This window comes from Pseudomonas sp. NFPP28 (genome assembly GCF_900115535.1).
Lineage (GTDB): Bacteria > Pseudomonadota > Gammaproteobacteria > Pseudomonadales > Pseudomonadaceae > Aquipseudomonas > Aquipseudomonas extremorientalis.
In genome coordinates, this window is the sequence record NZ_FOWT01000003.1 from 114,478 (window position 1) to 229,820 (window position 115,343).

The window sequence follows — 115,343 nt, forward strand, 5'->3', positions numbered from 1 at the left end:
AGGTACTGGCCAACCCCAATACCGCGCCTTGGCGTCGCAAGCTGGCGACCGGCGTGGCCGGGTTCATGGAAGGTTTCATGCACTAAGTCGTTTCATCAATACGGGAAAGCCCATGAGCATCACTCAATTCAAAGACACGCTGAACGCCTCCCTGCCGGACTCGTCGCCCGTCGCCGTGCCCTTGGGCGAACCCATCGCCGTTGCGTCGACACTGAGCGTGGAGCGCGACGACGGCGTCGAGACCGGCATCTGGGAGTGCACCCCCGGGCGCTGGCGTCGACAGATCACATCCCAGGAGTTCTGCCACTTTGTCCAGGGCCGCTGCACCTTCACCCCGGACAACGGTGAAGTCGTTCATATACAAGCCGGTGATGCACTGATGTTGCCGGCCAACAGCACCGGTATCTGGGATATCCAGGAGACCGTGCGCAAGACCTATGTATTGATCCTGTAACGCTTTGATCCTTGATCGCCTGCCATAAAAACAGCCCTAAAACCGCCAGGAAATCGAACCATGAAAGCCATTGCCCTGTTGCCCTTGATGTTGGTGGCCTCTATCAGCCAGGCCGCCGAGACGGTGAAAATCTACAACTGGTCGGACTACATTGCGCCGGACACCACCAAGAACTTCCAGAAAGAAACCGGTATCGGTTTCACCTATGACGTGTACGACAGCAATGAAACCCTCGACGGCAAGTTGATGACCGGTAAATCCGGCTACGACGTGGTGTTCCCGTCCAACCATTTCATGGCCCGGCAGATCCAGGGCGGGGCGCTGAAAAAGCTCGACAAGAGCCAGTTGCCCAACTGGAAAAACCTCAACCCGGTGCTGCTCAAGGCCCTGGAAAACAACGACCCGGGCAATGCCCATGGTTTCCCGTACCTGTGGGGCAGCACCGGCATCGGCTACAACATCGACAAGGTCAAGGCGGTACTGGGCGACAATGCGCCGGTGGATTCCTGGGATTTGATCTTCAAGCCGGAAAACATGGCCAAGCTGCAGAAGTGCGGGGTGGCGATCCTCGACAACGGCCCGGAACTGCTACCGGCTGCGCTGAACTACCTGGGCTTGCCGCACCACAGCAAGAAACCTGAGGACTACAAAAAAGCCGAAGATCTGTTGATGAAAGTGCGACCGTATGTGGCGTACTTCCATTCCTCGAAATACACCGCCGACCTGGCCAATGGCGATATCTGCGTGGCCGTCGGCTTCTCCGGCGACATCCTGCAAGCCGAAAGCCGCGCCAAAGAGGCCAAGAACGGCGTGAACATCGGCTACAACATCCCCAAGGAAGGCGCCGCCATCTGGTTCGACATGGTCGCGATGCCCGCCGACGCGCCGGATGAAAAAGCTGGTTATGCGTTCATGAACTACCTGCTGCGCCCGGAAGTAATGGCCGGCATCACCAACTACGTGCATTACGCCAATGGCAACCAGGCCGCCGACAGCCTGGTGGACCCGGCGATCAAGGCGGATACCAAGGTGTACCCGAGCCCGGCAATGATGGGCAAGTTGTTCGCGCTGGAAGCGATGCCGCTGAATATCGACCGGGTGCGTACACGGGTGTGGAACACCATTCGCACGGGTCGCTGAAGGGCGGGGCGGTGAGCGGCCCACGCACAGCTCAGGGATTTTCCAGATCATGCCCCAACGACTGGATAAACAACGAAAACAGCTCCGGTTGTGACGAGATATCCAGCTTGGCGTACAAATGCCGACGGTGCACCTTCACCGTGTCCGGCGAGATGTTCAGGCGCTCGGCCATGGCCTTGGACGAGAACCCGCGCAGCACCAGGCGGGCGATTTCCAGTTCGCGGTCCGAGAGCACCCCGCAGCCGAACTGACTCAGCGCATCCCGGATCTGGCTGTCCATCGCCGGGGCGCGCTGGGTGCTTTGCTGCCAATGCTGTTGCATCAGCGGCAACACCCAGGCCGCTACGGTGGTCATCAACCCGGTCTCCTCAAAGCTGAAGCGCCGCTGCATGCCCAACGACAGCGATAACGTCCCGGCGCCCGGCAGTTGCAGGATGAACTGCACCTCGTCTTCCAGCACGTTGTCGTGGAAGTAATTGAGGAAGTACTCACTCTGGCGAAAATGATCCGGCGCCACTTCCTCCAGGCGGTACACCCCGCTGGCATACCCCTCGCGACAGGCCTGGAAGAACGGGTCGAGCAAATACAAGCCATTGAGGTACGCCAACATCGACGCCGGCTTGCTGCTGGGCTGGGCGTCGTATTCTTCCAGGGCCAGTGGCGGGCCCTCCAAGGGGTAGAAGATCGCCAGGGCGTTATCGAAGGGCAGGCATTGGTGCAGCAACAGCACCAACTGCTTCCAGAAACGCTCGGTGCCGATGTGCGCAACGGTGCGGCCCAGGCCGGCGTGCATCCCCACCTCGCGAAACAGGCTCATGTGACAGGCTCCCGCCGGCAAAAAGATCGGCCAAGGGTTCGGCTTTTGCCGGGTGGCGTCAAGGGGAGTACGCCAATAGGGGAATTGGCCGACATGCCCTCACGTATTAACGTCCGCATCATTCAGCGGGAAACATATCCCGTGACTTATCAGATTTTTCGTTTCTGCCTCATACCAAGAACAACGACAGAGGATAACGATATGAGCACTTCCCCCACGCCTGAAGGCGTGCTGAAACCCACCTTGAGCGTGTTCGATGTGGTCGCCATTACCGTATCGGCGGTGACGCCGGCCAGTTCCGTGTTTGTGATCGCACCGTTTGCCATCCAGCAGGCCGGCAGCGGGGTGTTCCTGGCGTTTGTGATGGCCGGTCTGCTCGCGCTGATGTTTGCCTTTTGCTACGCCGAACTGGGCCGTGCCCACAACAGCGCCGGTGGCGAGTATGTGTACGCCAAGCGTGTGTTCGGCGGCATGGCGGGTTATGCGACGTTCCTGACCGTGCTGGTGATGTTGCTGTTTATTCCACCGGTACTGGCTACGGGCGCGGCAACTTACCTGAATAACGCCCTGGGCACGAAGTTTGATTCGCAGACTGTGGCCCTGGCGATCGTGGTGTGCAGCTACGCCCTGGGCATCCTCAATATCAAGCTCAATGCCTGGATCACTGGCACCTGCCTGTTGCTGGAAGTCGCAGCGCTGCTGGTGATCGTGGTGATCGGCTTTGGCAACCCGGTACAACCGGCCAGCGTGCTGTTCCAGCCGCAGATCGTCGAAAACGGCGTGTTGCACCTGGCGCCCTGGGCCCTGGTGATCGGCGCGGTGGGTATCGGCCTGTTTTCCTACAACGGCTACGGCCCGGCGGTGTTGCTCGCCGAAGACATGAAATGCGGCGGCAAAGGCGTGCACAAGGCGGTGCTGTGGTCCCTTGGCCTGGTGGTGGTCATCGAACTGGTGCCAATCACCGCCCTATTGATCGGCGCGCCGTCCCTCAGCGCGATGATCAGCAGCCCTGACCCCATCGGCTACCTGCTGACCAGCCACGGCAATGCAACACTGTCACGCCTGGTCAGTGCCGGGATCTTCCTGTCGGTGTTCAATGCGATCGTCGCCATCGTGATCCAGATCGGCCGCGTGGTGTTCAGCAGCGGGCGCGATGCGCTGTGGACGCCAGGCATCAACAAACTGTTCACACGCATTCACCCGCGCTGGGATTCGCCGTGGTTGGCGACGCTGTTCCTGGCGATTCCTTCGGCGCTTCTGAGTTTCAGCTCCAACCTGGCCGACCTGACCTCGTTCAGCGTATTGCTGATCATGCTGGTGTACCTGGTGGTGGCGTTGAGCGCGTTGATGAGCCGCGTGCTGCTGCGTGACCGCGAGCATCCCTACCGCATGCCGTTGTGGCCGCTGCCGGCGTTGGTGGCGGTGCTGGGCGCGGGCTATCTGTTAATGACCTTGATCGTGGCGGCCTCGGTCCGCGACATCATGATCATCCTCGGCCTGCTGGCCCTGTCGGTGATCCTGTATTGCATCAGTGGCCGGTTGAGTCCGGTCTTCCAGAAATTGTAAGGAGTGGTTATGCGCGCACGTCAATTGGGCATCACGTTAGGGCTGGGCACGCCCGGTGAGTGGAACGCCATCACCGACGTGCCGGGGGTGAGGGTCGGGCACAGTACGCTCAAGACTCGCATCGATGGCAAGCAGGTGCGCACCGGCGTCAGTGTGATCCAGCCGCGCGCGGGAGAAGCACGCCTGCAACCGTGCTTTGCCGGGTACCACGTGCTCAATGGCAATGGTGACGCCACCGGCCTCGAGTGGGTCAGCGAAGCGGGGCTGTTGACCACGCCGCTGGCGATCACCAACACCCACAGCATCGGCATCGTGCGCGACAGCCTGATTGCCCTGGAGCGCGAGCGCCTGGCCGATCCGGCAGTGTATTGGTGCATGCCGGTGGTGATGGAAACCTATGACGGCCTGCTCAACGACATCTGGGGCCAGCACGTGGGGCCCGAGCATGTGCGTGAAGCGGTGGACAATGCCGAAACCGGCCCGGTACAGGAGGGCGCGGTCGGCGGAGGCACCGGGATGATCTGCCACGAGTTCAAGGGCGGCATCGGCACATCCTCGCGGTGCCTGCCGGCGGAGCAGGGCGGCTGGACCGTCGGCGTGCTGGTGCAGGCCAACCATGGCAAGCGCCAGGAACTGCGGGTGGATGGCTACCCGGTGGGGCGCAGCCTGATGGACATTGCGTCGCCGTTCGCCGAGCAAGGCACGCCGGGCATGGGTTCGATTGTGGTGATCATCGCCACAGACGCGCCGTTGCTGCCGCACCAATGCCAGCGCCTGGCACAACGTGCATCCATCGGCATCGCCCGCACCGGCGGCGGCACCGAGGACTCCAGCGGCGATCTGTTCCTGGCGTTTGCCACGGGTAACCAGGACTTGCCGCCGGCCGATTACGGGCGCAAGGGCCTGCCGTTCAGCAGTGCATTGCAGATGGTCAACAATGACCATATTTCGCCGCTGTTCAGCGCGGCGGCGGAGGCTGTGGAGGAGGCAATCATCAATGCGATGCTGGCCGGGGAGGACATGCTCACCGATCAAGGCGTGCGCGTGCCGGGCCTGGACGCCGACACGCTGTTGGCGGCATTGCACCACACCGGCTGGAGTGTGTCCCGGAAATAGGGGGCACACTTAATGGTTACTGTAAGTAGTGGCTGTTTAATGTTGCCAATGGCACCGTGGCAATATATTGGATCCATTAATAGCGAATGCCGCTTAACTTGAGCGGCATTAGTGCTATTTAATATTTAAATACCGGCGCGGTGTTTTTTGTCGGACAACATCGGTACTGCCCAATAAACATGGAGCGGAACTTATCCGGGGTGTTTGCCTGCCGATTTTTAGTGCAGGAAAAGATGTAGACGAAGGATTTGAAGTTGTGTCAGTTTTCTTACGCCTTCAAAAGAGGCGAGTGATAGGACGATCTCGCCCGCGGGGTTCCTATCGATCAAAGACTGATGCACTTGCAAACAAGGAAGTACGTTTATGTCAAAAGTAAAAGACAAGGCTATCGTGTCGGCGGCGCAAGCCAGCACCGCTTACTCGCAAATCGATAGCTTCAGCCATTTGTACGACCGTGGCGGCAACCTCACGATCAATGGCAAACCCTCCTATTCCGTTGACCAGGCGGCCACCCAGCTGCTGCGCGACGGCGCCGCGTACCGGGACTTTGACGGCAACGGCAAGATCGACCTGACCTACACCTTCCTGACCTCGGCCTCCTCGAGCACCATGAACAAACATGGCATCGCGGGCTTCAGCCAGTTCAATGCCCAGCAGAAAGCACAGGCCGTACTGGCCATGCAATCCTGGGCGGACGTGGCCAACGTCACCTTCACCGAGAAAGCCACCGGCGGTGACGGCCACATGACCTTCGGCAACTACAGCAGCGGCCAGGACGGCGCGGCAGCCTTCGCCTACCTGCCCGGCACCGGCGCAGGCTACGACGGCACCTCGTGGTACCTGACCAACAACAGCTACACCCCGAACAAGACCCCGGACCTGAACAACTACGGCCGGCAGACCCTCACTCACGAAATCGGCCATACCCTGGGCCTGGCCCACCCTGGCGACTACAACGCCGGGAACGGCAACCCGACCTACAACGACGCGACCTATGGACAGGACACGCGCGGCTACAGCCTGATGAGCTACTGGAGCGAGAGCAACACCAACCAGAACTTCAGCAAGGGTGGGGTCGAGGCTTACGCGTCCGCTCCGCTGATCGACGACATCGCGGCGATCCAGAAGCTCTACGGCGCCAACTACAACACCCGTGCCGGCGACACCACGTACGGCTTCAACTCCAACACCGGGCGTGACTTCTACAGCGCCACCTCCAATGCCGACAAGCTGGTGTTCTCGGTGTGGGATGGCGGTGGCAACGACACCCTGGACTTCTCCGGCTTCACCCAGAACCAGAAGATCAACCTCAATGAAGCGTCGTTCTCCGACGTGGGCGGCCTGGTGGGCAACGTGTCCATCGCCAAGGGCGTGACCGTCGAGAATGCTTTCGGCGGTGCCGGCAACGATTTGATCATCGGCAATAACGCGGCCAACGTGATCAAGGGCGGTGCCGGCAACGACCTCATCTACGGTGGCGGCGGGGCGGACCAATTGTGGGGCGGTGCGGGCAACGACACCTTTGTGTTCGGTGCCAGCTCCGATTCCAGGCCGGGCGCGGCGGACAAGATCTTTGACTTTACCTCCGGTTCCGACAAGATCGACCTGTCCGGCATCACCAAGGGCGCAGGCCTGACCTTCGTCAATGCCTTTACCGGGCATGCCGGCGATGCAGTCCTCACCTACGCCGCAGGTACCAACCTGGGCACCCTGGCTGTGGACTTCTCCGGGCACGGCGTGGCGGACTTCCTCGTCACCACCGTCGGCCAGGCTGCGGTCAGCGACATCGTAGCGTGATGCACGGGCGCGGCGCTTCGGCGCCGCGCCTTACGGATGGAGCATGAAGATGCGGCGTATGTTTAATGTGATCGCCTGCGTGTTGCAGGTGATGTTCGTGTCGGCAGGAGCCCACGCAATGGCGAGCAGTCTCGTATTACCTATCTCCGCCCAGTTGGCCGGGCATTGGCAGTTGCACCAGCAGGACCAGGTCTGCGCGCTGGACCTGCTGGAACAGGCCAATGCCTTGGGCGGCGATGTGGCGTGTGTCGCAAACTGGTTGGGCGACAAGCCCCTGACCTGGACGCCAACACCCGACGGTATCTGGCTGATGAACGCCGAAGGCAGTGGTATTACTCACCTCAACCGACAGAAGGAAGGTGAATATAAAGGCCGCACGCCGACGGGCCTTGAAGTTGTACTGCAACGCGCACCTTAGTTGCCGTTATAAGTAAATAACTTGATTTCATTAGTTGACCGCTTCGTTCGCCGGGGCTGGGGCAACTATTGCGCGTAATTTGGTTCAAGGAAGATCAGACACCATGGCAAAGTCCCATGCCGCCGCGCCGTTGTTCAAGGCGCTGGGTGAGTACAAGAGTATTTTGATCAGCATTGGCTGTTTCACGGCGTTGATCAACCTGCTGATGCTGGTGCCGTCGATTTATATGCTGCAAGTGTATGACCGCGTGCTGTCCTCCCAGAATGAAACCACCCTGGTGATGCTGACGCTGATGGTCGTGGGCTTCTTTGCGTTTATTGGCCTGCTGGAGGTGATCCGCAGTTTTATCGTGATCCGCATCGGCAGCCAACTGGAGCGGCGTTTCAACTTGCGCGTGTACAAGGCTGCATTCGAACGCAACCTGCAACGCGGCCAGGGGCATGCCGGGCAGTCCCTGGGGGATTTGACCCATATTCGCCAATTTATCACCGGGCCGGCGCTGTTCGCGTTTTTTGATGCGCCGTGGTTTCCCATCTACCTGTTTGTGATTTTCCTGTTCAGCGTGTGGCTTGGCGTGTTGGCCACGGCCGGCGCCGTGCTGCTGATCGGCCTGGCGTGCCTGAATGAATACCTGACCAAAAAGCCCTTGGGCGAAGCCAGTGGTTACTCCCAGCAATCCACGCAACTGGCCACCAGCCACCTGCACAATGCCGAGACCATCCAGGCCATGGGCATGCTCGGCGCACTGCGCAGCCGTTGGTTCGCGTTGCATTCGCAGTTTCTTGGCTTGCAGAACAAGGCCAGTGATACCGGCTCGGTGATCACCTCCCTGAGCAAATCCCTGCGCCTGTGCCTGCAATCGCTGGTGCTCGGCCTGGGGGCATTGCTGGTCATCAAGGGCGATATGACCGCCGGGATGATGATCGCCGGCTCCATCCTGATGGGCCGGGTGCTCAGCCCCATCGACCAGTTGATCGCGGTATGGAAGCAATGGAGTTCGGCCAAGCTGGCCTATCAGCGCCTGGATGACTTGCTGCGCGAGTTCCCCCCGGAGGTCGAGCAGATGAAGCTGCCGGCGCCCAAGGGCCAGGTCAGCTTCGAACAGGTCAGCGCCGGCCCGCCCGGGCGGCGTCTGGCGACCTTGCACCAGGTCAGCTTCAATCTGGGCGCTGGCGAAGTGCTCGGTGTGCTCGGGGCGTCGGGCTCCGGCAAATCCACCCTGGCCCGTGTGCTGGTGGGTGTATGGCCGACACTGGCTGGCACCGTGCGCCTGGATGGCGCCGACATCCATCGCTGGGACCGCGACGACCTGGGCCCGCACATCGGCTACCTGCCCCAGGACATCGAGTTGTTCAGCGGCAGCATCGCCGACAACATCGCACGCTTTCGCGAGGCCGACCCCGAGCAGGTGGTGCGGGCCGCACAGCAGGCCGGTGTACATGAACTGATCCTGCGTTTGCCCCAGGGCTACGACACCGTGCTGGGCGACAACGGCGGCGGCCTGTCCGGCGGCCAGAAGCAACGGGTGGCCCTGGCCCGCGCCCTGTACGGCGGGCCGCGCCTGATCGTGCTGGATGAGCCCAACTCCAACCTCGACACCGTGGGCGAAGCCGCCCTGGCCAGCGCCATCGTGCAGATGAAAGCCCAGGGCAGCAGCGTGGTGCTGGTGACCCATCGTTCGTCGGCGCTGGCCCAGGCCGACAAGTTGCTAGTGCTCAGCGACGGTCATTTGCAAGCGTTCGGGCCGAGCCAGGAGGTGTTGCGCGCATTGTCCGGCCAGCAGGAAACGCCCAAGGAGAAACCGGGCGTGAGTTTCAGTCGTCAGTACCAGGCCGCAAGGAATCCAGGCGCATGAGCAGCATCACAGTTGAACCACGCTTCAAAGAGCACGACGCCAGGTTTTTCACGCGCATGGGATGGTTGCTGACCGTGGTCGGCGCCGGCGGGTTTTTCCTGTGGGCCAGCCTGGCACCACTGGACCAGGGCATCCCGGTACAGGGCACGGTGGTGGTGTCGGGCAAGCGCAAGGCCGTGCAAACCCTCAGCCCGGGCGTCGTCAGCCGGATCCTGGTGAAGGAGGGCGAGCTTGTAAAACAAGGCCAGCCGCTGTTCCGCCTTGACCAGACCCAGCATCAGGCCGATGTGCAATCCCTGCAAGCCCAGTACCGCATGGCCTGGGCCAGCGTGGCGCGCTGGCAGAGCGAGCGCGACAACCTCGCCGGCATCCGCTTTCCCGTCGAACTCAGTGCCGATCCCGACCCCGCCCTGGCGTTGGTGCTGGAAGGCCAGCGCCAGTTGTTCAGCAGTCGCCGCGAAGCTTTCGCCCGCGAGCAGGCCGGCATCCGCGCCAATATCGAGGGCGCCACCGCACAGCTGGGCGGTATGCGCCGTGCGCGCACTGACCTGACCGCCCAGGCCCAGTCCCTGCGCGATCAACTGAGCAACCTGCAACCCCTGGCCGACAACGGCTACATCCCGCGCAACCGCTTGATGGAGTACCAGCGGCAGTTGTCCCAGGTGCAACAGGACCTGGCGCAAAACACCGGCGAAAGTGGCCGTGTGGAGCAGGGCATTCTCGAGTCGCGCCTCAAGCTGCAACAACACAGTGAGGAATATCAAAAAGAGGTACGCAGCCAGTTGGCCGATGCGCAATTGCGCAGCCTGACCCTGGAGCAGCAACTCACCTCGGCCGGGTTCGACCTGCAGCACAGCGAAATCAACGCCCCGGCGGATGGCATTGCGGTCAATCTCAGCGTGCACACCGAGGGCGCCGTGGTCCGCGCCGGCGAAACCCTGCTGGAAATCGTGCCCCAGGGTACGCGCCTGGAAGTGGAAGGGCATCTGCCGGTGCACCTGGTGGACAAGGTTGGCACGCACCTGCCGGTGGACATCCTCTTCACCGCCTTCAACCAGAGCCGCACGCCCCGGGTGCCGGGGGAGGTCAGCCTGATTTCCGCGGACCAGATGCTCGATGAAAAGACCGGTGCGCCTTACTACGTGCTGCGCACCACGGTCAGCGAAGCGGCCTTGGAAAAACTCCATGGGCTGGTGATCAAGCCGGGCATGCCCGCCGAGATGTTCGTGCGCACCGGCGAGCGCTCGTTGCTCAATTACCTGTTCAAGCCGCTGCTCGACCGTGCCGGCTCGGCGCTGACCGAGGAATGAACATGAAACCGGTGTTTATTGCCTTGCTGTTGACCTGCGCCAGTGCCCAGGCGGCCATGGGACCGTTCGATGTGTACGAGCAGGCCCTGCGTAACGATCCGGTGTTTCTCGGCGCGATCAAGGAGCGCGACGCCGGCCTGGAAAACCGCACCATCGGCCGCGCCGGGCTACTGCCCAGGCTGTCGTACAACTACAACAAGGGCCGTAACAACTCCCAGGCCACCTTGCCGGACGGGCGCGGTGGCAATTATCACGACGACCGTAACTACAACAGCTACGGCTCCACCTTCAGCCTGCAACAGCCGCTGTTCGACTACGAGGCCTACGCCAACTACCGCAAGGGCGTGGCCCAGGCGCTGTTTGCCGATGAAAGCTTTCGTGACAAGAGCCAGGCGTTGCTGGTGCGGGTGCTGACCTACTACACCCAGGCCTTGTTCGCCCAGGACCAGATCGACATCGCTCGCGCCAAGAAGAAGGCCTTCGAGCAACAGTTCCAGCAGAACCGGCACTTGTTCCAACAGGGCGAGGGCACTCGCACGGACATTCTGGAAGCCGAATCGCGCTACGAGCTGGCCACCGCCGAAGAGATCCAGGCGCTGGATGAACAGGACGCATCCTTGCGCGAGCTGGGCGCCTTGATCGGTGTACAGAGCGTCGACATCCACGACCTGGCGCCACTGAACCAGGGTTTTGCCGCGTTCACCCTGACCCCGGCCAACTACGACACCTGGCATGAGCTGGCTCTCAGCAACAACCCCACGCTGGCCTCCCAGCGCCAGGCCCTGGAAGTGGCGCGTTATGAAGTGGAGCGCAACCGTGCCGGGCATCTGCCCAAGGTCACGGCGTATGCCAGTTCGCGCCAGCAGGAATCCGACAGCGGTAACACTTACAACCAGCGCTACGACACCAACACCATTGGCGTCGAGGTCAGCCTGCCGCTGTATGCCGGTGGCGGCATCTCGGCCTCCACCCGCCAGGCCAGCCGCGCCATGGAGCAGGCCGAGTACGAGCTTGAGGGCAAGACCCGGGAAACCCTGATCGAACTGCGCCGGCAGTTCAGCGCCTGCCTGTCGGGGGTGAGCAAATTGCGCGCGTATCAGAAAGCCCTGGCGTCGGCCGAAGCACTGGTGGTGTCGACCAGGCAAAGCATCCTCGGCGGCGAGCGGGTCAACCTCGACGCTTTGAATGCCGAACAGCAGCTCTACAGCACCCGGCGCGATCTGGCCCAGGCGCGGTATGACTACCTGATGGCCTGGACCAAGTTGCACTACTACGCGGGCAACCTGCGCGATACCGATCTGGCCAAAGTGGATGAAGCGTTCGGCCCGATGAAATAAGCCGTCATAACAACAATAAGGAGGGTTTCAATGCTCTGCGACTCACGCCGTTTCAAACCGCTTGCCGCCGGTTCCTTGCTGCTGGTGTCCGTTGTGGCGCAGGCGGCCTATACCGAGGCCGGTCAACCGGGGAACGCCGCCAGTTGGCGCTCCGCCGAATTCCAGAGCGACTGGGGGCTGGGCCGCATGAAGGCGGATGAAGCTTACGCCGCTGGTATCACGGGTAACGGGGTGAAGATTGGTGCGCTGGACTCAGGTTTCGATCCCGACCACCCGGAAGCCGCCAAGGATCGCTATCACGCCGTCACCGCCAATGGCAGTTACGTCGATGGCAGCCCCTTCGGCACCAGCGGCGCGCTCAACCCCAACAATGACTCCCACGGCACCCATGTCACCGGCACCATGGGCGCGGCCCGTGATGGCGTCGGCATGCACGGCGTGGCCTATAACGCGCATATCTTCGTGGGCAACACCAACGCCAACGACAGCTTTCTGTTTGGTCCGACCCCGGACCCCAAGTACTTCAAGGCGGTGTACAGCGCCCTGGTGGATTCCGGCGTGCGCGCCATCAACAACAGTTGGGGCAGCCAACCCAAGGATGTCAGCTACCAGACCCTGGGTGATCTGCACGCCGCCTACGCCCAGCATTACAACCAGGGCACCTGGCTGGATGCGGCGGCGGATGTGGCCAAGGCCGGTGTCATCAACGTGTTCAGTGCCGGCAACAGTGGTTACGCGAATGCCAGCGTGCGCTCGGCGTTGCCGTATTTCCAGCCGGAACTGGAGGGGCACTGGCTGGCGGTATCGGGGCTGGATAAAGCCAATAGCCAGAAATACAACAAATGCGGCATAGCCCAGTACTGGTGCATTTCTACGCCTGGCGCGCTGATCAACAGTACCGTTCCCGGCGGTGGCTACGGCGTGAAGTCCGGCACCTCGATGTCGGCACCGCATGCCACGGGTGCGTTGGCATTGGTGATGGAACGTTATCCCTACATGACCAACGAACAGGCGTTGCAGGTGCTGCTGACCACCGCCACGCAGCTCGATGGTTCGATTACCCAGGCGCCCAACACCACGGTGGGTTGGGGCGTACCGGACCTGGGACGGGCGATACACGGTCCGGGGCAGTTACTCGGGCCGATGAACGTCAGCCTGGCGGCCGGGCAGAGCGATGTCTGGAGCAATGGCATTTCCGACCAGGCCCTGCTCCAGCGCCAGGCGCAAGACGCCGCCGAGCACAGCGCCTGGCAGCAGACCCTGATCGACAAGGGCTGGCAAAACGGTGTGGGCGCCGCTGCCAGCCAGCAGGACCAGACCGATTACGCGGTCGGCACAGCACGCGACCAGGCGGCCGCGACACGGATTTATGCAGGCAGCCTGATCAAGTCCGGCGCAGGCACGCTGGTACTCGACGGCGACAGCACCTATCGCGGTGCGACCACCGTCAACGGCGGGCTGCTGGCGGTCAACGGTTCACTGACGTCTGCGGTGACCGTCAATGACCGCGGTACATTGGGCGGTTCCGGACGGATCGGCGCGCTGTCGGTCAACACGGGTGGACGAGTGGCGCCGGGCAATTCGGTGGGCACCTTGCAGGTGGCGGGTGACGTGAACCTGGGCGTGGGTTCCACCTATGCGGTGGAGCTCACGCCCACCAGTAGCGACCGTATCGTCGCCGGGGGCAAGGCGATCCTGGGCGGCGGCAACGTCAGCCTGGCGTTGGAAAACAGCCCGACCCTGCTCAGCGGCGCACAGGCGCAAAGCCTGATCGGCCGCCAGTACAGCATCCTGCAGGCGGCGGGTGGCATCCAGGGCCGATTTGGCCAGGTGTTGCCCGGCTATCTGTTCCTCGGTGGCACCCTGGGTTACGCCGCCAATGGCGTGCAATTGGACGTGGTCCGCAGCGCCGCCACGTTTGCCAGCGTCGCGGCGACCCGCAACCAACGCAATGTGGCGATCGCCGCCGAGCAACTGGGCGCGGGCAACCCGGTGTATGAAAGCATTCTGCAGTCCGATTCCGTCGAGGTGGCGCAACAAGGCTTGCAGCAACTGTCCGGTGAAATCTACCCGGCCATCGGCGCCATGCTGATCAACGACAGCCTGCAAGTGCGCGACGCCGTGGGCGAGCGCTTGCGCCACGTGCCGGTCACTGCTGAAAGCAACCTGTGGCTCAAGGCACTCGGTGCCTGGGGCAAGCGCGACAGCCGCAGCGAAACGGCGGGTTCCACCACGTCCCTCGGTGGCCTGCTGGGCGGGGTCGATGGTGCGCTGGACGAGCAGACGCGCGTGGGCCTGGTCGCCGGTTACAGCGACAGCTCCTTGATTATGGGCAGCGGCACGCATGCCTCGGCGTCCATCGACAGCTATCACCTCGGCGCGTATGTCGGGCGCGAGCTGGGTGATTGGCGCATCAGTGCCGGTGGCGCCTACAGCTGGCATCGCGGTGACGTGAAGCGCGACCTGCACTACGGCGCCGTCAGCGGCAAGCAGAAAACCAAACTGGAGGCGCGCACGGCGCAACTGTTCTCCGAAGCCGCCTACCGGATCAACCTGCAACCCTTGGCGCTGGAGCCGTTCGCCAACCTGGCCTATGTGCACCTGGACAGTGACCGCTTCCACGAAAAAGGCGACGCCGCCGCGCTTGAGCGTGGCAGTGATCGCCGGGACGCCGTGCTCGGCACCCTTGGCGTGCGTGCGTTGAAAACCATTGCCCTGAACGATCACCAGCCACTGCAGCTTTCCGCTTCGCTGGGCTGGCAACACAGCCTCACCGCCGTCGAATCCGCAGAGCACCTGGCGTTTGTCGCCGGTGGACCGTCATTTGCCGTGGGCAGTTCGCCGTTGCTGCGGGACGCCGCGCTGGTCGGCGTGCAGGCCAGCCTGGCGTTGAGCCCGGCCATGCGGGTCAACCTTGATTACAACGGCCAATTGGGTGGACGGGAGAAAACCCAGGGGGTGGGGCTGAGCCTCAACTGGCAGTTCTGAAGCGACTTACACACGTTCAATAAGAAAACTAAGGAAGGTCAGCGTGAACAAAAGCAAGTCAGGGTTAACAACCGCCATCCACACCGCCTTGGGCTACCCGCTCAACGCGACCCGCAGCGCGCCATACGGTGCCTTGCTGTGCTGCCTGGCAAGCCTGGGAACCGCCCAGGCCGCACCCTATGTGGAAACCGGCAAGCTGGGTGACGCCGCCAGCTGGCGCAGCACTGAATTCAAGGCCGACTGGGGCCTGGGCGCCGTGCATGCCGACGCCGCGTATGCCGCGGGCTATACCGGCAAGGGGGTCAAGCTGGGGATCTTCGACCAGCCGGTGTACGCCCAGCATCCGGAGTTCGCCAGCCCCGGCAAAGTCGTGACGATTGTCACTGAGGGCATCCGCCAGTACACCGACCCGTATATCCCGGTGAAGGCCGGCGATGCGTTTCGTTATGACGGCACGCCGTCGCTGGGCTCCAACGGTAAGCTGGGCAACCACGGCACCCATGTCGGCGGTATCGCTGCGGGCAATCGCGATGGCGGGCCGATGCATGGCGTGGCCTTCGATGCGCAAATCATCAGCGCCGAGAACGGCGACCCAGGCCCGGAAGACGGCATCATCCTTGGCAACGATGGCGCGGTGTACAAGGCCGGCTGGGACGCATTGGTCGCCAGTGGCGCACGGATCATCAACAACAGTTGGGGCATCGGCATCGGCGACCAATACGCCCAGGGCGGACGCGACCCGGCGTTCCCGAATTTCACGGTCAATGAAGCGCAGGCGCAGTTCAATAACATCCGGCCGATCCTCGGTACGATCGCCGGGGGCGCCTACCAGGGCGCCATCGACGCGGCCCGCAGCGGCGTACTGACGATCTTCGCCGCCGGCAACGACTACAACCGCAACAACCCGGATGCGATTTCCGGGCTGGCGTACTTTGTGCCCGAGATCGCGCCCAACTGGTTGTCCGTCGCGGCCTTGCAGCAGAACCCGGACACGGCGAGCGCCGACCCATATGTGATCAGTACGTTCTCCTCGCGTTGCGGCTACGCGGCGAGCTTCTGCGTGTCGGCCCCCGGTACCAGGATCTACAGTTCCGTCATCAATGGCACCAATCTGGACAACCTCACCACCGACTATGCCAACTTCAACGGCACCTCCATGGCCGCGCCTCACGTGGCCGGCAGCGCGGCCGTGCTGATGCAGCGTTTTGCGTACATGAGCGGCGACCAGATCTCGACGCTGCTCAAGACCACCGCCACCGACCTCGGCGCACCGGGCATCGACTCGCTGTATGGCTGGGGTATGATCAATCTGGGCAAGGCGATCAATGGCCCAGGCATGTTTGTCACGGCCGAGGACATCCCCGCCGAGTTCCGCATCGACGGCGCCTATGGCAGCGGTCAGTTTGTCGCGGATCTGCCGGGCGTGGGCGCGGTGGTCGATGCCGGCAAACCGACACAGCGGCTGTGCAACGATGTGCATTGCGGGCTGGACGTGTGGAGCAATGACATCGCCGGACACGGCGGCTTGACCAAACAAGGTATCGGCACCTTGGTGCTCACCGGCTCCAGCACCTACAGCGGCCCGACGCTGGTCAACCAGGGCCTGCTGGCCATCAACGGCTCAGTCATTTCGAACGTCACCGTCAGCCAGAGTGGGGTGGTTGGGGGGAGCGGGCGCATCGGTTCGCTGTTGGCGAAAAACGGCGGAACCGTAGCGCCGGGCAATTCCATCGGCACGCTGAACGTGGCCGGGGACGTCACCTTTGAGCCCGGGTCGACCTATGCCGTGGAGCTGTCGCCCACCAACAGCGATCGCATTGTGGCGGGAGGCACTGCCACCTTGAACGGCGGCACGGTGACCCTCGCGCTGGAAAACAGCCCGACACTGCTCAGCGGTGCCCAGGCGCAAAGCCTGATCGGGCGCCAGTACAACATCCTGCAAGCCGCCGGCGGCATTACCGGCAGCTTTGGCGCGGTGCTGCCCAACTACCTGTTCCTTGGCGGCAACCTGAATTACGCGGCCAACGGCGTGCAACTGGACGTGGCGCGTAACGCCAACAGTTTTGCCAGCGTGGGCGCCACGGACAACCAGCGCGCCGTGGCCAGCGCCGCTGAGCAACTGGGCGCGGGCAACGCCGTGTATGAAAGCCTGCTGTCGGCGCCGAACGCGGCATCGGCGCAAGGGGCTTTCCAGCAGCTGTCTGGGGAAATCTACCCGGCATTGGAAACGGCCTTGGTCAACGACAGCCGCTACGTGCGTGAAGCCGTGGGCGAGCGCCTGCGCAATGGCGAGATGGGCGCACCCAGCGAGACGCTCGACAGCCGTGGCAACGTGTGGGTGAAGGCCCTGGGCGCCTGGGGCAAGACCGACAGTCGCAGCGATACGGCCGGCTACACCACGTCCGTCGGCGGCATGCTCGCGGGGGTGGACGGTGCGCTCGACGAGGCCACGCGCATCGGTCTGGTCGCCGGTTACAGCGACACGTCACTCAACATGGGCAGCGGTACCCATTCCCGTGCTTCGGTCGACAGCTATCACTTCGGTGCGTACGCCGGGCATGAGATCGGCGCCTGGCGCCTGAGCGGCGGCGCCACCTACAGCTGGCACCGCGCAGACGTGAAACGTGACCTGCAATACGGCGATGTTTCAGGCAAACAGAAAGCCAAGGTTGATGCACGCAGCACCCAGGTGTTCACCGAAGCGGCCTACCGGGTCAATCTGCAACCGCTGGCCCTGGAACCGTTCGCCAACCTGGCCTACGTGCACCTGGACAGCGATGGCGTGACCGAAAAAGGCGACGCTGCTGCACTCAAAAGTCGCGACGACAGCCGCGACCTGGTGCTGAGCACCCTGGGTATGCGTGCCTTGAAAACCTTCACCGTGAATGACCACCAGCAACTGGAGGTGTCCGGCACCCTGGGCTGGCAGCACAACCTCAGCAGCAATGACTCTGAACAGCACCTGGCGTTTGCCTCGGGCGGCCCGTCGTTTGCGGTGGAAAGTGCGCCGATGGTGCGTGATGCGGCGCTGGTCGGGGCGCGGGTGAGCCTGGCGTTAAACAAGCAGGCGCGAGTGAACTTTGACTACAACGGCCTGCTGGCCAGCAAGGAAAAAGTCCATGGCGTGGGCTTGAGCCTGGACTGGGCGTTCTGAGGGTTGCGGGTGCCGGCACACCGGCACCCGCAGGTTTGGCTTTCTCGACAACTCCAACAAAAGAGAGGCACACCCCATGGGGATCTTTGACTATAAAAACCTCGGTGCCGAGGGTTCCAAGGCGTTGTTCGCCGATGCAATGGCGATCACGTTGTACACCTATCACAACCTGGATAACGGCTTTGCCGTGGGGTACCAGCACAATGGCCTGGGGCTTGGCCTGCCCGCCACGCTGGTCGGCGCATTGCTCGGCAGCACCGATTCCCAGGGCGTGATCCCCGGCATCCCGTGGAACCCGGATTCGGAAAAAGCCGCCCTGGACGCGGTGCACAAGGCCGGATGGACGCCGATCAGCGCCAGTGCCTTGGGCTACGGCGGCAAGGTCGATGCGCGAGGTACATTCTTCGGCGAGAAGGCCGGCTACACCACGGCCCAGGTCGAGGTGCTGGGCAAGTACGATGATGCCGGCAAGCTGCTGGAAATCGGCATTGGCTTTCGCGGCACCTCCGGACCACGGGAAACCCTGGTCAGCGATTCTATCGGCGATCTGGTCAGCGACTTGCTCGCGGCCCTGGGGCCCAAGGACTACGCGAAGAACTACGCCGGCGAAGCCTTTGGCGGTTTGCTCAAAAATGTCGCCGACTACGCCAGCGCCCATGGCCTGAGCGGCAAGGACGTGGTGGTCAGTGGGCATAGCCTGGGTGGGTTGGCGGTCAACAGCATGGCAGACCTGAGCAACAGCAAATGGTCCGGCTTCTACAAGGACGCCAACTACGTGGCCTATGCCTCGCCGACCCAGAGTGCCGGCGACAAGGTGCTCAATATCGGCTACGAAAACGACCCGGTGTTCCGGGCCCTGGATGGTTCGTCCTTCAACCTGTCGTCCCTGGGCGTGCACGACACCCCCCATGCGTCGACTACCGACAACATCGTCAGCTTCAACGACCACTATGCGTCGACGCTGTGGAATGTGATGCCGTTTTCCATCGTCAACCTGCCGACCTGGATCTCGCACCTGCCCACCGGCTATGGCGATGGCATGACGCGCATCCTGGATTCGGGCTTCTACGAGCAGATGACCCGCGATTCCACGGTGATCGTGGCCAACCTGTCCGACCCGGCACGGGCTAACACCTGGGTGCAGGACCTCAACCGCAATGCCGAGCCGCACAAAGGCGATACCTTCATCATCGGCAGCGACGGCAATGACCTGATCCAGGGCGGCAAGGGTGCGGACTTTATCGAGGGGGGCAAGGGTAATGACACCATTCGCGACAACAGTGGGCACAACACCTTCCTGTTCAGCGGCCACTTCGGTAACGATCGGGTGATCGGCTATCAACCCACGGACAAGTTGGTGTTCAAGGATGTGGAAGGCAGCCCCGACTTGCGTGACCATGCAAAAGTGGTCGGCGCGGATACGGTGCTCACCTTTGGCGCCGACTCAGTGACCTTGGTCGGCATCGGGCAAGGCGGCCTCTGGGCGGACGGTGTGAGTATCGGTTGAATAAGGCTAAACGCAGCGGCGTGGAAATCCTTCGGTAAATAAATATCTACCTGGTTGTCGCGACGGATCGCTCGGTGTGCCTGCGTTTAACGATCAAGCGAGCCGTTTCGCGTGATGACGTGGGAGGAACCGAGCATGTCCCGATTGCGATTGTTGCTGTGCGCCCTGGTACTGCTGGGGTTGGCTGGGTGTGCGGTGTACCCGGCGTATCCTGGCCCGTGCTGCTATCACCCGTACTACCACTCGTACTATTACCATCCCTACTATCACCCGTACTACCACCCGTATTACCGCTATTAACCGAGCGATAATGCAAAAAAAGCCCCGCACTGCGGGGCTTTTCATTGTTATTTTTCTTTGATAACCGTCGCGACATCGGCGGCTTTGACTCGGATGCGCTTGCCGGCGATATCGGTAAATTCGTAGAAACCGTCCGCGGTCTTTGCGTTGGGGGTGTCCTTGGTCAAATACTGCGTGCCATTTTGCAGCGTCACTACGGTTTGCGTTGCGCAACCGGCCAGTACCAGAAAAGTGAGTGCAACCAGCGGCAGCCCCAGATTCTTCATGTTCATAACCCTTACCTTGACCTTGAAAAGTCCCGCGCCAGAGGCGGCGGGCGACAAATGTTACGCCATCGATTCTCCCATCTGATCACTTTTATAAGAAAAGTTGCAGGTGCCATTTATCTATTACCGATTGCAACAGGGCATTTGGGACGGCACTCTGTATGCATAACCAGTATTCGATCAGCGCGTGAAATGGCCAACCCCCTCGACGATCCCCTGTATTACCTGCATAACTTCCGCCGAGTGCTGCTCTGGCTGGCACAGCGCTATGCCGATTTGCTGGACCCGGACGAACAGCTTTTTATTCAGCAATTTGACAGGTTGCCGCAGGCGTCCCAGGCGCTTTTGGTGCGTATGGTGATGCGCAAGGGCGTGCATTTTCGGGCCCGCAAGCTCAATTACCTGGAGATTGGTTGCCCCCATGCGGCTGCCGGGCCGCTGATGGAACTGGGTTGGGTGGACGATCAGTACCTACTGGCCTTTGAAGAGCTGTTCGCCGTGCTGCAAAAAGCTGAAATCCTGGCCGCGTTCAAGCCGTGGATAGACCAGCCCAAAGGCAAGAAAACCGATTGGCTGGAAGGGCTGTCGGCGCAATTCATGGACAGCCGCAGCTTTGCCACCTGGTGCCCCGAGCTGGCCGACAGGTTGTTCAGCCTCACGGTGATGGAGCTGTGCGACCGTCTGCGCCTGATGTTCTTCGGCAACCTGCATCAGGACTGGTCCGAGTTTGTATTGGCTGACCTGGGCATCTACACCTATGAAAAGGTCGAGTTCTGCGCCGAATCCCGTGGTTTGCGCCATCGTGACGATGTGCAGGGGTATCTGTTCCTGCACCACTGCCAGCAGGCCTTCGAGGCCGGTGAGCCGCTGGAAGATGTACTGGCCGGGATCGCCACGCTGGACACCGATAACCCCTGGCTGGAAAAACGCCGCGCCAAGCTGTTGTTCCAGATTGGTCAATATTGCGAACGCACTGCCGAGCTGGCCGTGGCGGAGCGGATTTACCGGAGCTGCACCTACCCCGGTGCCCGCTCACGGTTGATCCGCGTGCTGGAGCGCCAGGAGGACTACGCCCAGGCCATGGCCCTGGCGAACACGGCCCAACAGGCCCCGGAAAGCGCCGCCGAACAGCAGCACTTGCTGCGTGTCATCCCACGCCTGCGCCGCAAACTGGGCGAGCCGGCGTTGCCCAAGGTCAAGCCACGGCCGGTCACGCGCCTGGACCTGGCCCTCACTCCGCCGGAATCCTTGATGTCGGTGGAGTACTGCGTGCAGGCGCACCTCAGCGAGCCGGATGGGCCGGTACATTATGTGGAAAACGGCCTGATCAATTCGTTGTTCGGCCTGCTGTGCTGGGACGTGATTTTTGCGCCGTTGCCGGGTTCGTTTTTCCACCCGTTCCAGCGCGGCCCCGCCGACCTGCACAGCGCGGATTTTCACCAGCGCCGTGCGCCGCTGTTCGCCGCGTGTTTCGAGCAACTGCAGGACGAGCGCTACAAAACCACTATCCGCCAACGCTACCGCGACAAATGGGGCATCCAGTCGCCCTTCGTGTTCTGGAACCTGCTCAGCGAAGAGCTGCTGGAGCAGGCCCTGGCCTGTTTGCCCGCCGAGCACCTGCGCTACTGGTTCGAGCGGCTGCTGCTGGACATCCGCGCCAATCGCGCCGGCATGCCCGACCTGATCCAGTTCTGGCCCGCGCAAAAGACCTACCGCATGATCGAGGTGAAAGGCCCCGGCGATCGCCTGCAAGACAACCAGCTGCGCTGGCTGGAGTTCTGCGGCGAGTACCAGATGCCGGTGACGGTCTGCTATGTGCGCTGGGCACAATCCGCTTGAGCTACACCGTCGCGGTGCGGGCGCTGTGCGAGTTCACGGCCAAGGTCGGTGACCTCGACCTGCGCTTCACGCCGTCGCCGAGCGCCCAGGAAGGCATCGCCGGCCACCGTACCGTAGCGTCGCGGCGCAGCCAGCACTACCAGAATGAAGTGGCGCTGGAGGGGCAATACCAGCAACTCACGGTGCGGGGCAGGGCGGACGGCTATGACCCGGATGCCAACCGCCTTGAAGAAGTGAAGACCTATCGCGGTGACCTCGATGCCCAGCCCGCCAACCACCGGCAATTGCACTGGGCCCAGGTCAAGGTGTATGGCTGGTTGATGTGCCGCAAACTCGGGCTCGCGCAAATCGACCTGGCGCTGGTGTACTTCGATATCGTCGGTGAGGGCGAGACCTTGCTCAACCAGCGCTTTCAAGCCAGTGAACTGGAGCCGTTCTTCAACCAGCAATGCGCGCTGTTCCTCGGCTGGGCCGAGCAGGAAATGCAACACCGCGCAGCGCGCAACGGCGCCGCGCAGACCCTGGCGTTCCCCCATGCGGATTTTCGCCCTGGCCAGCGCTCACTGGCCGAGTCGGTGTACAAGGCAGTCAGCACCGGCCGCTGCCTGATGGCCCAGGCACCGACCGGCATCGGCAAGACCATCGGCACGATTTTCCCGTTGCTCAAGGCCCTGGCGCCCCAGCAATTGGACACGTTGTTCTTCCTCACCGCCAAGACTCCCGGCCGCAAACTCGCCCTGGACGCCGCCCAAGTGCTGTATGCCAGCAGCCCCGGCTTGCCGTTGCGTGTGCTGGAACTGGTGGCGCGGGACAAAGCCTGCGAGCACCTGGACAAAGCCTGTCATGGCGACTCCTGCCCATTGGCCAAGGGCTTCTACGACCGCTTGCCCGCCGCGCGCATCGCCGCGTCCAAGGTGCGCCTGCTCGACCAGCGCAACCTGCGTGACGTGGCCCTGGCGCATCAGGTCTGCCCGTATTACCTGAGCCAGGAAATGGCGCGCTGGGCTGACCTGGTGGTCGCTGACTACAACTACTACTTCGACTTTGGCGCCATGCTGTTCGGCCTGGCCCAGCTCAACCAATGGCGTGTAGCGGTGCTGGTGGACGAGGCTCACAACCTGGTCGAACGGGCGCGTTCGATGTACAGCGCCAGCCTCGACCAGTACCACCTCAAGACCCTGCGCGACAGCGCCCCGGAACCGTTGAAGAAACCCTTGCAGCGCCTCAACCGTGAGTGGAACGCGCTGCACAAGGACCAGCTTGCGCCGTACCAGGCCTACGCCGCCCGCCCGGACAAACTGTTGCAGGCCCTGAGCCTGTGCGCCAGCGCCATGGGCGAATACTTCAACGAGCACCCCGAGTCCCTCAGCGGCGACCTGCAAGCCTTCTATTTCGATGTGCTGCAATTTGCCAAGGTGGCGGAGCTGTTCAACGAGCACTTCATTTTCGACATCAGCAAGCGCCAGCTCAGCGGCAAACGCAGCAGTTCCACCCTGTGCCTGCGTAATGTGGTGCCCGCCGAATTCATCCGCCCGCGATTGACGGCTGCCCGCAGCAGCGTGCTGTTTTCCGCGACCCTGAGCCCCCGACATTACTACGCCGACTTGCTGGGTTTGCCGGCGGATACGGCGTGGGTCGATGTGGAGTCACCGTTCAAGGCCGAGCAGTTGCAGGTGCGCATCGTCGCTGAAATCTCCACGCGCTTTGTGCACCGCCAGGCCTCGCTGGAGCCAATCGTCGAGCTGATTGCCCGCCAGTACACGCAACAACCTGGCAACTACCTGGCGTTTTTCTCAAGCTTTGATTACCTGCAACAGGTTGCGCAGTTGCTCGCCGAGCGACATCCGCAGATCGTGCTATGGCAGCAGTCACGCGGCATGGCCGAGGCCGAGCGCCAGGCGTTCCTCGACCAGTTAACCGAACACAGCCAGGGCATCGGCTTTGCCGTGCTGGGCGGCGCATTTGGCGAGGGCATCGACTTGCCGGGGGCACGCTTGATCGGTGCGTTCATTGCCACCCTCGGGTTGCCGCAACTGAACCCGGTCAATGAACAGATGAAACTGCGCATGGGCGCGATCTTCGGCGCTGGCTACGACTACACCTACCTGTATCCCGGCCTGCAGAAAGTGGTGCAGGCGGCGGGGCGGGTGATCCGTAGCCAGCAGGACCGTGGCGTGGTGATGCTGATCGATGACCGTTTCGGCGAAGGCCAGGTACGCCAGTTGTTGCCGCGCTGGTGGGCGCTGGCTTGAGTTTTTCCTGCCATCAATGAGGCTGGTGCCGGGGCCGGTCATCGCGCTGATGCTCGGGTTTCCAGGGAAAACGTAAAGGTTGCGCCTCGGCCAGGGCGGTCCACCAGGCTGATGCTGCGCCCGTGCAGTTGCAGGATGCGGTGCACGATTCGCAGGCCCAACCCCCCGTCGCGCCGGGCGCCGCCAATGGTGAATGCGCGCAGGAACAGGCCTTCGCGTAATTCGGCGTCGATGCCCGGGCCGCTGTCGCTGACGGTGACGGCTACCGCATGGGTTTGAGGCGTCAGGATGACCTCGATTTCGCCGTTCACCGGGGTATGCCGCAGGGCATTGTCCAGCAGGTTGGTCAGCACCCGTTCGATCAACCCCAGGTCTGCCTGCACCGTCGGCACCTGCGGCGGCAGGCTGGCCGTCAGCGTGATGCCGCGTGCCTCGGCAGTCAGTTCGAATTTCTGGAAGATGTCCTGCACCAGGTCCGGCAATGAAAAACTTTCGATCACCGGCTGCACAAAGCCATGCTCCAGGCGCACCAGTTCCAGCAGCGATTGGGCCAGGCCGCCGACTTTGCGGCTCTGGTCTAAAGCAATCCCGAGGTAGCGGCGGCGCTCTTCAGGGCTGAGGCTGGCATCCTTGAGCGACAGGGTTTCCAGGTAACCGTGCAACGAGGCCAGCGGTGTGCGCAGGTCATGGGAGATATTCGCGACCATTTCCCGGCGTTCCTGATCCTGGTGGGTGATGGCGCGCCACTGTTCGCCCAGGCGGTTCTCCATTTGCGCGAAGGCGTGATCCAGCACGGCGATTTCATCGCCGCTGGTGAGTGGCACTGCAACGGATTCTGCCGGTTTGGGCGCGCCATTGATGTCGAACTGGCCAACCTTGTCAGTGAGTTGACGCAGCGGTCGGGTGATCCAGGCAAACGCGATCAGGCCGGCCGTCAGGCAGAGCAGGGCAACCAGGCCGATGGACCACAGGGCGATCTTCAAGGCCATGCCGGTGGCGTCCTTGGCGTCGTACGCATCGTGGGCTTCACCGAGCAGGACCACATACAGGAACCCGATCTGCTGCCCGCCGGCGGTGAGTGGCGCGGCGCTGAATACCTTGCGCCCATCGACACTGCGCGGGTCGTCCCCGAGGATCGGCAGCATGAAGCCCGCGAGGAAGCGCCGGATGGGCGCCAGGTCGACCTTGTCGCGCAACAGGTGGCCGCTGGGTGCGGCGTTGCCGACCACGCGGCCGTCGATGTCGAGCAGGTACACCTCGACGCTGGGGTTGACCAGCATCAACTGGCTGAACAGGTTGCGCACGGCGTCGGGCTTGAGGCCGTCGGCGTCCATCAATTGGGTGTCGCGGGCGATGTGCGCCGCGAGATCGCGGGACAGGCCTTGCACCACCTCCAGCTCGTGCATGTGGTTGGAACGCACCTGCAGCCACGCCGAGGTGCCGCTGCAGATCAACAGCAGTACCGCGAACACCAGCGACAGGCGCTGGGTGAGGGTGAGCTTCATGGCGGGCTCTCGGCAAACTTGTAGCCACGGCCCCACACCGTGAGGATGCGCGCCGGGTTGGCCGGGTCGGCTTCGACCTTGGCCCGCAGGCGGTTGATGTGGGTGTTGACCGTGTGTTCATAGCCTTCGTGGCTGTAGCCCCACACCGCGTTGAGCAAGTCCATGCGCGAGAACACTTTGCCCGGTTGGCGCGCGAAGAAGTACAGCAGGTCGAATTCCCGTGGGGTCAGGTCCAGGCGCTGGCCTTGCAGGGTGGCGTCACGGGTCAGCGGGTTGATGAACAACTGGCCGAGGTCGAGGCTGCCGGCGTCCATCTTCAGGTTGCGCGCCATGGCGTCGACCCGGCGCAGCAACGCTTTCACCCGGGCCACCAGTTCCGGCATGGAAAACGGCTTGGCCAGGTAATCATCCGCGCCCAGCTCCAGGCCGAGGATGCGGTGCAGTTCGCTGGAGCGTGCACTGGTGATGATGATCGGGGTGTAGCGCGTCATGGCACGGGCGCGCCGGCAGATCTCCAGGCCATCCACGCCAGGCAGCATCAGGTCGAGGATCAGCGCATCCCAGCCGCCTTGCTCCAGCAGGCGCAGGCCTTCATTGCCATCGGCGCTGTGCACCACGTCGAACTGTTCATCACGCAGGTGCAGGCAGATCAGGTCGGCGATATGGGCATCGTCCTCGACCACCAGGACACGTTTGGGCTGATCCATGTAAGAGAAACCTTCGCTTGTAGTTCGCGCATTGTGTGGCTTTTGCAACAGTGTAGTTATCACGAATTGTTTAACTCTGCGTGAGGATTCCGCGACGGTAAACAGCCCAACATTCCCGTTACTTCAAAGAGGGAAAACACCATGTACTCACGCCGACAAATACTCCTGGCCAGTGGCGACCTGGATGTCGCCATGACGTTCGCGACGGCGTAAGCCAATGTCTTTTTCTTATAAGGGTCCATCCCATGTGGCTTCTGGTTCTCGCGTACCTGGGCGGCGTGCTGACAATCGTCAGTCCGTGCATCCTGCCTGTTCTGCCTTTTGTCTTCGCTCGCACCGGGCAGCCGTTTTTGCGCAGTGGCTTGCCGCTGTTAGCGGGGATGGCGGTGACATTCGCCCTGGTGGCCTCGCTGGCGGCGGTGGGCGGCGGTTGGGTGGTGCAGGTCAATCAATTCGGGCGCTGGCTCGCGTTGCTGTGCGTTGCCCTGTTCGGACTCACGTTGTTGTTGCCGCAACTGTCGGACCGCCTGACGCGCCCGCTGGTGGCCGCCGGCAGTCGTTTGTCGCAAGCCGCCGGGGCCGATGCCCGGCCGCGGCCGGGCGCGTCGTTCCTGATCGGCGTGGCCACCGGGCTGCTCTGGGCACCGTGCGCCGGGCCGATCCTGGGGCTGGTGCTCACCGGCGCGGCGCTGCAGGGCGCCAGCATCGGTACTACCTTGCTCTTGCTGGCTTACGCCGCCGGTGCTGCCACCTCCCTCGCGCTGGCGTTGCTGGTCGGCGGTAAGGTGTTTGGTTTCATGAAGAAGTCCCTCGGTGCCGGCGAATGGCTGCGCCGGGGCCTGGGTGGGTTGATGCTGGCCGGTGTGGCCGCGATTGCGCTGGGCCTCGACACGGGCGTGCTGTCGCGGCTGTCGACCGCGTCCACCGGTGGCCTGGAACAAAGCCTGGTGGATCGCCTGAACGCCAAGCCGGTGCAGCCGGGCGGGGCGATGATGATGGCCGCCAATCACAGCGACACCTTGCCGATCGAAGGCGCGCTGCCGCCCCTCGACGGTGCCGTGCAGTGGCTCAACAGCCCGCCACTGACCACCGAAGCACTCAAGGGCAAGGTGGTGTTGGTGGACTTCTGGACCTACTCCTGCATCAACTGCCTGCGCACCTTGCCGTATGTAAAGGCCTGGGCCGAGAAATACCGCGACCAGGGCCTGGTGGTGATCGGCGTGCATGCGCCGGAGTTCGCCTTTGAGCGCGACGTGAACAACGTCACCCAGGCCATGAAGGACCTGGGCATCACTTACCCTGTGGCCATCGACAACAACTACAAGATCTGGCGCGCGTTCAACAACCAGTATTGGCCGGCCCATTATTTCGCCGATGCCAAGGGTCAGATTCGCTACCACCACTTCGGTGAAGGCGACGACGCCGAGTCGGAGCGGGTGATCCAGCAGTTGTTGCGTGAAGCCGGCGCGAAGAACGTCGCGGGCGGCTTGATCGAAGCCGATGCCAAGGGCGTGCAACAAGCGCCGGACATGAACGAGGTGCAGTCGCCGGAAACCTACCTGGGTTCGCAGCGCGCCGAAAACTTCGTCAAGTCCGGCACCCTGGCACTCAACCAGTGGACCCTGCAAGGCCAATGGAACGTCGGCGGCCAGCAAGCCACTCTCGACCAGGCCGGTGGGCGCATCGTCTACCGCTTCCACGCCCGCGACCTGCACCTGGTGCTCGGCCCGGGCGCCGACGGCAAGCCGGTGCGTTTCAAGGTCACGATCGACGGCCAGGCCCCGGGCGGTGCCCATGGCACCGACGTCGCACCGGATGGCAGCGGCACCGTCACCGAACAGCGTTTGTACCAGCTGGTGCGTCAGCCGGGCGCCGTGCAGGACCGCACCTTCACCATTGAATTCCTTGACCGCAACGTGTCGGCGTATGCCTTCACCTTTGGTTAACCCGGAGTGCCTGCCATGAATGTATTCAAATACCTGCCAGTCCTGGCCTTCGCAGCGTTCGTCGGTCAAAGCCCGGCCTTTTCCTTTGGCGCTGCCGCCGACGACGCCGTGGTGATCGCGCCACCCGCCCTGGACCTGCCCGCCGAAGCTGGCAACCTGCAAACCGCTGTGTTCGCCGGCGGCTGTTTCTGGGGCGTTCAAGGGGTGTTCCAGCATGTGCAAGGCGTGAAGAACGCCGTGTCCGGCTACGATGGCGGCGCTGCAAGCACGGCGCAATATGAGTCCGTCAGCGACGGCAACACCGGCCACGCCGAAGCGGTTTCCGTCACCTACGAGCCGAGCAAAATCAGCTTCGGCAAACTGCTGCAGATCTACTTCTCGGTGGCCCACAACCCCACCGAACTCAACCGCCAGGGCCCCGACACCGGCACCCAGTACCGTTCGGCGATCTTTGCGCAGAACGCCGAACAGCAAAACGTCGCCCAGGCCTACATCGCCCAGTTGGACGCCGCCAAGTCTTTCGACAAACCCATCGTCACTAAAATCGAGATGGGCAAGGTGTTCTACCCGGCGGAGTCCTATCATCAGGACTTCCTCACCGAGAACCCGTCCTACCCCTACATCGTGATCAATGATCTTCCGAAGGTGGCGCAGCTCAAGAAACTCTTTCCCGACCAATACCGCGCCGAGCCGGTGCTGGTAAAACACCAGTAACCCCGGTTGTGGATTACACAACCTCCAGGTACGAGCTGTGAATTGCTCGCGCCAACTCGCGCACGGTGTCGATAAACTCGGTGAGACGGCTGTGCAAGCCGTCTTCAAGGATTTCATCAATCCCCGTATACCGCAGCCGCGCCTCGAACTCCGCCGCCAGGCGCTGCGCCGTGCGCCCATAACTACCAGGCAGGTCCGCCAGGATATGGCTCAACTCCTCGATGCACGCATGCAACGAGCGCGGCACATCGCTGCGCAACAGCAGTAATTCGGACACGGAACGGGCGTTCAACGCGTTCGGGTACAGCTGCGTATACGCCTCGAAGGACGACAACGCGCGGAGCAGGGCGCTCCACTGGTAATAACCGCGTGCCGACAAGTCACTGACTTCTTCCGATTCTTCGCCGAACATCTCGTAGCGCGCATCCAGCAAACGCAGGGTGTTGTCGGCACGCTCGACAAAGGTGCCGAGGCGAATGAACCGATAGGCGTCATTGCGCATGATCGTCCCCGAGGTTGCCCCACGAAACAGGTGCGAGCGCTGCTTGACCCAATCACAGAAGTGGCTGATGCCGTGTCGCGCCAGGCCGCCGGCGGCGATGCTGCGCATTTCCAGCCAGGTGGCGTTGAGGTTTTCCCACATGTCGGCGGTGATGCGCCCGCGTACGGCGTGGGCATTGCCACGGGCGGCGCGCAGGCAGTTGTAGATGCTGGCGGGGTTTTCTTCGTCGAGGGCGAAGAAGTGCAGCATGCGCTCGGCATCCAGCTGTCTATGGCGTTCAAGGTAGCTGTCCAGGGTGCCGCTGCTGAGCAACGACATGGCCAGTTCGTCCAGACCGTCGCTGCGCCCGGCTTGTGGCATCAACGACAGCGAGTAACTGACTTCGAGCATGCGCGCCAGGTTTTCGGCACGCTCCAGGTAACGGGACATCCAGTACAGATCTGCGGCGGTTCTACTCAACATACTCAGCCCTCCACCACCCAGGTGTCCTTGGTTCCGCCGCCTTGCGACGAGTTGACGATCAACGAGCCTTCCTTCAATGCCACGCGGGTAAGCCCACCGGGCACCAGGCGGGTTTCCTTGCCCGACAGCACAAAGGGCCGCAGGTCGATATGCCGTGGGGCGATGCCGTTTTCAACGAAGGTGGGGCAGGTGGACAGGCTCAACGTCGGTTGGGCGATGTAGGCGTGGGGACGCGCCTTGATGCGCTGGCGGAAGTCCTCGATCTCGGCGGCGCTGGAAGCCGGCCCGACCAGCATGCCGTAGCCACCGGAACCCTGGGTTTCCTTGACCACCAGTTCCGGCAGGTGAGCCAGTACGTGGGACAGTTCATCGGGCTTGCGGCACTGGAAGGTCGGTACGTTTTGTAGCACCGGTTCTTCGTCCAGGTAGAAACGGATCATTTCCGGCACATAGGGGTAGATCGACTTGTCGTCCGCCACGCCGGTGCCGATGGCATTGGCCAGCACTACGTTGCCGGCGCAATAGGCCGCGACCAGGCCGGGGACGCCGAGCATCGACTCGGGGTTGAAGGCCTTGGGGTCGAGGAAGGCGTCATCGATGCGCCGGTAAATCACGTCGACCGGCTTGGGGCCGTCGGTGGTGCGCATGAACACCTTGAGGTCGTGCACGAACAGGTCGGCGCCTTCCACCAGTTCCACACCCATTTCCCGGGCCAGGAACGCATGTTCGAAGAACGCGCTGTTGAAGCGGCCCGGGGTCAGTACCACCACGTTGGGGTTGTCCAGGCGGCTGGAGCTCTTCAACGTCTTGAGCAGCAGGTTGGGGTAGTGGTCCACCGGCGCGATGCGTTGCTTGGCGAATACTTCGGGAAACAGGCGCATCATCATCTTGCGGTCTTCGAGCATGTAGCTCACGCCGCTGGGGGTGCGCAGGTTGTCCTCGAGCACGTAATAGGTGCCGTCAGCGTCACGCACCAGGTCGACACCCGAGATATGCGAGTAGATGTCGCGGTGCAGGTCCAGGCCGACCATGGCCTTCTGATAGCCCTCGTTGCCCAGCACCTGGTCCGCCGGAATGATCCCGGCCTTGATGATGCGCTGGTCATGGTAGATGTCGGCGAGGAACATGTTCAGCGCATTGACGCGCTGGATACAGCCGCGTTCGATAACGCTCCATTCACTGGCAGGGATGCTGCGCGGGATGATGTCGAAGGGGATCAGGCGCTCGGTGTCTTGTTCGTCGCCGTAGAGGGTGAAGGTGATCCCGGCGCGGTGAAACAGCAAATCGGCTTCGCGGCGACGCTGGGCCAGCAGTTCCGGCGGCGTATTCGCCAGCCAGCGGGAGAAGTCCTGATAGTGCGCACGGCAGGCGCCGTTTGCGTCATTCATTTCATCGAAGAAAGATCGAGCCATTCCAGTACCTTGTCAGTGCCGAGGGACGCTTGGGTGGCACTGCCGTTTCAAAAAACGCATTTTTATGAGCCCGTGGCTAAGGGTGCCACTGGGCCTGGTCCTTACTTTCTTGTGGGGGCGGCTCTGGGTCGGGGGGTAACGAATGCTCCTGTATCCGGGCAGATGAATGGATAAAGCAATGCCTGTGCCGAAACCCTGAATTGCTTGTAGTGAGGGGCGTGTCGTGGCGAGCAAGCCCGCTCACAACAACATGCCCGCTCACCAGAAGGGGGCAGTGCCTGGCAGGCGCCCCGACTTGGTGCATGAACAAACTTGAACTTCACTCGCCGCTGATTCTTCTAACAGGACTTGAACCAGCAGGGAGCACCGTCATGCCCAGAATCATCTCTCCCCATACACCGGAAGCGGCCCTGACCGACCACAGCGAACACAACGCCAAGATCTTCGGTTCGCCCAAGGACCGTCTGGACTTCTACCGGCGCGAGATCCAGTACGAAACCACCATCCTGGCCAACCGCACCGACGCTTATCTCACGGCGCAATCGTTCCTGGTGATCGCCTTTGTTTCCGGCATGGGCAACCTCAACCCGGAGTGGGGCAAGCTGTTTACCCTCGTGGTGCCGGTGTTCCTGGTCTCGCTGGGCATTCTCAGCTCCCTGAATGCCTGGCCAGGCATTCGGGCGGCGTACGAAATCATCGATCACTGGCACTACAAGCAGAGCGAACTGCTGCGCAGCGAGCCGGTGATGGGCATGGCCTATGATGAGTCGCCGCTATTTTCCGAAATGGAGTCGTCCCACAAGGGCTATCGCAAGTCACTGCTGTTCTCCATGCGTGCGCCCTGGCTGTTCATGGTGTTCTGGCTGGTGCTGGGGATATACGCGTTCTATATTCAGGTCGACAACCCGATCCGCTGAGCAATCGGACGGAACTTCGCCGGGTGGCGCAGCGCCTTACCTGTAGGCCCTGCTGATTTCCCTGCGGCCTGTAACGAGGTGACCCATGAGCACAAGCAAAGACCCGCAACTCGATAACCGCAACGACCCGGCCATCGACGGCGGCGAACCGGCTCCCGGTACCGCTGCCGACGCACCGAAAGACCCGGTCCCGGCCAAAGACCCCAAAGCCAGGGAAAACGACTACAGTCCAGACTTCAAGCCCGAGCGCGAGCCCAAGCCTGAAACCGATGCCGATATCGATACCCAGGGCGGTTAGAGGAGACGGTCATGTCCAAAGAACTCGACGACGAACTCAACGACCCGGGCAATGAAGACCCCGGTTCCTTGATGGATGATGCAGAAGTGCCGCTCAACGACCTGGATGACGCGGCAGACGTAGGCAATACAGAGCGTCAGGACTGAGCGTCCGCCTTGGCTCGTCGTTCATACCACACCAGCATCGGCTGGGTACTCAGGCCATGAACGACGATGCTCAAGGCAATGACTGACAAGGTCAGGTTTACCGCCACCGCGCTGCTGGTGCCAATCAAGCCGTGGTTGAGCGCGTAGAACAGGTAGTAAATACTGCCGATCCCGCGAATACCAAACCACCCCATCAGCCCGCGCTGGCGCAGATCAATCAAGCGGCCCCAAGGCATTGCCAGGACGCCCAGCGGGCGGATCACGCAGAACAGCAGTGCCGCCACCGCCAGTGCGCGCCAATCCCAGTGGCTGACCAGCACGATGCCCAGCACCGTTACCAGGAACACCTCCATCGAACGCTCCACCAGGCTGCCGAACGAGAGCATGTCGCCCATCATCACGCCGGCGGCGATCTGGGTGTCTTTCAGTTCGCTGACATCACCTTGCAATGCGTGTTCTGGCTCTACTTCCAGGTGACCCACCACCGGCAGCGCCAAATGCTCCGACGGGGTCTGCGAGTTCCCGGTCGAGCGGAACTCCGCCTGGCGCAAGCCAAGCCCCGCCGCGAACACTGACAGGAAGCCATAGCCGCCCACCGCCTCGGCGACCACATAGGCCAGTGCGATCAGTGCGAGCGTCAGGTAGTCATTGGGCGAGAGCGTGCTGTCACTGTTGCTGATGCGCAACCATAGGGTCACGCGGCCTATGCCACGGCCCATCCAGTAGCCGATCAACAACCCGGCCGGCACCGCCCAGAGCAGATTCTTCAGCACCCAACCGCCCAGCCAGTCACCGTCGAACCCGCCGTGCTGCATGAACAGCAGGGCGAAAATCACAAACGGGAAGGCCGTGCCGTCGTTCAGGCCCGCTTCGCCGGACAGCCCGAAGCGCAGCGCGTCATAGTCCTGGGCATTATTGACCTGCACCAGGCCTGCCAGCACCGGGTCAGTCGGGGCCAGAATCGCCCCGACCAGCAGTGACACACCCCACGACAATGCAAACAGGTAATGCAGCGCCAGGCAGATGCCGAGGATGGTCAACAGCATCACCGGCCCGGCCATGCCGAACGCGATGCGCCAGGTTCGGTGCTTGAGTGGCAGACGCAGCTTCAAGCCGCTGACGAACAGCGAAAACAGCACCGCGACTTCAGTGAGGTGCTCCATCCAGCGCGCAGAGTTTTTGATGTCCAGGTGCAACAGGTCGACGCCCAGCGGGCCGATGCCTACCCCCAGCAACAGGCACACCGCCGAGGTGGTGACCGGCATCCAGCGCAGGTAGGAGGAGGTGAGGGCAAGGGTGAGCAAGACAGTGCCCAGTACGGCCATCCATAGAATAAAAGTCATCGAGCGTGCACCGAGGCCGTGGTCTGTTCAGGTTGGAGGACCGCGGCCGGTGACGGGTTCAATGTGATTGGATCAACTGCGAGCCAATGGTTTTCACGCGGATCATGTCCATCAGCTGGCGCAATCCCGGCTGCGGCTGGCGCCGGCTGGGGTAATACATGCACAACGGCTCGCCCATGCAGGCCCAGTCGGGCATGACCTCCACCAGGCGACCGTCCTTGAGCTCCTGCTGCACGCGGTTGGACAGGCAGTAGGCGATGCCCACCCCTTGCAGCGCCGCATTGACGATGGTCTCGGTGTCGGCCGCGCTGAAGTGGCCGGGCACGTCGATGCGTTGCTGGCGACTGCCGTTGCCCAGTTCCCACTTATAGGTAGTGTTGTCGCCCAGGTACATGCGGATGCAGGCGTGTTGCAGCAGGTCTTTGGGCTCCTGCGGCGTGCCCCGGCGGGCCAGGTAGGCGGGCGACGCGACCACGATCCAGCGCAACTCACCGGTCAAGGGCACGGCGACCATGTCCTGGGGCACGGTGGCACCGTAGCGGATACCGGCGTCGTAGCCCTCGGCGATGATGTCGATCATCTGGTCCTGCACGATCAGGTCCACGCGCAGTTGCGGGTAGGTGGCGCAGAAGTCCCCGAGGATCGGCGCCAGCAGCAATACCGCCGCATCCCGCGGCACGTTCAAGCGCAGCCGGCCAATCGGTGCTTCGCGGTACAACTCCAGGGTGTCGAGGCCGTCCTTGATGGTGGCGAAGCCCTGGTTGAGTTTTTCTGCCAGCAGCGAGCCGGCATCGGTGGGTTCGACGGCACGGCTGGTGCGGTACAGCAGTTTGACCCCCAGTCGGGTTTCCAGGTTGCGCATGGTGTGGCTCAGGGCCGAGGTGGTCACACCCAATTCGTGGGCAGCATGGCGAAAGCTGCGACGGCGGATGATCGCCATGAACACGTTGAGATCGGCCAGTTCGGAACGGTTGAAAGCAGCCATTTTCAAGTCTCTTATGCAGGAGTTCGGCTGGGTGCGGCGTTGAGCCCGATTCAACCGTGGATGACTTAGGGTAATTGTTTTTCCAGGCATTATTGCAAGCCACTGGATTTTTTCATGCGCGTCGAGACCATCCGAATTAGCCTCGCGCCTCCTGCGGAATCGCCATAGCGACCTCTTTGGACGATAAACGACACCGGGTCAGACATGCCCATTGAACGAGTGTTCAGCTTGAACTATGTTGACCGCATCCGCCCGTTTGCAACAGAACGGGTTAGCGCTGTTTCTTCTTGAACGAGAGGCTCTGGCATGCGGTTTTCCCCCTTCGTCGAACGAATTGCAGGGCAGGGCGTAGCCGCCTGGGACATCCACCACGCGGCGTTTCACGCCGCCAGCCAGGGCGAAGACATCATCATTCTCAGCGTCGGTGACCCGGATTTCGCCACGCCGTCCTTTATTACCGATGCTGCCGTCAGCGCCTTGCGCGAAGGCGACACCCACTACACCGAAATCCCTGGCCGCCCGGCACTGCGCGAAGCGATTGCAGCACGCTACAGCCAGACGCTGGCACGCCCGCTGGACGGCGCAAATGTGATCACGGTGGCCGGCGCGCAGAACGCCTTGTTCGTCACGTCGCTGTGCCTGTTGCAGGCCGGTGACGAGGTGCTGGTGCTCGACCCGATGTACGTCACCTACGAAGCCACGCTCAAGGCCAGCGGCGCCACACTGGTACGCGTGCCGTGTTCCCCTGAGTCGGGCTTTCGCGTCGATCCGGCGCTGCTCGCCGCCGCGATCACCCCGCGGACACGGGCGATTTTCTTCTCCAACCCGAACAACCCCACCGGCGTGGTCCTTGACGCACAGGAGTTGCAGGCCATCGCTGAACTGGCCATCGCCCATGACCTGTGGGTCGTGGTGGATGAGGTCTACGAAAGCCTGGTGTTCGACGGCGAGTACCACAGCCTCGCCGCGCTGCCGGGCATGGCCGAGCGCTGCGTGGTGATTGGCAGCCTGTCCAAGTCCCACGCGATGACCGGTTGGCGCATCGGCTGGCTCATCGCCACGCCCGAACTGATCGCCCATGCCGAAACCCTGGTGCTCAGCATGCTGTACGGCTTGCCCGGCTTTGTGATGGAGGCCGCCACCGCCGCCGTGCTGGCCCATGATGAAGTGACCCGGGGCATGCGCGAGATCTACCGGCGCCGCCGCGACCTGGTAGTGGCCGGGCTGAGTGCCTGCCCCGGAATCCAGGTACAGGTGCCGCAAGCGGGGATGTTCGTGCTGGTGGACGTGCGCGGCACCGGCTTGGGCTCCCTGGATTTTGCCTGGCGTCTATTTCGCGAAGCCGGGGTATCGGTGCTGGACGCGGCGGCCTTCGGCGAGCCCGCGCAGGGTTTTGTGCGGTTGTCGTTCACCCTCAGTGAAGAGCGCCTGGCACAGGCCTGCCAACGTATCGCGCAGTTTGTCGCCAAGCTGGCCGGTGAGCCACGTATCGCCGCCACGTCCAGGGTTGAAGTGGCGCAACCCGTCGCAGCCAAGAAGATGATCGAGGTCATCGACCTGCACAAGCGCTTCGGCAATATCGAAGTGCTCAAGGGCATTTCCCTCACGGCCCACGAAGGCGAGGTGATCTCGCTGATCGGCGCCAGCGGCTCGGGCAAAAGCACCTTGCTGCGCTGTATCAACATGCTCGAAGTGCCGGACCAGGGCAGCATTCATGTGGACGGCGAGAGCATCAAGCTCAACTACGGCCGCCCCGGCGCGCCCCTGGTCGCGGATGCCAGGCAGTTGGTACGGATTCGCTCGACCCTGGGCATGGTGTTCCAGAACTTCAACCTGTGGCCCCATCGCACGGTGCTCGAAAACCTCATCGAAGCCCCCACCCAGGTGTTGCGCGAAAGCCGCGCCGAGGCCATCGAACGCGCAGAAAGCCTGCTCGACCGCGTCGGCCTGGCCGCCAAGCGCAACGAATACCCGGCCTTCCTTTCCGGTGGCCAGCAACAGCGCGTAGCGATTGCCCGGGCGCTGGCCATGCGGCCCAAAGTCATGCTGTTCGACGAACCCACTTCGGCCCTCGACCCGGAGTTGGTGGGCGAAGTGCTGCGGGTGATCCGTTCCCTGGCTGAAGAGGGGCGCACCATGATCCTGGTCACCCATGAAATGGCATTCGCTCGGGATGTGTCGTCGAAAGTGGCGTTCCTGCACCAAGGCATGATCGAAGAAACCGGCTCGCCGGACGCGGTGTTTATCGACCCACGCAGTGAACGTTGCCGACAGTTCGTCAACGCGCATCAAACTCGCTAACTCCAGAAAAAGACGGGGAAAAATCATGAAATCCAAGCATATGGCAACGTGGTTGGGCAGTGCAGTGCTGATGCTGGCCGCAGGTTTCTCCTGGGCGGCCGACAAACCCATCGTGTTTGCGGTGGCGGCCGAACCCTACCCGCCGTTTACCGTGAAGGGCGGTAACGGCCAGTGGTCCGGGTTCGAGGTGGACCTGATCCACAAGCTCTGTGAAGGCATGAAAGCCGAATGCCAGATCAAGGAAGTGGCGTGGGACGGCATTATTCCCTCGCTGCTGGCGAAGAAGATCGACGTGATTTTCTCGTCGATGTCGGTGACCGACGAGCGCGAAAAACAGATCGCGTTCAGCCGCGCCTACTACGATTCCCTGCTGGGCGTTGCGGGGCCGAAAGGCAGCGAAGTCGAGATCTCCCCGGCGGGCCTCAAGGGCAAGTTGATCGGCGTGCAGATCTCCACGGTCAGCGCCAATTACCTGAAGAAGTATTACGAAAACATCGCCGACCTCAAGTACTACGACACCCAGGAATCGGCCAACGCCGACCTGATTGCCGGGCGTATAGACTACATGATGGCCGACGACACCGCCATCGCCATGATGGTCAAGACCCCGGAAGCCAGCGGCCTGGCGCACATCGCCAGCGTGCCCTACGACCCGATCATCGGCCGTGGCGTCGGCGCTGGCCTGCGCAAGGAAGACACCGCGCTAAAGGCCCGGCTGGACAAGGCTATTGGCGAATTGTTGGTGAGCAAGGACTACGACGACCTGTCGCAGCACTATTTCGGCCTGTCGGTCAGCCCGTGCAAGCGCACCGATACCCCGGCGTTCGTGAGCAAGACCTGTGACAGCCCGTACCCGCAAATCGCCCAGAAGACCGAATAACCATGTTCGATCTTCTCTGCTTCGGCGAACAAGGGTGGGGCCATGCGTTGCTCAAGGGGTTATGGATGACCCTGCAGATCTCCGCCGGGTCGTTTGCGGTGGGCTTGCTGATCGGCCTGGTGGTGGCCTGCGCCAAGCTCAGCGCGCCGCGCCCGATCGCGCTGCTGATGCGCGGCTACACCACGGTGTTCCGCGCGGTGCCGGAACTGCTGCTGATTCTGCTGCTGTATTACGCCGGCTCCATGGGCCTCAACGCGCTGATGCTGTGGCTGGGCTTCGCCCAAGTGAATATCAGCGGCCCGCTGGTGGCGATCCTGGTGCTGGGCCTGGTGCAGGGCGCCTACGCCTCGGAGATTTTTCGCGCGGCGATTTTGGCGATCCCTCACGGGCAGATCGAAGCGGCGCGGGCTTTTGGCCTGAGCGGGCTGGGGCTGTTCCGGCGGGTGACGCTGCCGATCATGGCACCGTTCGCCCTGGCCGGCATGTCCAACCTGTGGATCAACCTGATCAAGGACAGCGCCTTGATCAGCGTGGTTGGCACCAACGAGCTGCTGTACACCGCCAAGCAGGCGGCGGGGTCGACCCGCCAATACCTGCTGTTCTACCTCACGGCCGCCGCCTTGTATTACCTGGTGACGCTGGCTTCCAACTATCTGTCCGGGCGCCTGGAGCGCCGTATCCGTCGCTGGATGCCGGTTGTCGAGTGAGGCACACATGCCTGAGTGGATAAGCTACTACGCCGCGCTCATCGCCAAGGGATTGCAGACCACCTTGTCGCTGCTGGTGATTTCGGCGGTACTCGGTTTTGCCCTGGCGGTCCTGGTGGCGCTGGCACGGTTGTCGCGGCGCAAGTGGCTGGCGCGCAGTGCACTGGCCTACACCAGCGTGCTGCGCGGTACGCCGCTGCTGATCCAGATCTACATTTTCTACTATGGCCTGGGCAGCCTGTTCGCCCAGTTCCCGATGATCCGTGGCAGCTTACTCTGGCCGTATCTGCGCGATGGCTACTGGTACATCGTGTTCGCCCTGGTGTTGTCGGTCGGCGCCTATGTCGGCGAGGTGATTCGCGGTGGCCTGCTGGCGGTGCCCAAAGGCGAGATGGAAGCGGCCTCGGCATTCGGCATGACACCGCGTCAGGCCTTGCTGCGCGTGCGCTTGCCACGGGCGATGCGCCTGTTGCTGCCGACCCTGGCCGGGGAGACGGTGATGCTGCTCAAATCCACCGCGCTGGCGTCGACCATTGCCGTGGTCGACCTGCTCGGCGCCGCCAACGTGGTGCGCGCGCAGACCTTGCAGATCTACCAGCCGCTGCTGCTGGTGGCGGGCGTCTACCTGTGCCTGACCTTCCTCATCGAAGGCGTCTACGCCATCGCCGAACGGCGCGGTACGCCGCTGCGCAGGTCGGCCGGATAAACCGTTGTCACAGGCTGTGGTCGGCGCCGAATGCGCCCTGACGCAAGCCTTGTACCCAGCAGCGGCAGATATGCAGCCCGTTGGCGGGGCTGAAGGTGCCGGGGTTGAGGCAGCCCTCGAGCCAGAGTCCGTCGAGCATCGCCGACAGGCCGATGGCGGCCAGGTGGCTATCGTGGATCAGCAGGTTTTCGCTGCGGGCCAGGTCGTCCAGCAGGCGTCGGATCAACCCCAGGTAGGTGTGGTAACTGTTTTCGTGGGACTGGTTAACGTGGGGTGAGTGGCGGATCAGGCTCCAGAACACCACCCACACGCCGAGCAGGTCGGGGTCCATGACCCGTGGCGAGAACGAGGCGCTGAGAAACGCGTCCAGCCGTGCGGCGGCGCCGTCAGCCAACTCGACCTGTTCCCACAGCGCAGTGGTCAGTTCGTCGGCGAGCTTGTGGTAGGTCTCGGCGATCAACGCGTCGATGCTGCCAAAATGGTGGTTGAGCAAGCCCACCGATACACCGGCTTCGGAGGCGATACGGCGCACGGAAATCCCCGCGTGCCCGTCGCGGGCCAGGCAGGTGAGGGCGGCGGCGATCAGCAGGTCGCGGCGCTCGTCGGGGTCGGCACGGCGCAGTTTGGGAGGGTCGACGGTCATGGGCAGGCCTTTGATGGAAACACCACAGCGCTCAGGTTAGTTGAACGTCTGTTCACTCTCTAGCGATTAATTGATGAGAAGAGGGCAAGGCATGGCAAACGACCTTTCGTGGCAGGTCACCGGCGACGCCGGCAACCCGCTGCACATCGGCGCCTGGCGCTTCGAAGGCGACGGCAGCGGGCCAAGGGTGCACCTGCAGGCGGGGGTGCACGCGGATGAAATCGCCGGCATGCTGGTACTGCATCAGCTGTTGCCGCGCTTACAGGCGTGTCAGGACCAAGGCCGCCTCAAGGGCTGCGTCACCGTGGTGCCCCAGGCCAACCCGTTCGGCATCGGCCAGTTCCGCCAGGGGCGTTTGCTGGGGCGCTTTCATGAAGCGACCGGGCAGAACTTCAACCGTGCCTTCGATCATTCCCTGGCCATGGCGCGCCCGGCGAGTAACCTGGCGCAGTGGCAAAAGCGCCTGGTGCAACTGGCCGCCGAGGCCGACCTGGTGCTGGACTTGCACACCGATGACGAGGCGCTGCCGTACCTCTACATCCACCGCGGCTTCTGGCCCGGCCAGGGCCTGGCGTTGGCGGCGGCCTTGCGCGTGGACCTGGTGATCGTCTGGGATGAGGGCGGTGATGGCTCCTTTGAAGAGACCATCATCAACCATGCATCGCCGCAACTGGCCGCGACCGTTGAGCTGCGCGGGCAGGCGGACGTCAGCGATGCGCTGGCGCAACAGGATGCCGACGGCCTGTGGGCGTGGTTGTGCATCAATGGCGTGGTCGACGAAGTAGCCGCCATTACCGAGTGGCCGGGCGACGTGGTCGACATGGGCTGCATGGAAACCATCCTGGCACCTTGCGCCGGCGTGCTGGTGTTCGAGAAAGCCCTGGGGGATTACGTGGAGGAAGGCCAGCGTTTTGCACGCATCATCGGCCGCCCCGGTGACCCGTCTTCCGAAGTGATCCTGCACGCCGCCCAGGCCGGCCGCATGGTCACCGGCCACCGCGAACGCCTGGTGGCACAGGGGGCGGTAGTCGCCAAGTTCACCGGGACGCGTCTATCCGCCAGCTACAGCGGCGGCGTGCTGGACCCGTAGCGGCGTCTGTGTGGGAGGGGGCTTGCCCCCGATTGCGGTGGATCAGCTGTAGATGTGTTGACTGGCCTGGTGCTATCGGGGGCAAGCCCCCTCCCACATTTTTAGCGCAGTGTGTCATTGCTCGCAGTGTGATCCCAACCGCTTCAACCGCCACATCGCACTGTCCAGGTGCGGGCTGGCACAGATATGCATCACCTACCGGGGCTTGATCGAGTGCCTGCGTGAGGAAATCTCACGGACTCTCTAAGCGCTCCAGCAACAGCCGCTCCAGGGTCTCCACCGGCAGCGGCCGGCTGAACAGATAACCCTGGATCTGATCACAGCCGGCCTCCTTCAAGAACGCCAGTTGCGCCTGGGTTTCCACGCCTTCGGCTACTACCCGCAGGCTGAGGCTGTGGGCCAGTTCGATGATGGTACGGGTGATCGCCGCGTCCTGCGGGTTGCTGGTTACCTCGCGGATGAACGCGATGTCGATCTTCAGCGTGTCGATGGGAAACCGCCGCAGGTACGCCAGGCTCGAATAGCCGGTGCCGAAGTCGTCGATGGAAATCTTCACTCCCATGGCGTGCAGCCGCTGCAGGCTGGCGATGGTGTGCTGGGTGTTTTCCATCAACGAACCTTCGGTCAGTTCCACTTCCAGCCAATGGGGTTCGACTCCGGTGCGGGCCAGGGTGCGTGCGATATCGGCGATCAGGTCGCCTTCGATCAATTGATGGCCGGAGACGTTCACCGACACCTCCACCGGGCCAATCGCGCCGCGTTGCCACTTTGCGATCTGCTGGCAGACCTGCTCGATCACCCAGCGCCCCACGGGGACGATCAAGCCCAGGCTTTCCAGGATCGGTATAAATACCGCTGGCGACACCGCGCCGTATTCCGGCCTTTCCCAACGCAGCAGCGCTTCGAGGGCGCAGATGCGACCGCTCGGCACCTCGACCTTGGGTTGGTAATGCACCGTGAAGTCATTACGCGCTACCGCTTGGCGCAAGTCGTTTTCCAGGGACTGGTGCGCCAGGTCATGCACGCTCATGCCGATCTGGCGTTGCGTCAGCTCACGGGAGTGGCTGGCCAGGTCGCCGCGTTCCTTGAGCCGCAGCAGGTTGCGCACCCGCAACCATAGCTCGACACGTTCCACCGGCTTGCTGATGAATTCCTCGGCGCCGGTTTCAAGCCCGCTGACACGGGCGCTCGGTTCACTGAGGGCCGACAGCATGATGATCGGAATACCCGCCGTGGTTTCATCGCCCTTCAATTGGCTGGCGACTTCATAGCCGTCCATGCCCGGCATCATGATGTCCAGCAGGATCAGGTCCGGCGGCTGCCGGGCCACCAACTGCAAGGCTTCTTCGCCGCTGCTCGCGCTCAGGGTCTGGTAGCCCTCATGTTGCAGCAGGGTTTCCAGGAGTTTGCGCACCTGGGGTTCATCATCAACGATCAACAACGTTGCGGGTTGGCTGGCCATGGAGAGGACTCATGTGAGAGGGCGGATGTGCTGTTGCAGCAAGGTGTCGATCACCTGGTACAGCTCTTTGTAACGCAGCGGCTTGATGATGTAGGCATCGCACCCCGCGAGTCGGGTCTTTTCGCGGTCTTCTTTCATCGCCATTGCCGTCAGGGCGATCACCGGGATGTGAGCGGTGAGCGGGTCGCGCTTGAGCAGGGCGGTGGCGGCCAGCCCGTCCATGCCGGGCAACTGGATGTCCATCAGGATCAGCGCCGGTTGCTGTTCGCGGGCCAGGGTCAGGCCGGTTTCGGCATCCGCGGCCCACAGCACCGTGTGACCGGCATTGACGAGTAACAGGCGCGCCAGGCGCATGTTGGCTTCGTTGTCTTCAACGATCAGGATGTGGGGCATGCAGCCTCCGGGGCGCGGTGCAGCGGCAGCCAGGCGACGAACCGCGCCCCGCAGCCTTCACGGCTGGCCACGGCGACACTGCCGCCATGCAGGTCGGTCAACCGCTTGACCATCGCCAGCCCCAGGCCAGTGCCTTCGAATTTGCGTGCCAGGCTGCTGTCGATCTGGCTGAACGCCTTGAACAACTTGTCCATGTCCGCCTCGGCGATCCCGATGCCAGTGTCGCTGACGCTGAGTTCGAGGAACGGCTGATGAGCGCCGTCGGGCAAGGCAAAGCGGTACACCGGCCAGTCGCCGGGAATGTGCCCGACCTGTGCGCGGGGCACCTGGCGCACTGTCAAGGTCACTGAGCTGCCGTGTGCGCTGAACTTTACGGCGTTGGCCAGCAGGTTGTAGACGATCTGTTTGGTCTTGCGCAGGTCCAGCTGCAAAAGGCCAAGGTCTTCGGGACACTCCAGCTTCAATTGGATGCGTTGCAGCGCCGCCTTTTCCCGCACGATGAGCAGGCTGTTGGCCAACAGCCCCGCCAGTTCTGCGTTTTCCAGTTCCAGCTCCATCATCCCGGCCTCGACCTTGGACAGGTCGAGAATGTCGTTGATCAACGACAACAAGTGCTGGCCGCTGGTGAAAATGTCGCCGATGTATTCGCGCTGGGTCTCGCTCATGTCGCCGACCAGGCCATCCTTGAGCGCCTCGGAAAAGCCGATGACCGCGTTCAGTGGCGTGCGCAGTTCATGGGACATGGTGGCGAGGAATTCGGACTTCATGTGACTGGCGTGTTCCAGCTCCAGGTTCTTTTCTTCCAGCGCCCGCTCGAAGCCTTTGCGCTCGGCTTCTTCCTGCTTGCGCGCGGTGTTGTCGGTGCCGATCAGCAAGTAGCCGATGATGGTGTCATGTCGGTTGCGCAGGGCGGTGACCGAGACCATGGCCGACAGACGACTGCCGTCCTTGCGGATGTAGGTCAGCTCGTAGATGTCTTCGATACCCCGCGAGGCCTTGAATACCAGCGCTTCGAAGCCCGGCGTGATCGGCGTATCCAGTTCCAGGCTGAGGGCGGCGGCGCGGGTGATCAGCTCGATCGGGTCGGAAATATCGGCCGGCGTGATGCGGTTGACCACATCGGCGGCGGCATAACCGAGCATGCGTTCGGCGCCGACGTTGAAGATCTGGATCACGCCTTTCTCGTCGGTGGCGATGCTGGAAAAGTACGCGCTGTTGAAGATTGCGTCTTGCAGGGCGCCGGTCTTGAGCAGGGTTTTCTGCCGCTTGAACTCGACGATCTTTTCAGCCCGCGATTGCGGTTGTTCGGGTAACGGTGTGTCCATCGCTTTGGCGTTCCGTGACGTTCAGGCCCGCCATCGTCAAGCGGCGATGGCGCAGAGCATGCTCACAGAAGATCGCTGGGGGGCGACGAGGAGGAGATGAGGTCCTTGGACAATAGCAGAGATTATGGCGTTTTGATGGCGGGCTACGGGCTATCTCGCTTCAAATGGATACCCTCGGGTGAAATTGGGTACTTTTCGGATTAATGGCTGATGAAACGTTTCATCTGTCGATAAATGATCGACGCAAGCGCTTGCGTAAGGAAATGTTTCTACATTAGAGTCGGCCCACTGACGACAAAAATAATAAAACCAGGAGCTCATCCATGAGCCTTGAACCCTTGCTCGAGATGCAGGGCATCAGCAAAACCTTCAACGGTTTGCGCGTGCTCAAGAATGTCGGCCTGAAGGTCTACCCCGGCGAAATCCACGCCTTGATGGGGGAGAACGGCGCCGGCAAATCGACGCTGATGAAGATCCTTTCCGGCGCCTACCAAGCCGACCCCGGCGGTGAAATCCGCATCGCCGGCCAGCCCATCCCCACGTTCGACCCCGCCACCGCCAAAGCCCTCGGCATCGCCGTGATCTACCAGGAACTGAGCCTTTGCCCCAACCTGAGCGTGGCCGAGAACATCTACCTGGGCCGTGAACTGCGACGCGGCTGGACCATCGACCGCAAAGGCATGCAGGCCGGTTGCATCGAAGTGCTGCAACGTCTGGGCGCGGAGTTCACTCCAGCCACGCAGGTCAGCAGCCTGTCGATTGCCGAGCGCCAATTGGTGGAAATCGCCCGCGCCTTGCACGCCCACGCCAAGATCCTGGTGATGGACGAACCGACTACGCCGCTGTCATCCCGGGAGACCGACCGCCTGTTCGCGCTGATCAAACAGCTGCGCAACCAGGGCCTGGCGATCATCTATATCAGCCACCGCATGGCGGAGATCTACGAGCTGTCGGACCGCGTCTCGGTGCTGCGCGACGGCCAGTACATCGGCGAACTGACCCGCGAGGCGCTGTCGGCCGAAGTGCTGGTGAAGATGATGGTGGGTCGCGACTTGTCAGGGTTCTACAAGAAGGAGCACGCCGCCTATAACCCCGGCAACGTGGTGATGCGCGTGCGCGACATGGCCGATGGCAAGCGCGTGCGTCAGTGCAGTTTCGACCTGCACGCCGGTGAAGTGCTGGGCATCGCCGGGCTGGTCGGGGCAGGGCGCACCGAACTGGCGCGCCTGATCTTCGGCGCCGACCCACGCACCTCGGGCACCCTGGAAGTGGTCGGCAAGACCGTCACCCAGTTGCGCACCCCGGCGGATGCGATCCGTGCCGGTGTCGTCTACCTCACCGAAGACCGCAAGGCCCAGGGCCTGTTCCTGGACATGAGCGTGGCGGACAACATCAATGTCTGCGCCTGCGTGCCGGATGCCCATGCCGGCGGGGTGCTCGATCGCGCCCATGCCGCGCAGCGCGCCACCGAGGCAATCAAGTCGCTGTCGATTCGCGTGGCGTCGGGCAAGGTCAATGTCGGTGCGTTGTCCGGTGGCAACCAACAGAAGGTGCTGCTGGCGCGGCTGCTGGAGGTCAAGCCGCACGTGCTGATCCTCGATGAGCCCACCCGTGGCGTCGACATCGGCTCCAAGTCCGAGATCTACCGCATCATCAACCAATTGGCCCAGGCCGGCGTCGGCATCGTGGTGATCTCCAGCGAGCTGCCGGAAATCATCGGCACCTGCGACCGCGTGCTGATCATGCGCGAAGGCCGGTTGGTCGCAGAAGTCGGCGGCGCCTCCGGCGACGCTATTTCCCAGGAACGTATTATTGACCTCGCCACCGGTGGCGATCAGGTGGTGGCCCATGGCTGAATTGAATATTGCAACAACCGGCAAGGCAGAGCGCGCCCGCGAGCTGATGCGCAGGGTCGGCATGTTGCCGGTACTGATCCTGCTGCTGGTGGGCTTTGCCCTGGCCAGCGAGAACTTCCTGACGGTACAGAACCTGTCGATCATCACCCAGCAGGCGTCGGTGAACGTGGTGCTGGCGGCGGGCATGACCTTTGTGATCCTCACGGCGGGCATCGACCTGTCGGTGGGCGCGATCCTCGCCGCATCGGCGGTGGTGGCGTTGCAGGCGTCGATGTCGCCGCAATTCGGCATGTTCGGGATTGCCGCCGGTATCGGCTTCGGGTTGTTGCTGGGCCTGGTCAATGGCGGCTTGATCGCCTTTATGCGCCTGCCGCCGTTTATCGTCACCCTCGGTGCGCTCACGGCCATGCGCGGCCTGGCCCGGCTATTGGCGGACGACAAGACCGTGTTCAACCCGGACCTGCCGTTTGCCTTTATCGGCAACGACTCGATCCTCGGGGTGCCGTGGCTGGTGGTAATCGCCGTGGCAGTGGTGACGTTGTCGTGGTTCATCCTGCGCCGCACCGTGATGGGCGTGCAGATCTACTCGGTGGGCGGCAACCCGGAAGCGGCGCGGCTGTCGGGGATCAAGGTGTGGAAGGTGCTGCTGTTCGTCTACGCCATGTCCGGCGCGTTGGCCGGGCTGGGCGCGGTGATGAGCGCGTCGCGCCTGTTCGCTGCCAATGGCCTGCAACTGGGGCAATCCTACGAGCTGGATGCGATTGCCGCGGTGATCCTCGGCGGCACCAGCTTTACCGGCGGTGTCGGCACCATCGGCGGCACGCTGATCGGCGCGCTGATCATCGCGGTACTCACCAACGGCCTGGTGCTGCTGGGCGTCTCGGACATCTGGCAGTACATCATCAAAGGCATCGTGATCATCGGCGCGGTGGCGCTGGATCGTTATCGCCAGTCCGGCGCACGGACCTGAACTCACTCCAACAACAATCACAAGAGAGACCCCTATGAACCTCAAACGTATCTTTCCGGTCATTGCCTTGGCTGCCCTGATGTCCCAGGCCGTCGAAGCCCGTGAGTTGAAGGCCCTCGGCATCAGCATGGGCTCGCTGGGCAACCCGTATTTCGTGACCCTGGCCGATGGCGCAACCGCCCGGGCCAAGGAGCTGAACCCCAACGTCAAGGTCACCTCGGTGTCGGCCGACTATGACCTGAGCAAGCAGTTCTCGCAGATCGACAACTTCATCTCGTCCAAGGTCGATCTGATCCTGATCAACGCCGTCGACCCGTCCGCCATGGCCTCGGCGATCAAGAAAGCCCGCGATGCCGGCATCGTTGTGGTGGCCGTGGATGTGGACGCGAAAGGGGTGAACGCCACGGTGCAGACCGACAACGTCGAAGCCGGCAAGCTGGCCTGCCAGTACCTGGTGGACAAGCTCTCCGGCAAGGGCAATGTGATCATCCAGAACGGTCCGCAGGTCACCGCCGTGACCGATCGCGTCAAGGGTTGCAAGGCCGCACTGGCCGCCGCGCCGCAGATCAAGGTGCTGTCCGATGACCAGGACGGCAAAGGCTCCCGCGAAGGCGGCCTGAACGTGATGCAGGGTTATCTCACGCGCTTCCCGAAAATCGACGGTCTGTTCGCGATCAACGACCCGCAAGCCATCGGCAGCGACCTGGCGGCCAAACAGCTCAAGCGCAGCGGCATCATTATTACCTCGGTGGACGGTGCGCCGGATATCGAGAACGCGCTGAAAACCGACACACAGATTCAGGCGTCGGCCAGCCAGGACCCTTGGGCCATGGCGCAGACCGCCGTCAACGTGGGCAACGATATTCTCAATGACAAAGCCCCGGCCGAAGCGGTTACCCTGCTCACGCCAAAACTGATCACCCGCGACAACGTCGCTACGTACAGCGGTTGGTCGAGCAAACATTGATCCCTTGAGAGGAACAGCGTCGTGGTCACCATGGATGACGTGGCAAGCAGGGCGGGGGTGTCGACGTCGACGGTGTCCCATGTGTTGAACGGTACCCGCAAGGTCAGTCCGGCAACGGTGCACGCGGTACAGCAAGCGATCCAGGCGCTGGGTTACATCCCCAACACCCTGGCGCGTTCGCTGGCACGGTCGAGCACCAGCACGATTGGCGTGGCGATCTCTGCGCTGTCCAACCATTATTTCAGCGAAACCGTGCACGCGATTGAAACCGAGTGCGCCAGGCACGGCTACATGATGCTGTTTGTCGATACCCACGACGACCCGGAACACGAGCTGCGGGTCGTCACGGCATTGCACCATCGGCGGGTGGACGGCATTGTGCTGGCGCCCTCGAACGGCTCCAAGGCCCTGGAGTATCTGCGGGCCAACGAAATCCCGGCGGTATTGGTGGACCGCATGATGAGCGAACAATTCGACCAGGTCGGGGTGGAGAACACGCAGTCCACCCAGGCCTTGGTTACCCACTTGATCAAACACGGGCACCGGCGCATCGGCTTTATCGCCGGGCGTGAGGGGTTCAGCACCACCGATGAGCGGGTTGCCGGGTACCGCGCGGCACTGCAAGGCGCGGGGCTGGCGTTCGATCCGCACTTGTTGGTCAATGGCGGCTCCAACACCGAGCCAGCGCGTCAGGCGACGGTGCAGTTGCTGGGCCTGGCGCAGCCACCCACGGCGATCATGGCCGGCAACAACCTGATGACCCTTGGCGCCATGCAGGCCCTGCGTGATGCGCAGATCGACGTACCGGCGCAGATGGCCCTGGTGGGTTTTGATGATTTCGATTGGGCGGATTTCTTCGTGCCGCGCCTGACCCTGATCGCGCAGCCGGTCCAGGCACTGGGCACGCAGGCAGTGAACCTGTTGTTGCAGCGCATGGCGTCGCCCGACGCCCCCACTCACAGCGTGCGCCTGGCGCCGACCCTGCAACGGCGTAATTCATGTGGCTGTAATGGATTGGAATGACCCCCTTATGAGCAGTCCCGTTTCCCTCGGCATCGACCTCGGCACCTCGGAACTCAAGGCCATCCTCATGGACCTCGACGGTACGGTGCTGGCCCATGCTGGCGTGCGCTTGAGTGTGTCGCGGCGCCATAGCGGCTGGTCCGAGCAGGCGCCGGAAGATTGGTGGCAGGCGTGTTTGCAGGCGCTTGCCGAATTGCGCGAGCATCCCGGATTTGCCCGCGTGGCCTGTATCGGCCTATCCGGGCAGATGCATGGCGCGGTGCTGCTGGGCACGGACAACCGTGTGTTGTACCCGGCGATCCTGTGGGACGACTCCCGTGCCGTCGCCGAGGCCGATGAGTTGGGCCCGGTGTTTGCCGACATCACCGGCAGCCTGCCCATGGCCGGGCTGACGGCGCCGAAACTGCTGTGGCTGCAACGCCATGAGCCCGAGGTGTTCAAGGCCATTGATTGTGTGCTGTCGCCCAAGGATTACCTGCGCTTGCGTCTGAGTGGCGAGCGCATCAGCGAGATGTCCGATGCAGCGGGGACGTTGTGGCTGGATGTGGCGCGGCGTGAGTGGTTCGCGCCGATGCTGCGGGCGACGGGCCTGTCGCCGGAGCAGATGCCAAGACTGGTCGAGGGCGGTGCCGCAAGTGCTGTGTTGACGGCGCAGGAGCTGGGCTTGTCTTCCTCAGTGGTGATTGCCGGCGGAGGTGGTGACAACCCGGTAGCGGCCGTGGGGATCGGGGCGATCAGTGCCGGTGATGGCTTCATCACCCTCGGCACCAGCGCTGCCATTGTCGCGATTACCGATCACGCAGCCGGTAATCCCGCGAGTGCCGTGCACAGCTTCTGCCATGCGCTGCCTGATCGCTGGTACACCATGGGCGCCATGCTGGCCGGCGCCAGTTGCCTGCGTTGGGTCACGCGTCTCACGGGAACCGCGGATGAGCAAACCTTGCTGGACCAGGTGCAGGCGCAACTGCCGATCGAACAGGCAGTACCGCTCGGTACGCCGTTGTTCCTGCCGTACCTGGCCGGTGAACGCACCCCGCATAACGACCCGCTGCTGCGCGGTGGCTTCATGGGCCTGGGCCATGACTGCACGCCGGCGATGCTCGGTTATGCGGTGATGGAAGGCGTGGGGTTCGGGCTGCTGGATGCGTTGCGCGCGGTGCAATCAGCGGGGGCTGACGTGGGCGCCTGCGCGTTGGTGGGTGGTGGTGCGCGCAGTGAGTACTGGGCGCAGTTGCTGGCCAACATCCTGCAACGGGACATCTTCACCCTGCACGGCAGCGAATTGAGCGCGTGTATCGGTGCGGCGAAGCTGGGGTTTGTGGCGATAGGGCAAGGCGCGCAATTGCTCGCGGCGGGGATGCGGGTCAAGGCCCGGTACAGGCCAGACCTTACGCCGCAGCCCGTATTGGAGGCGCGATATCGCAAGTTTCAAGGTTTGCTGAGCGCGGCCAAGGCCCTTCACGAGTAGCCTTCTGTAGTGAGCTGGCTTATCTGGGTGGCCTGTTTTGGTGAACGGCCTGTTGTGGCGAGCGGGCCTGCCCCGCGTTGGGCTGCGAAGCAGCCCCAAACCCAGGCGCCATGGTTTTCCTGTAGAAACGCGGTGATGCTAAAAGGGGCCGCTTCGCGTCCCAACGCGGGGCAAGCCCGCTCGCCACAACAAGCCCGCTCGCCACATCAGGACCCACAACAAGCTACTGCCGCTAGTCGCCCAAGGGCGGCAGACGCCGTTTCACCGGGGTTTTCTTGACAATGGCCGTGTTGGTTTCAGCGTAGGCGTTGAGCCGGTCAAGCAGGCTATCCAGGTGATCCATGGTGCGCACATGCAGGCGTGCGATGAAGCAATCCTCCCCAGTCACCTTGTCACACTCGGTAAACTCGGGGATCGCCTGGATCTGTCGCTCCACCTCATGCAATTTGCCGGGCAAGGGGCGGATGCGCACGATGGCCTGCAGCAGGTAGCCGAAGTGCCTGGGGTCGATGTCGACGGTGTAGTGGGTCAGCACGCCGCGCTCTTCGAGACGCCGCAGGCGTTCGCCGACGCTCGGCGAAGACAGCCCGGTAATCCCGGCCAGGGCCTTGAGGGACAGACGCGAGTCGTCCATCAAAGCGGCGATCAGTTGCTGGTCGATGGTGTCAATCATGGTGTCCACCTAATAAGTAAAGGCAACTCAAGGCTTTTGCCTTTTTTAGTCGCTGGAGCCGGTCTCGATCAGATTGCCATAATTGGGCCTCACTTGAGGAGCTTCAATCATGGATACATCCATCCGTCGCGGGTCGTGGGAAATGGTTGCCGCCATGCTGATCTCGGGCACCATTGGCTGGTTTGTCCTGGTCTCCGGCGTATCGGTGATCGAAGTGGTGTTCTGGCGCTGTGTGATCGGCGGGCTGACGTTGTTGTTGGTGTGTGCACTGCTGGGGTATTTGCGCCTGGACCTGCTCAGTTGGACCAGGCTCGGCCTGGCGATGCTCAGTGGCGTGGCAATTGTCGGCAACTGGTTACTGCTGTTCGAATCCTATTCCCGCGCGTCGATTGCCATCAGCACGGCGGTGTATAACGTGCAGCCGTTCATGCTGGTGATGCTGGCTGCCGTGTTTCTAGGTGAAAAGATCACCGTGCAGAAACTCGCCTGGCTGAGCGTGGCGTTCCTGGGCATGTTGGCGATTGTCACTGCCCATGGCGATCAACCGACCGGCGACGATTACCTGGCCGGCATCGTCTTGGCACTGGGCGCGGCGTTGCTGTACGCGATTGCCGCGCTGATCATCAAACGTCTGAAGGCAGTGCCGCCACATTTGATGGCGTTGATCCAGGTAACCACCGGCGCGTTGTTACTGGCGCCGCTGGTGCCATGGAATAGCTTGCCGGCCACAACCAGCGCGTGGGGCGCACTGGTGACACTCGGCGTGGTGCACACCGGCGTGATGTATGTGTTGTTGTATGGCGCGATCCAGAAACTGCCGACAGCCCTGACCGGTGCGCTGTCGTTTATCTACCCGATTGCGGCGATCTTCGTCGATTGGTTCGCCTTCGGGCATCGTCTGGGCTGGCTGCAATGGTTCGGGGTGGCGGCAATTCTACTGGCGGCTGCCGGGTTGCAGCGGGGCTGGTGGTGGCCCCGCGTGCAAAGGGTCAGTGCGTGCCCTGGAAAATAATGTTTTCCGGGTTGAAGTGCTCTACCGCGCTGCCCGGTTGTGGCAAGCCCAGGATATGCCCCTTGATCTTGCCCACCACGTGCATCTCGCAGGGTTTGCAGTCGAACTTCAGGGTCAGCACTTCATCGCCATGGATCAATTGCATCGGCGCTACCTTGGTCTTCACGCCCGTGACCCCCTTGGCCTGTTTAGGGCACAGGTTGAACGAGAAACGCAGGCAGTGCTTGGTGATCATCACAGGTACTTCGCCGGTTTCTTCGTGCGCTTCGAAGGCGGCGTCGATCAGCTTCACCCCGTGGCGGTGGTAGAAGTCGCGGGCTTTCTGGTTGTAGACGTTGGCGAGGAACGACAGGTGCGCGTCCGGGTACACCGGCGGTGGTGTTGTTTCCGCCTTGCGGCCACCCCGTGGGTGCGCAGCCACGCGGGCGGCGGTCAGCGCCTCGATCACTTCACGGCGCAGGGCCTTGAGCTGTGAGTTGGGGATGAAGAACGCCTGCGGCGCATCCAGTTGGATGTCGGTCGCGTGGTATTCGGTGGTGCCCAGTTGGCCCAGCAGGTCGCGCAGGGTGTCCAGCGCCTGTTCCGGCTTGTTGGCCACGCCGAACGGGCCGGGCAGGGTGACGCTGGCGCTGATGCCTTCTTCGCTGGTGGCGGTGACTTCCAGCTGCGCTTCGCGCAAGCGAACGGCCCAGGTCAGGCCTATACGACGCTCGGATGAGGTCTTGAGCAGCGCCTGTTGCCAGTTGTGGTCCAGGTTGCGGTTCAGCGGGTGGTTCGGGCGCAATTGATGCAGGCCTGCCGGCATCTCGTTCGGCTCCACGCGGTAGCGGTAGCGCTTCTCGCCGTCTTCCTCGAACTCGCCTTTAGGCTCGGCGATGTTGGCACGGAAACCCACCACTTCGCGCTTGATCAGCACGTTCAGGCCATCGCCATTCGACAATGGCTCGTGGGTGACCACTTGCAGGTCGCGCTTACCGGCTTTTTCCACCACACCCACCGGCAGGCCGGTGAACGTCGGCGTGTCGAAGGCGCCGATATCGACCTTGCGGTCATTGACGAAATAGTCGGTGCTGCCCCGGTGGAAGGTCTTTTCCGGGTCAGGCAGGAAGAAGTGCGCGGTACGGCCGCTGGAGGCGCGGGCCAGGTCCGGGCGGTCTTCAAGCACGTCATCCAGGCGCTGGCGGTAATAGGCGGTGATGTTCTTCACATAGCCCATGTCCTTGTAGCGGCCTTCGATCTTGAACGAACGCACGCCGGCTTCGACCAGCGCACGGATGTTGGCGCTCTGGTTGTTGTCTTTCATCGACAGCAGGTGTTTTTCAAAGGCCACGACGCGGCCTTGATCGTCCTTCAGGGTATACGGCAGGCGGCAAGCCTGGGAGCAATCGCCACGGTTGGCGCTGCGGCCGTTCTGCGCGTGGGAGATGTTGCACTGCCCGGAGAACGCCACGCACAGCGCGCCGTGGATAAAGAACTCGATGGCGGCATCGGTTTCGTCGGCAATGGCGCGGATCTCTTGCAGGTTCAGCTCACGGGCCAATACCAACTGCGAAAAACCGGCCTGGTCGAGGAACTTGGCGCGGCCCAGGGTACGGATATCGGTCTGGGTGCTGGCGTGCAGCTCGATGGGCGGAATATCCAGCTCCATCACGCCCAGGTCTTGCACGATCAACGCATCGACGCCGGCATCGTAGAGCTGATGGATCAGCTTGCGTGCGGGTTCCAGTTCGTTGTCGTGCAGGATGGTGTTGATCGTGGTGAACACGCGGGCATGGTAACGGCGGGCGAATTCCACCAGCTGCGCGATGTCGCTCACGTCGTTACAGGCATTATGGCGCGCGCCGAAGCTCGGGCCGCCGATGTACACGGCGTCGGCGCCATGCAGGATGGCCTCGCGCGCGATGGCGACATCGCGGGCAGGGCTGAGCAATTCCAGGTGATGCTTGGGCAAGGACATAGTTTTTTTAGTCAGGCTTGTCACGGTTGAGGCGCGCATTGTAGCTGTGAAATGCCTGACCGGCACGCACTCAGGCTTGAGCGGCCATCGCCGTGACTTCCACGCGCATGCCGTCTACCGCCAGCGCGGCCACGCCAACCGCTGCGCGCACGGGCCAGGGCTTGGCGAAGAAGCGTTTGTAGACTTCGTTGAAGGCGGCGCGATCGGCCATGTCTGTCAGATAAATGGTCAGGTGCATCACCCGGTCCATGGAGCTGCCGGCCTTTTCCAGGGCGACTTTCAGGGCTTGCAGGGTGCATTCGCTTTGCAGGGTGATGTCGCCCAGTTCCAGGCTGCCATCGGCACGGGTCGGGATCTGGGTGGACACCAGGATGCCGTTGAAGCCGATCACGTCGGAGGAAATCGAATCGGCATCGGGGTCCGGGGTGTAGTGCAGGTCGTGGTTGGCCATGGGCGCCTCTCGTTGGCAGGTTCAGAAAGGCGCCATGGTCCCCGAAAATGACGGCAGGGGCAAACTACGCCCAGCGGCGGAACAGCACGCTGGCATTCACGCCGCCAAACCCGAAGCCATTGGACAGTGCATAGTCAATCGGCATCGGCCGGGCAGCACCGCGCAACAGGTCGAGGCCCTCGGCAAGGGCGTCGGGGTGTTGCAGGTTGAGGGTGACCGGGGCGATCTGGTCGCGCAGGGCAAGCACGGTGAAGATGGCCTCGATACCGCCCGCAGCCCCCAGCAGATGGCCGGTGGCGGATTTGGTCGAGCTGATCGCAGGGCTGCCGTTCGCACCGAATACCGTCCTGATCGCGGCCAATTCGCCTTTGTCACCCACCGGCGTCGAGGTGGCGTGGGCATTCAAGTACTGCACCTGGTCCGCGTCGATCCCGGCCTGGCGCAGGGCTTGCAGCATCGCCCGGCGTGCACCGTCGCCGTCTTCCGGGCCGGCGGTCATGTGATAGGCATCGGCACTGGTGCCGTAGCCGACCAATTCGGCAATCGGCTGCGCACCTCGGGCCAGGGCGTGCTCCAGTTCCTCGATGACCAGGATGCCGGCGCCTTCGCCCATGACAAAACCGTCCCGCGCCTGGTCGAAAGGCCGCGAAGCCTGCTCCGGGCTGTCATTGAAGTCACTGGACAGCGCCCGCGCCGCCGCGAACCCGGCAAGGCTGACCCGATGGATCGCCGCTTCGGCACCGCCGCATACCGCCACATCCACTTCACCAGCGCGAATCATGCGCGCCGCATCGCCGATGGCCTGTACACCCGCTGCACAGGCCGTCACCGGCGCACCCAGCGGGCCTTTCAAGCCGTAGTTGATCGACACGTGTCCGGCGGCCATGTTGCTCAGGAACGACGGGATGGTGAACGGCGACAACCGCCGTGGGCCTTTGCTGTCGGTGGTGCGTACCGCGTCGGCAATCGCCGGGAAGCCGCCGACACCTGAGGCGATGATGGTCGCGGTGCGCTCCTGCGCTTCAGGCGTGTTCGGCGCCCAGCCGGCCTGCTTCAAGGCTTCGTCCGCCGCCGCCAGGGCGAGCAGGATGAAGCGGTCCATCTTGCGCTGTTCCTTGGCTGCCAGCAGGCGGTCGGGATCAAATCCGGCTTCAGGGTCCTCGAGTACGGTCTGCACCTGGCCACCGATGCTGACGGCCAAATCACCGATCAACGTTTGCGGCAGGCGACGAATACCCGATTGCCCGGCCAACAGGCGTCGCCAGGTAGATTCCACGTCAGCGCCCAACGGCGTCAGTGCGCCCATACCTGTTACAACGATGCGTTTACTCATGATCAATCGACTCCAGTTGCGGTGAAGGAACAGACCTTATGGACGTCACTATCATCATGAAAGTAACATGGCATCACGCACATTGGCACTGACCCACAGGAATCCCCATGCAACGCAAGTCCCTCATCAGCGACGAATGCCCCATCGCCCGCAGCCTTGAGCGGGTAGGGGAGTGGTGGAGCATTTTGATCATGCGCGATGCGTTGCACGGCCTGCGCCGCTTCGATGAGTTCTCGCGCAGCCTGGGCATTGCGCCGAATATGCTCACGCGCCGCCTGAACGCGCTGGTGGAGGCGGGCATGCTGGAGCGCCGTGCCTACAGCGAACGACCGCCGCGCCATGAATATGTGCCGACGGCCAAGGGTGAGGATTTCGGCATGGTGCTGATATCACTGGTTGCCTGGGGCAACCGGCATTACGCCGAGGAGGGCGCCAGTGTCGAGTTGGTGGAGCGTAAAACAGGCAGGCCGGTGCAGCCGACGCTCGCCCGCGCGGATGGGCAGTTGGTGGCGTTTGACCAGTGCGTGTTGCAAGCCGGTCCGGCGGCCAGTGCCGGCATGCGCGAGCGCCTCGCTTTGCTAGGCGCAAAACCCTGATTGCGCAAGTATTTGACGCCAGAAAATAATCCACGCAAGGCCGGTAAAGTCGCGTATTCCACAGCCGATAGCCCTATCAAGACACGGGTTTTTTCGCACGGCTGAGGGTACGTCATGTTCAACACAACACTCAAAACAGAACTGGCGGCCAGGACGGCCGAGGCCACCGAGTACAAAGGACTGATCAGCGCACTGGAACGCTCCATGGCCGTGGTCGAATTCGACCTCAACGGCAACGTGTTGCGGGCCAACGACAACTTCCTCAAGGCCCTGGGCTACAGCGCCAATCAACTGGCCGGCAAGTCCCATCGCGATTTTTGCCTGCCGGCGCTGACCAGCAGCCCGGCCTACAGCCAGTTCTGGAGTGATTTGAAAGCCGGCAAATTTGTCTCCGGTACGTTCAAGCGCGTGGATGCCAACGGCCGGACCATCTGGCTGGAAGCCAGCTACAACCCGGTGCTGGATGAGCGTGGCCAGGTGTTGAAGGTGGTCAAGTACGCACTGGACGTCACTGCCCAAGTGGAGCAGGACGCGGCCACCCGCAGCAAATTGACGGCCGTGGACCGTGCGATGGCCGTTATCGAGTTCGATTTGAGTGGCCAGGTGCTGGACGCCAACGCGAATTTCCTCAATGTCATGGGCTACTCCCTGGCGGAAATCAAAGGCAAGCACCACCGGTTGTTTTGCGAGCCCGCGCTGGTTACCAGCCATGAGTACACCGATTTCTGGCGCCGCTTGAATAACGGTGAGTTCTTTACCGGGCAATTCAAGCGTCTTGGCAAGCATGGGCGTGTGGTGTGGCTGGAGGCCAGCTACAACCCGGTGTACGACGGCGACGGCAAACTGATCAAGATCGCCAAGTTTGCCAGCGACATCACCGAGCGCGTAGAGAAGTTCGAGGAAGACTCCCGTGGCGCCTCGCGGGCCTACCATATTTCCTCCGAGACCGAGCGTTTTGCCGAGCACGGCACCCAGGTGATCCAGGAGACCGCCACGGAAATGCGCCGTATCGCCGAGAATATCGGCGCGTCTGCGCGGCTGGTGGGGCAACTGGGCGACCGTTCCGAACAGATCACCGCCATCGTCAACACCATTCGCGGTATCGCCGACCAGACCAACCTGTTGGCGCTCAACGCAGCCATCGAGGCGGCGCGCGCCGGGGACCAGGGGCGTGGCTTTGCGGTGGTGGCCGATGAGGTCCGGCAACTGGCCGGACGCACCAGCCGCTCCACGGCGGAAATCGCCGAGATGATCGGCATGATCCTCTCGGAAACCCGCGACGCAGTCACCAGCATGAACGCGACCCAGGAAGGCGCACAGCGCGGCGTCAACCTGGCCGACCAGGCGGGGTCGGTGATCCTGCAGATTCGCACCAGCACCAGCGATGCGGTGCAGGCGGTGAGCATGTTTGCGTCGAAACTGGATGAGTCGGAAGTCATTCCCAAGACTGCGGTCGGCTGGGTGGGCTAACGCTTTCCAGCTCGCTCCTCCAGGGGCATGTTTAGAGCAGGGTAAACGGATAGTCGACGATCAGCCGCAGCTCGTTCAGGTCTCCATCGCGCTGGTCGGCATTCGACGCCACGATCGCATCACGCACGCGCAACGACAGATTCTTCGCCGGACCGCTCTGGATCACGTACTTGGCTTCCAGATCGGTCTCGTGATGCGCGCCATCTGCACCGTAGTCGCCGACATAAGCGCTATGGGCCGGTGTGTGGGTGCCATCGATATCCGAGCCGTTGATGTAGCGGCCCATGAAACTCAATCCCGGCACGCCATAACTGGCCATGTTCAGGTCATAGCGGATCCCCCAGGACTGCTCGCCCGGGCCGTTGAAGTCGTTCCATTGCACCGAGTTCGCCAGGTACACCGAATCGCCGACTTCGCCTGCGCCGTTGTTGCCGGTGCCGATGTAGTCGAACGGCGTGTCACCATGCACCTTCTGGTACGACAGCGTGAGGGTGTGCGCTTGCAGGAACGAATACGCCGCCGCCACCGAGTAGGTGGTGTTGTTGATCGCCCCCGCCTTGGCACTGCCGGTGTCGAGGGTGCGGTACAGGTTGCCGTCCAGCGCCAGGGACTGGTCATGCGCCAACGGGATCACGTAATTGAGATTGGTGTAGTACTGGCGCCAGATATCTTCCAGCTCGCCGGCATACAGCGTCGCGCTCAGGGACGGGCTGAAGGTGTATTTGCCGCCGACGAAGCTGGCGCTGTTGGCGGCGATGTTGGCGTAGGTGGCGTAGATATCGTGGTCATGGTTGCTGGTCATGCCACTGTTGGTGCTGGTGAAATGCCCGGCCTCCAGGTCCAGGCCGGCGATTTCGCTGCTGGTCAGGTCAAACCCGGTGGCGGTCTGGGGCAACAGGCGCGTGCCACCGGTGGCGAAGACCGGGGCGGTGGGTTGCATGTCACCATATTTGAGTTGGGTCTTGGAGACTTTGATCTTTACCGCCGCACCGACTGAGCCGTAGGCGTCTTCGGGATCGCCATGGCGGTCGGTGGGCAGGTTGCCGGTGCCGGCGTCCGCGTGGGTGGCGTCGAGTTTCAGCCCGCCGTAGGCATAGGCGTCGACGCCGAAACCGAGGGTGCCCTGGGTAAAACCCGAGGCGTAGTTGAGCATCGCGCCCTGGGTCCAGTCGATATTATCGGCCCGGCCGCCTTCACGGTTGCGGTTCATGTAGTAGTTGCGCAACAGGCCGGTGACGCTGCTGCCCTCGACAAATCCCTTGGCATCCGCCTGGTCGGTGACCGACTCGGCAAAGGCCATCTGGCTGATACCGGCACACACCGCCAGTGCCAACAGGCTCGACTGTTTAATCATGTTGTGACTTCCCCGGAATAATGAACGCGCGCGCAGAAACACCGCACTGACTGGATGGCGCATAACGTTGTTTGGGCAGAGGTTTCTAGGTGAGCTGTTACGGTTTTTTATTGTGTCCGGCGTGGTTGCCGAGGTTGATTCTAAGCACAGTCGGCACGGCCTGCAGCGGGCGGGCGGATGAAACTCGATTAATTAAACTTCACGCTGTTTAACCACGTGCGGGTGTACGTTGAACCTGTCTTAGCCGCTCTGCTTCGACAACATCCTTTGGTTGCCGCCGCAGACTCTGCGGCGGATTTTTTCACAACATTTCACAAGCCCGGTTTGGTCCCTTCGGCACGGGTACCTCAGTGATCGGCAAGGCATGCAACACCGGCCCGGTGAGTCAGCCTGTCATCTTTCAGTAACCCTCAAGGTCTTTGCTCTCCTGACTGGCCCGACATGATCGCCCTTGACGATCGTGCCTCGGCCTCCCGTCCTCAAGGAGCACACGCATGTCAGCACCGGTCAGTAAGGCCCCCACGATCAGGAGCGTCACGGGCAAAGACACCAGCGCCGAATGGGGCAACGCGGTTGATCGGGCCAAGGCCAGGGATGCCGGCATCGAGTGGCAGCGGCCCAAGGATGACTCTCGCTCGGCCCAGGACATCATCGATGGCAGCCCACTGCTGAAAAACCTTGGCAACCAGAGCGGGGTGAAGGACAAGTTGCGCGAACGGGTCGGCGATTTCGAGCACGATGCGGACGCGGCCTACCGCGCCAATCAGGTGCTGGAGCATGTCGAGCGCTTCGACGAAAACGGCTCACGCCTGGCCGGCAATGCCATCGACAACGGCCGCGTCGATGGTTTCACCAAAGGCGGTGACGCCAGGCACGGCACCGAGGCCGGACGCCTGCAAGACTTCGGCAAATATGGTTGGGAGAACCTCAAGGGTGAACGGCAACAGGTGGACGCTGTGGGCCAGGACGGCCAGCGCCGTGAGGCCGCAGAAAAGGTCGGCATCGTCTGGGAACTGCCCGAGGGTGACACGCGCTCGGCCCAGGACATCATCAATGACAACCCATTGCTGAAAAACCTTGGCAACCTGAGTGGGGTGAAAGATGCATTGAAGGAGCAGGTCGGCGATTTCGACAAGGACCCGAACGCGGCCTTCCGTGCCAGCCAGGTGCTCGACCGGGTGGTGGGTTTTGACGAGAAAGGTAACGCGCTGACGGGCAAGGACGTGGCCAATGGCAGTATCGACGGCTTTACCAAGAGCGGCGAAGCGCGCCATGGCACCGAAGCGGGGCGCCTGCAGGACTTCGGCAAGTACGGTTTCGAGGGATTGGCCAAGCCCTCGGCCAATGACCAGATCGGTAGCTATAAGGATTTTCTCGACACCCATCCGGATGCCGACGCGGGCTCCAGGCAGATCGCTCAATACGGCGCAATCCTGGATGCCAAGTACGATTCGATCCGTGGCAAGACCGGCGGCGAGAGTGCCGTCACCGAACAGAACATCCAGGACTACCTCAAGCAAAATCCGCAGTTGAGCAAGGAAGAGAAAGAGGCCCTCAACTTCTTTGCCCGGCCCGGCGCCTTCCGCAAGCTCGATACGGCCGGCAACAGTATCGGCGACAAGCCCGACGGCAAGGTCAGCCGCAGCGACGTGCAAGCCTGGCTGAAGACCGCCGCCCCCACCGATGCCCAGAGCCTGGCCAGCCTGATCACCGACGTGGCCACCGGCACTGTCACGGGCCAGGTCGACACCCGCAAGCTCGACAAGGACATCTTCGAACATCCGGAAAACTACACGGCCGAACAAAAGGCTGCGGTGCTGCTGGAACTGCAGGAAGCGCAGAAACTGGTGGTCGACGGCGCCAACGCCGGGGTCTGGAACAGCGATTATGGCAAGGTCTCCATCGCCAACCGCTCCGGCGCGATCTGGGAGCCGCAAAAGCTGCTGCAGGACATCAACGACCACATGGCCATCTTGCAGGGCGACAAACCCACCGCCGAGTACATCAGGAACGCAGGCGACCAGGCGGTAAAGACGTTGTTTGAAGACAATCCCGGCCTGAAGGATGCGGTCACCAAGACCTACGAGGATCAGGTGAAGTCGGGCAAGGCACTGGACGCCGCGTGGGACGCCAACACCAAGGACGGCAAGACCGACCAGCACACAGCGCTGGCCGGTTTCTACGCCACCGCCACCAGCCTGCAGTCGATGCTTGGCATTGACGATGCCAAGGCGATCCAGGGCGCGGTCGCCAAATCCTCGCATAACGAAGCATTCAAGACCTTCTACAAGGACCAGTTGGCCAGTGGCGACCGCCTGCGCGAGTTGCTCAAGGACAACACGCCGGAGCAGGCCGCTTCGGAGTTCAGCCTGGAGGTGGCGCTCTATAACGCCGCGCTTGATCCGGCCTTCACGGCCCAGTATGACCAACAGCTCAATGACAATTTCTCCAGCATCGCCCAGCAGAACCTGTTCAAGGGGGCTGGCTTCGACGACATCAAGGCCGCATTCGGCAAGGACGGCGGCGCGGAGCTGGACGAAGACAAGGTCCGCAAGCTGGTCGACCAGATGCGCCAGGAAAGCCCCGAACTGCTGCTGAACCAGGACGGGACCGTGGCCACCACCGACCAGGTCCTGGCGGGCTTTCGTGGTAACTGGGACATGCTCCGCCAGGGCACCAAGGCCCTGGACAAAATGGGCAAGCTGTCGGACTTCGATCCCAACGGCGGCGCCAAGGGCGCCTACGGCAGCGGTGTGCTGCACGGGGTGAGCGGGCTGTTCCTGGCGGGTGTGACCATTGCGCGCGGGGCGCAGAGCGGTGGAAAGTTGACCACGCGCAACATCGTCGACATCACCACCGGTTCCGTGCAGACCACCACCGTGCTGATCGAGGGCGGCACCAAGGGCTACCAGGAACACCTCGCCAAGTCGATCAAGAACGGTGAGCAGACCCTCAAGGATATGAAGGACGGCAAGGTCATGCTCGACCTGCTCGATGAGGTCAAGGACAACGTCAAGGACGGCAAGCACGCCAAAGTCGTGGCGAAGAACTTTGAGGAAGCCGCCAAAGGTATCGGCGGCCTGGCCGGTATCGTCGCCGGGGCTTATGGCATTTTTGATGGCGTCAACGCGCTGCGTCGTGGTGACAAGCTGAGCGGTGGCTTCGGTATTACCGCAGGCTCGCTGGGTGTACTGGCCGGCAGCGCCTCGGCCGCGGAGGGCGGCCTTGGCTTGCTCGGGGCGAACCTGCCGCGCTTTCTCCCGGGCCTGGCGGCCACGGCGGGCGTGCTGGGCTTCCTGGCGGCTGGCGTGGCGGTACTGGCGGCCATCGTGCCCGGGCTGGTCAAGGAAGGACAGGCACAGGCCAAGTCGGACAAGTTCGGCGAGATATTGGGGGATTCAATCGAGCGTTATGGCATCGATGGGGTCAAGGACGGGACCATTGCGGATATTCCCACCAAGGATTGGCCAGGCGGGGAGCAGTGGACATCGTGAGAACGGGAGGAGGGGGGAGACCCCCTCGCTCCGAGGTTGTCTTTACTCTTTGACGTCCATGAACTCTTCCGCCCAGGCCACGTAGCTTTCCGGCAACGTGTAGGTATGCGTCAGCTCGGTGGCACTGAGGTTATCGGTGCTGTGGGTCAACTGGCGCTGGGCACGCAGGCTGTCATACGTCGCCTTGATCGCGGCAAAGTAAGCCCCGTGGCCGGCCACCACCACCCGCACGCCGAGGCTGGCCAGACGCTGGGCGTCATTCAGCTTAGGGTTGCCGTAGGTCACCAGCATCAGCGGCACCGTCAGGTTTTCCGCGATCTTCTCCAGGTGTTCGAAATCGGCCACACCCACCATGCAAATCCCGTCGGCCCCGGCTTTCTGGTAGGCCTGGGTGCGCTCGATAACGGCTTCGGTCGGCAACACACCGGCGTTGGTCCGGGCAATGATCGACAATTCGGGATCGACACGTGCTTCCAACGCCGCGCGGACCTTGCCGATGCCTTCTTCAATGGAGATCAGATCGGTGGACTTGCGCCCGAACTGTGCCGGCAGCAACGTATCTTCAATGGTCAACGCCGCCACACCGGCCCGCTCGAGTTCTTCGACGGTACGCATCACATTCAGGGCGTTACCGTAGCCGTGGTCGGCGTCGGCAATGAACGGCAACTGGGCAACGCGGCCGATGCGGGTGGCTTGCTCAACGAACTCACTCAGGGTGATCAACGCAAAATCGGGTGCGGCCAATACCTGCAACGAAGCAACGGAGCCACCGAGGATGCCGACTTCGAAACCCAGGTCGGCGGCGATACGCGCCGACATCGGGTCAAAGACGGAAGCGGTTTCAACGCAGGTTGGGTTGGCGAGCAATTCACGGAAGTTGCGGCGCAGGGCTGAGTGAGAAATCTTTGGCATGGGCTTTCCTGGTTCTGGTCATCGTCTTGTGACGATCAATGTCTATTCGTGGTGGGGCGAGATTAACATGCGGGCGAGGGGGAGATGATGACGTTTCAGCATTAGGGCAGGGGCTGGTGCATGGAGCGTGGGTTTACGGTTTGGGGGTGGACAGGCGCCCGGGGTGGGCGCCGTCCTTTCATTCATGCCTGTTCTTGATAGCCTTTACGCAGTTTCTCCGCGATCAGTTTCTCTGCTTCACGCAACGCGCGTTCGGGACTCTCCAGGGATTTGATCAGGGTCTGGCCCTTGGTGCCGATGCGGCCGAAACTCACCACCAACTCGGCGTCGGTGACACCAATACGCCAGAACTTATTGGAGTTACCTTCGCCATAGATGAACTCGCGCATCGACAGCGCCGCTTCAGGGGTTGCCGGTGGCTCGGTTTCAATCTCGCCGGTTTCCACGGTCAGTTCCGGCGCTGGCAGTGCAGGCGCTTCTTCACCCCGAAGCAGCGCTTCGATGCGCTTGAGTACGTCCTCCGGGTCGCGCAGCCAGTCATGGCTGAGCACGTCGATGATCTTCCAGCCGAAGCTGCGCAATACCGTCGGGCGGAAGATATAACGCTCACGCACGTCAGTCGCGGCTGCCGTGTCGCTGTCAAGCAGCACCCCCAGACTGAAGTATTCACCGCTGGCGTCGCTGATCGCCAGGTCACAGCGGAACTGTGAACGCCCGACATACTCCTGCACCGAATGCCCGCGTTGGCGCAACGCGACGGCGAGGGCGCTGCGCAGCGTGTCCCTGGGCAGGCTGACGGCAAAGGACTGCTTGGCGCCTGGGTTGAGGTTGGCCAGGATGCCCTGGGAGCGTGGCGCATCGCCGCTGGCACTGGCCTGGGCGAATTGCAGGAACGCGCGCAATGCGGCAGCGCCATCGTTGTGGGTATTGGTGATGGCCTCGGACTCAATGCTGGAGACAATCGCCATGCGCTTGCGCGCACGACTGAAGATCACGTTAAGGCGTTTTTCCCCGCCGCGCTGGTTGATCGGGCCGAAGTTCATCAGCATCTTGCCGTTCGGTCCCGGCGCGTAACATATGCTCAGGATGATCACATCGCGTTCATCACCTTGTACGTTCTCCAGGTTCTTGACGAACAGGCCATTGAACTGCCCGGCATCTTCACGCACGTACTCGCGCTCAAGGCGTGTGGCAAAGGCCGAATCATTGCTGGCCAGGTCTTCCAGGGCCTGCTCGATGGCGCCTTGCTGGGCCTCGGAAAAGGCCACGATGCCCAGGCTCAGGCCAGTCTCGCGTTGCAGCAGTTCACGCACCAGATTGGCGATGTAGCGGGCTTCGGCCAGGTTGCTACGGCTGAGGTAGACGCCATCGCTCATCTTCAAGAAGCTGATCGGGCTGTCGAGCAGCGTGTCGGCGCCCTGGATCACGGCCTGGGCGTCGCTGGAGTCCACAGCGGCGTGGGCCGGGGCAGGGCGCTCGATACGCCGGTCGGGAATGGTGATCAGGCGCCCTTCGTAGAACGCTGCGTTGGAGAAACTGATCAGCGCTTCGTGACGACTGCGGTAGTGCCAGGCCAGCAGGGTGGCTGGCAAGTTGCGTGCGGCCTGGCTCAGCAGGCTGTCCGCATCGAGGTTGATTGAGATCTGTTCCCCGTCCTCCATGGCAATCAGGTCATTATCGTCCTGGTCACCGGCACTGGAGAAGAAGTTGGTGGGTGGCAACTGCATCTCGTCGCCTACCACAATCACCTGCTGCGCACGGCTCAGGGCGGGCACGGCTTCTTCGCTGGGGATCTGGCTGGCCTCGTCGAAAATCACCACGTCAAACAGGTCCGGGGTCAACGGCAGGGTATCGGACACCGACAGCGGGCTCATCAGCCAGATGGGCTTGAGATCGTTGATCACTCGACCACTGTCACCACTGGCCATTTCGCGGATGGAACGATAACGCATAGTCTTGCCCAGCTCATGTTCCAGTTCGCGGCGCCCTTTGGCATAGGCTTTCTTGAACTCACGGGCCGGTGCGTCCAGCTGTGTCACCGACATCGCCGATTGCTTCACATGGTCCAGAAAACGCTGGTGCAGGGTAGCGCTGAGCACATGAGCGTTGTTCTTGAGCAGGCTGCTTTCGGCCTGGCTGACCTGGCGCGCAGCCAGGCTCAAGGCCGGGCCATCGAAGCGGGCCATCTGCGGATTGGCACGGTACAGGCGGGTCAGGTTTTCCTGGGCAATCAACCCGTCCAGCACGGGTTGTGGCAAAGCACACTGTTGCACGACCGCCAGGCAGACGGGATCGGCCTGGTGTAGCTCGTTGAGCAGGGGCAGGGTGTCGGGCAGTTCGTCGAGCTCTTCACGCAGGTCGCGCAGGTACTCGGCCAGCTCGGCCAGGCTTGGCTCCTGGTCGAATACGCAATGCTGGGCAACCAGCTCGGCCAGGCGCGCGATGGGTTGGCGCAGGCTGGCTTCCTGGCGCACACCGGGCAAGCTGCTCGGATTGCCCTGCAGGCCTTCGACCCACTTGCGCAACAACGGTGATGCGCTCAGTTGCTGCAGCAGGGCGTGCAGATTGTGCACGAACAGGTCGATATCCTGGATGCCGTAGCGACCTTGCAGGCGTTGCTGCTCGGCGTGCAGCTCGGCGGTGGCGCGGTGTTCACCGGCCAGGTTGTCGAGCACGCCGCGCAGGCTGGGGCGAATCGCGTGCTGACTGAAGTCGTAGCGGCGTTGAAGTTCGCTACGCAGGCGCCACCAACCGGGTTGCAACCAGCGCAGCAGTGAGCCTTCCTGGCGCTGTACCTGCTCCAGGGCCGCCTGGGTATCCTGGGGCTCAAGTTTCACGCGCCAGTGGCGGGTGGTTTCACGGGCGTTGTGTTGCTGCACGGCCAGTGCCTGCAAGGCGGCCTGTTCGGCGTGCAGCGTTTGGGAACTCGTTGAGCCAGGTTCCAGCAGGTCGAGGTGCGCCGCCAGGTTGGCGCCGGTCAGTTGCTCGGCAGCTTGAGTCAGCACGCACGCATCCGTCAGGCGCTTGTCACCGGACAGCAGGCTGGAGGATGACTCCAGGAACGACTCGACGCTGTCCATCAGCCCACTGGCTTGCTCCAGAAACGCCTTGAGCTGGCCGTAGGCATGCTCGTGGGTGACCAGGCTTGAGGCCAGGTGGCTGAAGGGGTGACGCGCAAAACTGTCGAGGCCGAAGCGTTCCTTGATGGTCTGATACAACCGGCCGGTCAGCTCGTGTTGTGCCTGCCAGTGCCGCCATTCGGGCAAGCGCTCCAGCGCTTCGGGCGGCAGCTGTGCAGCAACGGGTGGCAGCTCGATCAAATGACGGACCAACTCACGCGCCGAGCAGGCCAAGGACTCAGGCACCCCGGCCATCGCCTGTTCAAAGCGCTCTATCAGGCCCAGTTGTTGGCTCAAGGAGGCCAGTGTGGCGTCGCGACGCGCTTGCAACTGCACCGATTGGGCGTCGCCGGCGATCCAGCGCTCATAACACTCGCGCAGGTTGCCCACGAACGCTTTTTTGTCCGTCTGGGAGTCGTGAATCAGGCAGCACAATTCGCCCAGTTCACTCTGTTGCAGGCGATGGAACACCACGTCCAGCGCTGCGCGCTTTTCGCACACAAACAATACGCGCAGGCCGCGTGCGGCATAGTCCGCGATCAGGTTGGTGATGGTCTGGGATTTGCCGGTGCCCGGTGGCCCCTGAATGATGAAGTGACGCCCGGTCCGGGCCAGGCTGACCGCAGCGTTCTGCGTCGCGTCACCGGCCACCACGTTCCACTGGTCGGGCAGCGGGATCGGGTCTGGAGTCTGGACTTCGACGTCTCGCGGCTCAATCGAGAACATCCGGTCAAACGCTTCGTTTTGCGCGGGCTCATCGATCAGCTGTGCGTAGTCACGCACCAGCGACATCTTTCGATAGTTGAAGTTGGCCAGGGTCACCTGGGTCAGGTCGATGTCCCAGGCGTAGCGGTGCCCCTGATTCTCGGGCATGGCGAAGGTGCTGTTTTCGGTGCTGCTGGCGACCATCTGCGGATGCTGGTTGCGCAGCAAGGGTTTGGCGCCGACGGCCAGGCGCAACGGTAACTCGCTGGGCAGCACCTTTTGCTGGAACAATTGCAGGCCCAGCGGGCGGTAGTCTTCGCGGTCGTAGCTGAAATCCGGCCTGGCCAAGGGCATCGTCGAGCGCTGGCGGGCGCGACGGCGTTGGAAGTGGTGCAGATGCTGCACGGCCTTCTGGTGGATCAGTTCGATTTGCGGTTTGCTTTGCAGGCGCAACTCGACGCCAGGCTCGGTCAGTTTGATCTGGCGCGCAATGTCGGCGTGGATTTCCTCCAGGGACGTCTTTTGCAGGTCGACGGTTTCCGGCAACTGGATGTCGTAGAGCTGGCGCAATTGATGCCGCAGTACCGGGTTGAACTCAGCCTCGGTCTCATCGCACTGCAACATGAACTGGTCGCGCACGCCCTTTTTGCGACTCAGTTCCACCGGCAGCCAGAGCAGGGGAGTGACGATGCGTTCTTCCGGCGTGTCCTTGAGGTTGTGCCAGCGCATGAAGGCCACGACCAGGCGCAGGTTGCTGAAGCCGAACTCGGCGCGGTCGCGGCGGGTTTCCTGGATGATGCGTTCCAGCGACGCCTGCAACCAGGTCTGGTCTTCAAACCGCAACCATTGCTGCAGGCCAACCGGTTTGCCGCTCAACACCTGCTCGGAGAAGCCACCGAAGGTAGGCTGCCAGGTGCACAAGGCTTCGGGGCGGATACTTTCGACACGCATCACCAAGGGCACGCTGGCCACGGTCAAGTTGACGTTGGCTTGCGTCGGCCGGAAGTACAGCAGGCGATTGCGCCGCGAAAGATCAAACAAGCGATTACGCAGATGCTCCAGTACTACGGTGCGCCGTGAAGCCGGGCCTTCGGCCTGGGCCAATATACGCTCGACATCCAGGCTGGCCGGCTGTTCGCGCCAGGATTCCAGGCGTCGCACCAGTGAGCCGACATCGGTGGCGCGCTCATGGCGGTTCAGCTCGGTCATTTCAACGATCAGATTGGCCAGTACCGGGTTGAGCCGGCCGTTGAGCTGGAACAGGTTACGGCGGTGCCGGGCAAAAGCCTTGAGGTCGTTGATATCGGCGAAATCCAACCCGCACGCCAGGCAGGCCAGCAACTGGCCGAGCTGGAAAATATCGGTGATCTCGTCGTGGTGCCCGAGGCGATGCTCCCAACTGTGCAGGTCGGTGAGGAACACCGGGTGGTCAATGGCCTGATGCGGATCTTCCTGGACTTGCAAGTCGGTCACGGCCACGCCACTTTCCGAATCCCGGGTCAGGCGGACCTTGCCGACGATATTCAGTGCCGACTCTGGATTAGGCTGCACCTGCTTGATCGCTTCCAGCGCCAGCAGTGGCGGGACGCCCTCCGGATTGCGCAATTGCAGCGTGCGTTCCGGCCCTTGCAGCACATCGAGATAACTGAGTTGGGCGACACGTCCCAGTTCATGCAATTGCGCAACCTGGCGCAGTAACGGCAGCGCCAGGAACAGCACATCGTCGATGGGGACGGCGACGCCATCGTGGGTCTGCAGCAATTGCGTGAAATTGATGGGTTGGGTTATCGGTTCCATGTGTCGACCTCCGCTTTGAGCGCGCGAACGATCGGGTCGAGCTCACGTTTGGGTAATTTGATATCGCGCTTGAGCACGTTGATGAAGTCGTCGGTACTGCCGAGCTTCTTGGCTGTGCGCGCCGCGTGCAACAAGGCCTCATCCCGCAGGTCGCGGTCCACCAGGCTCAGGTCGAGCATGATGAAGTGCAGGTATTCGTGGATGCTTGCGTCGACGCGCTCGGCATTCAGCGTGCCCAGGTCCAGCGTGGTTTCGTTGTCTTTCCAGTCGGGAAAGAATCCACGTACCTGATTGAGCACCACCTCCGATTGCAGCACGGAGGTGTCGATGAAGCTGGCGATAAAGCTGCGGGTGAGGGCGGTCAGCTCGACTTGGCCGGTCACATCCAAGCGATAGAGCGACAACGGCCCGCGCAACCGGCCGTGCAGCCAGTTGTCGGTCTCCGGCACCTGCCGCCACCAGCTGTCCACCGCCTGGGAGCGCAGAAACGTCTCCGGGTGAGAAACGCCTTGGGACAACGGTGCATCCTTGCCATCCAGCTCCTGGGCCTGCTTCAGGTAACTGGCGGCATCGACGCTGACGATCCCGGTGTGAATCTTGACCAGCGAAGTAATCGACGCTTCCGGCCCGCCGGCCACCAGGGCTGCGCCTCGGTCGGCATAGATTTCGGTGTGCAGGCTATATAAACGCGCGGTCTGTTCCAGGCTCGGAGGCGTATTCATATCAGCCATGGCGTGCTTGAGAATCCGCTCGGCGGTGAGATAGTCGCCACCGTGCTCAGACCATAAGCGGTAGTGGGCCAGCTCATGTCCCAACAGCGCCAGTAACTCCTGAGCGTCGAGCCGTTCAAGAATCGGTCCGTAGAACACCACATGCACTTCACCGGCCAGGTAATACAGGCTGGCATTCATCGCGCCGTCGCCAGCCTGGTAAAGGGTCGCAGGCGCCTGGATCTGCAAGCATTGCAGCGCCGTCTCACAGGCCTGATAGGCCTGCGGGTGGGTCTCGGGGCTCAGGCGATAGGTGTCCCGCAGCAACTGCGCGCGCACATCCTGGGCGTGCTCCTGCTGAACCCCCAGAGACGAAGCCCACTCCCACACGACGGGTTCGTGGGTCTTCAGGTAATCGACCACACGCTGGTGGTAAGGCAAGGGTGTCAGGCTGCTGATATCCAGCGCAGGGGTACTCATCTTTCAAACGTCCTTGAGAGGATACGGCTCCATAGACTGCGACTGTGCAGCAGAGACTTGGGCGGGCATCCCGGTATCAGTAATCGGCAATAGACGCGGAGCATACCTAGGGGGTAGGAAAATTACTTGTGAAAGTGCTTGGATGCGTGGCCTGCTGCAAATGCAGTTAGAGTGGTGATCATCGTCCTGACCGCTGTGTGAAAAATGAATGCTCCGCTTTTTGTTTCTCTGGACGGCCCCAAAGGCACCGGCAAAACCACGTTGTTGGAGGCCGTAACGGCAGCACTGAGGGCGGACAACAAGAAAGTCATCCGGCTTTGCGAGCGAAAAAGCGATCCCTACAGAGGGGAAACCATGGCCTTGGTGAACGAACTTGCCAGAAATCCCTCGCGGGATCTGGAATGGGCTGTGTGCGAGCGCTTTGCCGAGAGTCGCAGTTGGATATCCCGGAATGTCCTGACTCGGCAGCCGTTGGGCAGCATCATCTTGATTGATCGCTGGTATCCGTCTGAGGCTGCGTTTCGACACACGATTCCGTTTGCAGAGATTCTGCGGTTGAACCTGGAGCGAAGCGTGCGAGTGCCGGATCTGCATGTCGGTGTTATCACCGCGCCGGGTATTTCATGGGCGAGAGCAACGGCACGATCACGAGGATTGGGCGGCACTGTGATTCAGAAGTATGCAGAGCATGTTGCATGCACAGAGATGTTCGAACGGGCGGTTGTGGGTCAGGGCTGGGTGTTGTGTCGTAATGAAGGTGCGATTGAAGAGGCAGTGAAGCAGGTGGTTGCTGAGATCCATAAAGTAGCTGAGCGATTAAGCCTAGAGTAATACATGATTTAACATAATATACATTATGCGTAATATCGTATTGCGCAATCAGAGGCAGTGCCCGTCAGATTTCAACGGGCAAAACCCCTGTCATGCTTAAACCTGAGCAAAGCCTCCATCGACAAACATTTCACTGCCCGTCATGAAGCTGCTCTCATCCGATGCCAGGAACAACGCGGCGGCTGCCACTTCTTCAGGTTGACCAATGCGGCCCAGTGGAACCTGTGCCGTCATGTCGTCGATAATCGCTTCCTTCTGGCCCGTGCCTGACAACGCCGAGTCCAGACCTGGTGTCGAGATCGGGCCTGGCGACAGTACGTTCACACGAATGCCGGTGCCTTTGAGATCCAGCGCCCAGCTCCTGGCGAAATTGCGCAGCGCCGCTTTGGTGGCGCTGTACACGCTGAACGCCGCGGTGCCCATCGTTCCGGTGGTCGATCCGGTCAGGATCACGGAACCGCCGGCCTGCATGAGTGGCAAGGCTTTTTGCACGGTGAACAGCGTGCCTTTGACGTTGATGCCGAACGTGCGGTCGAATGATTCCTCGGTGATCGAGCCGATCGGTTGGAAATCCCCCAGGCCTGCATTGGCAAACAGTATGTCAACCCGGCCCTTGGCAGCTTTGACCTGGGTGAACACACGGTCCAGGTCGTCCAGCTTGGCAATGTCGGCCTGGATGGCGATGGCTTCAGGCCCGATCAGCGTCAGCGCCTTGTCCAGTTCTGACTGTCGACGACCTACAATCACCACCTGTGCGCCTTCAGCTGCAAAGCGAATCGCGGTTGCCAGGCCGATGCCGCTGTTGCCGCCGGTAACCACTGCGATTTTCCCGTTGAGCTTGCTCATGATGACTCCAAGAAAGAATGTTGAGGCGCAACTCTAGATCCGCTCTATTCTTTTGAATAGTATGCACCTTTTAGTAAGTACCCTTGGGAGACACCTCAATAATGGCAAATAAGTCATTCAACTGCGGACTTGAGGCTGCCCTGGCGGTGATTGGCGGCAAATGGAAGCCGCTGGTGCTGTTCAACCTGGCGCAGAATGTTCATCGATATGGAGAATTAAGACGCGCGATTGGCGGTGTGACCGATAAGGTGCTGATCCAGCAACTCAAGGAATTGGAGCGCGATGAGATCATTTTTCGCGTGGATTTCCAGGAAATACCGCCCAAAGTCGAGTATTCCCTGACACCGTTCGGGGAGTCCCTGGCGTCGGCGTTGGGTGGATTGTGCCAATGGGGTACGCAGCATATGCAAACGGTAGAGCGCATCGCAGCACGGCGGACGTCTGCCCTCTCCCATTCCTGAGCCCCCTGCCCTGATTGCCAACTCAACTAAATGACTATTTAGTTGAGTTAAATCAATAGGTTACAAATGAAACCGATCAACTGACTGCGAAAGCTTACCGGCCAGGCCGGACAACTCATCCGTTGTCGACGCCGTTTGGCCAATGACGCGACTGTTGTTTTCCGACATGCCCGCAATCATCTCCACCTGGTGCGCAATTTCGTTGCTGGCCAGGCTCTGTTCACCAATGGTGCGGGAGATATCGTTGACCATTTCCGTGGTGTTCAAGGTGGCTTGCAGAATCTCGCGAATCGCCCGCTCCACCTCGGCGGTCACCGCCATGCCCTTATCCACCTGAGCCACGCCCTCCTCCATGCTGGTCACCGCTTCGCGCGTGCTCTGCTGGATACGCTGGACCATGCTGGCGATTTCCAGGGTGGAAGCACTGGTGCGGCCGGCCAGACTGCGAACTTCATCGGCGACCACTGCGAACCCCCGCCCCTGTTCACCGGCGCGGGCGGCCTCGATCGCGGCATTCAGGGCCAGCAGGTTGGTCTGGTCGGCGATCCCCTTGATCACTTGGATAATGCTGAAAATTGCCTCGGACTCCTTGTCCAGCGTACGAATCACCTGGGCCGACTGCTGCGCGGAGCGGGCAATGCCGCCCATGTCGTTGACCACCTGATGAATCACCCGCCCACCGTCCTTGGCCAAGGTCTCAGCCTGGTTGGCCATGTCCAATGCGCGCCCGGCATGCCGAGTGATTTCCTCGATACTGGCGGTCATTTCACTCGCGGCCGCGGCCATGGTGCTGGCCGCCGCACTCTGTTGCTGGCTGCTGCCGGCCACTTCATGGCAGCCGTGGCTCAGTTGCTCGCTCATGCCACTGACGCCGTGGGCGTTGCTGCGCACCACTTCGATCATGCCGCGCAAGTCCCGTTGCATGGTGGCGAGGCTGCGAATCAAGGCGCTGGCTTCATCTTTGCGCCGGGGTTCGACAATCGCTTCGCTCAAGTTGCCCCGCGCAATGCTGGCGGCAATGCGGCTGGCGGCCTGCAATGGCGCCATGATGCTGAGCATCACCCAGCGCCCCTGGGCCAACAGCAGTAAAAGGCTGGCGATCAACACTGCGCCCAGGGTGAAATTGGCGTTGCTGATGGTCTGCCGTGTGCCGACACTTGTCTGCTGGGTGTTGGTCTCGATCAGTTCGCTCAGCGCGGCCATTTGATCTTCAAGCTGGGTGAAAGCGGCATTGAACGTGCCCAGTTCCGCGCGAGCGGCTTCGGGATTGTCCAGCGCCAGGGCGACGATGCGCTCGCCGGTGGCGATGTAGTTGTCCAGGCTCGGTTTGATTTTTTCCAGGTTGGCCTTGAGCGCAGCGTCCAGCGGAAGCGCGAGGTTATCCGACAGTACCTGGCGAAAGTGTTCGGCGTGTTCCTTGAGCGAAGCGTTGACCTCGGCCGGTGTGCTGGTGCTCTTGCCCAGGCCCACCAGCATCGCCGACAACACATCGGCGCGCAGGGCGTCGTGCATCATGTCGGCTTCCATGTGGTTGCGCAGTACCGTCATGCTGACCTCGCTGTCCTGCACGGCATCGCCCATCCGTGAATTGCCCAGGTAACCGGTAAGGCTCATGATCAAAGCAGTGAGCAAGCCAGTCGCTATCAACAACATCAAGCGTAGTTTGATCGTCATGCAAAAATCCCCTTGCCTGGTCATCCGGTTGGGAGCCCAACCGCAGACGCCCCGCTTCTGATGTTATCGGCCACCGTCCCTGGTTATTGAAGCCTAAGTTTGCGGATCTGCGTGGATCCCTTAAGCTGACCCCCTTTTACGTGCGGAACCGCTCATGTCTCGACGTATCGCCCACCTCGCCCTGCTACTGGGGTTGATCACCGCCGTCGGCCCTTTCGCCATCGACATCTACCTGCCCGCACTGCCGACCCTCGGCGCGAGCCTGCATGCCTCGCCGGCGCGGGTGCAGATGAGCCTGACGGTGTTCTTCGTGATCGTCGGCGTATGCCAGTTGTTCTACGGGCCGGTCAGCGATGTATTCGGGCGCAAACCGCCGATCTATGCAGGCCTGGTGATTTTTGCCGTGGCCAGTGTCGGGTGCGCCTTGGCGCCGACGATCGAAACCCTGATCGCCTTTCGCGCCCTGCAGGCCTTCGGCGCGTGCGCCGGCATGGTGATTCCCCGGGCCATCGTGCGTGACCTGTACACGGGGCATGAGGCCGCGAAGTTGATGTCCTTGCTGATGCTGGTGATGAGCGTCTCGCCGATCCTCGCGCCATTGGCCGGCAGCCTGGTGATTTCGCTGTGGAGCTGGCGCGAAGTATTCGCCGTGCTGGCGGTGCTCGCGCTGGCGTGTTTGGTAATGACCATCGTACAACTGCCCGAAACCCACCCTGCCGAACGCCGGTTGGGCAAGACCCTGGGTAGTGCCTTCAGCAGTTATGGCGCGTTGTTGCGTGACCCGGTATTCATCGGCCTGTCGGTGGTGTGCGGCTTTGGCCTGGCGACCTTCTTCGTGTTTATCGGCAGCGCGCCGTTCGTGTACATCGAGCATTACGGCCTCACACCCACGCAGTTCAGCCTGGCCTTTGCGTTGAACGCCGCGTCGTTTTTCGCCATGAGCCAACTCACTGCACGCCTCAGTGCGCGCTTTGGCCTGGCGCCGTTGATTCTTTGGTCGGTAGCGGCTGTGGCTGCAGTGATGGCTGTCCTGGCCGTCACTACGCTGTGGGTCGACAGCCTGGCCCTGACCATGGTCTTGCTGTTTATCGGCTTCGGCTTTCTCGGCCTGCTGCTGCCGGCCGCCGGGGTATTGTCCCTGGAGGATCATGGTGCCGTGGCCGGTTCTGCCTCGGCCTTGCTCGGTGCGATCCAGATGATCATCGGGGCCCTGTCCATGACCCTGATCGGGGTGTTCGCCGATCACACGCCGGCGCCGATGCTGATCGGGATTGCGCTGTGCGCCATAGCAGCGATGCTCACCACGGTGTGGACACTGCGGCGCCTGCCGGTTCACCTGGCGAGCGCCCCGCCCTCGTCCTGAGGGCGGCCCATGCACTTGAGGTTGGCGTTGCCTGGGTCCAACGCCAACCACTCGTCGGCCCTCGGCGGCATCCGTTACAACTATCAACCGGCCGGCAACTACTAATCCCATAGCAACTTTGGAAACTATGGAGATTGACATGACTGATTACCCTCACCCTCCCTTCGCCCCCCAAGCGCAGACCGTACCTGGTTCGCAGAAGAAAATGGACCCGTACCCGGATTGCGGTGAACAGAGCTACAAGGGCTCCGGACGGTTGGCCAACAAGATCGCCCTGATCACGGGGGCCGACAGCGGCATTGGGCGCGCCGTCGCCATCGCGTTTGCCCGTGAAGGCGCCGATGTGGCCATCGCTTATCTGGATGAGCACGAGGACGCCAGGGAAACTGCGCGTTGGGTCGAGGAAGCCGGTCGCCAATGCCTGCTGCTGCCCGGCGATATCGCTCAGAAAAGCGTGTGCCACGAACTGGTCGACAAAACGGTCGAGCAATTCGGCCGTATCGACGTGCTGGTCAATAACGCAGCGTTCCAGATGAGCCACGAGACTCTTGAAGAAATCTCGGACGAGGAGTGGGTCAAGACCTTCGATATCAACATCACCGCAATGTTTCGCCTGTGCAAGGCAGCGGTGCCGCATATGAAGGCTGGCAGTTCGATCATTAACACCACGTCCGTCAACTCAGACATGCCCAAGCCGACGCTGATGCCGTATGCGGCCACCAAGGGTGCGATTGCCAATTTCACCGGTGGCTTGGCGCAGTTGCTCGGCAGCAAGGGTATACGCGTCAACAGCGTAGCCCCGGGCCCGATCTGGACGCCGTTGATCGTGGCGACCATGACCGATGAAGATGTGCAGAGCTTCGGCAGCGAAACCCCGCTGGGCCGCCCTGGCCAACCGGTGGAAGTCGCGCCGATCTATGTGTTGTTGGCCTCGGACGAAGCCAGCTACATCTCCGGATCGCGCTACGCGGTCACTGGCGGCAAACCTATTCTCTAAAACTGCATCGCCCCCCCCTGAGGGGGGGCTGCAATCGTCAACCCTACAGGTCAAACCGGTCCACCGCCCGCCGTCGCTCATTGTCGTCACGCACGTCATAGCTGGCGGTGGTCTGGATATTGGTATGGTGTGCGAGCTTCTGCGCGATCGACAGGTCATGCTCCTCGATCACCCGGGTGATGAACGAGCGACGGAAGTCATGGGGCATGATCTTCACGCCCACCTGTTCGCCGCGCTGGCGGGCGATGTAGTAAATGGCGTGTTTGGTGATGCGCTCGCGGGTGATGTGGCTGCCACGGCGGATACGGTTGAACAAGAAGCTGTCATCCTGCTCGCCCTCCTTGAGCTGCTCGCGCCGAAACGCCAGCCACGCCTGCAATTTGGCGAACGCCCAGTCCGGCGCGTACTTGATCAACTCCTTGTTGCCCTTGCCGATCACCCGCAGGCTGCGCTCTTCGAAGTTGATCTGGGCCAGGTCGAGGTTGACCGATTCCGACTTGCGCATGCCGGAGCCGTAGAGAATACCGATCACTGCGGCGTCTCGCAGGCCCTGGGGCCGTGGGTCGGCGGCGCAGACTTCCATCATTTCGCGGATCAGGCTGCGCCGCAGGTTGCGGCCCTGGCCCAGGCGCGTGCCGGGTGCAGCCTTGACCGTGCGCATGCGCAACAGGTGCTCCTGGCTGATCAGGTTCAGGCGCCACGCCTCATTCATCACCCCGCGCACCGCGTTCACATACAACGAGGAGGTATTCGGCGCATAACCGTCTTCGCGCAAGGCGGCGACCAGGGCAATGACGTGTTCGGGCTGCAGCAAGTGCCAGTCGATGTCTTCGAGGTTGATGTCCTCGAAGCCCAGGCGATCGGCCGCATCTTGCAGCACGTAGCGCATGGTCAATTGGCTGGAGGGGGCCAGGCGGGTGAGGTAGAGGGTCAGCGGGTTGCGGATAGACTCAGTCAAGCTAGATCAGCCTTTGGTTTAAATACACCATTTAACTGATTGTTAAATCGACATATTTACGATTGAACAGGGCAAAGAAGTCTAGCCCATGACTGCCGCTGGTACAAAGTACTGAAACGTACCGCGAGGCGGTGCGTCACCGCATCAGGTACGCGCCCTATTGTCCTATGGAGCGATAAGCCTAATCACTACCGGTCGAAGCATTTTCCTATGCTGCTTTGTAGGCGCCTTGCTTTATTTTCAGCTTTTCATCCCTGCTCATTCACTCAGACAAAGGTCACTTTATGCCTATTGACACTCCTACCTCGCGTTATGCGAACCCTAATCCCTGGGCTGTCAAGCACTCCTCCATTGCTCCAGACAGCCAGCCTCCTGCGTACAACACAACACTGTATGCCCCCTCGTATTTTGCGACGGTGGAAAACAAAGCCAAGGTTGATATCTCCCGGGATGACTTCAACCAGGTCAATAAGCAGGTCAATGCGCTCGATAGAAAAATCGAAAAGATAGAGCGATTTTCAACCCGATATCCAGCCGCTATAACAGGCAAAGACACTCAAACATTGCGCCAGACAATGCTCAACCTGCGCAATCATGTAGCGACTGGGAACGGCAAAAGCAATGAAATGCAGGCATTGGCCCAAACGGTCAACAATCAAACGACAGCCATTGCACTGAAAGCGTTACAGGGCGTGCAGAAGAATGAACATGGCACGCCGGCTTTCGCTCAGAATCTGCAATTGCTTTCAGATGTCGAAAATATGCAGCAAAAAAAATACTGATGGTTTTACCTTGAGGCCTTGGCAGCTAGTCGGGCTCAACCGGGCCGTCCTCGGTTTGCGGTTGGCTCCAAGTCTCATCCTGTTTCTGCATCAACGCAAACCATTGGGTGCGCATGAAATCCAAGTACGGAGCAGGCGCCTTGGCAAAGTCCTTCTCATCGCCATAACACCCCGGCAACGGCAACTCGGTGCCCTGCTCCTTGTACTGGCTGACCAGCGCCTGCTGAGCGGCCACGCTGCAGTCCTTGGGCAGCGGCATGCCGCGCAGGGCGCCGGCCTCTTCGTCCCACCAGGCCGCACCGACGCGGTCGACCCCACGCAGGCGGTACTTCTGCGACTTGCCGACGTGCATGATCAACTTGAATTCGTTGGGGCTGACATCACTGGTGCAGGTGCGCGAATAGCCAACGGTGGCCTGGGTGATGCCGTCGCCAGTGAGGTCGGTGACTTTGGTTGCAGCCCGGTCAAAGCGCAGGGATGCATCGAATTCGCAATGCTGCACATCGTCGTAGAGCATCCATACGCGCTTGGGGCGGTTGCCGTCGATCAGGTACTGGGCCGCATACACGAATGCCGACTGGGTGCCATCGTCATCGCGCTCGCTGACTTGTTCGGCGAGCACCAGCAGGTTCTTGCCTTGTTTATCGTCCCAGGTATACGCGGCGATCTGCTTGCCGCGCACTTCCACGCCGTCCGGCACCTGGTCGATGCTGGTCAGCGCCACCCCGTCATCGGCGCGTACGGTGGTGACGCACGCGACGCTCATCAACAACCCCATCAACACTGGCCGCAATTGGCCGCGTAAAAGCTGCACGCTTTTCATCCGTTCACCCTGGCAAGAGACGGCTTACTTTACCGGCACTTGGCGGGCATTGCAGAGAATATTCTTTACTGAACACCGGATTGAATAACATCGCGTCGCGCTCGCCCGGACGCCTTGCCTGGCACCTCGTCCACTTAGCTGAACCCTAGCTGTCTACCTGTCAAATAAACGAGTTTTTCATCTGCCTTTCATATCTGTTCCACATTTTTACGCTTAATCTTGGATACAGCACTTCATAGAAAACCGCGCTATATCGTCTAACCTCTTGATTACGTTCTATCTTCAGTGCCGCTTTCTAACCTGCATTCTGGACGTTTGCCTAATGATTGCTGCTGTTTCCACGCTCCAAGTTGCTCTAACCCCGAGGTCATGAATCTTTGAAACCCTACCCTATTCATTGCGTGTCGATCGTTATCCCGGTCTACAACGAACAAGAGAGCCTGCCTGAATTGCTGCGCCGTACCACCGCAGCCTGCAAGCAACTGGCCTACGAATACGAAATCATCCTGGTGGATGACGGTAGCCGCGACAATTCGGCCCAACTGCTGGAAGACGCCGCCTCGGAAGACGGCAGCAACGTGGTCGCGGTAATTCTCAACCGCAACTACGGCCAGCACGCGGCGATCATGGCCGGTTTTGAGCAATGCCGAGGCGAAGTGGTGATCACCCTCGACGCCGACCTGCAAAACCCGCCCGAAGAAATCCCGCGCCTGGTCGAGCAAGCGGCCCTGGGCTACGACGTGGTTGCCACCGTGCGCAACAATCGCCAGGACTCGGCCTTCCGCCGCTGGCCATCGCGCCTGATCAACCTGGCCGTGCAGCGTTCCACCGGCGTTGCCATGAGCGACTACGGCTGCATGCTGCGCGCCTACCGCCGCACCATTGTCGACGCGATGCTCGCCTGCCGTGAGCGCAGCACCTTCATCCCGATCCTGGCCAACGGCTTTGCCCGGCACACCACGGAAATCCTGGTGCACCACGCCGAGCGGGAACACGGCGAATCCAAATACAGCGCCATGCGCCTGATCAGCCTGATGTTCGACTTGCTGACCTGCATGACCACTACCCCGCTGCGACTGCTGTCCATCGTCGGCTTCAGCCTGGCGGCGCTGGGTGTGCTGTTTGCCTTCGCATTGATCATCCTGCGCCTGGCCTTTGGCGCCGACTGGGCTGGCGACGGTTTGTTCGTGCTGTTCGCGGTGTTGTTCGTGTTCACCGGCGGCCAGTTCATCGGCATGGGCCTCTTGGGTGAATACCTGGGCCGCATGTACAGCGACGTGCGCGCCCGTCCGCGCTTCTTTATCGAAAAGGTGCTGCGCAACCAACCGGCAGCACCGGCTCCCGTGGTCGTCGTAGACGGCCTGGTGTCCTCCCATACTTCTACTTCTGCTGATCAGGTCTAATCATGAGTTCAAAAGCTGTTGTATTCGCGTACCACGATATTGGTTGTGCAGGCATTGAAGCGCTGCTCAACACCGGTTACGAAATTGCTGCCGTGTTCACCCATGCCGATGACCCCAAGGAAAACAACTTCTACGGTTCCGTCGCACAACTGTGCGCGCGCAATGGCATCCCGGTGCACGCCCCGGAAGACGCCAACCACCCGCTGTGGATCGAGCGCATCGCCAAGCTGAACCCGGACTACATTTTCTCGTTCTACTACCGCAACCTGCTCAGCGAGGCCCTGCTGGCCACCGCCAGCAAAGGCGCGTTCAACCTGCACGGCTCGTTGCTGCCGAAATACCGTGGCCGCGCCCCGGCCAACTGGGTACTGGTCAACGGCGAGACCGAAACCGGCGTGACCCTGCACCGCATGGTCAAGCGTGCCGATGCCGGCGCGATCCTGGCCCAGCAGAAAGTCATCATCGAACGCAACGACACCGGCCTGACCCTGCACGCCAAACTGCGCGACGCCGCCAGCACCCTGCTGCGCGACGCCCTGCCGCAACTGGCCCAGGGCAAGCTGACGGAAACCGCCCAGGACGAAAGCCAGGCCACTTACTTCGGCCGCCGCACTGCCGCCGATGGCAAGCTGGAGTGGAAAAAACCGGCTGAAGAACTGTTCAACCTGGTGCGCGCCGTGACCCAACCGTACCCAGGCGCCTTCTGCGCCGTGGGCGAACACAAGTTGATCGTCTGGCAGGCCGAAGTGGTCAAGGGCAACGAAGGCCTGGCGCCGGGCCGTGTGATCAGCGTCAACCCGCTGCGCATCGCCTGCGGTGAAGACTCCCTGGTGGTCAAGTTCGGCCAGCGCAACGCCGACGGCCTGTTCCTCGCCGGCCCAGCCCTGGCGGACGCACTGGGCCTGGTCGACGGTTCCGTACTGCGCGGCGCCGAGTCCGGCCGCAAGCCACGGCGTACCCGGGTACTGATCCTGGGTGTGAACGGCTTTATCGGCAACCACCTGTCCGAGCGCCTGCTGCGCGACGACCGTTATGAAATCTACGGCCTGGACATCGGCTCGGACGCCATCGAGCGCCTGCGCAGCCACCCGAACTTCCATTACGTCGAAGGCGATATCAGCATCCACACCGAGTGGATCGAGTACCACATCAAGAAGTGCGACGTGGTCCTGCCGCTGGTGGCCATCGCCACGCCAATCGAATACACCCGCAACCCGCTGCGCGTGTTCGAACTGGACTTCGAAGAAAACCTCAAGTTGGTGCGCTACTGCGTCAAGTACAACAAGCGCGTGATCTTCCCGTCGACCTCCGAAGTCTATGGCATGTGCCAGGACCAGTACTTCGACGAAGACACCTCCAACCTGGTGGTGGGTCCGGTCAACAAACAGCGCTGGATCTACTCGGTTTCCAAGCAGTTGCTGGACCGTGTGATCTGGGCGTACGGTGACAAGGGCCTGAAATTCACCCTGTTCCGTCCGTTCAACTGGATGGGCCCACGCCTGGACCGCCTGGATTCGGCGCGTATCGGCAGCTCCCGCGCAATCACCCAATTGATCCTGAACCTGGTGGAAGGTACGCCGATCCGCCTGTTCGACGGCGGCGAGCAGAAGCGTTGCTTTACCGATATCGCTGACGGCATCGAAGCCCTGGCCCGCATCATTGATAACGAAAACGGCGTGTGCGACGGTCAGATCATCAACATCGGCAACCCGGAAAACGAAGCCAGCATCCGTCAGTTGGGCGAAGAACTGCTGCGTCAGTTCGAAGCGCACCCGTTGCGTGGCAACTTCCCACCGTTCGCCGGTTTCCGCGACGTAGAAAGCAAGGCGTTCTACGGCACCGGTTACCAGGACGTGGCGCATCGCAAGCCAAGCATCGAAAATGCCAAGCGCCTGCTGGACTGGGAGCCGACCGTGGAAATGAGCGAAACCATCGGCAACACCCTGGACTTCTTCCTGCGTGAAGCCATGCTCGAAATCGCGGACAAAAAGTAATGGATGCAGGTCTTCGCATCGACGTCGACACCTACCGCGGCACCCGTGAAGGTGTGCCACGGTTGCTCGAGTCCCTGGATGAAGCCTCGGTGAAGGCAACGTTCTTCTTCAGTGTCGGGCCTGACAACATGGGGCGCCACTTGTGGCGTCTCATCCGCCCGCAATTCCTGTGGAAGATGCTGCGTTCCAATGCGGTCGGCCTGTATGGCCTGGACATCCTGCTCGCCGGCACCGCCTGGCCGGGCAAGCCGATCGGCCGTGACCTGGGGCACTTGATGCGCCAGGCCAAGGCCGCCGGGCACGAAGTGGGCCTGCACGCCTGGGATCACCACGGCTGGCAGGCCAACACCGGGCGCTGGAGCGAGGCGCAGTTGATCGAACAGATCCGCCGTGGCGTCGACACCCTCAGCGACATCCTCGGTGAGCGCATCGACTGTTCCGCCGCCGCCGGTTGGCGCGCGGATGAACGCGTGGTGCAAGCCAAGCAAGGTTTCAACTTTCGCTACAACAGCGATTGCCGGGGCACCAGCCTGTTTCGTCCAACCCTGGCCGATGGCAGTGCGGGCACCCCACAAATTCCGGTAGACCTGCCGACCTTCGACGAAGTCGTAGGGCCGGTGGTGGCTGCCAAAGACTTCAATGGGTTCATCCTCGACCGTTTTGCCGAGTCGAAACTCAATGTCTACACGATCCACGCCGAAGTGGAAGGGATTCTGATGGCCAACGATTTTCGCCAGTTGCTCGCCCAGGCCGGGCAGCGCGGCATCGACTTCAAACCACTGGGCGACCTTTTGCCGGCGGACGTGACCACCCTGCCCCAGCAACAACTGGTGCGTGGCGCCTTGCCCGGCCGCGAGGGTTGGCTCGGAGTGCAGCAGGCATGATCCGCCGTTGGGCCTTGCCCCTGCTGCTGTTGGCGTTTGGCGTGTTCTACCTGCTGCCGCTGGCCACCCATGGCCTGTGGATCCCGGATGAAACCCGCTACGCGCAGATCAGCCAGGAAATGCTGCTGACCGGCAAGTGGGCTTCGCCGCACTTCATGGGCATCCGCTACTTCGAAAAACCGGCGGCGGGTTACTGGATGATTGCGCTGGGCCAGGCGATCTTCGGGCAGAACCTGTTCGGCGTGCGGTTTGCCTCGGCCCTGAGCACCGGCTTGAGCATCCTGCTGGTGTACGGGGTGTCGCGTCGGCTGTGGAATGACCCGCGCAAAACCCTGGTCAGCACCGTGCTGTACATGAGTTTTGTCAGCGTGGCCTTGCTCGGTGGCTACGCCAATCTGGATCCGCAGTTCACCTTCTGGGTCAACCTGACCGGAGCCGCCCTGTGGTTCTGCTTCGACAGCACCACCCGCAACGGGCGCCTGGGGTCCTGGGCGTTGCTCGGTTTTGCCTGCGGCATGGGCTTTATGACCAAGGGCTTTCTGGCGTGGTTGCTGCCGGTGTTGATTGCCCTGCCCTATGCGATCTGGCAGAAGCGTTTGCGTGAGCTGCTGGGCTACGGCGTGGTCGCCGTGGTGGTGGCGATTGTCGTCAGCTTGCCATGGGCGCTGGCGGTGCACCGGCAAGAGCCGGACTACTGGAATTTCTTCTTCTGGCACGAGCATATCCAGCGCTTCGCCGGTGACGATGCCCAGCACGCCCAGCCGTTCTGGTATTACCTGCCGCTGTTGGTTGCGTTCTGCCTGCCGTGGGTGGCGTTGTTGCCGTCGACCCTCAAACAGGCGTGGCGGGACAAACGCAGCGCAAAAATCGGTTTTGTAGTGCTGTGGCTGCTGATGCCCCTGGCCTTCTTCAGCCTGGCCAAGGGCAAGCTGCCGTCCTACATCATGCCGTGCCTGCTGCCCCTGGCCTTGTTGATGGGCAATACCCTGGCGGACAAACTGGCCCAGGGTCGCAGCCGTGCGCTGCGCATCAACGGCTGGCTGAACCTGATCATCGGTGTAGTGGCATTGCTCGCGCTGACCTGGCTGCAAATGAAGAAGCCGGTGTACGAACACGGCCAGGAAACCCTCAGCCTGGTGTTGGTGTTCACTTTTCTGTTTGCCTGGATCCTGGTCAACCTGCTGCAGGCGGCCCGGCCTTTGCACCTGTGGGCCGCACCGGTACTCGGCAGTTGGCTGATGGTGGCCTTGTTGCCAGCTGCCCTGCCGCATTCAGTGGTGTACAACAAGACGCCTGACCAATTCATCATTGATCACCTGCAAGAGCTGCAACCAGCCACGGCCCTGCTGAGCAATGACCTGGGCGCAGCGTCGGCGCTGTCATGGCGCCTGGCGCGCCCGGACGTGACGCTCTACAACACCGTCGGCGAAGTCAAATACGGCCTGGCCTACGCGGACGCCACGCACCACAAGGTGGATACCAGCCAAGTCCAGCAATGGATGAGCGATGCGCGCCAAAAGGGGCCGGTCGGCGTGGTCATGCGGGTCAAGGGCGACGACGAAATCGCCGAAGTCGACTTGCTGCCCAAGGACGGCAAGCGCTACGAACAAGGCAACATCGTGATCCTGATCTTCCCGCAGGCCGCGCAATGATCACCTTGCTGCTGTTACTGGCCGCCTGCCTGCTCACCTGCATGGGACAGGTCTCCCAGAAGTTCGCCGTGGAACGCTGGCGCGACCTGCCGGATGGCTGGGCGCTGAAACTGCGCTCGCCCTGGTTGTGGTCGGCGCTGGTGTGCCTGGGCCTGGGCCTGCTGGTGTGGCTGCTGGTGTTGCAACGCCTGGAAGTCGGTATTGCCTACCCGATGCTCAGCCTCAACTTCGTGCTGGTCACGCTGGTCGCGCGTTTTGTGTTCAAAGAGCACATCGATACCCGCCATTGGCTGGGTGTCGCGCTGGTGATCGGCGGCGTCGTGCTGCTGGGTCGCCAGGTATGAGCCGGATCCAGGGGTTTGCCCTGGCCCTGGGCAGCGTCGGCCTGGTCAGCGCGGCCCAACTGGGCATGCGCTGGAGCATGACGCGCCTGCCGCTGCCCAGCGCATGGCTGGATGCCTTGAGCCAGAACAGCATCGACCTGGGCGCCCTCGGCGTCGTGACCCTGGCGATCCTGGCATACGCACTGTCGATGCTCTGCTGGCTCGGTGCGCTCAAGCATTTGCCGCTGGGCCGCGCCTATTCGCTACTGAGCATCAGCTATGCCTTGGTGTACCTGCTGGCGGCCAGTCTGCCGGTGTTCAACGAACATTTTTCCGTTTCAAAAACCCTGGGGGTGGCCTTGGTCATCCTCGGTGTTCTGGTTATCAACTCTCGTCGTGCTAGCGCCACAAGTCCCAGGAATGCCCCATGAAAATCAGTGTATTTGGTAGCGGTTACGTCGGTCTGGTGCAGGCCACCGTGTTGGCTGAAGTCGGCCACGATGTCATTTGCATGGACGTTGACAAGAACAAGGTCGAGTCACTGCAAAAAGGCCATGTGACCATCTTCGAGCCGGGGCTGGCTGCGATGGTCAAGGAAAACCTGGAGAGTGGGCGGCTGCACTTCACCCATGATGAAAAGTTGGCGGTGGAACACGGCGAAGTCCTGTTCATTGCCGTGGGCACGCCTTCGGACGAAGACGGCTCGGCCGACCTGAAATACGTGCTGTCGGTAGGCGACGCCGTCGCCCGCCACCGCAAAGAACCGGTGATCCTGGTGGAAAAATCCACCGTGCCGGTCGGCACCGGCGACACCCTGCGCGCCCACATCGAAAAAGCCCTGCACCTGGCCGGCCGGCACCTGGAGTTCGATATCGTCTCCAACCCCGAATTCCTCAAGGAGGGCTCGGCTGTTGCCGACTGCCGCCGCCCGGACCGCATCATCATCGGTTGTGAGCGCGAAGAAGTGCGCGACGTGATGCGCGACCTGTACGCACCGTTCAACCGCAACCACGACCGCATCATCTTCATGGACCTGCGCAGCGCCGAGCTGACCAAGTACGCCGCCAACTGCATGCTGGCGACCAAGATCAGCTTTATCAACCAGATCGCCGAGCTGGCCGAACACCTGGGGGCGGACATCGAAGCCGTGCGCCTGGGCATTGGCGCCGACTCGCGCATCGGCTACCACTTTATCTACCCTGGCTGCGGCTACGGCGGTTCGTGCTTCCCCAAGGACATGCGCGCCCTGATCCACAGCGCCCGGCAAGCCAACTGCTCCAGCGACCTGCTGGAAGCGGTAGAAGCCATCAACCAGCGCCAGAAGAGCAAGTTGTTCGAGCGGATCAAGGCGTTCTTCAAGGGCGACCTGCGCGGCAAGACCTTTGCCCTGTGGGGCCTGGCGTTCAAGCCCAACACCGACGACATGCGCGATGCTCCCAGCCGCGTGCTGATGGAAGCGTTGTGGGCCGCCGGCGCCAACGTGCGCGCATTCGACCCGGAAGCCATGCAGGAAACCCAACGTATCTATGGCGATGACCCACGGCTGATGCTCATGGGCACCCCCGAATCCACACTGGGCGGTGCCGATGCGCTGATCGTCTGCACCGAATGGCAGCAATTCAAGGCGCCGGACTTCGACCTGATCCACCAGCGCCTGAAAACCCCGGTGATCTTCGACGGCCGCAACCTCTACGACGGCGAGCGCCTGGCACGCAAAGGCTTCCAGTACTACCCGATCGGCCGCGGTGATTCCTGCCAGTTGCCGATTCCCCAGCAACAGTGGCTGCCACAGGTTGTGGAAGCCTGAGACGTGAACAAAGCTCAACCGTCCCCGCTGAATGCAACGATCCGCCGCCAATCCCTTGGTCTGGGATTGCTGGCGTTGTTGCTGTTTATCGCCGGTAGCTGGCACCAGGCAATCATCGGCTTCGACTCGCGCTTTGTGTTGTTTGCCCAGGAAATGCTGCGTCATGGCCCCAGCGTCTTCCCCACCACCTATGGGCAGCCTTATGCGGATTACCTGGCCACCTCGACACTGTTGACCTGGCTGGTTTCACTGCCCCTGGGCCAGGTCACCAGCCTCACGGCCTGGTTGCCCACGGCGATTGCCTCGGCGCTTATCGTCACCCTGGTGTATCGCCTGACGGCGCCCTACTCCCAGCGCTGGGGGCTGCTGAGCATTGCGCTCCTGTTGTTGAGCAGCAACTTCATCACCGAAACCCGTGCGGTGTCCCTCGACCAGATGCTGGCCGCCATCGCCCTGGCGGTGTTCTACCTGGGTTATGCCCATGATCACTTCCGGTCCGCTAAACGCCTGCATTGGCTGTACCTGCTGCTGATCCTGGGCTTTGCCGTGCGTGGGCCGATTGGCCTGGTGATTCCTACGGGCGTGCTTTGCAGCTACTACCTGATCAACCGGCAATGGCGGCAGCTGTTCAGTTTCGGCTTGCTGGCGCTGGCGCTGCTGGTGGCATGTGTGGGCCTGTTGCTGCTGATGGCCAAGTTGAGCGGTGGCGAAAGCTTCATGCAGGACGTGATCCGCATGCAGTTCCTCGGCCGCATGGATGGCAGCGAAGGCTCGAGCGGCCTGCTGTACTACTTCACCAGTTCGCTGGGCAATTACGCCTTGGCGTATCCGATGGCGCTGCTGGTACTGCTGGCCATGGTGCTCAGCGGGCGCCGCACGCCGGGACCGGCATTGAAGTTGGTGTGGTATTGCGCCGCCGCAGGCTTGCTGGTGATGGTCGGCCTGTCGATTCCCCAGGCGAAAAAAGCACGTTACGTGCTGCCGATGTTGCCCATGGCGGCGATCATTGCGGCATACCCGTTCCAGGTCGCACACGGTCGGCTCTTCGCCGGGCTGCGTGGGCTGATGCTGGGGATCTGGACGTTGTCGCCGACGCTGTTGATCGTCGGCCTGCTGTTGGCACGACCGCGCTACCCTGAGCAATTGAGCCATCTCGGCTGGGTGTTGGGCGTGCTGGGCGGCCTGCAGGTGCTGGCCTTGGTGACACTCTTCAAGAGCCGCCTGCGTGCGGTCGGGCCGGCTTTTGCCGCGGTGCTGGCAGTGTGGGCCTCCTATATCCTGGTGGTCGAGCCGCTGGAGCGCAGTATCTACGACACCCGCACCTTTACCTTGCAAGTTCATGAGCAGGTGATGCAGCAACGCGCGCCGGTGGTGCTGCATGGCTTGGGCAAAGACGCCAAGGCCATCAAGTACATGGTCAACCTCGATTGCGACCAAGTGCCGTTGTTCACTCAGCAAGCCGCCGACCTGAAGCCACTCCAGGGACCCGCCTGGCTGGTGATGAGCCAAGTGGATTACGAAGGCTTGCAAGACCCGCGCTTTCGTTCCATCACGCCGACCCTGACCGGCGAATTCGACCGCAACCCTTACGTGCTGCTGCACCTGGCCAAACCTGTGCAACCTTGAGTCTGCGCCGGCGCTGCCGGCGCGGAAAATTCCCACGCAGCTTTACGTAATAACTGGTGCCGTTTCTCTTTCCTGCGTCCAAAACCCAACGGTAAACTCGCTTGCCTGTTGCGGTATTCATTTACCGCCACAGGTCATGGGTGACCACAAGGACGAGAGGACAACGCCGTGCCAGATGATGCTTCGCTTGATAACCCAGCCTTGACCAGCACCGAAGTGCATGTCGGCTATATTTCCCTGCCACCGCTGGACCGGCTGATGGGGTTGCGCGACGCGTTGGTGGCGTTGAAAGGCCCGCTGGCCAGTGAACCCGGTTTGCAGGAGAACCTGCGCAAGCGTTTTTTCGATGAAGAGTTCAGTAATCGGGTGCTGGGTGAAGTCTGCTGCTCGATAGTAGTCTGACCGTATTCCAATTCATTATTTTCGCATTCAACCCTCATTAATATGCATTGGCGCCTCTGTTCCACGCGCGGCACACTGCATGGGTTCCTTCCCCCAAATGTTGGAACTTTCAAAGGGCTTTTCCGGGCAACCAGACAAGCCTTTTTTTTGCCCGCCGTTTATGGACTGCCTCCCAATGCTCGCTCGCTGGTTCCCCGCTGCTATCAATACCCGCCCCACCGAATGGAGCCGTGCCGCGATCGGCATGGCCCTTGGCACCTTGTTCAGCGTCTGGTTGTGCTCCCAGGTGTTTGGCATGGATGTCGCGTTGCACCTGCTTGGCCCGCTGGGTGCGTCGGCCGTCCTGTTGTTCGCCGTGTCATCGGGTGCCTTGGCACAACCCTGGTCGATTATCGGCAGCTACCTGTGCGCAGGTGTGATTGCCTTGCTGGTCACCCGTGTCCTCGGCCCGTCCCTGGGCGGCGCCTGCCTGGCGGCCGGCATGACCGTAATACTGATGTGCTGGTTGCGCTGCCTGCACCCGCCCGCCGGTGGCCTGGCCATGACACTGGTCCTGGCAGACCCGGCGTCCGCCGCCCTGGGCTGGTATGAGCTGGGTGCGGTATTGCTCGGCGCCGGTGCGCTGCTGGCCTGCGCACTGGCGTATAACAACGCCACGCGCACGCGTTATCCCAAAGGCGCGGTGGAAGCACCGGCACCGCTACCGTTCAGCCCCAGGGCCGACCGAGACCCTGGTATTACCGCCGCTGATTTGACACTGGCGCTGGCGCAAATGGAGCGGTTCTACGATGTGGAGCCCAGCGAACTGGAACAACTCATCCACGCGGCGCAAACCCACGCCAGGCGCCGTAGCATCGGCGAAACACTGGCCAGCCGGTTACCCTGAGCCGGTCGTGCGCTTGCTGCATAAATGCAAAAACGACCTGCAGGATTGAAGGTTGTACTAGGCAAATTTGCACTGGTACGATCGCGAGAAGGTTCATCCGTGAACATCTTGATAAAGAACAATAAAAGCAGGGAGTTATCGATGACTGCTCAGGTTTCATCCGAAGCAAGCCACGCCCAAGTACTTCAGGACGAAGTCCTCGCCGAGGTCCGCAACCACATCGGCCACCTCACCCTCAATCGCCCCGCCGGCTTGAATGCCATTACCCTGGACATGGTGCGCAGCCTCACGTCCCATTTGCAGGCATGGGCTGACGATCCGCAGGTGTATGCCGTGGTCCTGCGCGGTGCCGGTGAAAAAGCCTTCTGTGCAGGTGGCGATATCCGTTCTCTGTACGACAGCTTCAAGAACGGCGACACCCTGCACCAGGACTTCTTCGTCGAGGAATATACTCTGGATCTGGCCATCCACCACTACCGCAAGCCAGTCGTGGCACTGATGGACGGGTTTGTCCTCGGCGGCGGCATGGGCCTGGTGCAGGGGGCTGATTTGCGCGTAGTCACCGAGCGCAGCCGCCTGGCGATGCCGGAAGTGGCCATCGGTTATTTCCCTGACGTGGGTGGCAGCTACTTTCTGCCGCGCATCCCCGGCGAACTGGGGATCTACCTGGGCGTGACCGGGGTACAGATCCGCGCGGCCGACGCGCTGTATTGCGCGTTGGCTGATTGGTACCTGGAAAGCCACAAGCTCGCCGACCTTGACCAGAAGCTCGACCGCCTGCAATGGCACGACTCGCCGCTCAAAGACCTGCAGGGCGTGCTCGCCAAGCTGGCCGTGCAGCAATTGCCCGATCCACCGTTGGCCGCTCTGCGCCCCGCCATCGACCACTTTTTCGCGCTGCCGGATGTGCCGAGCATCGTTGAACAATTGCAGCAAGTCACCGTGGCCGACAGCCATGAATGGGCGTTGACCACCGCTGACCTGATGCTGACCCGCTCCCCCCTGGCCATGGCCGTTACGTTGGAGATGTTGCGCCGCGGCCGGCGCCTGCCCCTGGAAGACTGTTTTGCCTTGGAGCTGCACCTGGACCGCCAATGGTTCGAGCGCGGCGACCTGATCGAAGGCGTGCGCGCCCTGATCATCGACAAAGACAAAAGCCCGCGCTGGAACCCGCCCACCCTGCACGGGCTGGCCCTCAGCCACGTTGAGAGCTTTTTTCATCACTTCGAGAAGGTTGCGAAATAAGCCATGCAAGACATTGAATACACTGAAGAACAAGTAATGATCCGCGACATGGCGCGTGACTTCGCCCGGGGTGAAATCGCACCGCACGCCCAAGCCTGGGAGAAAGCCGGCTGGATCGACGACGCCCTGGTGGCAAAGATGGGCGAACTGGGCCTGCTGGGCATGGTGGTGCCGGAAGAATGGGGCGGCACCTATGTCGATTACGTCGCCTATGCCCTCGCCGTCGAGGAGATTTCCGCAGGTGACGGTGCCACTGGCGCACTGATGAGTATCCATAATTCAGTGGGTTGCGGGCCGATTCTCAACTACGGCACAGATGAACAAAAACAGACCTGGCTGGGCGACCTCGCCAGCGGCCAGGCGATTGGCTGCTTCTGCCTGACCGAACCCCAGGCCGGTTCCGAAGCGCACAACCTGCGTACCCGTGCCGAACTGCGCGACGGCCAGTGGGTAATCAACGGGGCCAAGCAGTTCGTCAGTAATGGTAAACGCGCCAAACTGGCGATTGTATTTGCGGTGACTGATCCCGACCTGGGCAAGAAAGGCATCTCGGCGTTCCTGGTGCCCACCGCAACCCCGGGATTCGTGGTGGATCGTACCGAACACAAGATGGGCATCCGTGCGTCCGATACCTGCGCCGTGACCCTGAACCAGTGCAGCGTGCCCGAGGCCAACCTGCTGGGTGAGCGTGGCAAAGGCCTGGCCATCGCGCTGTCCAACCTGGAGGGTGGCCGCATCGGTATTGCCGCCCAGGCATTGGGCATCGCCCGCGCGGCATTTGAAGCAGCGCTGGCCTATGCCCGTGATCGGGTGCAGTTCAACAAGGCGATCATCGAGCACCAGAGCGTGGCCAATTTGCTGGCCGACATGCAAACCCAGCTTAACGCCGCACGCTTGCTGATCCTGCACGCCGCACGGCTGCGCAGTGCTGGAAAACCCTGCTTGTCGGAAGCGTCCCAGGCCAAGCTGTTTGCCTCGGAAATGGCCGAGAAGGTTTGCTCATCGGCGATGCAGATTCACGGTGGGTACGGATACCTGGAAGATTATCCGGTGGAGCGTTACTACCGGGATGCGCGGATCACGCAGATTTACGAAGGGACCAGTGAGATTCAGCGGATGGTGATTGCCAGGGAGCTGAAGAACTACCAACTTTGACTGCCACAGCACATAAATAATGTGGGAGGGGGCTTGCCCCCGATGACGGTGGGTCAGTCAACAGATGTGAAGACTGAACCACTGCTATCGGGGGCAAGCCCCCTCCCAGCTTTGATACTCAGTGTCTTTGACACCGGGTTATTTGTCCTTGAACTCCGGCGCGCGCTTGGCCACGAATGCCGCCATGCCTTCCTTCTGATCCTGCGTGGCGAACGCCGCATGGAACACCCGGCGCTCAAAGCGCACGCCTTCCGACAAGCTCACTTCGAACGCTCGGTTCACGCTTTCCTTGACCATCATGCTGATCGGCACCGACTTGCCGGCAATCAGCGTCGCGACTTTCAGCGCTTCGTCCAGCAGTTCATCGGCGGGTACGATACGCGCAACAATCCCGCAGCGCTCCGCTTCCACCGCATCGATAAAGCGCCCGGTCAGGCACATTTCCATGGCCTTGGCCTTGCCCACCGCACGGGTCAGGCGCTGGGTGCCGCCCATGCCGGGCAGTACGCCGAGGTTGATTTCCGGCTGGCCGAACTTGGCGCTGTCACCGGCCAGGATGAAGTCGCACATCAACGCCAGTTCGCAACCGCCGCCCAGGGCGAAGCCGTTGACGGCGGCGATGATCGGCTTGCGGCGGTTGGCCACGCGGTCGCTGTCACTGAACAGATCGTCGAGGTAGATCTGCGGATAGGTCAGCTCGGCCATTTCCTTGATGTCGGCACCGGCGGCGAAGGCTTTTTTCGAGCCGGTCAACACGATGCAGCCGATCTCCGGGTTGGCTTCAAGGCCGTCCAGCGCCTGGTTCAACTCGCTGACCAGTTGCGCGTTCAGGGCGTTCAGGGCTTGCGGGCGATTGAGGGTAATCAGCCCGACGCGGCCCTGGACTTCAAGCAAAATGGTTTCGTAACTCATGTATCGGCTCCTTAGAGATTGCGTGAGATGACCATGCGCTGGATATCGCTGGTGCCTTCGTAAATCTGGCAGACCCGCACGTCGCGGTAGATCCGCTCCAGAGGGAAGTCGCTCAGGTAACCGTAACCGCCCAGGGTTTGCAAGGCGGCCGAACAGACTTTCTCGGCCATTTCCGAAGCAAACAGCTTGGCCATCGAGGCTTCCACCAGTGCCGGCTTGCCGCTGTCGCGCAGTGCAGCGGCGTAATGCACCATCTGCCGGGCAACCGCGATTTGCGTGGCCATGTCCGCCAGACGGAAAGCGACGGCCTGGTGCTCGATGATGGGTTTGCCGAAGCTTTCGCGCTCGCGGGCGTAGTCGCGGGCTGCTTCAAAGGCGGCGCGGGCCATGCCCACCGATTGCGAGGCAATGCCTACGCGCCCACCTTCCAGGTTGGCCAGAGCAATCCTGTAGCCTTCGCCCTCCTCCCCCAGACGGTTGGCGACAGGAACCTTCACGTCCTCAAACAGGATCTGGCAGGTATCGGAGGCATGCTGGCCCAGTTTGTCCTCAACCCGCGCCACGCTGTAGCCCGGCGAGTCGGTCGGCACGATAAACGCGCTGATCCCGCGCTTGCCCGCCGCCGGGTCGGTCACGGCAAACACAATCACCACGCCGGCGTTCTGTCCGGAGGTGATGAACTGTTTGCAGCCATTGAGTACGTAATGGTCGCCTTCAAGGCGTGCGCGGGTCTTCAGGCTACTGGCATCAGAGCCGGCCTGGGGCTCGGTCAATGCGAACGCACCGAGCATGGCACCACTGGCCAGGGGCTTGAGGAATTGCTCTTTCTGCTGGTCGTTACCGAACTTGAGAATCGGCACGCAACCCACAGAGTTGTGCACGCTCATGATGGTCGAGCAGGCCCCGTCACCGGCGGCAATTTCTTCCAGCGCCATGGCGTAGGCCAGGTAACCGGTGTCGCAACCGCCCCACTGTTCCGGCACCAGCATGCCGAAAAAGCCCAGCTCGGCCATTTCACCAATGGCTTCCCTGGGGAACCGGTGCTCGCGGTCCCACTCGGCGGCAAAGGGTTTCAGGCGTTCCTGGGCAAATTGCCGGGCGGCGTCGCTGATTTGCAGTTGTTCTTCATTGGGCAGCATGGTGGTTCCTTAGTACAGGCATTCGACGGCCATCGCCGTGGCTTCACCGCCGCCGATGCAGATGGCGGCGACGCCACGCTTGAGGCCTTTCTGGCGCAGGGCCGAAAGCAAGGTCACCAGGATCCGTGCACCGGAGGCACCGATCGGATGGCCCAGGGCGCAGGCACCGCCATGCACATTGACCTTGGCATGGGGGATCTCCAGCTTGCTCATGGTCACCAGGCTGACCACGGCAAAGGCTTCGTTGATTTCGAACAGATCGACGTCACCCAGGCTCCAGCCGGTCTTGCTCATCAGTTTGCGGATCGCTCCCACCGGTGCCACCGGGAACAACCCCGGCTCGTCGGCGAACGCCGCATGCCCATGGATCACCGCCAAAGGCTTGAGGCCACGTTTCTGTGCATCGGACTGGCGCATCAGCAACAAGGCCGCCGCACCGTCGGAAATCGAGCTGGAGTTGGCCGCCGTCACGGTGCCGCCTTCACGGAAGGCCGGTTTCAGGCTGGTGATCTTGTCCAGCTTGGCCTTGGGCGGCTGTTCGTCATGCAGGATGGTTTTCTGTTCTTTGCCCAAGGTGACCTGCACCGGGACGATTTCTGCGGCAAAGCTGCCATGGGTAATAGCTTCTTGCGCCCGGGTCAGCGAAGCGATGGCGAACGCATCCTGGGCCTCGCGGGTAAAACCGTTGTGCAGGGCGCAGTCTTCGGCAAAGGTGCCCATCAGGCGGCCCTTGTCGTAGGCGTCTTCCAGGCCGTCGAGGAACATGTGATCGAGCACCTTGCCGTGGCCCATGCGGTAGCCGCTGCGCGCACGGTCCAGCAGGTACGGCGCGTTGGACATGCTTTCCATGCCACCGGCAATCACCACGTCGACGCTGCCGGCCAGCAGTGAATCATGGGCCAGGATCGCGGCCTCCATGCCCGAACCGCACATCTTGTTGAGGGTGGTGCAGCGCGTGCCCTTGTCCAGCCCGGCGCCCAGCGCAGCCTGACGTGCCGGTGCCTGGCCGAGGCCTGCGGGCAGTACGCAGCCGAACAGTACTTCATCCACGGCGTCGGGGGCGACACCGGCACGCTCGACGGCGGCGCGAATCGCAGCGGAACCCAACTGCGGCGCGGTCAGGCCCTTGAGGTCGCCCTGGAACCCACCCATGGGCGTGCGCACAGCGCTGACGATAACGATAGGATCGGTCATGGGAATTGCTCCTTATTTGGCCGCCATGCGCAAGGCACCGTCGAGACGGATCACCTCGCCATTGAGCATGCTGTTTTCAATGATGTGCCGCACCAGCGCGGCGTATTCGGCGGGTTTGCCCAGACGCGGCGGGAATGGCACGCCAGCGGCCAGGGAGTCGCGCACTTCCGGCGTCATGCCGGCCATCATCGGGGTCTCAAAGATGCCGGGGGCGATGGTCATCACGCGAATACCAAAGCGCGCCAGCTCACGTGCCGCAGGCAGCGTAAGGCTGGCAATGGCGCCCTTGGACGCGGCATACGCCGCCTGGCCGATCTGCCCGTCAAACGCCGCTACCGAAGCGGTATTGATGATCACGCCGCGTTCGCCATCGGCATTTGCCTCGGTTTCGGCGATGGCGGCGGCGGCCAGGCGCAGCAGGTTGAAGCTACCGATCAGGTTGACGTTGATCACCTGGGCAAAGCTCGCCAGCCCATGGGGGCCGTTCTTGCCGAGGATTTTCTCGCCACGCACCACACCGGCGCAGTTCACCAGCCCATGCAAACCGCCAAACGCCGCAAGCGTCGCCCGCACCGCCGCTTCGGCAGCCGCTTCCTGGCTGATATCCGCCACGCAGCTGCGTGCGTTGTCGCCAAGCTGCCTGGCCTTGGCTGCCACGGCGTCGGCATTCAGGTCCACCAGCATGACCTTGGCGCCAGCGCCAATCAGCATCTCGGCAGTCGCCGCGCCCAAGCCCGATGCGCCCCCGCTGACCAGGAAGCTCTTGTTCTCAATCTGCATTGTTGTTTCCTTGAACGGTCCGAATCGTCGAGATAGTCGCGCCAGAGCCGCCCGCCGACAATGGTCAAAGCCTTCAACCTGCCTGACTGTTTTGGCCAGTCATCGACCCCACCGATCATCCGGTCGGCCCAAGCGATTGGACGCTTGCGACGCTTGCTTCTAACCTGATGGCTTGCGCCACCTGAAGAAGCCCATCTCTGCATGATAGTCCGTCCCAAACCCAACCTCCTCGGCATCCTGTTCTCGCTCAAGGGTTCGATTGCCAAGCGCATCGCCCTGCGCAGCCTGCTGGTCACGCTGCTGGCCTCGGTGATCGTGCTGGTGGAAACCCTGCACCCGGCCTACTTCTCCAAGGTCAATGCCACGCCGTTCACCCTGCTCGGGCTGTCGTTGTCGATTTTCATGAGTTTTCGCAACAACGCCTGCTATGACCGCTGGTGGGAAGGCCGCAAGCAATTGGGGCAGATGATCATCGATGTGCGTTCGCTGATCCGCGAAACCCAGGTGCTCACAGATCCGGCTGAGCGTGCTGGCCTGCTGCGCAGCCTGTGCGGCTTCGCCCACGGCCTGGTTGCACGGTTGCGCCATGAGGATGAAGCCCGGGCCATCAAGCCGTGGGGTACGGTCCAGGCCAGTCACCCCAACCTCCCCGACAGCCTGCTGCAACAGCTGGGCGCCCGGTTTTCAGTGCTGGCCGAGCAAGGTGTGATCAGCGAGTGGCGCTACACACAATGGGAAACCCGACTGGTGAGCCTCAGCCAGGTGCAGGCGTCCTGCGAGCGCATCAAGAGCACGCCGCTGCCCTTCCCCTACACCCTGCTGCTGCATCGCACCATTTACCTGTTCTGCATTTTGCTGCCGTTTGCCATGGCCGAGCCGCTGGGATGGTTGACGCCAGTGTTCACCGCGATTGTCAGCTACACCTTCTTCGGCCTCGATGAAATCGGCGATGACCTGGAGGACCCGTTCGGTTTTGACGAGAACGACCTGCCCTGCAATGCCCTCCTGCGCACCCTGGAACGCGAAGTGTTGGCCGCCCTCGGTGAAACCGACCTGCCGCCACCCCTGGAGCCGGAGGACTACGTGCTCACCTGACGCGGGTTTGACACCCGCCGTGGTCTGACCGAAGCTGACGGCTTTGCTGCCCTCGCTTTCGGACGCCTGCATGTCAAAGTCACGCCGTTATTCCATCGTCGGCCTGTGCGCCCTGCTGTTGATTGTGCTGATCACCTGGTATTTCTCTCGCGCCACCCCGGTAGCCGTGCCTCCCGCGATTGCCCACGGTTATTCAAAAGCCTTGAAACAGGCGCGCAACGGTGAGCCTGGAGCGGCACGCGTGCTGTATCAGCAACTGGGTCGGCCGGATCTGTCGCCCGAGCGCCGCGCCGCGTTGCACGCCGAACTGCCCAACTACCCCAGCCCCCAGGCGCTGAAACTGGCGGACAAAGACCTGGCCAGTGACTCACCGCTGGTACGCGAGGCTGCCATCCACAGCATTGTCGGCCTGGTGCCCACCGGCCAGCGCACGCTGCTGCTCGGCCCGGTGTTGGATGATCCCGAGCAAGAGGTACGGTTTGCCGCCGCCAATGCTTTGCTTGGTCTGTCTCCCGATACTCTGGGCCTGTACTTCGGGCCGTTGCAGCAGGTGCTGGATGAGTTTGTGAAAAAGCTCAAGGCCCAGCCCGAAACCGCTGAAGGCTGGATTCAACTGGCGCGCCTGTACATTCACAGCGCCCTGCTGCCGGACGCGCAAAACGCGCTTGAGCAGGCCATGCGCCTGCAACCGGATAACCTGCAAGCCGTGGTCGCGCAGATCGAGCTGCTGGACAAGCAAGGCAAGACCGAGGAGTCCCGCCAATTGTTGGCACGCCAGCTGGCCGCGCATCCGGAGTCGGCCTACCTGCAACATGCGCTGGGCATGTGGCTGCTGCACCATGGTGAACGCCCCTACGCCCTGCTCGGCCTGTCCAAGGCGGTGGAGCTGGAGCCGGATAATCAGGATTACCGCTACGACCTCGCGACGACGTTGCATGCGCAAGAGGAATTGGAGGCTGCGCAACGCCAACTCGAAGAGATCATCCAACGCCACCCGGCCAATCGCAGAGCCCGGGTATTGCTGGTCAATTATTGGAAAGAAAGCGGCCAGTTGCAGAACGTCCAGGTCCTGCTCGCCCAGCTTGAGCAACAGAATCCGGACGATCCTGCATTGCAGCAAGGCCTGTAGGCCGGACTGGAATTTGTTGAACCGCCACAAATTGCTACGGTCAAGAGAACATGGCGCGTCCACTTGGGCGCGCATCCTCTACTCGTATGTGACCTGAGGGCACTTCTTGTCTACATCCCAAGCGCAATTACCCGAAGAGAAAGCGGCCACTGGCATTGACGGTCTTGATGACATTCTTGCCGGAGGGCTCTCGCGCAGTCACCTGTTCCTGCTGGAAGGTGAACCCGGCACCGGTAAAACCACGGTCGCCCTGCACTTCCTGCAGGCCGGGGCCAGAGCCGGCGAGCGATCGCTGTACATCACCCTGTCGGAAACCGAGCGTGAGTTGCGCCAAGGCGCCAAGTCCCATGGCTGGGACCTGGATGACAATATCCATATCTTCGAACTGACGCCGCCGGAAAGCCTGCTCAACGCCGACCACCAGCAGAGCCTGCTGTACTCCTCCGACCTGGAACTGGGCGAGGCCACGCGCCAGATCTTTGAAGTGGTGGAAAAGGTCAAGCCAAAGCGTGTGGTCATCGACAGTCTTTCGGAGATCCGCCTGCTCGCACAAAGCTCCCTGCGCTACCGTCGGCAGATCCTCGCGATCAAGCACTATTTCGTGCGTTACGACACCACAGTGCTGCTGCTGGACGACCTGACCACCGAATCCCTCGATAAAACCGTGCACAGCGTGGCGCATGGCGTGATCCGCCTGGAAGAGCTGACCCCCAACTACGGTGCCGAGCGCCGTCGCGTGCGGGTGGTCAAGTACCGCGGCCAGAAATACCGAGGCGGCTTTCACGACTTCACCATCATGGGCGACGGCGTCCATGTATTCCCGCGCCTGGTGGCGGCCGAACATCGTGGCGGCTACAAGCGCGAGACCTTGAGCAGCGGCATCGCTGCGCTGGATGCGTTGATGGGCGGCGGTGTCGAGACCGGGTCCAGCAGCCTGATCCTCGGCCCGGCCGGTACCGGCAAGTCGTTGATCTCGATGATCTTTGCCGCAGCGGCCGTGGCGCGGGGCGAGAAAGCCGCGTTGTTTATCTTCGATGAAGAACTGGGGCTGCTGTTCGAGCGCATGAGAAACATGGGGATCGATCTAGCCGCCCTGCAGGCGACCGGTAACCTGCTGATCGAACAGGTGGATGCGGCCGAATTGTCCCCGGGCGAGTTTTCCCACCGGGTGCGCCGCTGTGTCGATGAGCGCGGCATCAAGACGGTGGTGATCGACAGCATCAACGGCTACCAGGCGGCCATGCCCGAAGAAAATGCGCTGATCCTGCATATGCACGAGTTGCTGCTCTACCTCAACCGCCGCGGCGCGGCGACGTTCATGACCGTCGCCCAACACGGGCTGGTCGGCGACATGCAGGCGCCTGTGGACATCACCTATCTGGCCGATACGGTCATTCTGCTGCGCTACTTCGAAGCATTGGGCAAGGTGCGCCGCGCCATCTCGATCATCAAGAAGCGCACCGGCAGCCATGAAGCCACTATTCGTGAATACCGGATTGGCGCCCAGGGGATGACGGTTGGCGAACCGCTGGATAATTTCCAGGGGGTCCTGCGCGGTATTCCGACCTACATGGGCGCCGGCTCCCCGCTGCTCAAGGATGAGGGGGTGTGACGGGCCTCATTCCGGTCTCCGAGCGTGCAATCGTATTGGCGCCAATGGGACGCGATGGCTCGCTGGCGCTGATGATGCTCAATGAAGCCGGGTACGCCGGCATCGTCGCCAGCAACCTTGGGGCATTGTGCGAGGCCCTGCATGAGGGCGCCGGGCTGCTGATCATCGCCGCCGAAGCCCTGCGTGGGGTGGATCTTGACCCGCTGTTGACCTACCTGCACCAGCAGCCGGCCTGGTCGGACTTGCCCATTGTGTTGATGACCCACCACGGCGGGACCGAACAGAATGGCTCCTCCCACCTGAGCGGCCTGCTGGGCAATGTGACCTTCCTGGAGCGCCCCTTCCACCCGGTAACGCTGATCAGCCTGGTGAGCACCGCCTTGCGCGGTCGCCGTCGGCAATACGAAGCCCGCGACCGCCTGATCGACCTCAGCGAAAGTGAGCTGCGCCTGCAACGCACGCTGGAGACCCTTGAACAGCAAGTCGAGGAACGTACCGCCCAACTGCGCAGCAATGAAGAGGCACTGCGCCAATCACAAAAAATGGAAGCCGTCGGCCAATTGACCGGTGGTATCGCCCATGACTTCAACAATATGCTCACCGGTATCATCGGCAGCCTGGAACTGCTGCGCAGGCGTGTGTCGCGAGGCAAGTTGGACGACCTCGACAGCCTGATCGACCTGGGGGTGACCTCGGCCAACCGTGCCGCCGGCCTCACCCACCGCCTGCTGGCGTTCTCGCGCCGTCAATCCCTTGATTCCAAACCGGTGCAGATCAACCGACTGGTCACCTCCATGGGGGAGCTGCTGCAACGCAGCATCAACGAAAGTATTCGCTTGGATATGCGTCTGGCGACTGATCTATGGACGGCCGAGGCCGATCCCAACCAATTGGAAAGTGCCCTGCTCAACCTGGTCATCAATGCCCGCGACGCCATGCCCGGTGGCGGCAGCCTGTCCGTGGAGACCACCAACCGGCATCTCGACAGCGTGTTCACCGCCGCCTATGGCACCTTGAAGCCCGGTGACTACGTTGAGTTGAGCGTCAGCGACACCGGCTGTGGCATTCCGGAAAGTGTGATGGGCCGCGTGTTCGACCCGTTTTTCACCACCAAGCCCATCGGCCAGGGCACCGGCCTTGGGCTCTCGATGATCTATGGCTTCGCCCGCCAGTCCCATGGCCATGTGACCATCCATAGTGAAGTGGGAAAAGGCACCACGGTGAGCCTGTTCCTGCCACGGTTTATCGGTGAAGTTGTCGCCGATGCCGTGGTGGATCCGGCGTTGCTGCCGTTCGCCAATGCCGGTGAAACCGTGCTGATTGTCGAAGACGACCCGGCCGTGCGGGTGCTGGTCAGCGCGGTTCTGAAGGAGCTGGGCTACGGGTATGTGGAAGCTGTCGACGCCAACTCCGCCGTGCCCATTATCGAGTCGGAACAGCGTATAGATTTGATGATCAGCGACGTTGGCCTGCCCGGTATGAATGGTCGTCAATTGGCGGAAATCGGCCGGCAGATACGCCCGCAACTCAAGGTTCTGTTCATTACAGGGTATGCCGAGCATGCAGCCGTGCGGGGTGGGTTCCTCGACCCGGGCATGCAACTGATCACCAAGCCGTTCACGTTCGATCTATTGACGGCAAAAGTCCGAGAAATGATCAAGCAATAGCTGCCCGCGTCAAATGGTGGTGCGGGCTCTTGGCCGACATTTCCGGCAATCATTGAGTGTGGCTCAATCGGAATCGATAGTAGTTATTTGGATACAAATGCTCAACAGGCTGGGCAGCGCACGTGCTCACCCGTATTCAATAGCCCGTCCGTTGAGAGAGCCTATGACGACTGCAACCCATGTTCAGACCGCGCAAAACCCGAAGCCAATCTCGCTGATTCAACCTCCACCCCCGATCACAGTGCAGCATGCTCCCCGCCTTGAAAGCGCAGCGTCGCAAGCCGTTGCCGAAAGCAGCCGGACCGAAGGTGATCTGGAGCTGTCCAGGCAGTATGGACGGGCATTGGCCAGCGCACCCAGCGGCTACAACTCTGACATGCCTGTCTCCCCTATTGCTCCCCATTCAACCTTCGGTCAATGGTGGGCGCAGTTGAGGCACGCCTTCCAGGCGCCCGACTTCGCCCAGTGGATGAATAGCAAAGACATCGACCCCGACTCGGTAGAACTCAACCCGGGGACGGGGAAGATTTTTTACAAACTCAAGCGTCATTCGGATCCGCGTCAGATCAAGCGCTCATTGGGAAAGGATGACGCGGAATGGGCTGCGATTGGTAAGCCGTTGATGATCGCGGCGCGTGTTATTGCGTCAGGTGCGTATTTCCTCACATTCAAGCCTCCCCAAGCGAAAACCAGCAATATCGCGCCCTTAGGGCTGATCAGGGATTTCTACAAGGAACTGCACATTAATCCAGCCCCCTCCAATCAGGAGCGGGCAGCCCAACTCGAGGCAGGAGCAGGTTTCCAACTGGTGAATGACCCAGTGTTTTCGGCGTTGCAGGAGGCGCGCAGCGAACACGAATTGGCCGCTCATAAAGCTATGCTGGGGAGCAACCAAACCCGTCTGAATGTGGTCGAGCTGATGACGTCATTGGCTAAAATGCTTGAGTCTGGCCCCGCTGACATACCGGAATATATGGCGGAATATCATCTCTCGGTTCATCGCGACACTCATAATGTACACGCTGGCACCACCCCTACTCTCAAGCAGTTTTTCGAAAGCGAGGGGTGGGAGGTGCCAACCGATCTGGCGCAAGTGCAGAACCTCATAAAAAAACTACGCACCCCACCGCTTCAAAGTCCCCCCAATGGTAACTATGGGGGGGCGCTGGCCTGGCCTGTTGCACTGGATGAAACCTCTGTAACTCAATTGGAAGCCGACCTGCGACACGGCAAATTTGGCGACATTGACCTCACGCGCTTCAAGAACGTACTTGAGTATTTGATGGACGGGCAATTTATCGAGCCTTCAGCCTTCAACAAACCGCGTGATTTGATTGACACACGGATTAAATCGCCAAAAGGCCAGGCGCTGGGGCAAGCCGTTCAAGCCAAGTTCGCTGCCCGGTCAGTCAAGGGCACGGTCACTGAATGGCTGTTCACGCTTATGCATGTGGACTCCTCGCGCGCCGAGCACGGTAAACATCAGGTAGCAGGGTTTCTGTTGACTGATACGAGAAACGGTGGCTGCTCAGCGTCGGATCTCATCCTGGATATCACCAATCACTTGCTCGATACCGGCCAGTCATCGTCCTACGAAAAAGCGCGACTTCAAGCATATATTTATTTATCAGTCAAAGCCCCGGAAATGCTGGTCAAGGAGATTCCCAATGAGGTGAAGTTCGGCACTCATATGTGGGTCAGTTTGGTCACGGCCGTCAGACGCCTTGAAAAGGCTGCGCCTGGTGTAACGGCAACAATGACCTACGAGCATGTCATGCGTATTGCGGACATCGCCCCCATTACACAAGAGGAACGCCTGACAGAGTACCTGGCCCAGCAAGAAGCACTCAAGGACTGGGCCGTCGTCAATGGCATGGACTGTCCACAGACTGTTGAGGCGATGCGCGCGGTGCAGGTCGCCTTCGATCAACAGTTGAACGAATTGAGGGCGGCTTCAGCAGCGCACTCAATGGAAGTACCTGACGTCAAAAGGAAGGGCCTGGAAGAGCTGAAAAAAGCCTTCCCGGATATGGACCCCGCACTTTTCGAGAAGAAGTGCATCCAGTTGAAACGTCAACATCTGGACTTTCCAGGCCCCTATTCAGTCCTGGACCTTTACATCCATGACGCTGCACGGGGAACCCCTGGGTTTTATGATGGAATCACACGCGACCAGGCCGATTCAGCAAACAAATGGGTATCGACCTCTCGTGATGTCGACTTCGACGCGATGCAAGACACGCTCAAAAGCCTTCCGAACTTGCGAGAGTACTTTCGGGTCGCCTTCCCGAACTATTCAGACAAAATAAATAGAAGCGTGGCGACCCAGGTCAAGCATTTGATCGCAGGGCTAAGCCTGTCAGATCGGCAAAACTTCGAATTCGGAAAAATCACGCTGGCCAAGCCCGTCATTCATGAGTACTGGCCTTACAGTCAGGCCCCAAAGAGCAGCACGACGGTCTCCGAAGGTCATAGTTTTCTGGTCAGGACCGAGCGCGCCGGCAAGGTCAATATTTATGAAATCGATATCAAGCAAAACAAGATCCGCACCCGTGACGACCTCGGGGATTTCGTCGTGGGCGAGGCCCGTCCCAGAGGCGTCTCGCGCTATACGGAGTACCAGGCCGTCATCCCATCGGGAAATTATGCTGACACAATAACCGATGAAACAAAGGGTGCAGCGGGTATCCCCCTCAGCTTCAGCAGCGAGCGTACATCTTACATAGCGAACGCCATGGTAAAAGAGGTGGATACTGAATCGTCCAGACAACTTGCCGCGGGCCAGACCACATTCGATGTCGAGGTGCCCTTTTACAAGAACGCCATGGAGTTCATGCTGAACCTGATTCCTTTGAGGTCTGCAATCAATAACTTCAAAGAGGGACGTTATGGCGACGGTATCGTGGACCTGACACTTGATGCCTTCGGCTTCCTTCTAGGGGCAGCGGGGGCGGCAAAAGGTATCAAGGCCCTCCAGGGGGGGGCTTCAATACTGACCAAAGCGGCTTATGGCGGGAAAATACTGGGGCGAACGGCGATCGGTGCGCTCAACCCGCTTGATGGCGTAGGCGACCTGGCCATCTCCCTGGCAAATGCCGGAAAGAAAGGCTCCACTCACGCCTATCGGCTGCTGCGTGGAACCAACAGTTATGACCTGATCAACGCCAGCAAACGGTTCGACGCCAGTGCTCTCGGAACATTCAAGCTGCAAGACACGATCATGGAAGGCCCGGCCGTCCTGAGCGGAGGCAAATGGTACGCCTTCGACAGCGTGAAGGGTCTCCCATTTGGCAAGGCGCTGGACGACTTTCAACCCTCAGTTCTGTCAGGGGAACAGGCGTTGGGCAAATGGGAAACAACAGAGCGGGTAATGACTCCGGCGTCAGCACGCACGCGTCAACGCTGGTCTGAGATGGTTGAACGCCATCAAAACGCGGCAGACAAGACGCAATTCCAGAAGGGATATGACAATGGTGATCCGAAATCAGTACCGGGTTATCGCGCGGCTATGAAATCTGAAGACATCATGAAGCTGGCAACCCAAGGACAACTGACGCCGGAGCAGATCGGCACGTTGGTTCGACACGTAGAACGGCTGGCGGTACAGCACGGTTTTAAAGGGGTCAACCGATTCTATGAAAGTATCAGCGAAGCCGGTGGCCGCTTTGTAGCAGCCCCTCAGGTGTTCTATCTCAGTCAGACCAATCCACTCTCCCAAGGCCAATGCTCAGCCATGTCCAGACTGATGGCGAGCGCCATGCAGCAAGGCACCGAGGCTAAGTTTATTGGCAACTTGTACACGGCCGCCGCAAACCCGACCGACCCTGCTTCGCGGGCGTTCATTGACCAGTTGACGACCGTACAAAAACAACTGACCGGTCCGACGTTATTTCATGCTGGCAAGATGCGCCGAGAAATGGGTTACCACGAAATGCTTGATGAGTTGGCGACGTCCGATACATCGAAAACGCTGATGATTGGCATCCCTGGGCACGCAATGATGGCAGGGGTCATGGGCGAAGGCGTGAATAAAAAGTGGTTTTTTTATGACCCCAATTTTGGGATAGCAACGTTCAGTACCCCGGAGGCCATGAAGCGAGGCCTGCACAAGGTGTTCACCGATAAAGACCTGCCGGTTCAATACACAACTCACAGCAAAAACCCGGACAAGTTGGAGTTTGAAGTCAGCGTGTATGACGACTCATGGAAAAAGACTACCGCCGTCTCGGACAAAACCGTGAAGGAGTTGAGTGAAATGCCAATCGTCATTAAATCGCAAACAGCGACGTCCGTGCCAATGCCATCAAAACCGGTGCCGCCACATGCCCCCATAACAACAGGGAAGGCTGAAAAATTTGAGGTATTCACGGGCCAGTCGCATACCGTCAATGACCGGACTACCGTGCTCAGCACCAATGGCCTGAGTGACTGTTCGGCCGTGGTAGTGCTCTCAGACATGAAGGACGGCATCTACCAGAAACGCACACTGGTGCACTTGAACGAGAGCAACCTGGCGCAGCCCGTCAACAATGGAAGTAATGGGTTTACGTGGTTGAACGGTGTTGAAAAAGACTTGGCGAACGGTGGAAAAGTCATCTTCGTCGCAGGCACTCGTACTCGAAGTGTCGTCGGAGTTGCCAGCGCGATTCGGCAACAGGACGTCTATAACAACAAACCCTTGTTAGCGATGCTGCAACGCAAGGATGTGTCCGTTACCTACGCCAATTCCGTCGGGGTTGAAGTGGCGCCTGATGGAACGTTCAAGCTGCGTGACGACGGGGGGGAAGGCATCTTCGATGCCAATAAGGTCAAGGAGATACTGGACTTAGCCAGAGACTGAGGAGCGTCGTTGATTGCCATGGCGGATCCCCGCCATGGCAAAGGTCATCACGCCAACAACCGCTGGATATGCTCTTGCAATGTATCGAGATCAAACGGCTTGGCCAGGATCGGCGCATTGCGCGTGATCGGGCTTTTACAGTCGAGGATCTCCTGCGGATAGCCACTGATAAAGATCACTTTCAATTCCGGTCGCAATAACAGCGCAGGCTCGGCAATCTGCACCCCGGAGATCCCCCCCGGCAAACGGTAATCCGTGACCATCAGGTCCAGGTGCGGCTTGGTCGCGAGAATTTCAAAAGCCTGCTCCCCGTCGATTGCCTTCAACACCCGATAGCCCAGGCCGGCCAGGTATTCACCCAACACAAACATAATGGATTCGTCGTCCTCGACGATCAGAACGACATCTTGTGCATCTTCACTCATGGGAAGCCTTTGTCCGGTCAATAGCTGCAATTACGACCATGGGGTCACGCAGAGGTTGCGTCGAGGTGACGATTGAATTCAAGCCGTCGCCTGCAACGGCAGGCACACCCTGAACAAGGCGCCCTCGCCTATCCGGCTCTCGACTTCGATGGTGCCGCCATGGGCTGCAACGATCTGCTCGGAAATAAACAGCCCCAGGCCCAGGCCAGCCGCAACCTGACTGGCCGATACCCGTTCGAACTGCTGGAAGATACGCTTCTGGTTGTCTTCACTGATACCAATGCCGTGATCGCGCACTTCTACGCGAGCTTCGTCATGCTCGCTGTACACGCGCACTTCTATCGGGCTCTTGGCCCCGTAGCGCAAGGCGTTGGTCAACAGGTTGGTGACCACCTGCTCAATGCGGAACTCATCCCAGTGACCCTCCACGGGGCCTTCGGCAGTCAGGGTCATGGATGAATCCGCCGCCGCGACCTGGGGCGCGAAGTTCTCCACCAGGCTGCTGACAAGCTGTGTGAGGTCAAACCGCGCCGGGCGTATCGACAGTTTGCCGGTGCGGATGCGCGACACGTCGAGCATGTCTTCAATCAGGCGGATCAGGCTCTGGATCTGCCGTTCGTCACGGTCGACCATCGCGTGCATCTTGTCCAGGGTGAACGCGGCGGCGTTGTCGCGGGCCAGGTGCATCTTGCGCAACTGGGTTTCGAGGATCAGCCCGTTGAGGGGCGTACGCACTTCGTGGGCGACGATCGACATGAAGTCATCACGCATGCGCACCGCCTGCTCCAGCTCGGCCTGGGTGGCCTGCAGACGCGTCAGCAGCAGTTCCTGCTCGCGACGGCTGCGCTCCAGGGCTTCGACCTGTAGCTTCATGGCCTTGCTCTGGCGGTACAGGTCGACGAACACGTTGACCTTGCTCTTCACCGCATGGATATCCAGCGGCTTGTGCAGGAAGTCCACGGCACCGCTTTCGTAGCCCTTGAAGGCGTAATTGAGTTCGCGGCCGGCGGCGCTGACGAACACAATCGGGATGTTCTTGGTTTTCTCGGTGCCGCGCATCAGTTCGGCCAGCTCGAACCCGTTCATGCCGGGCATCTGCACGTCGAGAATCGCCATGGCGAACTCGTGCTCCAGCAACAGGGACAAGGCCTCGTCGGCGCTCAATGCCTTGAATACCTGGCGGTCCTCGCGCTTGATCAGCGCTTCGAGGGCGAGCAGGTTTTCCGGCAGATCGTCGACGATCAGCAGTTTGGCCTGGACAGTACTTAACATGGGGAATATTCCAGCGAAGCCAGCAATGAGCCAATGCGGCTCAACGTCAGAATGTGGTCGGGTGTGTGCAGCGCCAGGGCTGCTCGGGGCATGACGGCGACACGTGCTTCAGTGGGCTCCTGCACCACGGTGGTTCCGCCCTGCTGCTTGACGTGGGCCAGGCCACGGGCGCCGTCCTGGTTGGCGCCGGTCAACAGGATGGCGAGCAAGCCCGTGCCGTAGGCATCGGCGGCGGACTCAAACAGGAAGTCGATTGCGGGCCGCGAATGGTGCACGCGGTCTTCCTGACTCAGGGACAGGCTGCGATCATGCTCCACCGACAGGTGATAACCAGGTCCGGCAAAGTACAGCGTGCCGGGCTTGAGCACTTCCTTGTCGCGCGCCTCCACCACCGACATGGCGACGCGGCGATCAAACACTTCGGCCAACTGGCTGCGGCGCTCGTCGGGCAGGTGCAGCACGGTGATGATCGGCAGGCCGAAGTCCGCAGGCAATTGGGCAAATACCGTCAGCAGCGCCTCTACGCCACCGGCGGAGGCGCCGATCACAATAGCCTCTATGCCCCGGACCTGTGCCGGGTTGGCAGCCGCTTGATTCATAGCTTTCGGTAGATCCGTTCCTGTTTGACCAACGGTTCGAATTGCTTGCCGTACGCGGAGAAATCCAGGGTCTCCTTGCTGCCCAGCACCAGGAAGCCGCGATGACACAGCGACTCATGGAACAATCCAAACGCTCGATCCTGCAATTTTTTATTGAAATAAATCAGTACGTTACGACACGAAATTAATTGAGTTTCCGAGAATACACTATCGGTCGCCAGGCTGTGATCGGCAAAGGTCACATTCTCACGCAGCGTTTTATCGAAGATCGCGTAATCGTAAGCCGCGGTGTAGTAGTCGGCAAATGAACGTTGCCCACCGGCCTGCTGATAGTTGGCGGTATAGGCGCGTACGTTCTCCAGGGAAAAGATCCCCTGCTTGGCCTTGTCCAGCGACGCCGGGTTGATATCGGTGGCGTAGATGATCGTACGCTCCAGCAACCCCTCCTCGCGCAGCAGGATGGCCATGGAGTACACCTCCTCGCCGGTGCTGCAGCCGGCGATCCAGATCTTGATCGACGGGTAGGTCTTGAGCAGCGGCACCACTTCCTGGCGGATCGCGAGAAAGTGCGACGGGTCGCGAAACATCTCGCTTACCGGGATCGTCAGGAACTGCAGCAACTGCATGAACGCCGCCGGGTCGTGCAACACGCGCTCCTGCAAGGCGGAAATGGTCGCGCAATCAAACTGGCGCAAGGCATGAGCCACGCGGCGCTTGACCGACGCCCCGGAGTAATCCCGGAAGTCGTAGCTGTACTTGAGGTAAATCGCCTCGATCAACAGGCGCAGCTCAATATCGCTGCTTTTTTCCAAGAAACTTCGCTCCACTTAAATGCGTTCCATCTTCGGTAGCCACACGCGAATCAGTGAGAACAGGCGATCCAGGTCGATCGGCTTGGCCAGGTAATCGTTGGAACCGGCCGCGAGGCAGCGCTCCTGATCGTCTTTCATGGCCTTGGCCGTCACCGCGATGATCGGCAGCTTTTTCCAGCGCGGGTCCTGGCGGATCAAGGCAGTGGCCTCGTAACCATCCATTTCCGGCATCATCACGTCCATCAGCACCAGGTCGATATCTTCGACTTCATTGAGTTTGTCGATGGCCTCACGGCCGTTACGCCCGATGACCACCACCGCGCCTTTGTGCTCCAGGGCGCTGGTCAGGGCGAAGATGTTGCGCACATCGTCGTCCACCAGCAGGATCTTGCGCCCCTCGAAGACCTTGTCGCGGCTGCGGGCGGTCTTGAGCATCTTCTGGCGATCATGGGACAGCTGGGATTCGACTTTGTGCAGAAAGAGTGTGACCTCATCCAGCAGGCGCTCCGGCGAGCGGGCGCCCTTGATGATGATCGAGCGCGAATACTTGCGCAGTTCGGCTTCTTCATCGCGGGTCAGGTTGCGCCCGGTATAGACGATCACCGGCGGGAACGAGCAGATATCCTCCGTGGCCATGCGCTTGAGCAGTTCGTTGCCGAGCATGTCCGGCAGCTTGAGGTCGATGATCATGCAGTCATAGACGTTAGTGCGCAGCAGGTCCAGAGCGGCCTGTGCGTAGCCGACGTCGGTGATCTCGATGTCATCGTCACCGATCAGGCGGGCAATGCTGTCGCGTTGCAGGTCATCATCCTCTACCAGCAGCACGCGCTTGACCTTCTGGGTCAGCTTGGCTTCGAGGCGCGCGAACACGTCCTTGAGCTCTTCGCGGGTGGTGGGTTTGACCGCATAACCGATGGCGCCCATGTGCATGGCGGCTTCCACGCGGTCTTCCACAGAAATCACATGCACCGGGATGTGCCGGGTATTGGCGTGTTCCTTGAGGCGCTGCAGCACGGTCAACCCGGAATGGTCCGGCAGGCGCATGTCCAGCAGGATGGCGTCGGGCACATATTCCTCGGCCAGGCTGTAGCCTTCGTCCGCACCGTGGGCCACCAGGCAGTGGTAGCCCAGCTCATGGGCCAGGTCGAACAGGATGCGGGCGAAGTTAGGTTCGTCTTCCACCACCAGGATACAGCGTGTGGTGAACGGGGCCTTGTCGCGGTCATCGGCGAAACGCGGGATCTGGCTGGCATCGGCCACCGGCAGCGGCGACACCTTGGCTGGAGCCGGTGCGGGCACCACCACCACTTGGCGCGGCTGCTCGATCGGTGCTGCTTCCTCCCCTGGCTCTGCATAATGTTCCGGCAGCACCAGGGTAAAGGTGCTGCCTTTGCCCGGGGCACTGGTCACGCTGATATAGCCACCCAACAGGGCCGCCAGGTCGCGGGAAATCGACAGGCCCAGGCCGGTGCCGCCGTAACGGCGGTTGGTGGTGCCGTCGGCCTGGCGGAAGGCTTCGAAGATGCTTTCCTGCTGGTCTGGCGCAATGCCGATGCCGGAGTCGCGTACCGTAAAGGCAATGCCCTCCTCCGATGCTCGCGACACCGACAGGCTGACCTCGCCCTGTTCGGTGAACTTGATCGCGTTGGACAGCAGGTTCTTGAGGATCTGCTCCAATCGCTGGCGGTCGGTGAACAGCATGGTCGGCGTGCCTTCCTGCACCTCTACCTGGAAGCCCAGCTTGCGATCAGCCGCCAGCGGCTCGAACATGCCGCGCAGGCCGTCGACAAGCCGTGCCACGCTGGAGTTTTCCGGGCGCATCTCCAGCTTGCCGGCCTCCACCTTGGAAATATCCAGGATGTCATTGATCAGGTTGAGCAGGTCATTGCCGGCGGAATAGATCGACTCGGCAAACTTGACCTGTTCGGCGCTGAGGTTTTCCTGGGGGTTCTCGGCCAGCAACTTGGCCAGGATCAACGAGCTGTTCAGCGGCGTGCGCAGCTCGTGGGACATATTGGCGAGGAATTCGGACTTGTACTTGCTGGAGCGCTGCAGTTCTTCGGCGCGTTCTTCCAGTTCAAGCTGGGCCTGGTTGAGCTCGATGTTCTTGCGGTCCATGGCGTCGCGTTGTTCGGCCAGGGTCTCGGTCTGTTCGGCGAGTTGCTCGTTGGTCTGTTCCAGCTCGGCCTGCTGGGTTTCCAGGTGGGCCTGGGACTCCTTGAGGATGCGCGACTGTTCTTCCAGCTCTTCGTTGGCGGTCTTGAGTTCTTCCTGCTGCACTTGCAGCTCTTCGTTGAGCTGCTGGGTTTCGGCCAGCACTTCTTGCAGGCGCTGGCGGTACCGCGCCGCTTCGATGGAGGTGCCGATATTGCCGGCGATCAGCTCCAGCAGCTCTTCGTCACGCTCTTCCAGCGGGCGCAGGAAGCCCAGTTCGACCACGCCGTTGACGCGGTCATCATCACTGGTGGGCATGACCAGCACGCTGCGCGTCGGCCCTTCACCCAGACCGGAGCTGACCTTGAAGTAATCCACCGGCACATCATCCAGGCGAATCAGGCGATCGAGCTGGGCAGCCTGGCCAACAATGCCTTCGTCGCTGTAGATCGCCTGTTCCCGTTGCTCCTGCTCGCGGGAGAAGCCATAGGTTGCCACGCGCTTGAGACCGCCGTGTTCTTCGCGCACATACAGCGCGGCAACAGCCGAGCCCATGTACTGGGCAAAAAATTGAAGGATGTTGCGCCCGAGCATATTCAGGGTCAGCTGGCCGAGCACCTGCTCGGCCAGTTCGGTCTGGCCATTACGCAGCCAGGCTTGTTGTTCCAGGCGTCGCGCAATCTTCTGTTGTGACATGAGGTTTGCGCTATAACTCTCTGATAGAGAAACAAGATTTTTACGGCCGATATACGCCAGGAAGCCACTCAAGCCCAGCACAAATACCAAATACAGGGTGACGCTGATCACCGTGGTGCGGGTGACTTGTTCGTTGCGGGTGATGCGGAACTGCTGCTCCATCGCCACCGCGTCTTCGTATTCCTTGCGGATTTCATCGGTCAGGCGCTTGCCGCGGCCGGCCTTGACCGCGCTGCGGTAGTCACCGCTGGTGCGCTGCATATCTATCATCGACTGGGCGTAGTTGTTCCACTCGGCCTGCAGGGCTTCCAGGCGCTTGAGGCGATCCACCTGCTGCGGGTTGTCCGCTACCAGCTCCTGCAGGTTACGCAGGTCGGCGATGATGCGCGGCTTGGCCACTTCATACGGGTCGAGGAAATGCTCGTCGCCGGTGATCAGGAAACCACGCATGCCGGTTTCCAGGTCCACGGTCAGCTTGGACGATTCATTGAGGTTATTGATAACCCGGTCGGTGTGTTCAACCCACTGGATCACCGACAACAGGTAGGTGATCAGGCACACGAAAAACACCGCGCTGAGCACGCCCACGCCCAGGGGCAATGCAACGTTTCGGCTCAGCAGATTACGAAAGCTCTTTTCATCGACGGACGAAGCGGGAGTCATGGGCATGCCTTGGCCAAGTGCAGAAAACCCAGGAGTTTGCCCCAAAGTTGGGGTTGAACGCTATTTTTATGCCAAAGGACCGTGAGATGAATGACAGTCGATTGTGAGAACCGCACGTCAAACCAGGCCATATACGTCGCTTTTACCGAGCGAACGAGCGGACGCAGGAACGCAGGTGGCAGAGGCCGGCACTCAGTAAAGCGCCGTGGCGATACGGAACGTCCACAGGCAAAGACTGAATCAAGTCCATCTCTAAAGGGTACCCAGCCATGACCAGTCTCTACGCGGTGTCTTTCTCAGCCCCCAACCCATCCATGCGTGCGTTCAGTCAAACCCATCAGCTGTCCCAACCCACTTCGCCTGGGAGCATTGCGCAACAACAGGCAAACCCGGCGCCACAACCGACTTCTCTCACAACAGCCAACCTCTCCAGCAAAACCCTGATTGGCAATGCGCGTAACCTGCATACCCTGTCGCAAGCGCTGCACAAAATTGCCAAGACACTGGGGCACAATGCTTCTCCCCCGGCCGTCTCGAACGCACTCAAAACCACCGCGATGGAAATCCACCCGCATTCATCCTTTCCAACGCAGCCCGACACACTCGTCACATTGGAGAGTTTCATCCGCGGCATTGGTCTTGGCCTGCCCACCAATCATTTTTCCTTGACCGCGCTGGCGGATGCCGTCAGCGAGAGAGCGCTGGCGAACCCGTTTGGCGATTTCGGGGGGGCTCTGTCCTGGCCCGCACCTTTGAGTCCGGACGATCAACAAACGTTGCACACAGCGGCCCTCCAATACATCAAGGATCACACCAACTCATCCGAGACGGGCAATGGACAGGGTATCCTTGAACTCCTCAATGACAATAAACCCCTATCTGGTGACGCCAAGACAGACCCCGTCAAAGCGTTTGAATCCATGGTGAACGGTCCCACAGGCCAGGCACTGGGTCGGGCGATGCGAGCAGTTATAAAGGGATTCGACACAGACATCAGCATCCATGACTATCTCCTGGTATTGATCAACCGGATCCTGAACCCCGAAGCGCTTACAAACCCGCAGCGAAACAAAGTAGCCGGGTTCGACCTGGCGCAGTCGGCCCATTGGGGCTTGCACCCGTCAGCCGTGGTCGAGGCGCTGGTCAAACACCTGATTGAGCGCGGCCTGGCTGGCCCGGAGATGGCCAAGGTTGCCGCCATGATATTGCTCGCGCAGGCAGCGCCCGCATTCCAGGTCAAAGGCATTCCCGACAACGTCACTTATGGCAGCCCGGCCTGGACCCGATTGGAGATCGCGGTGGCGACCCAGGAAGCTGAGTCACCCGGGTCGGCGA

At 61.6% G+C, this 115,343-nt stretch carries 91 protein-coding genes and 1 pseudogene (2 of these 92 only partly in view); 58 read left to right on the forward strand and 34 right to left on the reverse strand.

Features of this window, described 5'->3' with window-relative positions; genetic code table 11:
- The 3 genes in view from BM110_RS09230 to BM110_RS09240 are tightly spaced (at most 60 nt apart) and all read left to right on the forward strand, a layout consistent with a single transcriptional unit that may run on beyond the window.
- On the forward strand, positions 1 to 86 hold the 3' portion of the coding sequence (locus BM110_RS09230; RefSeq protein ID WP_093513216.1) for an NAD(P)/FAD-dependent oxidoreductase. The gene continues 1,321 nt to the left of window position 1, outside the view; the window shows 86 of its 1,407 coding nt (coding positions 1,322-1,407); its start codon lies off the left edge, out of view; it ends in the stop codon at positions 84 to 86.
- Positions 87 to 112: 26 nt separating this feature from the next.
- Entirely contained in the window at positions 113 to 454 is a 342-nt protein-coding gene (locus BM110_RS09235) for a cupin domain-containing protein (protein ID WP_092243414.1), read from the forward strand.
- Between the two features lie 60 nt (positions 455 to 514).
- A complete protein-coding gene (locus BM110_RS09240) occupies positions 515 to 1,594 on the forward strand; it encodes a polyamine ABC transporter substrate-binding protein (protein WP_093513217.1) in 1,080 nt (359 codons plus the stop codon).
- A gap of 31 nt (positions 1,595 to 1,625) precedes the next feature.
- On the opposite strand, the gene BM110_RS09245 is transcribed toward BM110_RS09240, so the two are convergent.
- Positions 1,626 to 2,411, reverse strand: coding sequence for a helix-turn-helix transcriptional regulator (locus BM110_RS09245; RefSeq protein ID WP_092243423.1), 786 nt, complete (start codon positions 2,409 to 2,411; stop codon positions 1,626 to 1,628).
- Between the two features lie 201 nt (positions 2,412 to 2,612).
- On the opposite strand from BM110_RS09245, the gene BM110_RS09250 reads away from it, so the two are divergent.
- The 11 genes from BM110_RS09250 (at position 2,613) to BM110_RS29565 (ending at position 19,759) form a co-directional block, all read left to right on the forward strand.
- A complete protein-coding gene (locus BM110_RS09250; protein ID WP_093513218.1) occupies positions 2,613 to 3,977 on the forward strand; it encodes an APC family permease in 1,365 nt (454 codons plus the stop codon).
- 9 nt (positions 3,978 to 3,986) lie between these two features.
- Positions 3,987 to 5,093 carry a DmpA family aminopeptidase gene (locus BM110_RS09255; RefSeq protein WP_093513219.1) on the forward strand — a complete coding sequence of 369 codons (1,107 nt, stop codon included), beginning with the start codon at positions 3,987 to 3,989 and terminating at the stop codon, positions 5,091 to 5,093.
- A gap of 363 nt (positions 5,094 to 5,456) precedes the next feature.
- Positions 5,457 to 6,890, forward strand: coding sequence for a serralysin family metalloprotease (locus BM110_RS09260; protein WP_071488361.1), 1,434 nt, complete (start codon positions 5,457 to 5,459; stop codon positions 6,888 to 6,890).
- Positions 6,891 to 6,933: 43 nt separating this feature from the next.
- Complete coding sequence (locus tag BM110_RS09265; protein WP_093513220.1) at positions 6,934 to 7,308, forward strand: AprI/Inh family metalloprotease inhibitor; 375 nt, start codon at positions 6,934 to 6,936, stop codon at positions 7,306 to 7,308.
- Positions 7,309 to 7,411: 103 nt separating this feature from the next.
- Entirely contained in the window at positions 7,412 to 9,163 is a 1,752-nt protein-coding gene (locus tag BM110_RS09270) for a type I secretion system permease/ATPase (protein WP_093513221.1), read from the forward strand.
- Positions 9,160 to 10,473 carry an HlyD family type I secretion periplasmic adaptor subunit gene (locus BM110_RS09275; RefSeq protein ID WP_093120968.1) on the forward strand — a complete coding sequence of 438 codons (1,314 nt, stop codon included), beginning with the start codon at positions 9,160 to 9,162 and terminating at the stop codon, positions 10,471 to 10,473. Before BM110_RS09270 ends, BM110_RS09275 begins: the two co-directional genes overlap by 4 nt.
- Before the next feature lie 2 nt (positions 10,474 to 10,475).
- Complete coding sequence (locus tag BM110_RS09280) at positions 10,476 to 11,810, forward strand: TolC family outer membrane protein (RefSeq protein ID WP_092243444.1); 1,335 nt, start codon at positions 10,476 to 10,478, stop codon at positions 11,808 to 11,810.
- A gap of 30 nt (positions 11,811 to 11,840) precedes the next feature.
- Entirely contained in the window at positions 11,841 to 14,798 is a 2,958-nt protein-coding gene (locus tag BM110_RS09285; protein WP_093513222.1) for an autotransporter serine peptidase EprS, read from the forward strand.
- Positions 14,799 to 14,841: 43 nt separating this feature from the next.
- Complete coding sequence (locus tag BM110_RS09290) at positions 14,842 to 17,952, forward strand: autotransporter serine protease (protein WP_093513223.1); 3,111 nt, start codon at positions 14,842 to 14,844, stop codon at positions 17,950 to 17,952.
- Positions 17,953 to 18,028: 76 nt separating this feature from the next.
- On the forward strand, positions 18,029 to 19,459 hold the full coding sequence (locus tag BM110_RS09295; protein WP_093513224.1) for a polyurethane esterase: 1,431 nt from the start codon (positions 18,029 to 18,031) through the stop codon (positions 19,457 to 19,459).
- A gap of 135 nt (positions 19,460 to 19,594) precedes the next feature.
- Positions 19,595 to 19,759 (forward strand): hypothetical protein, encoded by a 165-nt coding sequence (locus BM110_RS29565; protein WP_165447925.1) that lies wholly within the window; start codon positions 19,595 to 19,597, stop codon positions 19,757 to 19,759.
- A gap of 47 nt (positions 19,760 to 19,806) precedes the next feature.
- Here the strand turns inward: BM110_RS29565 and BM110_RS09300 are convergent, their stop codons facing one another.
- On the reverse strand, positions 19,807 to 20,031 hold the full coding sequence (locus BM110_RS09300; RefSeq protein WP_071488353.1) for a YgdI/YgdR family lipoprotein: 225 nt from the start codon (positions 20,029 to 20,031) through the stop codon (positions 19,807 to 19,809).
- Between the two features lie 186 nt (positions 20,032 to 20,217).
- On the opposite strand from BM110_RS09300, the gene BM110_RS09305 reads away from it, so the two are divergent.
- Together BM110_RS09305 and BM110_RS09310 are read left to right on the forward strand one after the other, a co-directional pair.
- Positions 20,218 to 21,864, forward strand: coding sequence for a VRR-NUC domain-containing protein (locus BM110_RS09305; protein ID WP_093513225.1), 1,647 nt, complete (start codon positions 20,218 to 20,220; stop codon positions 21,862 to 21,864).
- Positions 21,861 to 24,116 carry an ATP-dependent DNA helicase gene (locus BM110_RS09310; protein ID WP_093513226.1) on the forward strand — a complete coding sequence of 752 codons (2,256 nt, stop codon included), beginning with the start codon at positions 21,861 to 21,863 and terminating at the stop codon, positions 24,114 to 24,116. Before BM110_RS09305 ends, BM110_RS09310 begins: the two co-directional genes overlap by 4 nt.
- A 38-nt stretch (positions 24,117 to 24,154) precedes the next feature.
- Here the strand turns inward: BM110_RS09310 and BM110_RS09315 are convergent, their stop codons facing one another.
- Both BM110_RS09315 and BM110_RS09320 read right to left on the reverse strand, forming a co-directional pair.
- Entirely contained in the window at positions 24,155 to 25,621 is a 1,467-nt protein-coding gene (locus BM110_RS09315; protein ID WP_093513227.1) for a sensor histidine kinase, read from the reverse strand.
- Positions 25,618 to 26,328, reverse strand: coding sequence for a response regulator transcription factor (locus tag BM110_RS09320; protein ID WP_071488349.1), 711 nt, complete (start codon positions 26,326 to 26,328; stop codon positions 25,618 to 25,620). Before BM110_RS09320 ends, BM110_RS09315 begins: the two co-directional genes overlap by 4 nt.
- Positions 26,329 to 26,573: 245 nt before the next feature.
- On the opposite strand from BM110_RS09320, the gene BM110_RS09325 reads away from it, so the two are divergent.
- A complete protein-coding gene (locus BM110_RS09325) occupies positions 26,574 to 28,274 on the forward strand; it encodes a cytochrome c biogenesis protein DipZ (RefSeq protein WP_093513228.1) in 1,701 nt (566 codons plus the stop codon).
- A 15-nt stretch (positions 28,275 to 28,289) separates the two neighbouring features.
- On the forward strand, positions 28,290 to 28,988 hold the full coding sequence (msrA, locus tag BM110_RS09330; protein WP_093513229.1) for a peptide-methionine (S)-S-oxide reductase MsrA: 699 nt from the start codon (positions 28,290 to 28,292) through the stop codon (positions 28,986 to 28,988).
- A 13-nt stretch (positions 28,989 to 29,001) separates the two neighbouring features.
- On the opposite strand, the gene BM110_RS09335 is transcribed toward msrA, so the two are convergent.
- Together BM110_RS09335 and BM110_RS09340 are read right to left on the reverse strand one after the other, a co-directional pair.
- Positions 29,002 to 29,952 carry an alpha-E domain-containing protein gene (locus BM110_RS09335; protein WP_092243475.1) on the reverse strand — a complete coding sequence of 317 codons (951 nt, stop codon included), beginning with the start codon at positions 29,950 to 29,952 and terminating at the stop codon, positions 29,002 to 29,004.
- Between the two features lie 2 nt (positions 29,953 to 29,954).
- Positions 29,955 to 31,364, reverse strand: a complete 1,410-nt coding sequence (locus BM110_RS09340; protein WP_092243478.1) for a circularly permuted type 2 ATP-grasp protein — start codon at positions 31,362 to 31,364, stop codon at positions 29,955 to 29,957.
- Between the two features lie 371 nt (positions 31,365 to 31,735).
- Between BM110_RS09340 and BM110_RS09345 the strand changes: the two genes are divergently transcribed.
- From BM110_RS09345 to BM110_RS29770, 3 genes are all read left to right on the forward strand, one after another.
- On the forward strand, positions 31,736 to 32,281 hold the full coding sequence (locus BM110_RS09345; RefSeq protein ID WP_071488345.1) for a hypothetical protein: 546 nt from the start codon (positions 31,736 to 31,738) through the stop codon (positions 32,279 to 32,281).
- An 85-nt stretch (positions 32,282 to 32,366) separates the two neighbouring features.
- Entirely contained in the window at positions 32,367 to 32,579 is a 213-nt protein-coding gene (locus BM110_RS09350; RefSeq protein WP_071488344.1) for a hypothetical protein, read from the forward strand.
- 11 nt (positions 32,580 to 32,590) lie between these two features.
- A complete protein-coding gene (locus BM110_RS29770; RefSeq protein ID WP_010210499.1) occupies positions 32,591 to 32,725 on the forward strand; it encodes a hypothetical protein in 135 nt (44 codons plus the stop codon).
- Here the strand turns inward: BM110_RS29770 and BM110_RS09355 are convergent.
- Positions 32,716 to 34,068, reverse strand: a complete 1,353-nt coding sequence (locus BM110_RS09355; protein WP_092243483.1) for a cation:proton antiporter — start codon at positions 34,066 to 34,068, stop codon at positions 32,716 to 32,718. The genes BM110_RS29770 and BM110_RS09355 overlap by 10 nt on opposite strands.
- Positions 34,069 to 34,126: 58 nt before the next feature.
- Positions 34,127 to 35,053, reverse strand: coding sequence for a LysR family transcriptional regulator (locus BM110_RS09360; RefSeq protein WP_092243486.1), 927 nt, complete (start codon positions 35,051 to 35,053; stop codon positions 34,127 to 34,129).
- Positions 35,054 to 35,359: 306 nt separating this feature from the next.
- On the opposite strand from BM110_RS09360, the gene BM110_RS30000 reads away from it, so the two are divergent.
- Genes BM110_RS30000 through BM110_RS09380 form a run of 4 tightly spaced genes read left to right on the forward strand, consistent with a single transcriptional unit; the run spans position 35,360 to position 39,647 of the window.
- Entirely contained in the window at positions 35,360 to 37,354 is a 1,995-nt protein-coding gene (locus BM110_RS30000; RefSeq protein ID WP_093513230.1) for an aminotransferase class I/II-fold pyridoxal phosphate-dependent enzyme, read from the forward strand.
- 40 nt (positions 37,355 to 37,394) lie between these two features.
- Positions 37,395 to 38,234, forward strand: coding sequence for a transporter substrate-binding domain-containing protein (locus BM110_RS09370; protein WP_093120979.1), 840 nt, complete (start codon positions 37,395 to 37,397; stop codon positions 38,232 to 38,234).
- A gap of 2 nt (positions 38,235 to 38,236) precedes the next feature.
- Positions 38,237 to 38,941 carry an ABC transporter permease gene (locus BM110_RS09375; protein WP_093513231.1) on the forward strand — a complete coding sequence of 235 codons (705 nt, stop codon included), beginning with the start codon at positions 38,237 to 38,239 and terminating at the stop codon, positions 38,939 to 38,941.
- A 7-nt stretch (positions 38,942 to 38,948) separates the two neighbouring features.
- A complete protein-coding gene (locus BM110_RS09380; RefSeq protein ID WP_093120980.1) occupies positions 38,949 to 39,647 on the forward strand; it encodes an ABC transporter permease in 699 nt (232 codons plus the stop codon).
- Positions 39,648 to 39,654: 7 nt separating this feature from the next.
- Here BM110_RS09380 and BM110_RS09385 read toward each other — a convergent pair whose 3' ends face one another.
- Positions 39,655 to 40,290: a TetR/AcrR family transcriptional regulator gene (locus tag BM110_RS09385; protein ID WP_092243500.1), complete on the reverse strand. Its 636-nt coding sequence runs from the start codon at positions 40,288 to 40,290 to the stop codon at positions 39,655 to 39,657.
- A gap of 91 nt (positions 40,291 to 40,381) precedes the next feature.
- Between BM110_RS09385 and BM110_RS09390 the strand changes: the two genes are divergently transcribed.
- A complete protein-coding gene (locus BM110_RS09390; protein WP_093513232.1) occupies positions 40,382 to 41,380 on the forward strand; it encodes a M14 family metallopeptidase in 999 nt (332 codons plus the stop codon).
- A gap of 232 nt (positions 41,381 to 41,612) precedes the next feature.
- On the opposite strand, the gene BM110_RS09395 is transcribed toward BM110_RS09390, so the two are convergent.
- From BM110_RS09395 to BM110_RS09405, 3 genes are read right to left on the reverse strand one after another with little or no spacing between them, the layout of a single operon-like run.
- Positions 41,613 to 42,842, reverse strand: coding sequence for an EAL domain-containing response regulator (locus BM110_RS09395; protein ID WP_092243506.1), 1,230 nt, complete (start codon positions 42,840 to 42,842; stop codon positions 41,613 to 41,615).
- Between the two features lie 9 nt (positions 42,843 to 42,851).
- Positions 42,852 to 43,235 carry a response regulator gene (locus BM110_RS09400; RefSeq protein WP_071488337.1) on the reverse strand — a complete coding sequence of 128 codons (384 nt, stop codon included), beginning with the start codon at positions 43,233 to 43,235 and terminating at the stop codon, positions 42,852 to 42,854.
- The gene (locus BM110_RS09405) at positions 43,220 to 44,560 is read right to left on the reverse strand and encodes a sensor histidine kinase (protein ID WP_071488336.1); all 1,341 of its coding nucleotides are present in this window, start codon (positions 44,558 to 44,560) and stop codon (positions 43,220 to 43,222) included. Before BM110_RS09405 ends, BM110_RS09400 begins: the two co-directional genes overlap by 16 nt.
- Positions 44,561 to 44,883: 323 nt before the next feature.
- Here BM110_RS09405 and BM110_RS09410 point away from each other — a divergent pair, with 323 nt between their 5' ends.
- From BM110_RS09410 to xylB, 5 genes are read left to right on the forward strand one after another with little or no spacing between them, the layout of a single operon-like run.
- A complete protein-coding gene (locus BM110_RS09410; protein WP_093513233.1) occupies positions 44,884 to 46,416 on the forward strand; it encodes a sugar ABC transporter ATP-binding protein in 1,533 nt (510 codons plus the stop codon).
- Positions 46,409 to 47,386, forward strand: coding sequence for an ABC transporter permease subunit (locus tag BM110_RS09415; protein ID WP_093513234.1), 978 nt, complete (start codon positions 46,409 to 46,411; stop codon positions 47,384 to 47,386). The genes BM110_RS09410 and BM110_RS09415 overlap by 8 nt, the downstream gene beginning before the upstream one ends.
- Positions 47,387 to 47,420: 34 nt before the next feature.
- A complete protein-coding gene (locus BM110_RS09420) occupies positions 47,421 to 48,353 on the forward strand; it encodes an ABC transporter substrate-binding protein (RefSeq protein WP_071488334.1) in 933 nt (310 codons plus the stop codon).
- Positions 48,354 to 48,374: 21 nt separating this feature from the next.
- Positions 48,375 to 49,376 carry a LacI family DNA-binding transcriptional regulator gene (locus tag BM110_RS09425; RefSeq protein WP_093120985.1) on the forward strand — a complete coding sequence of 334 codons (1,002 nt, stop codon included), beginning with the start codon at positions 48,375 to 48,377 and terminating at the stop codon, positions 49,374 to 49,376.
- Positions 49,377 to 49,383: 7 nt separating this feature from the next.
- Positions 49,384 to 50,844 (forward strand): xylulokinase, encoded by a 1,461-nt coding sequence (gene xylB / locus BM110_RS09430; protein WP_093513235.1) that lies wholly within the window; start codon positions 49,384 to 49,386, stop codon positions 50,842 to 50,844.
- A gap of 232 nt (positions 50,845 to 51,076) precedes the next feature.
- On the opposite strand, the gene BM110_RS09435 is transcribed toward xylB, so the two are convergent.
- Complete coding sequence (locus BM110_RS09435) at positions 51,077 to 51,517, reverse strand: Lrp/AsnC family transcriptional regulator (RefSeq protein WP_071488330.1); 441 nt, start codon at positions 51,515 to 51,517, stop codon at positions 51,077 to 51,079.
- Positions 51,518 to 51,626: 109 nt separating this feature from the next.
- Here BM110_RS09435 and BM110_RS09440 point away from each other — a divergent pair, with 109 nt between their 5' ends.
- Positions 51,627 to 52,529: a DMT family transporter gene (locus BM110_RS09440; RefSeq protein ID WP_092243518.1), complete on the forward strand. Its 903-nt coding sequence runs from the start codon at positions 51,627 to 51,629 to the stop codon at positions 52,527 to 52,529.
- Here the strand turns inward: BM110_RS09440 and BM110_RS09445 are convergent.
- From BM110_RS09445 to fabF, 3 genes are all read right to left on the reverse strand, one after another.
- Positions 52,507 to 54,486 carry a peptidase U32 family protein gene (locus tag BM110_RS09445; protein WP_092243520.1) on the reverse strand — a complete coding sequence of 660 codons (1,980 nt, stop codon included), beginning with the start codon at positions 54,484 to 54,486 and terminating at the stop codon, positions 52,507 to 52,509. The two genes, BM110_RS09440 and BM110_RS09445, sit on opposite strands and share 23 nt — an antisense overlap.
- A 70-nt stretch (positions 54,487 to 54,556) precedes the next feature.
- On the reverse strand, positions 54,557 to 54,937 hold the full coding sequence (locus BM110_RS09450) for a RidA family protein (protein ID WP_028616142.1): 381 nt from the start codon (positions 54,935 to 54,937) through the stop codon (positions 54,557 to 54,559).
- Between the two features lie 64 nt (positions 54,938 to 55,001).
- Positions 55,002 to 56,270: a beta-ketoacyl-ACP synthase II gene (gene fabF / locus BM110_RS09455; protein ID WP_093513236.1), complete on the reverse strand. Its 1,269-nt coding sequence runs from the start codon at positions 56,268 to 56,270 to the stop codon at positions 55,002 to 55,004.
- Between the two features lie 107 nt (positions 56,271 to 56,377).
- On the opposite strand from fabF, the gene BM110_RS09460 reads away from it, so the two are divergent.
- Complete coding sequence (locus tag BM110_RS09460; protein WP_071488326.1) at positions 56,378 to 56,866, forward strand: winged helix-turn-helix transcriptional regulator; 489 nt, start codon at positions 56,378 to 56,380, stop codon at positions 56,864 to 56,866.
- 114 nt (positions 56,867 to 56,980) lie between these two features.
- Positions 56,981 to 58,336 carry a methyl-accepting chemotaxis protein gene (locus BM110_RS30005; protein ID WP_071488325.1) on the forward strand — a complete coding sequence of 452 codons (1,356 nt, stop codon included), beginning with the start codon at positions 56,981 to 56,983 and terminating at the stop codon, positions 58,334 to 58,336.
- A gap of 31 nt (positions 58,337 to 58,367) precedes the next feature.
- On the opposite strand, the gene BM110_RS09470 is transcribed toward BM110_RS30005, so the two are convergent.
- Complete coding sequence (locus BM110_RS09470; protein WP_093513237.1) at positions 58,368 to 59,690, reverse strand: OprD family porin; 1,323 nt, start codon at positions 59,688 to 59,690, stop codon at positions 58,368 to 58,370.
- A 494-nt stretch (positions 59,691 to 60,184) separates the two neighbouring features.
- Here BM110_RS09470 and BM110_RS09475 point away from each other — a divergent pair, with 494 nt between their 5' ends.
- The gene (locus BM110_RS09475) at positions 60,185 to 63,184 is read left to right on the forward strand and encodes a type III effector HrpK domain-containing protein (RefSeq protein WP_093513238.1); all 3,000 of its coding nucleotides are present in this window, start codon (positions 60,185 to 60,187) and stop codon (positions 63,182 to 63,184) included.
- A 42-nt stretch (positions 63,185 to 63,226) separates the two neighbouring features.
- On the opposite strand, the gene BM110_RS09480 is transcribed toward BM110_RS09475, so the two are convergent.
- The 3 genes from BM110_RS09480 to BM110_RS09490 form a co-directional block, all read right to left on the reverse strand.
- Positions 63,227 to 64,096 carry an isocitrate lyase/PEP mutase family protein gene (locus BM110_RS09480; protein WP_071488322.1) on the reverse strand — a complete coding sequence of 290 codons (870 nt, stop codon included), beginning with the start codon at positions 64,094 to 64,096 and terminating at the stop codon, positions 63,227 to 63,229.
- Positions 64,097 to 64,278: 182 nt separating this feature from the next.
- The gene (locus BM110_RS09485) at positions 64,279 to 69,717 is read right to left on the reverse strand and encodes a WGR domain-containing protein (protein ID WP_093513239.1); all 5,439 of its coding nucleotides are present in this window, start codon (positions 69,715 to 69,717) and stop codon (positions 64,279 to 64,281) included.
- Positions 69,705 to 70,907: a M48 family metalloprotease gene (locus BM110_RS09490; RefSeq protein ID WP_093120994.1), complete on the reverse strand. Its 1,203-nt coding sequence runs from the start codon at positions 70,905 to 70,907 to the stop codon at positions 69,705 to 69,707. Before BM110_RS09490 ends, BM110_RS09485 begins: the two co-directional genes overlap by 13 nt.
- Positions 70,908 to 71,111: 204 nt before the next feature.
- Here BM110_RS09490 and BM110_RS09495 point away from each other — a divergent pair, with 204 nt between their 5' ends.
- Positions 71,112 to 71,738, forward strand: coding sequence for a dTMP kinase (locus tag BM110_RS09495; protein WP_093513240.1), 627 nt, complete (start codon positions 71,112 to 71,114; stop codon positions 71,736 to 71,738).
- Positions 71,739 to 71,834: 96 nt separating this feature from the next.
- Here the strand turns inward: BM110_RS09495 and BM110_RS09500 are convergent, their stop codons facing one another.
- The gene (locus tag BM110_RS09500) at positions 71,835 to 72,584 is read right to left on the reverse strand and encodes an SDR family NAD(P)-dependent oxidoreductase (RefSeq protein WP_092243554.1); all 750 of its coding nucleotides are present in this window, start codon (positions 72,582 to 72,584) and stop codon (positions 71,835 to 71,837) included.
- A gap of 101 nt (positions 72,585 to 72,685) precedes the next feature.
- Between BM110_RS09500 and BM110_RS09505 the strand changes: the two genes are divergently transcribed.
- Positions 72,686 to 73,045, forward strand: coding sequence for a winged helix-turn-helix transcriptional regulator (locus BM110_RS09505; protein ID WP_092243557.1), 360 nt, complete (start codon positions 72,686 to 72,688; stop codon positions 73,043 to 73,045).
- Positions 73,046 to 73,105: 60 nt separating this feature from the next.
- Here the strand turns inward: BM110_RS09505 and BM110_RS30085 are convergent, their stop codons facing one another.
- On the reverse strand, positions 73,106 to 73,969 hold the full coding sequence (locus BM110_RS30085) for a methyl-accepting chemotaxis protein (RefSeq protein WP_371322057.1): 864 nt from the start codon (positions 73,967 to 73,969) through the stop codon (positions 73,106 to 73,108).
- Positions 73,964 to 74,743: pseudogene (locus BM110_RS30090) on the reverse strand (MCP four helix bundle domain-containing protein); the annotation flags it as partial. The pseudogene BM110_RS30090 and the gene BM110_RS30085, both read right to left, overlap by 6 nt.
- Positions 74,744 to 74,873: 130 nt before the next feature.
- Between BM110_RS30090 and BM110_RS09515 the strand changes: the two are divergent.
- The gene (locus BM110_RS09515) at positions 74,874 to 76,082 is read left to right on the forward strand and encodes a multidrug effflux MFS transporter (protein ID WP_093513242.1); all 1,209 of its coding nucleotides are present in this window, start codon (positions 74,874 to 74,876) and stop codon (positions 76,080 to 76,082) included.
- 139 nt (positions 76,083 to 76,221) lie between these two features.
- Positions 76,222 to 77,079 carry an SDR family oxidoreductase gene (locus tag BM110_RS09520; protein ID WP_071488313.1) on the forward strand — a complete coding sequence of 286 codons (858 nt, stop codon included), beginning with the start codon at positions 76,222 to 76,224 and terminating at the stop codon, positions 77,077 to 77,079.
- Between the two features lie 43 nt (positions 77,080 to 77,122).
- Here the strand turns inward: BM110_RS09520 and xerC are convergent, their stop codons facing one another.
- Positions 77,123 to 78,037 (reverse strand): site-specific integrase, encoded by a 915-nt coding sequence (gene xerC / locus BM110_RS09525; protein ID WP_093513243.1) that lies wholly within the window; start codon positions 78,035 to 78,037, stop codon positions 77,123 to 77,125.
- Positions 78,038 to 78,321: 284 nt separating this feature from the next.
- On the opposite strand from xerC, the gene BM110_RS29305 reads away from it, so the two are divergent.
- Positions 78,322 to 78,819: a hypothetical protein gene (locus BM110_RS29305; protein ID WP_139220320.1), complete on the forward strand. Its 498-nt coding sequence runs from the start codon at positions 78,322 to 78,324 to the stop codon at positions 78,817 to 78,819.
- 25 nt (positions 78,820 to 78,844) lie between these two features.
- Here the strand turns inward: BM110_RS29305 and BM110_RS09535 are convergent, their stop codons facing one another.
- Positions 78,845 to 79,642, reverse strand: a complete 798-nt coding sequence (locus BM110_RS09535; RefSeq protein WP_093513244.1) for a M949_RS01915 family surface polysaccharide biosynthesis protein — start codon at positions 79,640 to 79,642, stop codon at positions 78,845 to 78,847.
- 377 nt (positions 79,643 to 80,019) lie between these two features.
- On the opposite strand from BM110_RS09535, the gene arnC reads away from it, so the two are divergent.
- The 12 genes from arnC (at position 80,020) to BM110_RS09595 (ending at position 93,019) form a co-directional block, all read left to right on the forward strand.
- The gene (gene arnC / locus BM110_RS09540) at positions 80,020 to 81,045 is read left to right on the forward strand and encodes an undecaprenyl-phosphate 4-deoxy-4-formamido-L-arabinose transferase (RefSeq protein ID WP_092243579.1); all 1,026 of its coding nucleotides are present in this window, start codon (positions 80,020 to 80,022) and stop codon (positions 81,043 to 81,045) included.
- A 2-nt stretch (positions 81,046 to 81,047) separates the two neighbouring features.
- Positions 81,048 to 83,039, forward strand: a complete 1,992-nt coding sequence (gene arnA, locus BM110_RS09545; RefSeq protein ID WP_071488308.1) for a bifunctional UDP-4-amino-4-deoxy-L-arabinose formyltransferase/UDP-glucuronic acid oxidase ArnA — start codon at positions 81,048 to 81,050, stop codon at positions 83,037 to 83,039.
- Positions 83,039 to 83,923 carry a 4-deoxy-4-formamido-L-arabinose-phosphoundecaprenol deformylase gene (arnD, locus tag BM110_RS09550; protein WP_093121006.1) on the forward strand — a complete coding sequence of 295 codons (885 nt, stop codon included), beginning with the start codon at positions 83,039 to 83,041 and terminating at the stop codon, positions 83,921 to 83,923. The genes arnA and arnD overlap by 1 nt, the downstream gene beginning before the upstream one ends.
- Positions 83,920 to 85,575: a lipid IV(A) 4-amino-4-deoxy-L-arabinosyltransferase gene (gene arnT / locus BM110_RS09555; RefSeq protein ID WP_093121007.1), complete on the forward strand. Its 1,656-nt coding sequence runs from the start codon at positions 83,920 to 83,922 to the stop codon at positions 85,573 to 85,575. The genes arnD and arnT overlap by 4 nt, the downstream gene beginning before the upstream one ends.
- The gene (gene arnE, locus BM110_RS09560; RefSeq protein ID WP_071488305.1) at positions 85,572 to 85,919 is read left to right on the forward strand and encodes a 4-amino-4-deoxy-L-arabinose-phosphoundecaprenol flippase subunit ArnE; all 348 of its coding nucleotides are present in this window, start codon (positions 85,572 to 85,574) and stop codon (positions 85,917 to 85,919) included. The genes arnT and arnE overlap by 4 nt, the downstream gene beginning before the upstream one ends.
- Positions 85,916 to 86,329, forward strand: coding sequence for a 4-amino-4-deoxy-L-arabinose-phosphoundecaprenol flippase subunit ArnF (gene arnF, locus BM110_RS09565; protein WP_092243593.1), 414 nt, complete (start codon positions 85,916 to 85,918; stop codon positions 86,327 to 86,329). Before arnE ends, arnF begins: the two co-directional genes overlap by 4 nt.
- The gene (locus BM110_RS09570) at positions 86,326 to 87,705 is read left to right on the forward strand and encodes a UDP-glucose dehydrogenase family protein (RefSeq protein WP_092243595.1); all 1,380 of its coding nucleotides are present in this window, start codon (positions 86,326 to 86,328) and stop codon (positions 87,703 to 87,705) included. Before arnF ends, BM110_RS09570 begins: the two co-directional genes overlap by 4 nt.
- A gap of 3 nt (positions 87,706 to 87,708) precedes the next feature.
- Positions 87,709 to 89,331, forward strand: a complete 1,623-nt coding sequence (locus tag BM110_RS09575) for an ArnT family glycosyltransferase (protein WP_093513245.1) — start codon at positions 87,709 to 87,711, stop codon at positions 89,329 to 89,331.
- 168 nt (positions 89,332 to 89,499) lie between these two features.
- Positions 89,500 to 89,733, forward strand: a complete 234-nt coding sequence (locus tag BM110_RS29570) for a type VI secretion system contractile sheath small subunit (RefSeq protein WP_139220321.1) — start codon at positions 89,500 to 89,502, stop codon at positions 89,731 to 89,733.
- A 175-nt stretch (positions 89,734 to 89,908) separates the two neighbouring features.
- Positions 89,909 to 90,619, forward strand: coding sequence for an HPP family protein (locus BM110_RS09585; RefSeq protein ID WP_093121009.1), 711 nt, complete (start codon positions 89,909 to 89,911; stop codon positions 90,617 to 90,619).
- Positions 90,620 to 90,760: 141 nt separating this feature from the next.
- Positions 90,761 to 91,864, forward strand: coding sequence for an enoyl-CoA hydratase/isomerase family protein (locus BM110_RS09590; RefSeq protein WP_093513247.1), 1,104 nt, complete (start codon positions 90,761 to 90,763; stop codon positions 91,862 to 91,864).
- A 3-nt stretch (positions 91,865 to 91,867) separates the two neighbouring features.
- Positions 91,868 to 93,019, forward strand: coding sequence for an acyl-CoA dehydrogenase family protein (locus BM110_RS09595; RefSeq protein ID WP_092243608.1), 1,152 nt, complete (start codon positions 91,868 to 91,870; stop codon positions 93,017 to 93,019).
- Between the two features lie 138 nt (positions 93,020 to 93,157).
- Here the strand turns inward: BM110_RS09595 and BM110_RS09600 are convergent, their stop codons facing one another.
- From BM110_RS09600 to BM110_RS09615, 4 genes are read right to left on the reverse strand one after another with little or no spacing between them, the layout of a single operon-like run.
- Entirely contained in the window at positions 93,158 to 93,931 is a 774-nt protein-coding gene (locus BM110_RS09600) for an enoyl-CoA hydratase (RefSeq protein ID WP_092243611.1), read from the reverse strand.
- A gap of 11 nt (positions 93,932 to 93,942) precedes the next feature.
- Positions 93,943 to 95,070 (reverse strand): acyl-CoA dehydrogenase, encoded by a 1,128-nt coding sequence (locus BM110_RS09605; RefSeq protein WP_092243613.1) that lies wholly within the window; start codon positions 95,068 to 95,070, stop codon positions 93,943 to 93,945.
- A 9-nt stretch (positions 95,071 to 95,079) separates the two neighbouring features.
- Positions 95,080 to 96,264 carry an acetyl-CoA C-acyltransferase gene (locus BM110_RS09610; protein ID WP_093513248.1) on the reverse strand — a complete coding sequence of 395 codons (1,185 nt, stop codon included), beginning with the start codon at positions 96,262 to 96,264 and terminating at the stop codon, positions 95,080 to 95,082.
- A gap of 12 nt (positions 96,265 to 96,276) precedes the next feature.
- Entirely contained in the window at positions 96,277 to 97,044 is a 768-nt protein-coding gene (locus tag BM110_RS09615) for an SDR family NAD(P)-dependent oxidoreductase (RefSeq protein ID WP_071488294.1), read from the reverse strand.
- Positions 97,045 to 97,245: 201 nt separating this feature from the next.
- Between BM110_RS09615 and BM110_RS09620 the strand changes: the two genes are divergently transcribed.
- The 5 genes from BM110_RS09620 to BM110_RS09640 all read left to right on the forward strand — a co-directional run bounded on the left by BM110_RS09620 (position 97,246) and on the right by BM110_RS09640 (position 107,387).
- Entirely contained in the window at positions 97,246 to 98,139 is an 894-nt protein-coding gene (locus BM110_RS09620; RefSeq protein WP_093513249.1) for a bestrophin family protein, read from the forward strand.
- 70 nt (positions 98,140 to 98,209) lie between these two features.
- A complete protein-coding gene (locus BM110_RS09625) occupies positions 98,210 to 99,268 on the forward strand; it encodes a tetratricopeptide repeat protein (RefSeq protein ID WP_093513250.1) in 1,059 nt (352 codons plus the stop codon).
- Between the two features lie 106 nt (positions 99,269 to 99,374).
- Complete coding sequence (locus BM110_RS09630; protein ID WP_092243624.1) at positions 99,375 to 100,880, forward strand: ATPase domain-containing protein; 1,506 nt, start codon at positions 99,375 to 99,377, stop codon at positions 100,878 to 100,880.
- Complete coding sequence (locus tag BM110_RS09635) at positions 100,877 to 102,547, forward strand: ATP-binding protein (protein WP_092243627.1); 1,671 nt, start codon at positions 100,877 to 100,879, stop codon at positions 102,545 to 102,547. The genes BM110_RS09630 and BM110_RS09635 overlap by 4 nt, the downstream gene beginning before the upstream one ends.
- A gap of 163 nt (positions 102,548 to 102,710) precedes the next feature.
- Positions 102,711 to 107,387 carry a hypothetical protein gene (locus BM110_RS09640; protein WP_093513251.1) on the forward strand — a complete coding sequence of 1,559 codons (4,677 nt, stop codon included), beginning with the start codon at positions 102,711 to 102,713 and terminating at the stop codon, positions 107,385 to 107,387.
- A gap of 47 nt (positions 107,388 to 107,434) precedes the next feature.
- Here BM110_RS09640 and BM110_RS09645 read toward each other — a convergent pair whose 3' ends face one another.
- The 5 genes from BM110_RS09645 to BM110_RS09665 form a co-directional block, all read right to left on the reverse strand.
- Positions 107,435 to 107,812 carry a response regulator gene (locus BM110_RS09645; protein WP_092243633.1) on the reverse strand — a complete coding sequence of 126 codons (378 nt, stop codon included), beginning with the start codon at positions 107,810 to 107,812 and terminating at the stop codon, positions 107,435 to 107,437.
- A 78-nt stretch (positions 107,813 to 107,890) separates the two neighbouring features.
- Positions 107,891 to 109,084 (reverse strand): hybrid sensor histidine kinase/response regulator, encoded by a 1,194-nt coding sequence (locus tag BM110_RS09650; RefSeq protein WP_092243636.1) that lies wholly within the window; start codon positions 109,082 to 109,084, stop codon positions 107,891 to 107,893.
- Entirely contained in the window at positions 109,078 to 109,683 is a 606-nt protein-coding gene (locus BM110_RS09655; protein WP_092243639.1) for a chemotaxis protein CheB, read from the reverse strand. The genes BM110_RS09650 and BM110_RS09655 overlap by 7 nt, the downstream gene beginning before the upstream one ends.
- A complete protein-coding gene (locus BM110_RS09660; protein ID WP_012724198.1) occupies positions 109,680 to 110,510 on the reverse strand; it encodes a CheR family methyltransferase in 831 nt (276 codons plus the stop codon). The genes BM110_RS09655 and BM110_RS09660 overlap by 4 nt, the downstream gene beginning before the upstream one ends.
- Positions 110,511 to 114,008: a response regulator gene (locus BM110_RS09665; protein ID WP_093513252.1), complete on the reverse strand. Its 3,498-nt coding sequence runs from the start codon at positions 114,006 to 114,008 to the stop codon at positions 110,511 to 110,513. It abuts the gene before it with no gap.
- Positions 114,009 to 114,277: 269 nt separating this feature from the next.
- On the opposite strand from BM110_RS09665, the gene BM110_RS09670 reads away from it, so the two are divergent.
- A protein-coding gene (locus BM110_RS09670; RefSeq protein WP_093513253.1) for a hypothetical protein crosses the window boundary here: on the forward strand, positions 114,278 to 115,343 show its 5' end (the start). 2,765 nt of this gene lie beyond the right edge of the window; the window shows 1,066 of its 3,831 coding nt (coding positions 1-1,066); the start codon lies at positions 114,278 to 114,280; its stop codon lies beyond the right edge, outside the window.

Coding starts and splice junctions, on each gene's coding strand:
- BM110_RS09235 (WP_092243414.1), top strand. CDS start 113: ATGAGCATCACTCAATTCAAAGACACGCTGAACGCCTCCCTGCCGGAC.
- BM110_RS09240 (WP_093513217.1), top strand. CDS start 515: ATGAAAGCCATTGCCCTGTTGCCCTTGATGTTGGTGGCCTCTATCAGC.
- BM110_RS09245 (WP_092243423.1), bottom strand. CDS start 2,411: ATGAGCCTGTTTCGCGAGGTGGGGATGCACGCCGGCCTGGGCCGCACC.
- BM110_RS09250 (WP_093513218.1), top strand. CDS start 2,613: ATGAGCACTTCCCCCACGCCTGAAGGCGTGCTGAAACCCACCTTGAGC.
- BM110_RS09255 (WP_093513219.1), top strand. CDS start 3,987: ATGCGCGCACGTCAATTGGGCATCACGTTAGGGCTGGGCACGCCCGGT.
- BM110_RS09260 (WP_071488361.1), top strand. CDS start 5,457: ATGTCAAAAGTAAAAGACAAGGCTATCGTGTCGGCGGCGCAAGCCAGC.
- BM110_RS09265 (WP_093513220.1), top strand. CDS start 6,934: ATGAAGATGCGGCGTATGTTTAATGTGATCGCCTGCGTGTTGCAGGTG.
- BM110_RS09270 (WP_093513221.1), top strand. CDS start 7,412: ATGGCAAAGTCCCATGCCGCCGCGCCGTTGTTCAAGGCGCTGGGTGAG.
- BM110_RS09275 (WP_093120968.1), top strand. CDS start 9,160: ATGAGCAGCATCACAGTTGAACCACGCTTCAAAGAGCACGACGCCAGG.
- BM110_RS09280 (WP_092243444.1), top strand. CDS start 10,476: ATGAAACCGGTGTTTATTGCCTTGCTGTTGACCTGCGCCAGTGCCCAG.
- BM110_RS09285 (WP_093513222.1), top strand. CDS start 11,841: ATGCTCTGCGACTCACGCCGTTTCAAACCGCTTGCCGCCGGTTCCTTG.
- BM110_RS09295 (WP_093513224.1), top strand. CDS start 18,029: ATGGGGATCTTTGACTATAAAAACCTCGGTGCCGAGGGTTCCAAGGCG.
- BM110_RS29565 (WP_165447925.1), top strand. CDS start 19,595: ATGTCCCGATTGCGATTGTTGCTGTGCGCCCTGGTACTGCTGGGGTTG.
- BM110_RS09300 (WP_071488353.1), bottom strand. CDS start 20,031: ATGAACATGAAGAATCTGGGGCTGCCGCTGGTTGCACTCACTTTTCTG.
- BM110_RS09305 (WP_093513225.1), top strand. CDS start 20,218: ATGGCCAACCCCCTCGACGATCCCCTGTATTACCTGCATAACTTCCGC.
- BM110_RS09315 (WP_093513227.1), bottom strand. CDS start 25,621: ATGAAGCTCACCCTCACCCAGCGCCTGTCGCTGGTGTTCGCGGTACTG.
- BM110_RS09320 (WP_071488349.1), bottom strand. CDS start 26,328: ATGGATCAGCCCAAACGTGTCCTGGTGGTCGAGGACGATGCCCATATC.
- BM110_RS09325 (WP_093513228.1), top strand. CDS start 26,574: ATGTGGCTTCTGGTTCTCGCGTACCTGGGCGGCGTGCTGACAATCGTC.
- msrA (WP_093513229.1), top strand. CDS start 28,290: ATGAATGTATTCAAATACCTGCCAGTCCTGGCCTTCGCAGCGTTCGTC.
- BM110_RS09335 (WP_092243475.1), bottom strand. CDS start 29,952: ATGTTGAGTAGAACCGCCGCAGATCTGTACTGGATGTCCCGTTACCTG.
- BM110_RS09340 (WP_092243478.1), bottom strand. CDS start 31,364: ATGGCTCGATCTTTCTTCGATGAAATGAATGACGCAAACGGCGCCTGC.
- BM110_RS09345 (WP_071488345.1), top strand. CDS start 31,736: ATGCCCAGAATCATCTCTCCCCATACACCGGAAGCGGCCCTGACCGAC.
- BM110_RS09350 (WP_071488344.1), top strand. CDS start 32,367: ATGAGCACAAGCAAAGACCCGCAACTCGATAACCGCAACGACCCGGCC.
- BM110_RS29770 (WP_010210499.1), top strand. CDS start 32,591: ATGTCCAAAGAACTCGACGACGAACTCAACGACCCGGGCAATGAAGAC.
- BM110_RS09355 (WP_092243483.1), bottom strand. CDS start 34,068: ATGACTTTTATTCTATGGATGGCCGTACTGGGCACTGTCTTGCTCACC.
- BM110_RS09360 (WP_092243486.1), bottom strand. CDS start 35,053: ATGGCTGCTTTCAACCGTTCCGAACTGGCCGATCTCAACGTGTTCATG.
- BM110_RS30000 (WP_093513230.1), top strand. CDS start 35,360: ATGCGGTTTTCCCCCTTCGTCGAACGAATTGCAGGGCAGGGCGTAGCC.
- BM110_RS09370 (WP_093120979.1), top strand. CDS start 37,395: ATGGCAACGTGGTTGGGCAGTGCAGTGCTGATGCTGGCCGCAGGTTTC.
- BM110_RS09375 (WP_093513231.1), top strand. CDS start 38,237: ATGTTCGATCTTCTCTGCTTCGGCGAACAAGGGTGGGGCCATGCGTTG.
- BM110_RS09380 (WP_093120980.1), top strand. CDS start 38,949: ATGCCTGAGTGGATAAGCTACTACGCCGCGCTCATCGCCAAGGGATTG.
- BM110_RS09385 (WP_092243500.1), bottom strand. CDS start 40,290: ATGACCGTCGACCCTCCCAAACTGCGCCGTGCCGACCCCGACGAGCGC.
- BM110_RS09390 (WP_093513232.1), top strand. CDS start 40,382: ATGGCAAACGACCTTTCGTGGCAGGTCACCGGCGACGCCGGCAACCCG.
- BM110_RS09395 (WP_092243506.1), bottom strand. CDS start 42,842: ATGGCCAGCCAACCCGCAACGTTGTTGATCGTTGATGATGAACCCCAG.
- BM110_RS09400 (WP_071488337.1), bottom strand. CDS start 43,235: ATGCCCCACATCCTGATCGTTGAAGACAACGAAGCCAACATGCGCCTG.
- BM110_RS09405 (WP_071488336.1), bottom strand. CDS start 44,560: ATGGACACACCGTTACCCGAACAACCGCAATCGCGGGCTGAAAAGATC.
- BM110_RS09410 (WP_093513233.1), top strand. CDS start 44,884: ATGAGCCTTGAACCCTTGCTCGAGATGCAGGGCATCAGCAAAACCTTC.
- BM110_RS09415 (WP_093513234.1), top strand. CDS start 46,409: ATGGCTGAATTGAATATTGCAACAACCGGCAAGGCAGAGCGCGCCCGC.
- BM110_RS09420 (WP_071488334.1), top strand. CDS start 47,421: ATGAACCTCAAACGTATCTTTCCGGTCATTGCCTTGGCTGCCCTGATG.
- xylB (WP_093513235.1), top strand. CDS start 49,384: ATGAGCAGTCCCGTTTCCCTCGGCATCGACCTCGGCACCTCGGAACTC.
- BM110_RS09435 (WP_071488330.1), bottom strand. CDS start 51,517: ATGATTGACACCATCGACCAGCAACTGATCGCCGCTTTGATGGACGAC.
- BM110_RS09440 (WP_092243518.1), top strand. CDS start 51,627: ATGGATACATCCATCCGTCGCGGGTCGTGGGAAATGGTTGCCGCCATG.
- BM110_RS09445 (WP_092243520.1), bottom strand. CDS start 54,486: ATGTCCTTGCCCAAGCATCACCTGGAATTGCTCAGCCCTGCCCGCGAT.
- BM110_RS09450 (WP_028616142.1), bottom strand. CDS start 54,937: ATGGCCAACCACGACCTGCACTACACCCCGGACCCCGATGCCGATTCG.
- fabF (WP_093513236.1), bottom strand. CDS start 56,270: ATGAGTAAACGCATCGTTGTAACAGGTATGGGCGCACTGACGCCGTTG.
- BM110_RS09460 (WP_071488326.1), top strand. CDS start 56,378: ATGCAACGCAAGTCCCTCATCAGCGACGAATGCCCCATCGCCCGCAGC.
- BM110_RS30005 (WP_071488325.1), top strand. CDS start 56,981: ATGTTCAACACAACACTCAAAACAGAACTGGCGGCCAGGACGGCCGAG.
- BM110_RS09470 (WP_093513237.1), bottom strand. CDS start 59,690: ATGATTAAACAGTCGAGCCTGTTGGCACTGGCGGTGTGTGCCGGTATC.
- BM110_RS09475 (WP_093513238.1), top strand. CDS start 60,185: ATGTCAGCACCGGTCAGTAAGGCCCCCACGATCAGGAGCGTCACGGGC.
- BM110_RS09480 (WP_071488322.1), bottom strand. CDS start 64,096: ATGCCAAAGATTTCTCACTCAGCCCTGCGCCGCAACTTCCGTGAATTG.
- BM110_RS09485 (WP_093513239.1), bottom strand. CDS start 69,717: ATGGAACCGATAACCCAACCCATCAATTTCACGCAATTGCTGCAGACC.
- BM110_RS09490 (WP_093120994.1), bottom strand. CDS start 70,907: ATGAGTACCCCTGCGCTGGATATCAGCAGCCTGACACCCTTGCCTTAC.
- BM110_RS09495 (WP_093513240.1), top strand. CDS start 71,112: ATGAATGCTCCGCTTTTTGTTTCTCTGGACGGCCCCAAAGGCACCGGC.
- BM110_RS09500 (WP_092243554.1), bottom strand. CDS start 72,584: ATGAGCAAGCTCAACGGGAAAATCGCAGTGGTTACCGGCGGCAACAGC.
- BM110_RS09505 (WP_092243557.1), top strand. CDS start 72,686: ATGGCAAATAAGTCATTCAACTGCGGACTTGAGGCTGCCCTGGCGGTG.
- BM110_RS30085 (WP_371322057.1), bottom strand. CDS start 73,969: ATGCAACGGGACTTGCGCGGCATGATCGAAGTGGTGCGCAGCAACGCC.
- BM110_RS09515 (WP_093513242.1), top strand. CDS start 74,874: ATGTCTCGACGTATCGCCCACCTCGCCCTGCTACTGGGGTTGATCACC.
- BM110_RS09520 (WP_071488313.1), top strand. CDS start 76,222: ATGACTGATTACCCTCACCCTCCCTTCGCCCCCCAAGCGCAGACCGTA.
- BM110_RS29305 (WP_139220320.1), top strand. CDS start 78,322: ATGCCTATTGACACTCCTACCTCGCGTTATGCGAACCCTAATCCCTGG.
- BM110_RS09535 (WP_093513244.1), bottom strand. CDS start 79,642: ATGAAAAGCGTGCAGCTTTTACGCGGCCAATTGCGGCCAGTGTTGATG.
- arnA (WP_071488308.1), top strand. CDS start 81,048: ATGAGTTCAAAAGCTGTTGTATTCGCGTACCACGATATTGGTTGTGCA.
- arnD (WP_093121006.1), top strand. CDS start 83,039: ATGGATGCAGGTCTTCGCATCGACGTCGACACCTACCGCGGCACCCGT.
- arnT (WP_093121007.1), top strand. CDS start 83,920: ATGATCCGCCGTTGGGCCTTGCCCCTGCTGCTGTTGGCGTTTGGCGTG.
- arnE (WP_071488305.1), top strand. CDS start 85,572: ATGATCACCTTGCTGCTGTTACTGGCCGCCTGCCTGCTCACCTGCATG.
- arnF (WP_092243593.1), top strand. CDS start 85,916: ATGAGCCGGATCCAGGGGTTTGCCCTGGCCCTGGGCAGCGTCGGCCTG.
- BM110_RS09570 (WP_092243595.1), top strand. CDS start 86,326: ATGAAAATCAGTGTATTTGGTAGCGGTTACGTCGGTCTGGTGCAGGCC.
- BM110_RS09585 (WP_093121009.1), top strand. CDS start 89,909: ATGCTCGCTCGCTGGTTCCCCGCTGCTATCAATACCCGCCCCACCGAA.
- BM110_RS09590 (WP_093513247.1), top strand. CDS start 90,761: ATGACTGCTCAGGTTTCATCCGAAGCAAGCCACGCCCAAGTACTTCAG.
- BM110_RS09595 (WP_092243608.1), top strand. CDS start 91,868: ATGCAAGACATTGAATACACTGAAGAACAAGTAATGATCCGCGACATG.
- BM110_RS09600 (WP_092243611.1), bottom strand. CDS start 93,931: ATGAGTTACGAAACCATTTTGCTTGAAGTCCAGGGCCGCGTCGGGCTG.
- BM110_RS09605 (WP_092243613.1), bottom strand. CDS start 95,070: ATGCTGCCCAATGAAGAACAACTGCAAATCAGCGACGCCGCCCGGCAA.
- BM110_RS09610 (WP_093513248.1), bottom strand. CDS start 96,264: ATGACCGATCCTATCGTTATCGTCAGCGCTGTGCGCACGCCCATGGGT.
- BM110_RS09615 (WP_071488294.1), bottom strand. CDS start 97,044: ATGCAGATTGAGAACAAGAGCTTCCTGGTCAGCGGGGGCGCATCGGGC.
- BM110_RS09620 (WP_093513249.1), top strand. CDS start 97,246: ATGATAGTCCGTCCCAAACCCAACCTCCTCGGCATCCTGTTCTCGCTC.
- BM110_RS09625 (WP_093513250.1), top strand. CDS start 98,210: ATGTCAAAGTCACGCCGTTATTCCATCGTCGGCCTGTGCGCCCTGCTG.
- BM110_RS09640 (WP_093513251.1), top strand. CDS start 102,711: ATGACGACTGCAACCCATGTTCAGACCGCGCAAAACCCGAAGCCAATC.
- BM110_RS09645 (WP_092243633.1), bottom strand. CDS start 107,812: ATGAGTGAAGATGCACAAGATGTCGTTCTGATCGTCGAGGACGACGAA.
- BM110_RS09650 (WP_092243636.1), bottom strand. CDS start 109,084: ATGTTAAGTACTGTCCAGGCCAAACTGCTGATCGTCGACGATCTGCCG.
- BM110_RS09655 (WP_092243639.1), bottom strand. CDS start 109,683: ATGAATCAAGCGGCTGCCAACCCGGCACAGGTCCGGGGCATAGAGGCT.
- BM110_RS09665 (WP_093513252.1), bottom strand. CDS start 114,008: ATGACTCCCGCTTCGTCCGTCGATGAAAAGAGCTTTCGTAATCTGCTG.